The organism is Pseudomonadales bacterium (assembly GCA_041395945.1).
Taxonomy (GTDB): Bacteria; Pseudomonadota; Gammaproteobacteria; order Pseudomonadales; family Azotimanducaceae; genus SZUA-309.
The window spans coordinates 978,057-1,093,399 of the sequence record JAWKZN010000001.1 but is presented as its reverse complement, the minus strand read 5'-3'; the positions used below and the strand labels follow the sequence as shown (position 1 = coordinate 1,093,399).

The window sequence follows — 115,343 nt, the reverse complement described above, 5'->3', positions numbered from 1 at the left end:
CCGCCTGGGTCAGCAGACCGAGCAGCACATCGGCAGGCGCGGCGCCGTTGACCCGCACCAGACCGGCGGCCTGCAGTTCCGCAATGGCCTCGTCCGGATCCGCAATCTCAGCGTAGCGGAGCTTGTCGATGCGTACCCAGGGCCGGCTCCGGCTGAGCAGGCGCGCATACAGGCGCTGAGCAGGCACTGTCGCGAGCTGCAGCGCCCGCAGATAGCGATGCTCCGGTGCGGACAGCAGATCGCTGTGCGCAGTCAGGACGTGGCCGACCAGAGTGCGCAGATTCGCCGCGTAATAATCGGCGGGTGGAGGCTGATTGGCTGCCAGTTGAGGCACAAACGAGCTGGTACGGCTGTTGCGAAGAAGCCCCGATTATAGGAGCGTCTGTATATATGTACAGTACAGCGCGAGCGCGACCCCCGCCGGCGGGATGGGTCGGCCGGTCGATGAATGGCACAATGCCCGGCCCGGGTATCTGGACCAGTGACGATGACCACCATCCACCCCTACTGCCTCGCCGCGCCGGTTGCCGCAAGGGCGCTGAAGAACCTGCTCGAAGGGGAAGGACGCGGGACCTACCGGGATACCCATCCCTGGCTCGTCGCCCGGGAGATGTTTCTCGACGCCGGGACTGCCGGAGAGCGGGTCGCCGTGCTGTTTGCCGTATCCGAGCACCTGACCTTCTCGCACTGGGCCTTCGTCGAAACGCTGGAGGTGATCGAGCTGCACCGGGCGACCTGGGAAACGGCACTCGGTTTCAGTCCACTGCAGCCGGTGAATCCGATCTGGGAACCGCTGGACGCTCTGCTGCTGAGACCGACAGCCGAACAGCTGAGGCGGGAAAAGTTAGAAGGGATACACCAGCACCGTTACGCTCTCAACAACGGTGAGCTGCATCCCTATGCAATCTGCGAAACACCGGCTTTCATTCTCAACCACCCATGACACAAAGCCGTCGGGACCGACGGGGGCATGAGCGGATGGATCGAATTCGGGGAGAGTGATTCAGGCCGAGCGAACGTCTTTCGACGGGCTTTCTGCTGCTGCGTGTTCCCGCACAGACTCCCCTGCCTGCGCTTTGGGCGCCGCAGCAGGAGTCCCGTGAATGCGCAGCCACACTTCCTTGCGGTGTACCGCTGACTCCTTTGGTGCATCAATTCCAAGATGCACTTGGCTACCGCGAATCTTGAGCACTTTCAGCTCAATCTCATTGTCGATCATGATCGATTCGCCAGCACGCCGGGTCAACACCAGCATTCAATTTTCCTCGCAGTCCGTTTCTGCCGGTCAATCTATCCAGTTCCCGGACCGGGTTCTGTGAAGTTCATGTAACTTCTTGACACTGCGGGCGCGAATCGGCGGATAAAACGAGAACGGGTGCACATTCCTGTTGCGACTGCCCGATTTAAAGGGCGGGTCGTCGACCACTCAGTCCGAGGCATCAGCCTCTTCGGTTACGGATTTCGGCAGCGGCCGTCGCACCTGGGCACCCAGTTCGCGAAATTGTTCCACCTGGCGGACCAGATTGCCTTTACCGCGCACCACCTTGCCGTAAGCGGCCTCCCAGGATTTTTCCACGGTTTTCAGCTGCCGGCCCATCACATCGAGATCTTCGACCAGACCCCGGAGCTTGTCGTAAAGGGCACCCGCCCGCTGCGCAATCTCCTGGGCATTACGATTCTGCTTTTCGTAGCGCCAGACATTGTGAATGATCCGCAGTGTCATCATCAGGGTGGTGGGGCTGACGATCACGATGCGCTGCCGGAAGGCTTCACTGAACAGCCCGGCATCCGCTTCCATCACCAGGGTGAACGCCGCTTCAATCGGTATGAAGAGCAGCACGAAGTCCAGCGACCGGACATCGTCCAGATGCGCGTAATCCTGATCCGCCAGACGACGCACATGACTCCTGACACTGGCCACGTGCTGCTTCAATCCGCTGTCCCGATCGGCCTCACCTGCGGCGCTCAGCGCGCGTTCGTAGGCGATGAGTGAGACCTTGGCATCGATCACCACATCCTTGTCGTCCGGCAGGCGGATCAGCACATCCGGACGTTTCAGATCCCCCGCGTCCGTGCGCCGGGTTTCCTGCAGAAAGTATTCATGCCCCGAGCGCAGGCCGGAATCTTCGAGGACCCGTTCGAGCACCAGCTCGCCCCAGTTGCCCTGCAGCTTCACATCCCCTTTCAGGGCTTTAGTGAGATTTCCGGCTTCGAGGTTGATCTTTTCTGATGCACGCTGGAGGTTGCGCACTTCGTTGAGCAGCGATGCGCGATCCCGCCCGTCGCTGTGATAGACCTCTTCCACCCGCTTGCGGAAATCGCCGATCTGCTCCCGGAAAGGCAGGAGTACCGAAGTGAGCTTCTCCTGATGACGTTCCCCCTGCTTTTCGAAGATCCGGTTTGCCAGCAGCTCGAACTCCTGCTTCAGGCTTGCACCGGAACTGCGCAGCAGCGCCTCCTTTTCGGCGAAGTTCCGGGCGGTCTCCTCCAGGCGGACCTGCAGCGCCGCCCGCTCAGTGCGATGGCCGACGATCTCTTCGGCCTGCTGATCTGCAATCACCCGTGCCCGGGCAAGCTCTGCCTCGAGCAGCTCGAGCCGCCCTTCCAGCCGGGTCTGATCGCGACCGTTCTGCGCGAGACGTTCGGACAGGAGCAGATTCTCCACCTCGAGGTTTCCCTCGATCTTCCTCCTCCGGAGCCGCCACAGAACCAGCATCAGGCATCCGAAAACCAGGGCGGTCAGTGCGCCACCGGCAAACCAGAGGAGTTGCGGTTGCAGGACCGGGAGCAGTTCCAGAAAGGTATCCGGGTTTGCGGTTGCAGCCATCAAACGGAAGTTCGCATTCGCAATTGAGGTGAGTGGTGATCCAGAGCTTAGTATGCTCCAATTCGCCATCAGCCAACACGGACCGCAACTTAAGCCTGGATGCTCGCGCAGGCCGCACCAAACATATTGATCGTCGACGACGACCCCGCTCACGGCGCCAGCGTCCGTGATCTGCTCGCCGCCCATCAGCACTCCGCTGTCTGTACCACGGACAACCATGCCGTGCTCGAGCGTCTGGCCGAGCATGACTACAGTGTGCTCATACTCGATCTGAACATGCCCGGGGTTACCGGCGTCGATATCCTCGAAACGCTGCAGCGCACCCGCCACAATGTCAAAACCATCGTCCTGTCCGGAGAGAAAAGCCTGAGTACCGTGACACCCATTCTGAGACTGGGTGCATACGACTATCTGGCCAAACCCTTCGAACCACAGCAGCTGCTGACGAGTGTGGAAAACGCGCTGGGGCGGAGCCGGCTCGAACAGGAAAACATGGCGCTGGCGCAGCAGGCACAGGCAGACAATCTCCTGCATCAGTTCCTGATCAACGCTTCTCCGGACCTCATCTACATGCTCGATGAGAAAGGACGCTTCAGCTTTCTCAATGAAAAGATCGACGATCTTTTTGATGTGTCGCGTGAGGACGTGCTGGGGGAACCCTGGCAGAACCTGGTGGGGTTCCCACTCTCAGATCAGCTGCGCTTCCGCTTTGACGAGCGGCGTACGGGCAAGCGCGCCACCCGCAACTACGAGTTCGATTTCACTGCACCCTCCGGCAGGCGACGGATATTCGAATTTTCTGCGTCCGGCCTCTATGAGAAACGGCAGGCGTCAGAGACGGGCCGGCATTCCGGCACTTACGGTGTCCTGCGCGATGTCACCGAAGCCCGCCGCACGGCCCGGGATCTGGTGCTCAGCCAGCAGAAGTTTTACGGGCTGTTCATGGAATCCCCGGACGCGGTCTTCATCTCGCGTCTGGACGATGGCCGGCTCATCGAGGGCAACGACAAATTCCGCGATATCAAGGTCAGTCTGGGCGCGAGTTCATCGGACTACGACACGGTGATCTTTTCGGACGATCCCCAGCGGGCTGCGTTCGTGGACGCCCTGAGCCGCAGCCCCAATCACCTGCAGTTCCACCTGGAGCGTGAGAGCGCCGGGGAAAGCCACTACTTCGAACTCAACGCCCGGCTGCTGGAGATCGACAACGAGTCCTGCATCCTGGCGACCCTGCGGGATCGCACCGCCGAAAGGCGGGCGGAACAGGACCGTCTGTATCTGCAGAGCCAGCTGCAGCAGGCGAGCAAAATGGAGGCCATCGGCCAGCTTGCCGGCGGGATCGCACACGACTTCAACAACATCCTCGCCAGCATCATCGGCTATGCGGAACTCGTGCAGAGTGCGCGCGCCCGGCTCGAGCCGCAGCAGATCGACAACTACCTCGGGGAAGTGGTGACCGCCGGTCATCGGGCCCGGGATCTGATCTCCCAGATGCTGACCTTCACCCGGGCCAATCGCGGAGAACCCCGGCCGGTGGATATCACCGAAGCCATCGCAGATGTCTCCCGCATGCTCCGTGCAGCCATTCCGACCACCATCGATATCCGCACCGAGTTCGCCACCGGGCTCGGCCCGGTACTGGCGGATCCGGTGCAGCTGCAGCAGATCATCATCAATCTCCTGATCAACGCGAGGGATGCCATCGAGGGCAACGGCAGCATTCACATCGATGTGCGGACCAGCGGCAGTCAGTCACCCTGCGCCTGCTGTGGCGAGCGTCTCGAGGGCGATCATCTGCTGATCAGCGTGCGGGACTCAGGGCACGGGATCGAACCCGAACTGCAGGCGAAGATCTTCGAGATGTACTTCACCACCCGGGAACACGGCAAAGGCACCGGCATCGGTCTGTGGCTGATCAACAATCTGGTCCACGAATATTCCGGTCACATCACCCTGCGTTCGAAAGTCGGGCTGGGTACCACCTTCAATGTGCATCTGCCACTGGCACCCGCTCCCGGATCCGAGGCGGAAAGGTCTCCCGAACCGGAACCGGTCGCACTCGAAGGACGCATCGTGGTGGTAGACGACGAAGTCTCAGTCAGCAGTTTCATCGGCGAAGTGCTGCGCGACCACGGCTACGATGTGGTGATATTCAATGAAAGCCCCAGCGCCCTGCGCTATCTCGAGACCAACATGGACGACATCGCCATGCTGCTCACCGATCAGGTGATGCCGATGCTGACCGGTCTCGATCTGTCGCAGCGGGTGCGAAAGATCAGAGCCGATCTGCCGATCATCCTGATCACGGCGTTCACGGAACACAAAGACGCCCGCCGTTTCGATGAGATCGGCATCAACCGCTTCCTGGCGAAACCTTTCCGGATCGACGAACTGCTGCGGGCAATTCGCGAGCTGTCGCTCCCTTCTGCGGCAAAAACTCAGTAGCCTGTTTTTTCCCGCTCTGCCACTGTGCCTTTCGCAGCGGCAAGCTGGGCGCCCGCCGCCCCGAGCATGAAGCCGGAATCGGTCCCCAGAGTGACGAAGTTGAAACCGGCCTGCAGATAGCGCTGGGTAAACGCCAGACTGCTGGTGTGTATGCCGGCCGCCACCCCATGTGCCCTGCAGCCATCCAGGATGCGCTGCACCACTTTCGCGTGTTCCGGATTGTCGTTATCACCCACGGGAGCCATGCCGAGGGCCAGGGCAAGATCCGAAGGCCCGACATAGACACCGTCCAGGCCCGGGGTGCTGAGGATCTCTTCGAGATTCGCAATACCGTCCCGGGTCTCAATCATCGCGATGCAGGCAAGTTCCGCGTTGGCTTCCTTTGCATAACCCCTGCCGCCATACAGGGCTGCCCGGATCGGTCCGAAGGAGCGATTGCCGTCCGGCGGGTAACGGCACGCGGCGACAGCCTGGGCGGCTTCCTCCCGGCTGTTGACCATCGGCACGATGACGCCATATGCGCCGGCATCCAGCGCTTTCATGATTTCATAGGGTTCGTTCCAGGGTACCCGCACTAAAGGGGTGGCCTGGGAGGTGGAGATGGCCGGCAGCATGTGGGTGAGATCCGTATAGTCAATGAGACCGTGCTGGAGGTCGACACACACCCAGTCGAAGCCCATCTGCGCGAGGCTTTCCGCACTGTAGGAATTGCCCATGGACAGCCAGCAGCCCACTGTGCCCTTTCCCGCCCGCCACGCGCGCAGCGCTGTATTTTCACGCATCCCCACTTCTCCGTACTCAATCTGCGGTGAGCCGGGAAGATACCACAGCAAGGCTGACACCTGATCGCACCCCATGCGAGAATGCCCGGCCATCCCCGATTCGACCGCGCACCTGGAAATCACTGCGAAATGACGAAAAGCGTAACCAGCACCGGAAGTCCTTCTGCTGTAAAAAAAACCGTGGTCGTGCAGCTGCCGGCACAGGCGAAAAGCCAGACGACCGCCGAACGTTACGCTCTCGAACTTGAGGCGCTGGCCCCGGTGGCCAGCATTGTGGAAGTCGAAGCGCCCTCTCCCGCCGCCTTTGGCGCTGCCGCTGCCCAGGCAGACGCCCTGATCACCTCCTGGGGAATTCAGATCGACGCTGACGTCATCAGCCGGCTCGAGCGGTGTGTGGTCATCGGTGTCGGCAGTGTCGGTGTCGATATGGTGGATGTGGAAGCGGCGACCGCTGCCGGTATCGTGGTGACCAACGTGCCCGATGTCTTCATCGAAGAAGTCGCCGATCATGCGCTCATGCTGCTGCTGGCTGCCGGCCGGCGAACCCGCATCATGGACACCATGGCCCGTAGCGGCGACTGGTATAAGGGTCGACCCCTGCTCAATCACGTGCCGCGCCTCATGGGCCAGACCCTCGGACTGCTCGCCTTCGGCAACGTCGCGCGCTGTACCGCAAAGCGCGCCCGGGGTTTCGGCCTGCAGGTGATCGCCCACGATCCCTACGTCAGCGAAATGGCGATCGGAGAAGCCGGTGTGGAACCTGTGTCATTCGATGAGCTGTTGCAGCGCAGCGATTATCTCTCCGTGCACGCCCCGTTGAACTCAGAGACCCGTCACCTGCTCGATGCACAGGCGTTTGCCCGGATGAAACCCGGCGCGGTCGTTGTGAACACGGCTCGCGGAGGCATCATCAACGAGGCAGATCTGATCGAAGCGCTGCGTTCGGGGCATCTTGGCGCCGCCGGTCTCGATGTCCTGGAGCAGGAACCCCCGGCACCGGACAATCCGCTGTTTTCGATGTCGAATGTTATCCTCACGCCGCATGTGGCCTCTGCAACCACGCGCATGCGTCCGGAAACCAGACGCCGGGTCGGCCGAGAGGTCGCGCTGGTGCTGCGGGGCCGCTGGCCAATGAGCTGCGTGAACCCCACTGTGCTGCCCCGCGTGGCACTGGAGCGATGGCAACCCTACCCGATGAACCGGGGGCCCAATCGCTGAGCACAGGCCGGATTACCGGTCTGTGCAGTGAACGCTGGAATCCGTTCCGCAGGTCAGGGCTCTTCAGGGCTGTAGAGCTGACTGAGTAAAAAACCAATGAAGGAAATCACCATGCGAAAAAGACTGATCCCGTTTCTTATCCTGCCCCTGCTCACGCTCAGTGGCTGGGCGTTTGCCGACATCAAGAGCGCCCTGGAAGCAGCCATCGCTGCAGAGATTCGAAGCGCAGACGAAAAAGCCCGGGACGACAACCGTAAACCGCTGGAAACCCTGACCTTCTTCCGCCTGAGGGAAGACATGCGGGTGCTGGAACTGCTGCCCGGCGGCGCCTGGTACACCAAGATTCTCGCACCGGTGCTCAAGGAGAAGGGCAAGCTCTACACCAGCATCGGCACCACCCGGGTCGCCGAACTGGTTGCCGATGGCACCCTCAGCGGGGTGGAGGTCATCGAGGCGAAGGGTGAGTTCAAGCGTGAGGAAGGCGGTCGCCGTTTCTATATCGACGGCCTCGACATCGGCGTGAAAGACCTGGATCTGGTGCTCACCTTCCGCAATCTGCACAACTTCACCGAGCGCGGCCGCAAGGACCTGAACGATCAGACTTTCAGGGCACTCAAATCCGGCGGTCTCTATGGTGTGGTGGACCACACCCGGCGCCACATGCAGGACGACTATTTCGAAAACTGGCGGCGTATGGATCCGGTGCAGATGATCAAGGAGATCGAAGCTGCCGGATTCGAATTCGTCGACTATTCCACCCTGCACTACATCCCGGACGACACCCTGGAATTCGAGGTCGGCCGCAAGACGGTGACCGGCAACACCGACCGCTTCACCCTGCTGTTCAGAAAGCCCTGATGCACGCCATCCCAGGGGGATGGTGAGTTGAAAGGATTGCACAACCCGTTCGGCCGACCGCCACTGCCCGCGGTCGCCGAACGGGCCTTCCGCTATGAACAGCTCACCGAGCTGACCCTGCCGGTTGCCTTCACCCTGCTCGAAGGCGGCATTGTCGGGGTGATTGCGGCGAAGATTTACCACGTCTCGCCCATGGTGCTGGCGGTGATCACCGCCGCACCCATGTTCGGCAATCTCTCCTCCTTTTTCTGGAGCCGTATTGCCAACGCCCGGGGTAAGGTGCGGGTGACCACCACAGTTCAGGTTCTGACCGTGCTGTGTGTGGTGGCCATTGCCCTCACACCCGTGAGCCAGACAGGCACAGCGCTGCTCGTGCTCGGTATGGTGCTCAGCCGTCTGCTCATCGCCGGCATAACGACGGTGCGCAGTGTGGTCTGGAGTCTGAACTACGCCCGTGCCGTGCGTGCCCGCACCACCGGGCGCCTGCAGATCATCACAAGCCTGGTCACGGTGGTGATCAGCTCCCTCGTCGGTCCCCTTCTCGATGCGGATCCCGGCAGTTTCCGCTGGGTGTATGGCGCCGGAGCCCTGTTCGGTGTGCTGGGTATCTGTTTTTTCAGCCGGGTGAATGTGATCGGCGAAGCCCGGCATCGGGTGCTCGAACGCAGATCCCAGCGCAATCCCACTGCCGGTGAGACCCTGGGATTCTTCACTATCCTGCGCAGAGACAGGAACTTCGCCCAGTATCAGATCTATCAGTTCATCGCCGGCTCGGGGAATATGATCATCGAGGCCCCGCTGGTGTATCTGGTGACACGGGAACTGGAAGCCAGCTACACCGCATCCATTGCGCTCACGATGGTCATCCCCTTCGCACTCAGTGTGGTGACGCTGCCGTTGTGGGCGAATTTCCTCGATCGGGTGCACGTGAATGAATTCCGTGCCAGACAGAGTGTGCTGTGGATCATTTCCCAGCTGCTGTTGTGGTTCGGAGCGTTCACCTCTTCACTGCTGTGGATCGCCGCGAGCCGTCTGGTGCTGGGTGTCGCCCGCGGTGGTGGCTCACTGGCCTGGCAGCTTGGTCACAACGACTTTGCGGAACCGAAAGCTCTGTCTGCCTACATGGGCATTCATGTCACCCTCACCGGCGTGCGCGGCGCCATCATGCCTTTCCTCGGCATGCTGCTGTATCTGGGTGCGGCAGGGCTCAACGATTCGATCCTGCCGGGAGAATCCGGCGGCATTGGCGATGGGCTCTTCCTGCTGGCAGCAGCCTTGAGTCTGATCTCCTGGTGGGGGTTCCGACGTCTGCACCTGCGTATGTCTGCTTGAGGCAGAACAGATCTGCCTCAGGCAGTAGAGGTCTGCCTGAGGCAATCGTAAAAGGCGCGAATCAGTCGTCCACCCCGGCTGTCCTCATCCAGGTTGAACTGCATCTGGTTCATCGCATAGCCGACACCGAGGCGGGCCTGTGGATCGGCAAATCCCGTGGATCCGCCTGCACCTGAGTGTCCAAAGGACTGCAGACCCGGTCCGAACATGGCGTCCGTGTTGAGGATGACGCCCGCACCGCGCCGCATGGGTCTCCCCAGCACCAGATCGGGCCGCTCCCCGACCTGCTGCCTGGTCAGCGCCGCCAGTGTCCGGCTGCTGAGGCCGACACTCCCGTCACCCTTCGCTGACAGACCGGCCGCTGCAGCGGCATAGATCCGTGCGATGCCCCGGGCGTTCGCCTGACCATTCGCCGCGGCGATCTCGGCACGCTGCCAGGCTGCGCTGGAGGCGTCCTGGTAGGGCCGTATCGTCGGATTCTGCAGCGCCACCGGATACAGTGCCGGCATCTTCATGTCCGCAAACTGCGCCATATCCGGCTGCTTTCGCGCTCTGTTCGGTCCGATCATCGGTGCGATCCGAGCAGTCCCGGACGCCGGCAGACCGAGGAAAAAGTCCGCACCCAGCGGTGCGCTGATGCACCGGGCAAGACGCCCGCCCAGACTTTCTCCGGTGATCCGCCGGCACAGTTCACCCGGCAGATAGCCCCAGGTCACCGCGTGATAGCCCGCATCGGTTCCCGGCTTCCAGTAAGGTGCCTGTTGCGCCAGCAATCCGACCATCCTGTCCCAGTCGAGCAGGTCAGAGACTGTGAGTGGCTGATCGACACCGCACAGCCCGCCCTGATGGGAAAGCAGCTGTGCCACAGTGAGTCCATCCCGCCCGGCCTTGAGTTCGGGCCAGTACTCGCGCACCGGATCGTCGAATCCGATCAGCCCCTCTTCCACCAGTGTGGCAAACGCCAGTGCAGCCACACCCTTGGTGGTGGAGTAGACGTTCACCAGGGTGTCGGACTGCCAGGGTTCCCGGCCAGCCGGGTCTTTATAACCACCCCACAGATCCACCAGCGGCTCAGAATCCCGGAACACGCAGAAGCTTGCACCAACTTCCACGTCGTCGACAAAATTCGCCTCAAACACCTCGCGCACCCGCTCAAAACCGGGTGCGACGAATCCGTGCACCGGATACATGATGTCGTTCAATGCCAGATACCCCACCGACGTTTGCTCAACCCGGGAGCATAGCGCCATCCAACCCGCGGGGGACACTGTCGATCGGGACCGCATGGGTCACGCCGATTGAAAGGCGCCAATGCCTTCAATCGGCCCGGGTTTGTGTCACATTTACGTCACACCAATGCCACACAATGCCTGCAAACGCATCCACTCGACGAAGGAGACTTTCATGAAATCCGTTCTCACCACAGCCCTGCTCGGGGTGCTGCTGCTGGCGGGCCCGGGCGCCCGTGCTGCCACCACTGATTCAGCGCTGATCGAGGCACTCACCACCGAACTGGCCGAACTGCGGGCCCGGCTGGAGCGCCTGGAAAACAACCGCAAGGTCCCGGAAGTGGCCTACCAGACACCGGCCACCGCCGTGCCGGCCGCCGGCGCGGGCTGGGAAGACCGGCTGCGCTGGAAGGGTGATTTCCGCTACCGCCACGAAACCTCAGATCCGGAATTCAGCAGCAAACGACATCGCCAGCGGATCCGCGCCCGTACTTCGCTGGAAGCGGATCTTTCCGACTCCCTGCGCGTCGGTTTCGGTCTGATAACCGGCGGCCAGAATCCGGTATCCGGCAACCAGACCCTGGGCGGCGGATTCTCGAGCAAGGATATCGCCCTCGATCTGTCTTATGTCACCTGGGAAACGCCCACCGACGGGCTGACCTGGACAGCGGGTAAATTCAGGAATCCGCTGCACCGTGCCGGCGACAACGGCCTGCTGTGGGACGGCGATCTGCGTCCGGAAGGCACCAATGTCACCTTCCAGCGCGGCGGTTTTTCTCTGACTGGTCTGGGCCTGTGGGCAAGCGAAAGCTCAGGCAAGGATATCTTCGTTCTGGGCGCCCAGGCGGGATTCGAAGTACCGCTGAGCGACACAACACGGTTCCTGATCGGTACCGGCTACTACGATCTGTCAGACACCAGAGGCAGACCGGTGCTGTTCGACGGCGATCCCAGGGGCAACAGTATCGATGCCGCCGGTAACTACCTGTACGGCTACGAAGAACTGGAGGTCTTCACCGAGCTGCATTTCGACATCGCCAACATGCCCACCGAGCTTTTCGCAAACTGGGTGCAGAACCTGGACGCGGACGACTACGACACCGGCTATGCAATCGGGGCCTCGATGCGATTCGGCAATGGTCGCCAGCCCTGGAAAGTGGGCTATACCTATCAGGATCTCGAAGCCGACGCAGTGCTCGCCCTGTTCACCGACTCGGACTTCATGGATGGCGGCACGGATGGTAAGGGCCACACCCTCAAACTCGGCTACATCCTGACCAGCAATGTCTCTCTCGGCGGTACCCTGTTCATCAATCAGCGCGGCGGCAACCTCGGCGAGGAGGAAGACTTCAATCGCGTGCTGTTCGACGTGCAGTTCAAGTACTGAGCCAGGTTTCACCCGACGTTTGATTTCGCCGGGGGAGGAGGCACAATGCCCCGGCACCGCCTCCTGCCCAGGTGTTGGAATTGGTAGACAAGCTGGATTTAGGTTCCAGTGTCGAAAGATGTGCGGGTTCGAGTCCCGCCCTGGGCACCACACCAATGTTTGGCTCTACCCCAGGCTCTACCCCAATGTTTACGTGGCCTGTAGGCCGATAGATTGCACGGAAGATTGCACGGTCAGGTCACCTACCCGGCTGCGGCAAGCGATGGGCTCAGCACCAAGTACGGCGCAGGATCCGCTCGATGTAGCTCACGCAGATCCTGCAGGCGCTGATGAAGCTCCACAGCCTTCGCTTGGACATCGCCGGCACCATTGGTCAGGTCGTTCATAAAGGTATGGATACGGAACATCGTGGTCGTCTCGGCCAGTGCCGGTGATGGGGCCGCTACGGTCTCAGCAGGGGGCTGGCGGTACTCCACAGGTATCCTTGTCACCGTCGCGATTGGCTCACCGCGCGATGTGACTTGCGCAGCCAGTGCGGCTTCCGTTCGTTGATGCTTTGCCTTCGCTCGGCTTACCCGGTTACGAAGGATGGACGCTGCACGGGCGCATGCGACGCAGTCACTGCTACAGACATAGCGTTCAAGTCCCTCCGGGCTGTTGTGCTCGGGGCTCGGCCTCTTGGTGTCAGCACGGTCGCTGAGTCGCGCTCTGAGCGGACTCTCTGCGTGGCTCTGCGTCGTACTTCGAGGCAGACACCACACTTGCGTGAGATTGGCTCTCATGGTTGAGAGTTCATTGAATGTGTTCCGTGGCGTTGGATGATCGATAGAGGCAGCTGCCCGGCCTCGTGAAGGTGATCTAGGTCTTCACGGGGGACAGCTACGTGTTGGCACATACTTCATCGGTGTGTCGCCACAGCGAGCCGAGTGTTGTGTTGGTGCCTCACGTAGAGGGCAGTTGCTTTGGAAACCGGCGAATGACTTCCGGTTAGAGAACGGTTAGACCGAAGGGCTTCTCACAGGGAACAGTACCTTGCGGCTATCGTCGGTGAAGTTCAGCTCCACATAGACGCCGTCTTCTTCGACGATGTTCGCGAATGGCTTAGCGGTGCGGTAGACAGCTTGGCTGAAGTTGGCCGGGGTGAGTACGGGGACGAGCGATGTGCTGCCGTTGGGCAGCTGGAGGATTGCTGTATAGGCCATGGGAATGGTTCCTAAGTAGCGGAGGTTTGTTGCCGCAGGGCGGCGGTTGGTTACATGCTCAGAGGAGCGGTGTTCGTGCGGTGTCTTGACCAGTAGTCGTTTGCGTTGCACCCTGAAGTCCTCGTTGAGGGAGGCCAGATGAGCATCAGGTTCGGCGTCGGTCAGCGGCTACGGGGCGGGCGTTTCTTAGGCGTCTCCACGGGAGTCAGTTCGAAAAGCGCAGGGCATATGGGCATCTTGCTCGTCGGCGGGTGCATCGCAGCTATCGCCTGGACGCTTGACTGGATGAAGGCGAACCCCGTGCTGGCTGTGATCATCGGTGGCTCGTTCTTCATCGGCCTTATCATCATGTACGCGCAGCGTGCCAGGGACAGGGCGCTCGCTGAAGAGGTGGGGGCAGTCCGCCCGTTGTGGGATCGCTTCCTGAAGTGCGTCGAGATGGTGAACCACGGTAAGACGACTGCAGGAAGAGTGAACAACGCACGCAAGGCTGTCGAACTGATTGAGCAGATGCAGCAGTTCCCGAAGGGCCTCGCGGCCTTCACTGGCGACATCGAGGAGCACAAGCAAACGCTTGTAGCGTTCGAGAGGGCGTATCCGTTCGTGGCGAAAGTGGACAAGGCGGACGAGTACGATTTCAAGGGGAACGAAAGTGGCGTTAAGAGGGTACTCGCAGAGGCGCTCTACCACGCGCAAAAGTGCGGGCTCACTGATGAAGAACTGTCGGTCATCGAGGCAACGAATGATGATGGCACTCCAGTCACGATTGGAGGAGTGCGAGATCGAGCAGTGGCCGCTGGCTGGATCGAACCCGCGTAGGAATCAGCATGCCCGATAGCACTGGTCGAATGAGCGAGCGCGGTTCTGCGTTCTATCAACTCTCGCTGCTGATCCTCAGCCTCTATGTCTTGGCCGTTCTCGTGGTCGAGACCTTCATCATCACAGATGAAGAGGTCAGCCGGTTGCTACAGTATGTAGATCTCGCCATCTGTGCGGTGTTCCTGTCGGACTTTTTCGTCAATCTCTACCGGGCGGAGAACAGATGGGGTTACCTCCGATGGGGCTGGATAGACTTCATCTCATCGATACCGGCAATCGACCCACTTAGGTGGGGCAGGATCACCAGGGTGGTCAGGATACTCCGCTACCTCCGGGCTGTTCGTTCCTTCCGGGTGTTGTATCGCGGAATCGTTGCGAGTCGATACGAGAGCCTTTCGCTGGTTATCGCTCTCATCGTGTTCTTCTCATACACCATCTGCAGTGCTTTGATCTTAGAGTTCGAGCGTGCTGTGCCGGGCTCCAACATTCAAACGGCGGAGGATGCTCTATGGTGGGCGTTCCTGACGATGATGAACGCTAAGCCATCGATCGATCAGACCGTAAGCGGTGGTGCGACTGCGGTTACTCTGGTTCTGAACAAGGTCGGGTTACTCACCTTCGCCTACGTCAACTCTATGATCATCGCATGGCTTGTCACCAAACCGGGGAGGGAGGCCTCTACCACCTCTTGAAGGTTTCGCAGTCCACCCGCTTGCTCAGGTTCTGGAACCCATCGTCATTAACCAGCTTAACGATGTCGATGACCTTTACGTTGACGCCACGGACACCCCGCTCCCGCACCAAATTGCAAACGTACTCCGCGAACCCAGTGCGATCCGAACCATCATCTACTACGCCTACCGCGAGCATCGTGTGGCTTATCCAGGTGGCGTCCTTTACCGTGGGTTCCTCGGAACTCTTCAGGTAGACCACGATGTCCTGTCGAGCGTCTGCGTAAAGTCGAGGACTAAGCAGCAAGGCGAGGACTAGTGTTCCGAGTGTTAGTTTCATCGTAGTCAGTCTCCGCAGTAAACTTCCATGACGGCGAATCATAGCGGATCTGGCGGCCTGAATGACTTGCTAGACCGCATGACGCAGTGTCTCAGCGACCGGCGGGGCCTCGCAGAATCATCGGTGTGGCAGCGGTGCATCCGGCTTGGTATCGTCGAGAACTTCATGAGGAGATTGAGGGGAACAACACCGTGCCACTACTCACCGTCGTCCGCTCTTTCAGGAAGTCATCCAAGCTAGCCAAGCTGCAACGGAAGATCCACCCGCCGGGTGGTTCGACTCGCGACCTTGCTGCGTCTCTTCATGATCAAGTCGTGTCTGGGAAGTCCAGCATCCGGGAGCAAGCACTCAGCGAGTACCTCGATCTCTGCGAGAGCGACCCCGGGGTGCAGGAAGTGATGCGGATGTACGAACTCTCCCGCGATGATCTCAAGGGTATCTACGTGCAGGCCTTGGCTGGTGGGCTTGGTCAATGGGTCAAGGGACACTTCGCGGCGCTCTCCACGATTGCGTAAGTGGAGCCACGACAGTACTACGTTGAGAGCACGCGTCGGGGCAAAGACATGCTGGAGTTGTACGGCGATCTGCTAATGTACTGGTCGGGTAGCATCCCGAGCGGGGCGCTGCTCGCATCACTGTGAGGGCAAGAACAACCACACTTGCACCGCGATAACCTCGGGACTAGGCTTCGAAGGTATTGCACGTCGAGGCTCTCACCATGCGATCCAAACTGATCACTATCATCTGCGCTCTCACCTTCTCAGGTGCTGTCACTGCAGCATACTTCCAGTACGAGAATCACGCTCACACTGAGTTCAATGCACCGTTGCTCGGGCATAGCGGAGGGTTGGATGCGAACGGCGGCCACAACTGCAGCGAGAAGTCGAAGCAGAAGGGTCTGTGCACTGGATACCACAAGCACCGGTAGTTTGGATTTGTTATGACCGCAACTTGAACGGGGTTAACCAACGATGAAGAAGTATCTATGCACCACCGCGCTGGCGTTGCTAGTCGCCCCCTCGGCGCTCGGGGAACCCCCAAGTGGAGTTCAGTCGGGTGTTCCCGCAAGAGCCGCGTCGGTAAAAGAAAAGTTCATGGAGTTTGATGCGCGAGTAGAAGCCAACACATCCGCCATCGAGGAGTTGAACGACACCGTATCGACACTAGGTGATGAAGTCGCCTGCGAAGTCCTATCTCTGGCCGGCTGGTGGACATTCTCACAAACTGACGGCAAGTACTCCTTGGTGTGCATCGCCTACATGGACGAAGCTGGTATCGCTGAAGCAGACGTTGCGGAGTGCACCGTGGCGGACCGAGGGTCTGACGACGATCACTACGTGGTTACCGACACGATCTTCACCGTGTCGCCCTCAATCTCGGCGGGCTCGTGGACAGCATCGGAAGAAGTCTATGGTTGTAGCGTGAGCATCAGCTTCACCGAATCTCGCGGGATCACAACCATGGAGGCCAACGTGGGGCGGCATGGGGACAGCCTCGCAGGCTGGGGCCGCTACCCTACCGGCGATCTGTTCGGTGTAACCGGTATCCGTACGTCGAAGAACCGGTAGGTCGGAGAGGTAGCCGAGTCCACTTCGAACATCGGTCATGCCGACTCGTCGCTCACTTCCGGCCCCCGCCAGATTCATTGGCATCGTCGATGCCTAACAGGGGAGCGAAGGCAGATTTCGTGAGGGTGGTCTCCCTGGACTGCTCACCGACAGGGCCGAGTGTCGATGAGGATATCTCTGCTATTCTAAATAAGCCCGCACACAGCATATGCCGTTGGCAAGGCCATTCTCGTGGACAAGCTGCAGATAGGACACGTCCAGCTTGAGCTTCTTGGTTCAAGTATCGTGATCTCGGATCACTCCGGGTCAGGATCCGGCCGAGTCATCCTCCCGGCTGACAGAATTCAGGAAGTCATCGAGTACCTCAACTATCAGGTCAACGGCAAGCTGGCTGAGCAGCGCCGCAGCTTCCGTCTGACTTTGGACCCGGGAGAAATCAACGCATGGATAACGGCAGGCTCACAGGAGGTTACCGCCACGCCTTTGGACATCAGCCTTGGCGGTGCCCTTCTGCAAGTTCCCACGAGCCACAATAAGCCGCTTGGACGTGGCGACACCTGCGTGGTCCGTCTCGATCTCGATGGCCGTGTCGCCGTACTGAACAGCGAAGTGGTGCGGGTCGGTGTTGGGCAGCTTGCGGTACGGTTCGTGGATTGCGACATCGATGGAAGCCTCGCACCGACCAGTGAGTTAATGCACCTGTACTCTGAGATGCAGCGGCGCTGGCTGGCTAAGCGCTTCAAGTCATAGGGTAACCGGGCAACGCGCCGACTCAGGTCTCATACAGGGCTGGATCACAGCAGATGTGCGAATCCGCCGGCAGAGTCGCAGCCCGACGGGCCAGCTCCAGGCGCCACTGCGGCGTGAACCCCAGTGCGGCTTCCACCGCCAGTATCGAGGGGTGTTCGGCGATGGCACCGGTCATCAGAGCGCGCGCTTTCCACCACCAGAAGCGCTGAAACTGAGGGCTCAGGGGTTCGGCCAGCCATCCGGTCGCGCGGGAATCACCCAGCCGCAGAGCGAGAACACCGGCGAGGACAGCATCGCCGAGCCCATGGATCTGCTCAGCGGCTTCTGTCGCCCTGGCCCGGTCACCGCTGCGCATGGCCAGTTCGAATCGGGATTGCTCCAGGCTCTTCTGACACATCCGTTGCTGCGTCCCTGAGCCCAGTGTTTTGAGGAGTTCATCCGCCCTGCGCATGAGCGCGGTCGCTTCCTCCAATTCATCTGCGAACACCAGCGGCCAGATCAGCAGCAGCAATGCATTGACAGCGTCCGGCGGGTACAGCGTTACGAGGGTACGGGCGGCTGCCACTGCGCCGGTGGCGTTGCCAAGCAGCAGGCGGCTTTCCGTCAGCATTTCCCAGCCGACCGAATCATAAGGTGCTGCCCTGGTCAGGTAGTGGAAATACGACTCCGCCTCCCGGTAGAGGCCTGACACCATCAGCAGCAGGCTGTAGGGCCAGCCGGTACCTCGCTCCGCCAGCGATCGGGCGATATCTTCGCCCAGGTCCAGATCCCCATCCCAGTAGACGGCCAGTAAACTGCGCACGAGCCTGGCATATCCCCGGCCGTTACCCTGTCCTTTGCTCTCGAGGATGGCGCGGGCTTCATCGATGCGATGCTGATCCCGGTCGATGGTTGCCATGCGCAGTAACAGGGAAGCCAGGTCCGCCCAGCCCCAGTACCATTCGGGATCCTGCTCCAGTACCTCGGTCAGCAGCCGGTGATGGGTGTCGTAGCTGCCATAGCTGTGAATGCTGAGCATGCGCAGAAACGCAGGGTACGCGGCGGGATTCGCTGGCACTGCGCGGGGTAGCAGGCTTTCACCCAGCACCCGGGCGATCGCTGCTGACATCTGCTGCTGCAGCTCGTAAGGGTCCTCGTGCTCACCGTGGAAGCGCTGCGACCAGCGCCGCTGCCTGGTTGCCAGATCGATGAGGTCGAGCGCAACGATCGTCTGCTTTCCTGAGACCTGCAGGAAACCATCGACGAGCAGGTCGGCACCTGCTGGCAGTTCAGCGCCTCTCAGCAGCGCGCCGGGTATGACATCGAAGCGCGGCCAGCGCGCAACCTGTCGTCGCAGATGCTCGGTCAATCCTTCCGCCAGCCAGCCGAGTTCCGCAGCTGGTGTGAGGTTGCGCAGGTTGGGGATGGCGATGATCTGCTGCCTGGCCACGCTGCGCTGTCCGCTTTCCGGAGGATTGGCCGGCGGCAGTCGCTCCACCAGCCCGGTCAGTCGATAGCCGCGCCGGGGAATGTTCTCGATGCACCCCTCGTCTGAGGGTGGATTGCCGAGCACATGACGAATCTGAGAGATGCGCTGATGAACGGAGCTCTCCTCTACTGGCCGGCCTTTCCAGGCGATTCGGATCAACTCAGCGATGGAGACGACGGTTCCTGAGCGTTCGAGGAGGCAGACCAGCACGTCCATGGCCTTGGGCGGTAAGGTTCGTACCTCATCGTCGCAGCTCAGCCGGTTGCGCTGCGGCTCGATGGTCCATGTTCCAATCCGGTAGACGGCCTCGGCAGGCATCGATCAGGCCCCACCCTTTCCAGGATCGAGCCTTCGAGTTTACGCCGCGCGCTGTCTCTGACAAGGCCAGGGCAGCGGCATGCCCTATTCCAGAGCATGCACTCCCGCAGCCGAGAAAGCCGGTCAGTCGTCCTGCTTCTTCGGCCGGTCCGGCAGGTCGACCTCGGATACAAAAATGCCGCTGGAAGCGCTCATGTTCTGCAGGCCGTAGCTCCGACCGGTGCCTGAGGAGCGGCCGCTGATGCCTTCGAGCCGCCCGGTACCACCGGTGATCACGGAATTCACCTCATAGGTGGACGTATTCGGATCCGCCCAGTGATAGCAGTACCAGCTGGGCCGGCTGTCATCGAGTTCGAGAAACACGAGATCACCGCTGCGGTAGCGGACGACCTGGGAGATCGAGAGGTAAAAGAGTGTGGCGCCAGAGGGCGTGCCGTACTCGTCGAAGTCGCAGTAGCTGACCCCGTCCCAATCCGCGATCTCGCCGGCGTTGCTGGCAGTAAAGCGGCCCAGGCATTTGTCCGTGCCTTCAGAGTATCCGCTCGAGCCGAGTATCCCGTTCATGTCCGAATCGATCTCGACGGACGCGACCCCCCATCCGGACGCGTCGCCCTTACAGGTGCGGGCTTCGGCCTGCGCACCGACCAGCATAAGAACGGCCGTTACAAATGTGATCAGAGTTCCTCGAGTCATCGCCCCTCCCATTGTCAGGCTGCTTCGTTATCGAGGATTCTAATGGCCTCCCTGTGCGGGGTTCTGACACCCCGCTAATGTGTCACTAATGAATCACTGACGATCAGGTCCCTGGCCGGCTGCCGCAGCCGTTTTTTTCTTACCCGATCACGGAGCGGATCGCATCACTCAGGTCCCGAAGGCTGAACGGCTTGCGGAGAAAGATCAGCTGATCCGCGGATTCCGGCAGCTGCCTGTGCCACTCCGCATAACCACTGATCAACACGGTCGGGACTGCACCGGCAAGGGTTCTGACCTGCTCCATGACCTCCGTGCCGCTCATCCCCGGCATCGTCAGATCAAGGACGAGGGCTCTGATGTCCTGCTGGTGCCGCTGAAACAGCAACAGGGTTTCGCTGCCGTCCTTCGCCTCGAGGACTTCAAAACCCATGCGCTCGAGCATCTGCTGAGTCACCCAGCGCACCTGTGCTTCATCGTCAGCAAGCAGAACCAGTCCGCTGCCTTGCCACTCGTCCCGACGCAAAACCGGAGGATCGGGACGATCACCGGGTGGCGCTATCGACGGCAGGGTCACTCTGATCCGGGTCCCCTGATCCAGGTCGGTTTCAACCTCGATCCGACCGGAGTGAGCTCGCACGATACCCAGGGTAAGGGAGAGACCCAAGCCGCGGCCGGTGAACTTCGTCGAGAAAAACGGTTCGAACATGCGCTCCCTTGTTGTTTCGTCCATACCGAGGCCGGAGTCCTCGACTTCGAAGAATACGGAGGCATCCGATGGATCTCCCGGGACTACGCCCTGCTCCGCCCCAGGCAGAGGACCGGTCCTGATGGTGATAGCGCCGGGTTTTCCGTTCAGTGCTTCGGAGGCATTGGAGACCAGGTTCAGCAGTATCTGACGGATCTGCGAAGCATCCACCATCACCCACAGCGCATGCGGGGCGAGATCAAGAGTCAACCTGGCCTTTTTCGAGATCGCCGTGTGCATCAGTTCCCTCATCCCTTCGATCAATACGTTGAGATCGACCTCGGCCTTCACCGACCGGCCTTCGCCAGCATAGGTAAGGAGCTGATTCGTCAGTTCCGCGCCACGCTCTGCCGCCGATCTGATGGTGCGCAATTCCTTCTCGATCGAAGCACCCATGAACTGCTTGGACTGCGCGAGATCGGCACTGCCGAAAACCGCCATCAGCAGATTGTTGAAATCGTGAGCAATCCCGCCGGCCATCACACCCAGAGTTTCAAGTTTCTGTGCCTGCCGGACCTCCTCCTGGAGGCGTTCATTGTCTGACTCGGCGTTGCGCAGATCTGTGACATCCCGGATTGTCACGATTCGCCCCAGCACGGCCCCTCGCTCCTGGAGGTCTGTCATCGTGAGATTCAGTACCCGACTCTCCCCGTCCGTTCGCAGATATTCGGCTTCATGATTGCTCAGTGTCTGCTCTATCGGCATACAGACGACAGCCAGTAACGCCGGATCGCTGATGAGATCGGCGACAGGTCGATGAATCATGAGCCGGTCTTCGCAGCGGAACAGCTGATTGGCTGCCGGATTGACGGCTCGGATCAGACCGTCCCGGTCGATGATGATCAGCGCATCGGACATCGTGTTGAGAATCTTCTCAGCCGCGATGTAGGTGGTTATCTCGATCAGATGGAAGCGCAGCGCCCCGAACAGCGTGGCGATGTGCATGACCAATGAGATCAGATAACTGAAGGGGTAGATGGCAATGCCAAAAGCTGGCAGGAAATCCACCATCACTACCGGGGCCAGGGTGTTTCCCAGATAAAGGGCCCTGAGTTTCTGCTGAACAAGTGTCCCTGGCGGATAGCGTTTCATCTGCTGCCGGTAACGCAGGGGTACTTCGATCAGCACCAGGAGGAACCAGGCCATGGGAATCAGGCCCCAGAGGGTATACGACGGATAGGGCCCCCAGGAGTACCGGTACGGTTCGGAAAACAGGAGAGGCGACGTCATACAGAACAGGGTAATCAGGAGGGAGATCCCGTAGTGGGCCAGTATCGCCCGGTCCAGATCACGCTGATCACCGGTAATTGAGACGTGCAGGTGATACACCACAGCAGGCAGCATGCCGACAGCGATCTGGCTGAGGCGCACATAGAATTCGATCGCCTCCGCGGAAGTTGCGGATGCCACTTCGGCCAGACAGAACAGCCACCACGCTACTGCAATACCGAAAATGGCATGCATACGAGCGGCCAGAGAACCCGGATTACGGGAAAAGATCAGAAATCTGGTTAGCAGGGATGCGGCAGCAGCACCCTGGAGCAGCAGGGCATGGACCTCAGGATTGATCACCAGACCTGTCCGCATACTGCAAGCCTGGGCAGCCTGCATTCCGCGGGGAGCGAGGCGGTGTAATCACAGACTCAGATCCGGAGTCGCTGAGCGATCAACGATACATCCACACCCCTGACAGCGACAAGCTGATCTAGAGCGCAGTCTCGTCCCGCCGGCCTCGCCCGCTCGCCTCAGCGGATCGCCCCGTAGATGATGGCCCGCAGCTTGCGGGTCTCATCGATCCCCTCCGCCGGCAGCAGCTGGGTCATGTACACCACGATGATTCGCTCGGCGGGATCCACCCAGTAGACGGTGTGGTAAGCACCACCCCAGCCATATTCACCCACCGAACCGGGAATGCCCCGCGCGCCCAGATCCAGCGTGGTGGAGACTCCCAGACCGAAGCCTTCACCGGGCCTGAACGGGATGTCTCCAAGATGATCGACCGTCATCAGGGCGACGGTCCTGGGGCTGAGAATCTGCACCCCATCGATGCGCCCGCCGTTCTGCAGCATGCGCAGAAAGCGGGCGTAGTCCATGGCGGTGGAGAGCAGACCGGCGCCACCGGAGAAACTGACACGGGGGCCCTCCACATAGGCGCCCTGACCCACCATCGCACTGACCTCGGGGGCGCGCTGGGGGGCGCCACCTTCCTTTCCCGCGGAATACACCACCGCCAGCCGCGCGCGTTTCGCCGTGGGCAGGTAGAAGTGGGTGTCTGTCATACCGATGGGATCGAACAGCGCCTGTTTGAGATACGCATCCAGCGACTCGCCTGAGACGACTTCGATCAGCGCACCGAGGATGTCCGTGGCGTAGCCATAGACGAAAGCGTCTCCAGGCTGGGCGTCCATCGGCAGTGCCGCCATCCGCCGCACCGTCTCCCGGATCGGCTCTTCGCGATGTGCGAAGTACCAGCCCTGAATGCCTGCATCTGCCCACGCCGCGGCGGCAGGTCCGTAGCCATAGCCGATCCCGGCACTGTGGGTGAGGAGATCACGCACGGTAATGGCGCGATTCGCTGGCACGATGAGCGGCTCGCCCGCACCGTCTGCTACGGCAACCGTCGTCTCCTGGAACTCCGGAAGGTACTTTCCGAGCGGATCACCTATCAGCAGTTTTCCTTCTTCCTGCAGCTTCAGCACGGCAACGCTGACAATCGCCTTGGTCTGGGAGGCGATACGGAAGATCGTGTCCCGCTCCATGGGCAGAGCGGCTTCCCGGTCCCGGGCGCCGTGAGCCGTGTGCAGAACGACCCGCCCATCCCGCACGACGAGCAGCACCGCACCCACCAGTTCTTCGCGCTGGATGTAGTCTTCGAGCAGGGCGGGCGCCAGATCCAGTCGTGCGGCCGACATACCCAATCGTCCCGGGCTCGCGGCCGACAGCTCCATCCCCTGCACAGGTGCCGCAACCCAGCTCACCAGTAAACACAGACAGAGTAATCCTGCTCGCATAGTCCCTCCCTGCCACGGGCATTCAGTCGCTACAGGCACACTACACCGCGACCCCCGGCCGCCGCCATCCGCGGTCATCTGCTATCCTCCGCGACCATCGCCCGGATGGTGAAACTGGTAGACACAAGAGACTTAAAATCTCTCGGCCGCAAGGCCGTGCCGGTTCGATTCCGGCTCCGGGCACCAGACATCGCATAAGGAGACCTTCATGGCCTACCGCGCCTTCGCCATCGATCTCGACGGCACCCTGCTCGTCGGCGAGCACGTGCCGGAAGACAACATCACCGCCCTGCGGATGGCCCATGCGGCCGGTTTCCAGATCATGATCGCAACCGCCCGCTGGGTGCAGATGGCACAGCGGGTCGAGGCGGAAATCGGCATCAGGGGCCTGGTGATCGCCTGTTCCGGCGCCCAGGTGCACGACCCTGTCAGTGGCGTGGATGTATTCGATGAGCGCCTGCCTGCAGATTTCGCCGATGCGCTTTTTACCCTCTGCGATGAGGAACGCTGTATCGCAACGGTAACCGTGAGCGATCGGGTGCTGGTGAAGCTGGATGGAGAACCCGACCCCTCCCAGATGCCGGAGGAAATGCACTGGGTCCCTAAACTCAGCGGTGCCGCCCAGAGCCTGCCTCGAGTCGCAGTGATTCAGGGCTCTGCAGCGAACGAGCGGATCCGCCGGGAGCTGAAAGAGAAGTTTCAGGACCGGGTGCTGTTCGTGAACAGTATCGGCCCTACCGGGAAAACCCTGCTCACGCTCACCTCGAAGAAAGGCAGCAAGGGCGATGCGCTGCGCGCAGCCTGCACGCATCTGGGCATCACACCAGCCCAGGTGATCGCCTTCGGGGATTCGGAAAACGACCTGGAGATGTTCCGCGCGGCGGGCGCTTCCGTGGCCATGGGACAGGCCGACGAACATACCAAATCCGTGGCCACACACGTGACCGCGCGCAATGATGAAGCCGGCGTTGCACGGGCGGTCGAGCGCATTCTCGCCACCGGGGCACCCTGATGGAGAGTCAGACCCTCACTGCCAGTGACGGCCACGCTGTGCACTACTACCGCTGGCTGCCGACAGGCGCGGTCAGAGCCACCATCCAGATCGCCCATGGCATGGGTGAACATGCTGCCCGTTACGACTGGGCAGCCGGCCGGCTGAACGCCGCAGGATACGCAGTCTACGCGGACGATCACCGGGGTCACGGACGCTCCGCAGAACTCGGCTTCGGCGACCTCGGCGAGGATGGCTGGAACCGCACCATCGCGGATACCCGGCAGCTTCGCGAACGCATTGCCGGTGAATACCCCGGCAGGCCCCACGCACTGATCGGCCACAGCATGGGTGCGATGCTCACCCAGCAGTACCTGTATCGTCATGGTGGAGATCTGCAGGCGGCGGTGATCTCAGGATCACCCGGTTTCAGCGGCATGCTCAAACTCCTCCTGTCCCAGACCATCGCCCGGATCGAAGCCTGGCGCCTGGGCAGTGAGGGGGAGTCCGAACTCCTGCAGAAGATGCTCTTCGGTGATGCAAACAAGCCGTTCGACGCGCCCGGGGCATCCGGCTTCGAATGGCTGTCCCGGGATGCGGACCAGGTACGGCGTTACGTGGAAGATCCTGCCTGTGGATTTGTGCTGCGCGCGGGCAGTCTCTCCCGCCTCTTCGCTGGCGCCCGGGAAGCGCGCAGCAGGCGCAGGATCGCTGAGATCCCCGCCGATCTGCCCGTCTATGTTTTCTCCGGCGGCGCGGATCCGGTCCACGATTCGGAGAAGGGTCTGGACCGACTCCTGGCACGCTACCGGAAAGTGATCAGAAATCTGGAGTACCGTCTTTACGAAGGCGGCAGACACGAAATGCTCAACGAAACCAACCGGGAAGCTGTGATGGCGGACCTGCTCAGCTGGCTCGAGCAGGCGCTGTTTCCGGCTCTTTCTCAGCCGGAGGGCGCCAGCCCGGCATAGCTGCCTCATCGCCGTAGCGACTCACCCGTTCATGCACGGTATTCAGTGCGTTGTAGATCATGCGGGTGGCATCCGGCACTTCGGTACCTTCCGGAAAGTAGATGGGATCGAGAATGTGTGCACCAACCGGGCCAGGAAAGATCTCTCTGGATCCTTTCGGTCGCAGTTTTCGCAACCCGGTGAGAAAAACAGGTACCACGGGCACGTTCTTCGTCAGCGCCAGAATGGACACACCGTGGCGGAATTTCGCCATACTGCGGCTGGTGGAGCGGGTGCCTTCCGGAAAGATGATCACATTGCAGCCTTTGTCGAGCAGCCACTTCGGATAGTCCAGCGCCTTGGAGCCTCCACCACGCTGAATGGGGAAGGTGCCCATCGCCAGTGACTGATACCAGGGCTGCATCACCAGTTCCTTGCGCCCTTTGATAAACCAGCGGTCGGCGGCAGCACCCGAATACACATTCCAGCGGATGCGTTGCGGCAGAGATGCGTGCAGTACCAGTCCGTCCATATGGCTGGTGTGGTTGGCGACGATGATGCAGGGCCCCTTGATCTGCCGGAATTTTTCCCGGCCGGTGATTGTCAGAGGCTTACAGTAGGGATCAACCCACTGGCTGTACGCGTGGCGACGATAGGCAAGCCGCCCGATTTTGGCCCACCAGGTGATTTGCCAGGGATGTGGCCCCACGGTGCCGGCTTCCTGGGAAATCAGTTTCTCAAACAGGTCCATGTTGATGGTCGGCAGGATCTCGGTATCCGAAGTGGTACCGAACTCCTGAGCCAGAGTGGCCCGGTAGGCTTTGAAATTGTCCGGCGCTTCGAAGACCGTGCACTGATCCCAGTCACCCAGCATGCTGTAGCTGTACAGCACCCTGGCTTCCCAGCGCGCCAGGGCTTCGTGCACGCCGAGCAGTACACGGGGATCTTCTTTCGCTGCCCGCAGGCCATCGGAGTGATAGCGCATGAGCATCACGTAGGTTGGCATGATGCTATGCGCCGCTCGGAGTTTTTCCCTGCAACATGTCGACAAACGCGTCGATGTCCATCGCCGGATAAGTGGTGATCTTGATGGTGCCGCGGGAACCGAGTTCCATGGATATCCGCGACATCACCTCGTTGGTTGGTGCGTCGATGATATTCACGAAGTCGTACCCACCCAGCACGGCGAACTGGTTAATCACCCGTGCACCCATGGATTCCACTTCCTTGTTCACTGCCTTGAGGCGATCGGGTCGCTCTTTGAGTGTCTTGCGCCCTTCGTCCGTGAGCGTGCTCATCATGATATAGATAGCCATGTATCCCCTCCTCCTGTGTGCTTAAGTGTACGCCGCAGGGTGGATTCCGAAACCGTTGAAAGCGGCGTGCAAAGCGCTTAATGTATTGCGCCTTACTTTCTCAATTGCTTCCCCCTCGAATTCTTCCCCTCGAATTCTGCTCTGCTGCGCTATTTTTCCAGCACGTACAGGCCAGGCGCATCCCCGAGCGCGGGAAATTTTTTCGAGCCGAGCTTATTCGGCGCCTTGACCCGCTCCGGGGCACGGGCATTGAGCCAGTCGATCCAGTGGCTGGTCCAGGGACCGTCGTGTTCGATCGCGTTCTGCAGCGCTGCTTCGGCATCCGCCGGAAGGTCCGTCGCAATCCAGTGTTTGAGGTGTCTATTGTCTGCCCGACCACTGATCGTGGAGGTGTGATTCTGGTTGGTGAGCACAAATTCCACCTCCCCGCCGAACAGCTGGGTGCTCCGGTAGCAGGCTTTCCACGGTGTGATGTGATCCGTGCTGCCTGCCATGATGTACACGGGGTATCTGATTCTGCTCAGATCCACCCGCTTGCCGAGCACCCTCATCTCCTTCTTCGCAAGCCGGTTGTACTGGCCCAGATCGAGGAAGTCGCACTGCATCTCCGCCGGTACCCGGGTGTAATCCATCGACCAGAACAGCAGCGGATGCTGCAGCGGACTCTCCCCCAGCAGATAGTTGCTGCGGAAGAAATTCATCACGTTCTCTTCAATCCGCAGCATGGCGAACATTTCGAACACGTCCCGCTCGGAGAATACCCCCCGGCTGCGTACTGCCGCCTTCTGCGCTTCCACGGAGCGCTCGGTAACAAACAGCCCGAACTCACTCTCGCCGGGTCTGGAATCGAGCACATTTACAAACAGTGAGAGGGTCTCAATGGACTCATCTCCCCGGGCCTGCAGTACACCGGCGGCAGCGGTTGAGACCAGTCCACCCGCGCACAGACCCATGAGATGCACTTTCTTCTGCTTGCTGACTTTCTGTATCACTTTGATGGCCTCGATGATGCCATCCGCATAGGTGTCGATATTCCAGTACCGGTGCTCCTTCGTGGGATTGCGCCAGCTGATGGCGAACACCGGAATCCCTGAGTCGAGCAGACGTCGAAACAGGCTGCGGTCCGGTGTCAGGTCTCCCAGATAGAACCGGTTCACCTGGCTGAAAACATAGAGCAGTGGAATCGGTGAAACCTGCCTGGTCGTCGGCCGGTACTGAATCAGCTCGAAGAGCTCATTGCGGAACACCACTGCGCCCGGTGTGGTCGCAACATCTTTGCCAACCACGAACGCCTCGCGATCTGCGACCGCCGGGTAACCATGATTGTGGCGCACATCGTCGACCAGATTACGCAGTCCTTTGAGCAGGCTGCTGCCCCGGGTCTCCCACAGCCGACGCAGCGCTTCCGGATTGCCGAGCAGGGTGTTGACCGGTGCGGCAATGTCCTTGGTGGCATTGAGCACGAACCGCGCGCGCTCCCGATCGATGCCGTCCAGCTCAGAACTGTCAAGCCAGTCGTCGAGGGCCTGTGTCCACGCCCGGTAGGACTGTCCGAGGCGACGGTAGAAGCCATTCTCCCGCCAGGCGGCGTCCTTGAATCGGGTATCTCCGGCATCCAGGACGGTGTCGCTGACGCCGAGCCAGATCCTGCCGAGTTCCCCGCCCAGTCTGCGTCCGGAATCGAGTACCGCGCGCGGCTGCACCGAGGCTTCTTCGATGATTGCCCCCCAGGCATCCACGATCGACCTGGCGTCGACCCCGAATCCACTCGCGGCCGCCGCACCTTCCGTGCGCTCCGCAATCGATTCCGGAAGGACCTCCGGTTTGTTTACTTCGTTCGCCATCACTCTCCCCAGCTGCTGTCGGACTGCCGATTCCCCGGATCTGCCTGCATGATAAACGAGATCCTCCAACCCAAAAGAAAAAGCCCGCGACTCCAGGGGAAATCGCGGGCTATTCAAGGGCCGCTGCAGCAGGGCACAACCGAAGGCTGACCCTGATCGCGGCCTCTTATTAGAGGATTAACCTGATCAGGCGGCGACGGCCTGGGCAACCTTGTTGCGGGCTTCGTCGACGGGGCTTTCGGTGAAAACGCCGCGGACCAGCTCGCCGGTCTGCTCAACCGTGCTGCGCACGATCTCGCCACGTGCCTTGAGGTCTGCCTGCACGCCTTCCCAGAGGCTCTGACCGTAGTCACGCTGCAGTTCGACAAAAGCGCCGACATCACGCACTTCCGGCAGCTTGGCGACGTAGGACTGGTTCAGCTCGAGGTACTTCTTGAAGTTCTCGGCGGACAGCTCAACGATCTTGACCATCGCGCTGTTGTTCATTTCGAACAGGTCACGGGTCAGCTTGGCGGTATTGCGGAGGCCATTTTCCAGTTTGCTCATCTCTAATCTCCTTTAAGTAAGAGTGATTGACAAAATTTTAGATCCAGGCCTTCGCCAGCATTTGGATTCAAGTGAGTCCTGGCGCTGGAATTCGGGGCCGTGTTGCGATGCACAAACGCATTGTGCACCACAGCATTGTGCACTGCAACTATTTTCTGGAAAAAGTTGCAGCCCCCGCTGCAGCGGCCTCAGGCCGCCTGATTCGCCAGTTCTGAGCGCCGCGCTGTGCCGCTGCGCACCTTGCGGATGATGCTCGGAGAACCGGTACCGGCGCGAACTGCCTGCCCGCCGATCGCCATCAGGCGTTCACCGGCACCGAGCAGGTCGTCCCGCAGAATCGATGCGTCCGGCAGCGCTCTGGCACAGCCCGTGATCCCGAAGTACAGGCGTCCCGCGTAGCTCTGTACCGTGATATTCACCGCCTGCCCATGGGCCGGTATCGACACCGGGTAGTGGGTGAGCATGCGCGCCCCGTTGGAATACAGTGGCTGCCGGGGGCCGGGCACATTGGAGATGACCAGGTTGAAGGGTGGTCGCTGTCCGGGAAGATTCACAGCACCACTCGCCTCAGCGAAGCGCGCCAGGCCCTGTAGCAGGGTCGGTAAACCCGGCAGCGCAACGTCCGCATCGAAACTCCTGGCAAGATCCAGGGTGAGTGCTTTGGCCTTCCTTGCCGAGCGGGCAATCCGCCGCAGGCGCTCGAGCGGATCCGCGCTGTCCGTCGCCAGTCCGACCGTCATCAGGGTCACCTGGTTGTTACTGGCGGAATCGTTCGGACGCCGCAGGGAAACGGGGCAGCCGGCCAGCAGTTGCTTATCCGGCAGTTCGCCGAGGCGGGAGAAATAGCGGCGCAGACCGCCTGCACACACCGCCAGGAACGCATCGTTGAGCGTCGCATGGGAGGCCCTGGCCAGCGATTTCAGGTCTGCAATCGACAGGTCCCCGGCAGCGTAGACACGCTTGGAGCCGATCGCATGATTGAATCGGGTGACCGGCGCCTGCTCCGCTGCGGCGCCAAAGCCTTTCCCGGGATCGAAGGCGCGCCGGAAGAGCCGGGCGGCGGTATCCAGACTGGCCAATGCGGCGGCAGGCTGTCTTGTCTGATACTTCAGCAGATTTTCCAGTGCGCCGATTAACAGGCCTGCAGTGCCCGTCCCGCCCGGGACTGGCGTGGTGCCGGCGGGCTCGACCACCCGGGGCAGCGGATCGGTGTCCATGATGGCTTCGATCATGCGCTGACCGGCGACACCGTCTACACAGGCATGGTGGACCCGGTTGTAGTAAGCGATCCGGCCACCCTCGAGTCCGGTGAGTACCCACAGATCCCACAAGGGCTTTGAGCGATCGAGCCGTAATTCGTGTAACCGGGCAATGGTCGCTTCCAGTTGCTCCTGACCGCCGGGTTGCGCCACCGCCAGGGTATGCACGTGATTCTCGAGATCGAACGTCGGATCCTTCACCCATTCAGGGTGGTCCAGTCCGAAGGGCGTCGCCTGCAACCGCATCGTGAAACAGGGGACCAGATGAGCGCGGGAGGCCAGCAGTTGTTTGAGTTCAGCGACGAAGGTATCCGCCCGGACACCCTCCGCCAGTTCAAGTACCTGTACAGAGGCGATGTGCTGCGGAGCACGCTCGGACTCCAGGTAGAGGAAACCGGCATCCAGTGCGCTGAGTTTGTTCATTGGTTCGCTGCTCCTTTCGTCGGGGGACGGGTCGGGTGATGGATCGGATGAATCGCGGATAGCTTCGTCCACGGCACTCACCGAAGGAAAAAGCAATTACTATGCCAGACCAGATATTTAAGTAACTCATTGATATTTATAAATATAATTTCTCACGTCCATATCTGCGCCTGAATCAATCCGGTGCACTTCCTCTAACCTGCGCATTTACTGCATCAGCCTGGTGCATCTCAGTGCCCGTCTTCACAGCTACGCTCCATGGCCATCTTCGCCCCACTGTGTGACAGCCGTGTGAACTTCGCGACCGGCACCGGCCCCATCGAGGCCTGCGGCTGCGGCCGTGGCCGCGGCCGTCGGAATACTGCCCGGATAGTGACGCTGTGCACCAGAACCGCGTGATCGGACTATTGCAGCGCAGCAAAAAGTTTATTGACGGCCTGCAACTTCTCCGCAACACTTCAGTGTCGCTGTGTCGGTGGATGCCGGCTGCGCCTGGAAGAAGCCGTTTTGTACGAAAAGCTGTACCAGAAAGAATTTGCAGAACCGTCGTCCACCGGATCGAGTTCCCATGGACCCTCCACCTGGGATACCGCCACTGAACTGCCCCGTGTCATGCTCGAAATGACCTCACTGACCTATACCTGGCCATTGCTCGGTGCAAGCCCCAGAGGCGACGGCCACACCGTCATGGTCCTGCCCGGATTCACTGCCGGTGACCAGTCCACCCTGGTGCTGCGGCGTCTGCTGCAACAGCGCAACTATCGCTCCCTGCCCTGGATGCTCGGTCAGAACACCGGCAGTTTCGAACTTCAGGACCGCCTCATTACCCGCTTCCAGGCCGTTCTCGCAGAGTCGAACGGCAAGGTCTCACTGATCGGCCAGAGCCTCGGCGGTGTGTTCGCCCGGATTCTGGCGCGCCAGTGGCCGGAACGGATCCGCCAGGTCATTACCCTGGGCAGTCCCTTCGGTTCCAGCGGTCCGGAAACCGTGAACTCTCTCGTCAGCCGCCTGTTTCAGCGGGTCTCCGGCATGAGTCCGGAGGAGATGCGGGATCAGATGCTGGATCTGCGCGCCGAGCCGCTGCCCGTGCCCAGTACGGCCATCTACAGCCGTTCGGATGGAGTGGTCCACTGGTCGACGTGCATCGATCGAAGCGGGACAGAGTCGGAGAATATCGAAGTTGTCGGCAGCCACTCGGGCATGGCATTCAATCCCCTGGTCCTCCACGCCCTGCTCGACCGGCTGGCACAGCGCGACGGCCAGTGGCAGCCATTCAGGCGCAACACCCTGTGTCGTTCGCTGCTGTATCCGGTCCCTGCGAAGCTATAGCGAGGAGCCGTGAGAGAATTCAAGAAATATCCGAACCGACGCCTCTACGATCTGGAAGAGAGCCACTACGTCACAGTCGAAGACGTCCGCCGCCTGATCCTCAAAGGGGACAGCATCCATGTCACCGACAGCAAGGACGGCTCGGACATCACCCGCCAGATCCTGCTGCAGATTCTCTCCGAGCAGGAAGCCGCCGGACACGAACCGGTGCTCACCAACCGGGTCATCGAGCAGATGATCCGTTTCTACGGCGACAATGTGGGTAGCGTGGTCTCACGCTACATCGAGCAGAGCATCCTCATGTTCCTCGAACATCAGGATCAGTTGCGCCGTCGCGTGCGGGAAATGAGCGAACTCAATCCGTTCAATTTCATGCGTCAGGCGATGGAGCGCACCTTCGCAGATCCCCGCCGCAGCAAGAAACAGACTGCAGAGAACGGCGGAGACGACTGAGTCTTCAGTTGTGCCGCGCTGCCAGCGTCCTTGCGACGATCCGATAGACGGCCGAATTGAATCCCAATCCCATGTGTGAGCTCTCCACGACCCGATGGGTGACGTTGGGATTGACCGCATCGACACAGGCCTGCCAGGAAACCACCCCGTCCGTCTTTGAATAGATGGCGGTGATCGGAGTCACGATCTCCCGGCGCTGACGCGCCTGCAGCATCAGGTTGATCTGAGCAGGGGTCAGACCGGTCTGCCGCATCACCATGCTGCCGATGCTCGTACCCTGCACGCCACCCCGCACCGGGCTCCCCAGGGTGATCACCTGGCGGATGAGGTCCGGTCGCTCCCGGGCAATCTCCCTGGACAGGGTTCCACCCCGACTCCACCCCACCAGACTGGGTTGCGCCTGGGATTCTGTCTGTATGGCATCCAGTCTTTCTATCAGAGGACCGAGATAGGCCAGCATTCGACCCCGGTTGACCCCCATACCCCAGGGCGCGACTGAATAACCCAGGCTGCTCAGAAACCGCCTCAACAGCCAGGTGGACGTATCGTCAGCCATGAATCCGGGCAGTACCATCACCGGCCCGCTGCCTTTGGGCAGCTGCAGGCGCAGCATGGGCAGTTGCGCCATGAGCACCGCAGCTTCGGCGGCAACCCGGCCCTCCAGCAGACTGTGCCAGTGCGTCGGCGGCCCGATCTCTTCGCTGTCCATGCGCTCTCCATACAACTGTTCAAACCGCTCAGGGGTCGCGCTCGTTGAGCAACCCCTATAGAATTCGCCGCTCGCCGTTTTGTGCCCGGGATATCTGCTACGGGGCTTTCGGCGAATAACTCTGGCTGAGTGGCAGAGTGGTCATGCAGCGGACTGCAACTCCGCGTACGCCGGTTCGATTCCGACCTCAGCCTCCACTTCCACCGACAATACTTCCGCCCGAATACTTCCGCCCGCCGGCTCGGTGGCGGTGTCGCTTCAGATCCGCACCCGCTGATCGACCTGCTCGCTGTGGCCATCGATGTCATAGGACATCACCACCAGATCGCGGGTGGCGCCTGCGCGATCCTCCACAAAATCAGCCAGCAGGGCCTCGACGACGAAACCCAGACGCTGGAAGGCGGTTCGCGCTCCGCGCTGATCGGCGACCATGTTGGCCATGAGTTTTCTCAGGCCCAACCCCCGGGCAACATCGAATATTTCGCTGATCAGGGATCGGCCGAGCCCGCGTGTGCGGTACTGTGGGCTGACGTTGACCCGTATCTCACCCACCCGGCGCGTCCAGCGGGCGGGAGTGCGATGCACGGTCGCATAACCGATCAGTCCCTCGGCGTCGTATGCCAGGATAGAGCTCGACAGCCCGGATTGCAGATTGGCGACCCATTCATCAACCACCTTCGGCTCGGTGAGGTCGACCCTCAGAAACATGAGGTCCGCTTCGGACAGGCCGTTGGCGAATTGCAGAATCGCATCGCGATCGCCCGCTGTCATGACCCGTAATTCAACTTCCGAGCCATCCGGCAGCCTGATTTTTTTCGGAAACTCGCCCTGTTTTACTGATTCGTTCATCCGGCCTCCCTAAATGGCTCTCTCTGCAGCAGACGCGGCGGTGTGCGCACGCGCAGCCTCGAGCAGGTCGTGGTAGGCACTCTCCACCGCCGCCGTCATCCGCTCCAGATCAGGCAGAAGCCGACGTTCCGCCGTGAATCCGAAGAGCATTTTCTGGTTGTAGCTGTTGACCGCCACACCGTAGCCGAGCGTGCCACCGAGCATCATGATGCCGGTCATCTCCAGTACCTCGTGTCCGGCTATGTACTGGGGCACCTGCACACCCGGCACATTCGTACAGGTGAAGTTGATGCCGTAAAACGGCGGACGTGGACCCGTCTGAGGCGGGATCGGCGGTGGATTGCGGGCCAGCCAGGCGGTTGGATCGAACGTTGTCCCCACCAGCTGCAGCGGTGCCATGAGGGTGGGTGGCAGATTGAACCCGCTCTCCTGCATGAGCGTTACCGCCTGGGCTTCCTGAGCGTCTTTGATCCGGGTGGTTTCTGCGATCACCGCAGACAGCCGCTCGACCACAGGCAACGACCAGGCCGGAAATCTGGGGAACATCGCGGACACCCGATTCCCCAGGGCACCGGCGTCACCTTCGGTTCTCACATTCACCGGACACATCAGCCGCAGAAACTGATTGGCCGTGCTCTCATCGTGAGACTCGAGGTAGCGCGCCGCCCCTTCGGTGACTGTCGTGAGCACCACGTCGTTTACCGTGCCACCGAAGGCACGACGAATCTCCCGCAGCTCTGCGAAATCCCGGACAAACCAGCGCAGCCGGCGCTTCGGACCAACAAAACTGGCGTTCCAGGGCGCAGTGATCGCGGGCTCGGTCACAAACCGCGACATGGTCTCCACGCCGCGCTGCAAAAGCGCAGCGCTTTCCCCGTCCCGCTGCAGAATCCGCAGCGGACTGCGCCGGGTGAAGGACTCCGCACTCTCCCGCATCGCTTCCGTGGCGAGCTCGAGGGCGCTGGGCAGAGGCGCAGGTTGCCAGGGCTCGGACGGCGGGGCTGGTGCCGGTGCATCGGGCTGAAAGTCGTAGAGAATTGTTGAAAGATGCACTGCCGATGCACCATCGATCAGCGCATGGTGAATCTGTGCGAGCAGCAGGGTCCGATCAGGCACCCCGGAAACCACCACATATTTCCAGAGTGGCCGGTTGCGATCCATGAGCCCTTCGTTGAGTTCGACCACGGCGTCTATCGCATCTTCCATCGGGGTGCCTTGCGGCAGCTTGTGCGGCACGATGTGGTTGCGCAGATCGAAATCCGGATCGTCCACCCATTTCGGGTGAGCGAAGTTCATGGGCACCCAGGCCAGTCGCTTGCGAAAGCTGGGTACCAGGTGCAGGCGGGACTCGATATGCTGGTAAACGCGCTCGAAGGGCAGCACTCCGTCGATCACGGAGATGCTCGCGGTCTGCATCGGGCCGCTGGCTGTCTCAGAGTAAAGAAAACCGGAATCGCTTTCCGTCAGTCGCATCTCTCGACACCCTCCCCCGTCAGTGTCAAGCCGCAAAGGCTCTGCCGAATCACCGTACGCCGATCGGGTCGTCGAAGTAAAGCCCTGTGCGGAGACCCGTTGCGTTACTGGGTCAGGCCCTGCTTCAAAGCGGGCCAGGCTGCCCGAAGATAGGCGATCATCGAAATGAAGGTCATGATCGCAGCCACATAGAGGAGCACATAGCCGATCATCACCCATGGCCGTTCGAGAACCGGAGGATTGGCGAGCAGGACCACGATGGCGATCATCTGTGCGGTGGTTTTCAATCTTCCGATCCAGGTTACCGCCACCACGCCGCGCCGGTTCATCTCCGCCATCCACTCGCGAAGCGCGCTGATCACAATCTCCCTGCCGATGATGACCAGAGCAGGCAGCGTGAGCCACAGTGAAGCGTGATGTCCGATGAGAATCGCAAGGGCAGCGACCACAATCAGCTTGTCTGCGACTGGATCGAGAAAAGCACCGAAGGGTGTCGTCTGCTCCAGACGGCGGGCCAGATATCCGTCCAGCCAGTCCGTGAAGGCGGCGAGCCCGAAAAGCACGGCGGCAATCAGATAGGTCCCGGGACCGGGCAGGATGTAGACCAGCACGAATACCGGGATCAGCAGAATGCGGATCAATGTCAGGAAATTGGGGAGATTCATTGCCTCGATGCTTAACTGCCGTGTTCGAGCCTGGTGGATCTTAACCCAGTTCAGGAGCCATGCAGAGCAGCGTAAATGTCATCGGCCAGCTTCTGACTGATTCCGCTGACCTTGGCCAGTTCCTCGCGACTGGCGCCTTTCACCGCGCGGACTCCGCCGAAGTGCGCCAGCAGTTCACGTCTCCGTTTTGGACCCACTCCCGCTATGTCATCCAGTTCGGAGCGGTTTCTGCGCTTCTGTCGGCGCTGGCGATGGCCGGTGATCGCAAACCGGTGTGCCTCGTCCCGGATGTGCTGCAGCAGGTGCATGGCAGCACCCTGTGAGGGCAGCAGGACTTCCTGGTCCCTGGAGAAATAGCGTTCGAGATCGGGGCGCCTCGCCGGTCCCTTGGCAATCCCCAGCAGCTCCACATCGTCGACCTGCAGCTCTTCGAGAACCTGGCGCGCCCTGCCCAGCTGGCCCTTGCCGCCGTCGATGATGAGGATATCCGGCAGTTTGCCTTCCCCCTGCTTGAGGCGGGTATAGCGCCGGCGCAGGGCCTGCTCCATCGCTGCGTAGTCATCACCGGGGGTGACGTCCTCTATATTGAAGCGCCGGTAGTCCGACTTGAGAGGGCCCTGGGTATCGAACACCACGCAGGAGGCCACGGTTGCTTCCCCCATGGTGTGGCTGATGTCGAAACACTCCAGACGCGCAGGCACATCTTCGAGGCCGAGGGCCTCCTGCAGCGCAACGAACCGCGCATAGACGTTGCGCCGGTCTGCAACATAGGCATTGGCGCTGTGTCCGGCATTTTCCAGTGCGAGACTCAGCCAGCGGGCGCGCTGGCCCCGTACCTGATCGACCACCTCGACTTTGCGTCCCGCCAGCTCTCCGAGCGCCTCGGAGAGCACTTCGGCCCCGTCCACCGCCACGGAGGTAATCACCGAGCGGGGATAATCCCGCTCGCTGCTGCCCAGGTAATACTGGGAAAGGAAAGCACCCAGAAGTTCTGTGTCGGCAAGGCCGAGTTCGTTTTTCGGAAACCAGGTGCGCTGACCGAGCATGCGGCCGCTGCGGAAAAAAAGCGCCTGTACACAGCAGGTGCCCGATGACTCGGTCAGCGCAAAAACATCCACATCCCCTTCCGCGGCGTGCACGTACTGCTGCTCCTGAACTCTGCGCAGCTGGGCGATCTGATCCCGATACCGTGCGGCACGTTCGAACTCGAGCTCACGGGCAGCCTCATCCATACGCCGCTGGTAGTGTTCCACCACCGCCTGGCTGCGCCCTTCGAGAAACATCACCGCGAGCGAGACGTCTTCCTGGTAGTCGGCAGCTTCGACCAGCCCCACACAGGGACCGCTGCAGCGCTGAATCTGATACTGCAGACAGGGTCGCGAACGGTTCCTGAAAAACGAATCCTCGCAGTGCCGGAGTCGGAACAGTTTCTGCAGGATGTTGATGCTCTCGCGCACCGCACTTGCCGAGGGAAAGGGTCCGAAGTAGCGGCCCGTTTTCCGTTTCGCTCCTCTATGGAAAGTGAGACGCGGAAAGTCTTCCTTGTCCGTGAGGTAGATGAAAGGATAGGACTTGTCGTCCCGCAGCACGACGTTGTAAGGCGGCCGTTCCTTCTTGATCAGGCTCTGTTCGAGCAGCAGCGCCTCGGTCTCGCTGTTGGTAACCGTGATTTCTATGTCTGCAATCCGACTGACCAGCGCCATCGTCCTGCCGGCCAGACCCGCAGCGCGGAAATAGCTGCTCACCCGGCGCTTCAGATTGCGCGCCTTGCCGACATAGAGGGCCTTGCCCTCGGCGTCGAGCATCCGGTATACGCCCGGCCTGCTGGTCAGGCTGGCAAGAAAACCCTGGTGGTCGAAGACATCCATGCGGCGATTGGCAACCGGTTGGCAGAAGCGCACCTACTATAGTGAGCGCCCCTGGTCCCGGCAAACCTGGGCAGGAGCGGGACCGCCTCAGTGCGCAGCGTCCAGCCGGTTTCCGCCATTCACCACGCCATAGCGCACCGCCAGCAGCACCAGCTCGACATCGCTGCGCACATTGAGCTTCTCGAAGATGCGGTATCGATAGCTGTTCACCGTTTTCGGAGACAGGTGCAGATCGCTTGAGATATCTCTCACTCTGTGACAGTTCACCACCATCATCATGATCTGCATCTCCCGACTGGAGAGCTGCTCAAAGGGATCCTCCGACTCACCGTCATAGGCGGTTACTGCAAGCTGTTGCGCAATGTCGCCGCTGAGATAACGCTTGCCGATAAACGCTTTCCGGATCGCAGCCAGCAGTTCCTCAGCATTGACCGATTTGGTGAGGTAGCCGAAAGCGCCCGCCTTCAGTGCCTGGCCGGGAAACGGGCTTTCTTCGTAGGCTGTCAGAGCGATGACCCGCGGCCCGGATTCCATACGCGCAATCCTGCGGGTTGCTTCGAGACCACCGATGCCCGGCATGCAGATATCCATCAGAACCACATCCGGATGCTGCTCCCGGCACAGCCGCACAGCCTCCTCCCCGCTGCCGGCCTCCCCGATGATTTTCACACCGGAGACATCCTGGAGCATTCTCACGATCCCGATGCGAAACAGCCGGTGATCGTCCACTATCAGTACCTGGATCATTCTCTTCTCCCCGCTGTCTCCCTGATGCAAGCAAATGGATCAGATCCCAGGGCAGCACATTCACATACCTCCGTGTGCATACCGTCCTGATCTGTCTCCGCCGATGGCGGCTGGGGAACTTACATTAGAACCGGGTGTTTGCGGGTACAACACAGGCAGGCCAAACACTGGTGGAGATCCACGAAATCTCCACAATGCGATAGCGGGTTGATATCAGCTGCTGAAAGCCTGCAGACCGGTCTGGGCCCGGCCGAGGATGAGCGCATGAATATCGTGTGTGCCTTCGTAGGTATTCACAGTTTCGAGATTCATGACATGGCGGATGACGTGGTACTCGTCTGAGATACCATTGCCGCCGTGCATGTCCCGGGCCATGCGCGCGATCTCCAGGGATTTTCCGCAGTTGTTGCGCTTGAGCAGAGAGATGTTTTCGATCGCCAGCCGACCTTCATCCATCAGCCGTCCCATACGCAGACAGGCATGCAGACCCAGTGTGATTTCTGTCTGCATGTCCGCCAGTTTCTTCTGAATGAGCTGATTGGCAGCGAGCGGTCGGCCGAACTGTTTACGCTCGAGGGTGTAGGTGCGTGCGGCATGCCAGCAGAATTCAGCGGCACCCAGGACACCCCAGGCAATTCCGTAGCGGGCCTTGTTAAGGCAGCCGAAGGGGCCAGCCAGACCCCTGGCATCGGGCAGCAGATTCTCTTCCGGTACCATCACATCATCGAGCACGATTTCTCCTGTGACCGAGGCGCGCAGACTCATCTTGCCTTCGATTTTCGGCGTGCTGAATCCCTTGAACCCGCGCTCCACAATGAAGCCACGGATCACGCCATCCAGCTTCGCCCACACCACCGCCAGATCGGCGATGGGCGAGTTGGTGATCCACATCTTGGCACCGTTGAGCAGATACCCGTCACCCACCCGCTTCGCGTTGGTGACCATGCCGTTCGGATCGGATCCATGGTCAGGCTCGGTAAGCCCGAAACAACCCACCCACTCCCCTGTCGCGAGCTTCGGCAGGTATTTTTCCCGCTGCGCCTCACTGCCATAAGCGTGGATGGGATGCATTACCAGAGAGGACTGCACACTCATCGCCGAGCGATAACCGGAGTCCACCCGCTCAACTTCCCGGGCCACCAGGCCGTAGGACACATAGTTCACCTCGGAACAGCCGTACTTCGCAGGCAAGGTCGCACCGAGCAGGCCCAGTTCGCCGAGTTCGTTCATGATCTCCCGGTCGAAGCGCTCTTCCCGGTTGGCGGAGATCACCCGGGGCAGGAGCCTGTCTTTTGCGTAGTCACGAGCGGTGTCGCGGATCATCCGCTCCTCGGCGGACAGCTGCTCGTCCAGCTGCAGAGGATCGTCCCAGGCGAAGGCCTGTCGTTCGTTACTCATGATTTCTAAAAGCTCCTGAATTTCACCCGGGTACACGCCTCTATCCAGAGCGCGCGATCTGCCGCGCTTGAGCGGCACGGTCTCGACGCGCTTGAGCGGCGCGATCTGCCGCACATCGGCGAAGAGGCTAAAGGACTGGCGCGGTGTCTGCAATCTTGCCTCGCGCTATACTCGCCGGCCATTTCTGAATCACCTGGAAGTCTGCCATGGCGCTGGATGCGACGACGCTGAATCAGCTCATCGATACCCTCGAACGCTTCGTGCGGGAGCGGCTCATTCCCCTCGAGGCTCAGATCGCCGAAGAAGACCGGATTCCGGATGAGGTGATCGACGAGATGCGTGCGCTCGGTCTGTTCGGACTCACCATCCCGGAAGAATTCGGCGGTCTCGGGCTCAACACGGAAGAGGAATGCCTGGCTGTGATCGCCCTCGGCCACACCTCCCCCGCCTTCCGATCAGTATTCGGGACCAACAACGGAATCGGTTCCCAGGGACTGGTGATGGACGGCACCCCTGAACAGAAGGCCCACTATCTTCCCAGGCTCGCCAGCGGCGAGATCATCGGCTCCTTTGCGCTGACCGAGCCGGACGTGGGTTCGGATTCCGCCGCCGTGCAGACCACGGCCACTGCGGACGGAGATGACTTCATTCTCAGCGGCACCAAGCGCTTCATCACCAATGCACCCCAGGCCCAGCTGTTCACCGTGTTCGCCCGTACCGACCCGCAGGTAAAAGGTGCCCGCGGGGTCAGTGCGTTTCTGGTCGACGCGCATCTGCCGGGCATCACCCTCGGGCCCAAGAACCGGAAGATGGGCCAGCAGGGTGCCCACGTCTGCGATGTGATTTTCGAAGATTGCCGGGTGCCGCGCAGTGCCATCATCGGCGGACCGGACAATCTCAACAAAGGCTTCGCGACTGCGATGAAGACTCTCGATCGCGGGCGCCTGCACATCAGCGCGCTGGCTGTCGGCTGTGCCGAGCGGCTGATCGAGGAAAGCCTGAGCTATGCGATCAACCGTCGCCAGTTCGGTCAGGCGATCGCACAGTTCCAGCTGATCCAGGCCATGCTGGCAGACAGCAAGGCGGAGAGCTATGCGGCCCGCTGCATGGTGCTGGACGCCGCCCGGCGTCGCGATGCCGGAGAGAAGGTCACGACCCTGGCCTCCTGCTGCAAACTGTTCGCCTCGGAGATGGTCGGCCGTGTCGCCGACCGCGCCGTACAGATTCACGGCGGAGCTGGATACATGGAGGAGTACGCGGTGGCGCGCTTTTACCGGGACGTGCGGCTGTTCCGGATCTACGAAGGCACCAGCCAGATCCAGCAGACCGTGATTGCAAAAAACCTGATCCGGGACGCCAGCTGAAACCGCAGTAAATCGGGATCAGCGAACCCGCAGCGGCAGATAGAGGCTGAACGTCGTGCCCCGGCCTGGTGCGGTGCGCACATCGATGGAACCGCCGAGCTCCTGAACCAGCCGGTGCACGATGTGCAGGCCGAGCCCGGCGTGGCTGCCGCCCTTGCTGGACTCCTTCGGATCGGCAAGCCGATCGAGGACCGATCGCGGTAATCCCGGACCGGTATCCCGCACATACAGCTCGACCCCTTCCCGACCTTCCCGGAACACGCCGCTGGTAACCCCTATCTCCACACTTTCCCCGGTGGCCGCCTCAATGGCGTTGCGCATCAGGTTGTTGAGTATCTGAGCAAGCCGCTGTTCGTCGGAATCCACCCGGACAGTTCCCGGGGGCAGATCCATGGTGGTGCGCACAGTATGATCGGCGGCATAGCCGCGATGCAGTTCGTGCACGCGTCTGACCAGGTCGTTGAGGTCGAAGGGCTCTATCACCACATCCGGTTGCGACTCCGCGTCGGTAATCGGCGGTACATCCCGCGCCCGCTGAATGATTTCCCCCGCCCGTTTCAGCTCGGACCCGATCATCTGCAGCTGCTCTGTCGCTGAGGGTTCATGCTGCAGTCTCATCTCGAGAATGTGCAGATAGTTGTGTACGACACTTAACGGATTGTTTGCCTCATGCACCAGTTCGCGCAGCCGTTTCTCTTCACGCTGGCGATAGCGCTTCAGCAGTTCCTGCTCCTCCGATCCCCTGCCTGCCAGCTCTGCAAGCCGCTGGGCAAGCTGATCCGCATAGAGTTTCAGCGCAAACTCATGATCGACATCATCATCGACCCCGAACAGCAGTGCACCGAGACTGCGGTCGCCATGACGAAGCGGCAGACACAGCGCTCCGTCGGTTCCGATCCGGCGCAAGAGCTGCCGATCACCCACCGCAAGGTCACTGGAATCCGACAGTGTCCGAATTTCCCCGCTGCGTGTGGCGGCTGCAATGGTGCTCACCGGAGAGTCCACCTGGATCTCGATATCACCGCCTGCGGCCACGCGCAGGCGGTTATGATCCTGCAGCAGCAACAGCGGTACCTGGCGAAACAGACTGCGCGTCGCAAATTCATGCGCGTCACGGACTTCCGCCGGTGTGCGCCCCATCCGCAGGAGATCGGCAAGCATCGACACCTGCCGCTGTACCCACAGCCGGTTAGACCAGTCTTCGTCGTCTTCCCGATTCAGACCGAGCTGGTTCATCAGCTCCGCACAACGGGTTGCCGCCCAGTCCACCAGATCGGCGAAATTCTCCGAACTGATCTGCAGCAGCCGCTGGGCGAGCTGACCGGCGCGATACTCGTCGAGTACCTCGAAGGCATCGACAACCGCAAGAATGCGGATTTCGATGCCGGCATCTTCCAGCAGCTCGGCACGGATGCCGCGAAAATCCACGAGCTCCTGGAGAGCCCGATCCTGGAGAAGATTGACGCCGGAGACGGCCAGCAGAATCCGCCAGCGCACGATCTGTGGGTCGGCGATACCCACCTGCTCGGCGAGCACTTCTGCCAGGAAGGCCGAACGCAGGACGGACTGCCACTGATCCAGTCCGAGTCTGGCACTGCCGGAGACCGGGAGCACCGCCCAGGCCTGGACCTGGGCGATCTGGCGCAATCTGGCGCTGGAAATATTGCGCAGGTGGCGGCTGAACACATCCGGATCCGCCGGACAGTCGAGCACGTTGAGCCAGCGGCCGAGCAGGTCCGCATCGGCACTGAGTACGAGCTGCAGGCGTTCGATATCCGGCGGCTGCGCACTGGCCGCCTCGAGATACCGATAAATGACCGCTTCCGGGGTCACCCCCTACTCTCCGTCCATCCGCAGAACTGCCTCACGCCGCTGGCTGTTTCTGGCTTCCCGCCAGTCACCACCAACCCGGGTTCGCGGCCGGTCATCGATCGCGACAGAGCTTCCCGCACACATGCGCCCATGCACCTGCATGCCGGTAGAGGGACCCATTCTAGGAGGCCATCGGGGTACACCCCATGGCCAACATGTAAGGCGCTCGCAACGCGGTGCGACGGAAATCCGCAAGGCCTGCCGGTCCCAGGCCTACCTGGCGACGCGGTTCCGGTACTTCGATGCCAATAACCTGGTCATTTAAAGTATTAATATCAATGGGTTATTGGCCATTTCGCCTTTGGATTCTATATCCTGCCGCGACACCTTGCGGGTGCTGAAATCCCCCGGACCCCCGTTGACTTGCCCCCGCCAGGCACTTTACACAATATGCGTGGTTTCGTAGAGGGCCACGCATGCGATTCGTCACTTTCAATGTCAACGGCATCCGCGCCAGGCTGCATCAGCTCGCCTCGGTGACCGAAAAACTGCAGCCGGACGTGCTCGCACTTCAGGAAATCAAGGTCTCCGACGAGCAGTTTCCCCTTGAGTCCGTGCAGGCTCTCGGCTACCCGCATGTGAGCTATTACGGTCAGAAGGGCCACTATGGTGTCGCCCTGCTGTCAAAGACCGCGCCGGTAGCCGCACAGCTGGGCTTTCCCTGGCGGCCCGCAGATCAGCAGCGCCGCTTTCAGAGTGTCGACTACCGCTTCGGAGATTCGCCGCTGCGGATCATCAACGGCTACTTCCCTCAGGGAGACAGCCGCACCCATCCCACCAAATTTCCTGCCAAACAGCAGTTCTACGCCGACATCGAACGCTATCTGAACGAGCACTGCGACAGCGACGCGCCGGTGATCCTCGCAGGTGATATGAACGTTGCGCCTGCAGACGCGGACGTCGGAATCGGCGAGGACAACGCAAAGCGCTGGCTGCGCACGGGGAAAGCCAGCTTTCTACCTGAAGAGCGCGAATGGCTCGACCGGCTGTTTGCCTGGGGCATGGTGGATGGCTACGCAGCGCGGCCAACCGAGGAGCGACTGTTCAGCTGGTTCGATTACCGGAGCCGGGCGTTCGAACAGGAGCCGAAGCGCGGCCTGCGGATCGACCTGATCCTTACCTCGCAGATACTGAACGGTCGGCTGCAGGGAACCGATATCGACTACCGGATACGCGGCGAAGAAAAACCTTCAGACCACTGTCCGGTCTGGTGCGATTTCCTTCTGTAAACGGCGCATCTCGTCCCGCAGCGCGGCGGCCGCGCGCCGTGCGCCCTCCATCGGCGACCCGGTGTCTGCAAACAGAATCGACCGGGATGCGCTGATGATCAGCCCCTGGCCGCGACGGTCGCAGCCAGCCGCCATGACCGATGCAAGGTCCCCTCCCTGTGCGCCGATGCCTGGCACCAGCAGGGGCATATCTGCCACCACTTCCCGGATTCTGCCGATGTCGTCTGCATAGGTGGCTCCCGCCACCAGCAGCAGATTGCCGTGCCGGTTCCATTCCCTGACTCCCCGCGCGATGCGCAGGTATGTCGGGTCCTCCGCTGGATGGTTCTGCAGCCAGGCGCTGTCGGGATTACTGGTACGACAGAGCACGATCACACCCCGATCCCGATATTCGATGAAAGGCGCGAGGCTCTCTTCGCCCAGATAGGCGTTTACAGTAACCGCGTCCGCGTCGTAGCGCTCGAAGGCTTCCCGGGCATAGAGCCTGGCGGTGGCGCCAATGTCACCCCGCTTGGCGTCCAGAATCACCGGGTGTTCGGGATGACGCTCATGGATGTAGGCGATAAGTTCGGCAAGCTGATTTTCCCGGCCAAGTGCTGCGAAGTAGGCAATCTGGGGCTTGAATGCGCAGACCAGCCCGGCAGTCGAGTCGACAATGTCGCAACAGAAACGCAACAGGCCATCGTGGTGCTCGCGTTCCCGCTCGCGGTAGGATGCAGGCAGGCGTTCGAGATCCGGATCGAGCCCGACACAGAGCAGACTCTCTCGTGACTCCCAGCCAAAACGAAGCTGGTCGATGAAGGGATTGCGGGTTATGCGGGTAATAGAGTTGCGGGGCGTCACGGCGGGCGAGTATAGCCCAGGCGCCTGCACAGGGGCACAGATGTCTCAACAACTCTGGAACCTGTCACACAAAGTGACCGGCTGGGGCAGTTATCATGGTCCGCCGGGGTCGTTTCAGCGGACTGACCAGTCTGGAGAGCGACGGAGATTAAGTTGAAATGAGATATGTAATTTATTGTTTTATATGTTGTTTATCTTATTCAGCTGCCGGGAGAACACCTTCTGGCACGATTCTCGCAATCCAACGTCCACAGGCATTGAATCTGTTCACGCCAGAACTTGAAGACAAACCTGGCGACGCAATCCGCGGCACACGCCGCCTGAGCCGTCGCGCATTCGGGAGATGATCATGGCGTCAGACAACATCGTGGAACTCGACTCAGCCCGGTCGAGGACCTCCATCAAGCAGGACAAACGCCTGCACGCACGGCTGGAGAGCGACGATCGCCTCTTCACCCAGGTTGTACTGTCCGCCGACGATCCCGAACTGGTCGGCACCACACTGTCCTGCACAGCGATCAACCTCTCGGTCGGTGGCATCCAGTTTCGCACCAACGCCCCGGTGCCGCCCGGTTCCCTGCTCGATCTGTGGGTTGACGTATCAAGCCGTCCGGGGAAGTTCTTTCTGGCAGGAGAAGTCCGCTGGAGTCGTCCCACCGGCGAAACGAACGCACGCGGCGAGAGCGAGTGGTTCATCGGTGTGCAGCTGAAGTCCGGCGCCGCCACCGATATCGTCGACTGGCGGGACTTCCACGCCAGCGCTTACGCGCGCTGAGGGCTCTTTATTCGCGCTGAAGGCTCATTATTCCCGCTGAGGGCTCTTTATTCGCGCTGAGGGCTCTTTATTCCCGCTGAAGGCTCTTTATTCCCGCTGAAGGCTCTTTATTCGCGCTGAAGGCTCTTTATTCGCGCTGAAGGCTCTCGCCCTCTCCCCCGGTGCCGGGGCCGCTGCGTGTTCGTATCTGTGACCTGCATCACCCGCGCAACCCGCGCCCCGTCGCGGTCAGACCACCAACAACTTGGTGTAATCCGCGTGTAAAGGATATCCGTATCAGCAGAAGGATCAGAAAGGCGGTGAGTCAACCCAAGGTCGTACCACTGACTTCGGCGACGAAGAAGAAGTCGCCCGTACCGCCGATCCTGCACAGCGTGCGTCAGCACGCGAAGAAACTGCTGGGCGAACTGCTGCAGAGCCTGTTCAACAACATCGACGATGCCCTGTTCGAGATGGCGGATCGCTCCCGCAGCGACGCTGATCAGAGTATGTACTTCGAATCGATGCGGGAGATCCGTCTGCATCGCAGTCAGATCCAGAAGTCCTTCATGAGCGAGTTTTATCGCGGATTCGAACTGGCCTTCGAATCCAGCGATGTGCCTGAGACACTGGACTTCGACGAGGCAGTAGACAACATTTCACTGGTTGCAAACGACGACCTCGAGGTCACCGTCGCCATCGCGGGTATTGTTTCCAAAGTCACCAGCCAGCACTCACTTCAGATCATGCAGCTCACCAAGCGGATTGATCATCTGGCCAAGGATTGCACGGTGACCGAACGGATGAATCCACTCGGCCCGGAGCGGCTGAGCCACACCTTTGTCGCCGCCATCAGCGATCTGAACATCGACATCAAAGTTCGCATCATTCTGCTGAAACTCTTCGAGCGATTCGTCATGGAGCGTCTGGCACCACTGTATGCCGAGGCGAACCAGCTGCTGGCCGAAGCCGGCATCCTTACCGATCTGAAAAACATCATGCGCTCCGGCCGACAGCCCGAGAGCGCAGCGCGCCCCTCGACCCGAAGTTCCGGCCCCCTTAGCGGCGGCGGACGGGATGGGTCACATTCACCAGGTACGGGCGGCTACGGCAGCGGTCCGGGCTACGGTGGCAGCGCCTCCGAAGGCTCAAGCACTGGTGGGGCCGGTTACGGCAACCAGGACAGCCCTGGCTACGCAGGCACCGGCTTCGGTGTAATTCAGAGACTGCTGGCAGCTTCACGGGGCGGTGCGGCTTCACCCGGTGTGGACAGCACGGGCTCTATCAGCAGCTCCGACGTGGTTGCCGCGTTCTCCGCAGCCCAGAGCGATATTGCCGACCCCATCGACATCGAGCATGTGCCCCCACTGCTCGACCTGCGTCAGATGGTGTTTGCCCGGGCGCCGGAAATTACCGGCCGGGAAAACGTCCAACTCAGTCAGTCGGACGACGACGTGGTGAACTTTGTCGGCATGCTGTTCGACTACATACTCAATGATCGCAATCTGGCCATTCCGATGAAGGCCCTGATCGGTCGCCTGCAGCTGCCTATCGTCAAACTGGCGGTCATGGACAAGACCTTTTTCGAAAAAAGCAGTCACCCGGCGCGGCAACTGCTCAACGAACTCTCCAGCGCGGGGATCGGCTGGAGCAGTGCGGCAGAACTCAAGCGCGATGCGCTGTACAACAAAATCGAATCGATCGTACTTCGCGTGATGAACGGCTTCAAAGACAATCCGGATCTGTTCTCCGAACTGCTCAAGGACCTGAGAGGTTTCGTCAACAGCGACAGCCGCAAACGGCGTCAGGTCGAACAGCGGGTAAAAGACACCGAAACCGGACGCGCCCGGACCCAGGCAGCGAAAGCTTCGGTTCAGCAGCTGATCAACCAGAAGGCCTGTGGCATGCGCATGCCACAGGAGATCGGTCGATTCGTCAGCGAGTACTGGTCGAAAGTGCTGGTATACGCCTGTGTCAGCGGTGGAGATCACTCGCCCGTCTGGCAGCGCCATGTACAGACGCTGGACGACCTTCTCTGGTGTCTGCAGCCGCTGGATAAACTCGAGGATGTCGAAACCCGCGAGGCCAAGGTTGGCGGGCTGATCGAGGCGCTCAAGGCCGGGATGGAAGACATCAGTCTGCCAGGGAATGAAGCGGAAGAGCAGGCCCGCGCCATTGCGCAGCACCTCGAAATGATATCCACCAACGATCGGGCCTTCCTCGAAGACGACAGCCACAGCGACCAGCGCGAGGCGCTCGATGCTGGTATGGAAGTCATGGAAGAAATCGTGCTCACCGCACCCACCGAACTGGAGGATCTGCCGGAGCCGGTTCCCGCCGAGCCCGAGTATCTGAGCCAGATTGAAAAGCTCAAGGAAGGCAGCTGGGTGGAATTCCGCCAGGACGACGGCGAGATTCTGCGCTGCAAACTCGCCACGATCATCGAACCCGGTGGACGCTACATATTCGTGAACCGCCGGGGTATGAAAGTCTCGGAACGCAGTCGCATGGGGCTCGCGGTGGAACTGAAGCGCAAAGCCCTGACCGTACTCGAGGAATCCCAGGTTTTCGACCGCGCGCTGCAGGCAGTCATCGGCAACCTCCGCCAGATGCACAGGGCACCGGAGCCGGCAACCCGCTAGGGGACGGGACCTACTGCGCTGTCGGCAGATGCAGCCGCGCCTGCCAATCGGAGGACGCCAGCATCCGCTCCACGGTATCCACTACTGCCTGAGTCTGGGCATCAATCTCAAGGTTGATCTGATCGCCGACCACCGCACTGCCGAGCGTGGTCCGCGCTATGGTCTCGGGGATGAGACTCACGCTGATCGTATCTTTCGCGCTGTCCACTGAGGTGATTGTGAGGCTCGCGCCATCAAGCGCGACGAATCCTTTGTGATGCAGGTATTTCATCCACCGGGATGGAATCCGCAAGCTGATATCCCGCCGATTTTCCGCGGCGTTCACCGCAATCACTTCCGCACATCCCGCCACGTGACCGGAAAGAATGTGACCGCCGATTTCATCTCCGACACGGAACGATCTCTCGACATCGACCTTCGAGCCCTCTGTCAGACGGCCGAGATTTGTCAGGGCGAGGCTCTCCTGGATGATGTCGAAGGTGACAGCGCCCCCCGAACACCCGGTCACTGTCAGACAGCAGCCATTCACCGCAACAGATGCACCCGTATCGAGACCTTCAGCCAGGGCACCCAGCGCCAGTGTCAGTCTTCTCAGACTAGGATGGTCCTCGACGCGGGTAACTTCACACAGTCCCTGGACGATTCCGGTGAACATGACGGGGCCTCACGGAGGGCTGTCTGGAAAGACCTGCCTTAAAAGCAAGAGGGCCGGTGAAGAGCCGGCCCGCCGGATGGATTCGAACTCGAAATCCGTGTCAGAGGGCGGCTGCCAGCTGCGCGCGACGGTTCGTTTCTGAATCGATATAGGTGATCCACTGCTGACAGATGCGCTCGTTGCTTTCATCCTTGCTGCCGCGTGACTCCTTGCGGCAGGTGACAAAGGATTCCCGGGCACTGGAGAGTTTTTCGCCGTTGAACTCACACATCCCTTTGACGATGTACACCTGAGGCAGCGAACGGATGCCCCCTTTGCGGATGGCGCCATTGGATGCGTCGACACAGGCATCGTACTGATCGTCGTCCAGATAGAGCTGCGCCAGCCGCTCGTAGATCCTGCCGTCTTCCGCGAGTTTGCCCGCCTCTTCATAAACGGGAATCGCCTTCTCGGTCTCCTGTGCCAGCTGCCAGGCCTGACCGAGGCCCTGCAGATTCTTGGCGTTGCGCTCGATCTTCTTATCCTTGAAACCCTGCTCCATGACCATGGCAGCGCGAAATGGCACCTGTTCCTGCATGAGCAGACCTGCCAGATTGGTCAGATCCCGCTCCTCGACCAGAAAGCCTGCGGTATAGGCCGCCTGCATCGCATGTACCTGTTCCTTTTCGTTGCCCTGCTGACCATGAATGCCGGCGAGCCGGATCCAGTACTCCCGTTTGGGGAACTGCTGCACCAGGATTTCGAGAATCTCCAGTACCTTCGGCCAGTTCTCCTGCTCGAAATACAGGTAGTTGAGCAGCCCCCACCAGTTTTCCTTGATGATAATCCCGCGCTCCTTGGCGATGCTGATGCCCTTTTCGATCTGCTGGATCGCTTTCGGATAGTCCTGCATCTGATAGTAGACCTGACCCATGAAGATGTGCGGATCGGCACCCGGGTTGTTGGCCTTGGTGATCCAGATCTCCATGTACTTGAGCGCATCCTTGTAGCGCTCCGCCACGAAGCTCAACTGAGCGAGGGTATAGAGAGTCGTCGTCTCCAGCCCCTCGGAGATTTCATCTCCCTGAGCGATGACCGTCTGGTATTCCTCGATGGCCTTGTTGTAGTTCTCCTGGGAGAAGTACACGAATCCGCGCATGTTGTGGACCTGACCGATCTCGTTGCCGTTGAGGCGTCGGCTGCGGTCGAGCATCGTGTCCAGCACGGCCATTGCGCCCGTGAGGTCCTTGGCATCAATGAGTTCCTGGGCTTCGGCCAGTTTCTTGAAGGTGGCTTCGCTCATGGACGGGACACGGCGGGTCTTGTGTGCCGGCTCCTCGTCTTCCGCCGCAGAGGCGGTCACTCCGGTGAGGCCCAACTCCCCGAAAAAGGGTACGCCGACCAGCAGGGTCAGCGCCACAGCGACAGCGGGAAGGTTACTGAGCATTCTCGTGAGCCACTGTAGTTTGAACGCGTTTGGGATTCGGTAATGCATGAATAATCTCCTGCCCGGGCTATTCCGACAGCTCGAAAGTGATCATGTTTCGAACACCTGCCACATCGATGGGTTCTCCATCCACCACCTTGGGCTTGTACTTGAACTTGAGCGCAGCACCAATCGCAGCCCGATCGAAGATGCCCGGAGGGCTGGCCTCGATCACTACCGGGTTTTCCACAGCACCGGTTTTGGTTACGGTGAACTCGAGCAGCACGTAGCCCTCTATACCCCGGGTCTGTGCACGTCGCGGGTAGACGGGCGCCACTTTGACAATCGGCAGGTACTCACCGTCAGATGAGAAACCGCCAACTCCGCCGACGTTGAGGTCGACGTTGACATTTACCGCACCGATGTCGACACCCTGGGATACATCACTGGTGTCGAAGTCCGGCTTCGGCATATCCGGTGGCGGTTCGTCCGGCGGCGGTGGCGGCGTGGGTTTACGCTGCTTCACCTCGAGTTCTTCGTCGTCCTGCAGCCTCACGAAATCCACCAGCCGGCCATCGAACTGGTCGGTAAAGGGATCCCGGTCGCTGGAGATCACTGACTGCATGATGAGAAACAGCACAATGGTCGTAATGATCCCGAGTACAACCGCGAAGAGATATCGAATTGCCATACGCTGATCCTCCTAGGATTCCGTGGAGATCGCGACTTCAACGAGGCCTGCGGCACGGGCCGCCGAAAGCACCGCCATCACCTTTTCCACCTTAGCACCCTTATCCGCTTGGACAACCAGTCCCCCTTTCGGGTTCTCTGCGTGCAGGCGCTCGATGTGGGCGCGTACAGCGCCGCTATCGACCTTCTTCTTGTCGATCCAGATGTCACCATTTTCACCAACGGCCACCAGCACGCTGACCGTGGGCTTCTGTGTCGCCGTCAGCGCCTCAGGTCGCAGCACATCGATGCCCGCCTGCTTGATAAAGGTCGCGGTGACGATAAAGAAAATCAGCATGATGAAGACCACGTCCAGCATGGGCGTGAGGTTGATGTCAGACTCATCGTCAGATCTCGAGAACCGGTTGCCCTGACGTCTCATATTGCAACTCTCCTTACTTCATCCACGCGTCTAGTGATCCATCGTCAGATGATCTTCGAACAGTTCGATCTCAAAATCGACCTTGCGTTTGATCAGCGTGGTGCCGAGCAGGCCCGAGAGCGATGCAATCATGCCCGACATGGTGGGAATGGTTGCCTGGGATACCCCGGCAGCCATGGAGCGGGCATTTCCGCCCATGGTGGCCATGGCATCAAAGACCGAGATCATCCCCGTCACCGTGCCGAGCAATCCCAGCAGAGGACAGAGCGCGACACAGGTCTGTATCAGCGGCAGATTACCGGTGATCCGCTCTGCGGCCTCGGATATCAGTCCATCTCTGATCTGGTGAGCGCTCCAGGAGCGCCGTTCCGCCCGATCCTCCCAGGTCGATGTGGCGGCGTGGATCACCTTGCGGTGCTCGGCCTGAAAGTACCAGAGCCGCTCGAAGATGAGCGTCCACATAAGGAAAGTGATGGCAGCGATGAAATAAAGGACATCGCCGCCCATTTCCAGGAACTGAATGATCGCGAGGTAGCCATCGTAAAACATATTGCTTCCTTGTTACGCCTGCGTTCTTACGCCTTCGTTACGCCTGCGCGTCCCAAGCCTGAGCGGAGTGACCCCTGGTCACTCCGCCAATTCCAGGCTCAGCCCAGTGCCCGCCCTGACTTCTCGGCATGATCCGCGACGATACCCGCACTCTGTTCTTCGAGCACGTGAATCACGGAGCGGCTTCGAGCCGCCACGATTGCGTGCAGCAGAGTCGTCGGGATCGCCACCACAAGACCCAGTACCGTCGTCACCAGCGCCTGGGAAATACCACCGGCCATGGTCTTCGGATCACCGGTACCAAACAGGGTGATGGCCTGGAAGGTGGTGATCATACCGATCACCGTACCGAGCAGACCCAGCAGGGGGGCGACCACCGAAATCACCTGAATCAGCGTGATGTTACGGGTCAGTTTCGGTGTTTCACCGAGTATCGCCTCACCAAGTTTCATCTCGAGGGTCTCGACATCCACATTCTTGTTGTCGTCATAGACCTTCAGCACACGACCCAGCGGGTTACCCGTATTGGCGGTGTCAGATTTCTTCTGCGCACTCACCTTGGCACCCACCATCGACAGGGTGATCAGGCGTTCGATGGCGAGCAGCACACCCAGAATACCGACGAGAATGATCACCGAACCGACCGAACCGCCCTGGCCGTCGCAGAAGGGCAGCCAGCAATCGCCCTTGGAGATGCCGCCGAACGGCGTGCCGATACGGTCACCCCAGGTGGAAGCCTGAATCAGCAGGGCCAGGAGGGATCCACGGGTCGGATCCACCCCGAACTCGACGATTTCATCCGGAGAAGCATTCTGCAGATCCGCTGCGGTGCGCGCGAACCGTGCAGAGGGCTGACGTGCCAGTTCGATGATGGTGCCTTCGTCACCCGGTTCGAAGCGTACATACTCGCCTTCAGCGATCAGCGCAAACGCACCAACCCGGACGATGTCCGTGTCGACTTTGTCGCCACTGAGCTTGACCACCGTGCCGGGGAAGCGGACCACTTTGCCCGATTCGGTCATTTCCCGCTGCAGCTCGTACCAGAGCGTCTCCATCTCTTCGATGGTGGCAAGTTCGGTCGAGGTACCCATCTTCTTGGCGAGTTCGCTCAGCCATTCGCCGCGATTGGGGATCTGCGCCGTGATCAGCGATCCTTCGAACAGGCCACGGGTATCCCCCGCTACCTGCTGCAGAACACCGAACAGTTCTTTGAGCTGGCCGAGCCGTCGATCCAGCTGTTCCTGCAGATCGCCGATGCGGATTTCGTTCTCATCGAACGTGGTCTCGAGACGATCGGACTTCTGCTCTTCACGGCGGCGTTCAGCCTTGGCGTCTTCCAGCATCTTTGCCTGGGAAGCCTTTTCCCGCGCAAACCGCTGCTCGCGCTCTACGTTGGTCCGGGACTCGACCACTCTTCTCTGTTCCACATTCTTCAGCAGCTCATCGAGGCTGTTCGCGGTGACCGATTGCAGGTCATCAGCGGCGGGTGGCGCAGCCTCTTCCGCCGCCTGGGCGAAAGCCTGGCTGCCAAGCGCCAGCAGCAGGGCTATCCAGAGTGCGCGCATCCACGAGGATGCGCGCATCCCGGTGTCTGCCTGAGTGCAGACGTTGGAGAACATTTTCATATTCGCTCTGATCTGTTTGATGTTGCTCATTGTGCTGCCTCCGGGCCGGGAATTGGCAGCGACAGCAGGTCAACCGACAGCTGCTTGCGCGCCATCCGGATGCCGTTCTGCACAGGCGTCTTGTAACTGTCATCGAGGGGCTGCCACTGACGGGTGCGGATGTTGTACATACCGGTTTCTTCCCCGTCCTGAGACTGATACAGCAGCGCGATTCGACCGACTTTGAGAATGTCCACTTTCCGCTCGACACCGTCAATCTCGACGTCGTCTGTATAGGACTCAAGGGTACGGCCGTATTCGTTCTCAATCTGGTAAGCCCGCAGAATCTGATTGAGTTTTTCCGACACGGCGACATCGGCGCGATCCATCATCTCGACCAGTCCTTCCAGCCGATTGGATCGTTCTTCCTCAAGGAAAGGCAGATCCAGGGAAACGAACTGTTCCAGGCCGTCGATCATCCTGAGCATGAGTGGGGTAATCTGACGTTCGATCACCGTCACTTCGTCGATTGAGCGGGTCAGGGTGGCCATCTCTTTTTCCTGATTGCCCACCTGCTTTTCGAGCTGCCGGTTGTACACCCGCAATCCCTCGATTTCCTTCAGAACGATCTTGTAGTCGCTCAGGAGTGCGCGGGTTTCCTCTGTCAGCGCATCAATTTTCGCCTGGGACTGCCTCGCCTGAGCGTTGAGCCGCTCCGACACCGCGAAAATGTCATTCAGTGTCGCGGCTACGGCTGATCCGCTCAGTGCGGCAATCACTGCACCGAGCAGCAACGCCACAATCCTGTTCCTATGTTTATTCATACGACTTCCTACGGGATTGCTTAGGTTTTATTTGACTCATCTGTCAAAAAGCTTCAACCGCTGATCCGAAGCGCAAACAGCATTTCAGCTCGCGATTTCTTCCTCTTATCAATGGATCCGCTTCTAGGGACGATCTATTTATCACAGGATCGATCTATCAAAGGATCCGATTATTAAAGGATCTATGATCACCCGGCAGGTTACGGCAAGACCCGCAGTGCTGCGGCACCTGGATCTGCGTCGGCCCTCCCCAGTGGTGGCCACTCCTCCTCAACGTGCCGGGCAGGCGCGAACGCACACCCGACGACTCCTCCTCGTTTACCAGCCTGTTCGACAGCAGTCGGTCAGCTGGTTCTCTATACAGCCTGGATAAGCTGCGAAGCTCTGCCAGGTTGTCCTCTTTATCCTTGTGCACTCTTTATCTTTCTGTGCACTCTTTACCTTTTGTGCACTCTCTACCTTTTGTGCACTCTCTACCTTTGTGCACTACTCTATCCGCATTTCTGCGCGCGCTCTATCTGCGTCTGTGCGCGCTCTATCTGCGCAATCCAGATCTGTGCTGCGTCTATGCTGTAGCTGGATGGTTACCCGCAATTCGAAACCTGGCGCGCGCAACCACCCCGGGCCTCGATGCGCTGGATCAGCGATTGGATGCCCCGCCCCTGTCTACCGCACGAAGGATCAACAAACCCCCTCGGGAAGTCAAGCGCGGAGCCGTCTTCAGGCCCTCTGCAATCGCTTCCTAATTGTCCTGCAGATGTTGCCGAAAAAAATTCAGCGTACGCTCAAGCGCAAGATCTGCAGACTCTTTGTCGTAGCTGGCGCGATGATCGCAATTGAAACCATGGTCAGCCGCGTAGACCTGCACACTTACCTCGGGATGCGCCGCTCGGATCTTCTCCACATCGGACATGGGGATGTGCGCATCCCGCTCGCCAAAATGCATGAGTACAGGGCACCGGGGCTTGAGCTCGGCGACCCCCGCAATGCCCCCGCCGTAATAGCAGACCGCGCCACTGACACTGTCGAGTTCACAGGCACACAGCCAGGACATCAGACCACCGAAACAGTAGCCGACGACGCCCACCGCGCGACCGCCCGACTCACCGGCGGCAAACGCCACCGTCGCCTGCAGATCCTGGAGGGCGAGGCGTCGATCCAGCTGCTGCAGGGCCAGTTGAATACCCCGCTGCATATCGGCACCTTCGTATCCCAGCTCCACATCTCTCTCCAGGCGATCGAACAGCTGGGGCGCGATTGCGAAGTAGCCTGACCGGGCGTAGCCATCCACCACATCCCGAATATGGCCATTGACGCCAAAGATCTCCTGAATCACCACCACCGCCCCTGCAGGCTCTCCGGCCGGCGCCGCGCAGTAGGCACCCAGACTGAATCCGTCCGCCGAGCTGACCCGCACTTTCCTCCCCATCGCTGCTCCTCCCATATCCGCATCCTCCTGCTTTCAATTCTGTGGTCTTGCGTCGAACTCCCGCCACCCCGGTGTCGCCGTACTGTCATACAACTGTAACAATATCGCCCCAGAATGGCCGCCATGCATACAGACCCTGCAGACCGGGCCCGCAGATGACCGCAAACACCATCCTGCTGGTCGAAGACGAAACCGACATTCGGGATATGCTGAAGTTTGCCCTGTCCCGGGCCGGATTCGAAGTCTGGGAGGCGGATACTGCGGAAGCCGCCCTCCACACCCTGGATGGCCTGCTGCCCAGCCTGGTCGTCGTCGACTGGATGCTGCCGGGGCTGAGCGGCGTGGACCTGGCGAAGCGATTGAGGCGCGATGAACACACCGCCAGACTGCCCCTGATCATGCTTACAGCACGAGGGGAAGAGTCCGACAAACTGAAAAGCTTCGAGTCCGGCGTAGACGACTATATCGTCAAGCCGTTTTCTCCCCGGGAGCTGATCGCCCGGGTAAAAGCGCTGCTGCGCCGCTCGGGCGCTGCCGCTGATGGTCTGCTCGAGCGCGGCAGAATTCAGATGAACCTCACCGCCCACCAGGTCACCATCGATGGCGCAGTCGTGAAGATCGGCCCTACCGAGTTCCGTCTGCTCGAGCTGTTCATGGGCAATCCGGATCGTGCCTTCGACCGCTCTCAGCTTCTCGACCGCGTCTGGGGCCGAAGCGTCTACCTGGAGGAGCGCACGGTGGATGTCCACGTGCTGCGCCTGCGCAAGGCACTGAAGCCTCATGGTCTGGATCGCACCATCCAGACCGTCAGAGGCATCGGCTACCGGTTTTCCCCCGAGTCGTGAACTGGTCCCGCCAGGATCTGCTGTTGCTGCTGGCTCTGCTGGGGCCCGCACTGCTGCTGGGCTGGCTCACCTCCGCGTTCGGCTGGAGCCTGTTTATCGCCGCGCTGATCTGGTCCGGGATTCAGCAGCGCGAAAAACAGCACCTGGTGCAGTATGCCCGCAAGCCCCTGCGCAGACCCGACAACAAGCTGGACAGCTGGCAGGAAATCGCCGATCGCATGTTCCGATCCCTGCGCCACACCCGCCACCGCAACCGCGCCATGGTCAAACGCCTGCGGGATCTGCGCGCCATCAACGACTCACTTCCGGATGCCGCCATTGTTACCAGCAGCAGCGGCAACATTCTCGATCTGAATCGCGCCGCTGACGAGCTGCTGCACCTGAAGCCGACCGATCGGGACAATCACCTGCCATCTCTGGTGCGGCAACCGGAGCTCATCGCCCTGATTCGCGGTCAGGCCCCGGAAGGACAGGTGGAATTCACCAGTCCATTTGACGATTCGATCCGCCTGGAAGCACGGCGGGTCCTGCTCGAGACGGATCCTGCCAGCGCGCGGTTTGCGGCCGCGATGATCCTGGTGCGGGACGTCACCCAGCTCAACCGGCTGCTCAGTATGCGTCAGGATTTCATTGCCAATATATCCCATGAATTACGCACGCCCCTGACGGTGATTGTTGGCTATGTGGAGGCGCTGTTCGAGGAAGATCTGGACGACGCAACACGTCAGGAACTGATCGGTAAACTCGCCCCGCCCACGACCCGCATGCGCGCGCTGGTCGACGACCTCCTGCTGCTGACGCGTCTGGAGTCGAGCCCCCGGCCTGCCGAGGAGGAACTGGATCGGGTGAATGTAGGTGCGCTCATCGACAGTATCGTCACGGATGCTCGCGCCCTGAGCGGCGGACGCCACCAGTTTGAAGTCATCAAAGCATCGAAAGCTGACGTTTTCGGTATCGAATCCGAACTGCACAGCGCTTTTCAGAATCTGCTGACCAACGCGGTCCGCTACAGCCCCGACGGCGGCCCCATCACGGTGAGCTGGGAAGCAGTCCCGACTGGCGTTCGATTCTCGGTTCGCGATACCGGCATGGGCATTCCAAAAGAGCACATCGCCCGCCTGACCGAACGATTCTATCGGGTCGATCTGGCCAGATCCCGGGTGCGCGGCGGCACCGGGCTGGGACTGGCCATCGTCAAACACGTGCTCAAGCGCCACGACTCAAAGCTCCAGGTGACGAGCCAGCTCGCAAAGGGCAGCACCTTTTATTGCGACTTTCCGGATTCCCGCCTGAGCACCCGGTCGGCAAGCGTGCCCTGCCCCGGTGAATCCGGTAACTCTCCCTGCACCGGTTCCCGAATTTCCGACTCCCCACCCACTACCAGGAGCAATGATGCTTAACCTCAAAAAAACTTTGGGGCTGGCCCTGCTGGCCACCGCGACTTCCCACTTGTCCCCTGCCCTGGCAGAGTCTCCAGATGCCCCCGACTATGAGCGGGTCAGCGGGGTCTCGGGCAACCTTTCGAGCACCGGCTCGGACACCCTTGCCAACCTCATGACCCTGTGGACCGAGGCCTTCAAGAAGCTCTACCCCAATGTGAACATCCAGGTCCAGGCGGCAGGTTCCTCGACGGCACCGCCCGCCCTGACCGAAGGAACATCGAACTTCGGCCCGATGAGCCGGGAAATGAAGGACAAGGAAATTGAATCCTTCGAAGCACGCTACGGCTACAAGCCCACCGCGGTTCGGGTTGCCATCGATGCGCTTGCAGTTTACGTGCACAAGGACAACCCGCTGGAGTCCCTCAGCATCTCCCAGATCGACGCCATTTTCTCGGTGACCCGCCGTTGCGGCGCCGGAGCGGACATCGCCGAATGGGGTGGTGTCGGTCTCTCAGGCAACTGGCAGAAGCGACCGATACAACTCTACGGCCGCAACTCGGTGTCCGGAACCTATGGGTACTTCAAACAGGAAGCACTCTGCTCCGGAGATTTCAAGAACACCGTCAATGAACAGCCCGGATCGGCCTCTGTGGTGCAGTCGGTGGCCACTTCACTCAATGGCATCGGTTACTCAGGAATCGGCTATATCACCTCCGGCGTCAAAGCACTGGCCATCGCCGCTGATGCCAGTTCCGATGCGATCGGTGCTACGGCGGACAACGTTGCAAGCGGTGACTACCCCCTTGCACGCTACCTGTACATCTACGTGAACAAGAAGCCCAATACACCGCTGTCACCGCTGGAAGGCGAATTCCTGAAACTGGTGCTGTCCAGACAGGGACAGGAAATCGTCGTAAAAGACGGTTATATTCCCATCTCCGCCCGTGTCATCAGCCGCGAACTCAGAAAACTCTCGCAGTAACTGCAGTGACCGGCCCGACAAACCCACAGCGACACAGACCACCGGTGGAAAACCTCACGGCTCTGCCGCGTCGCCGACGTCTGATCAACGCCGTCACCTCCAGGGTGGTCGCGCTCGGCGGGGCTGCCGTAATCGGGGCGATCGCGCTGATCTTTCTTTATCTGTTGTGGGTGGTTGCACCCGTGTTTGCCGGTGCGGACGTGGAGCCTGGCGAGCAGTATCAACTCAGCGCGGCCTATCCTCTGCTGATTGACGTCAACGAAACCGACGAAGTCGGCCTGCGGATCGCACAATCCGGTCAGGTCGAGTTTTTTGATCTGACAGATGGATCTCCAAGAGGGCAACTGGATCTGGGGCGCTCTCTGCACAAGGTGAAGCACGTATTCCCGGCTACCGCGCTTTATGCAGTGCAGGATCAACAGGGTAATCTGAATGTACTGCAGGCCCGCTATCCCATTTCCTTCGACGGCGACACACGGACCATGGTCACCCGGTTCGACTATCTGTTCGACGACCAGTGGCTCGACGTCGGCGAGGTGCAGGACTTCGACGCCTATTTCTCAGACACCACCTTCAGCCTCGCTCTGCTGGAAGGCAGATCGCTGCGCATTCAGCAGTTTGATGAGGCGGAGGCCGGATTCGGCCTGGAGTTTCCGAAGGAACGCAGAATCGAGCTCGATCACGACTATGAAAGAGTGCTTTTCGGACCCAGGGGTACCTGGCTGTACCTCATCGGACCGACCGGCACCGTCACTCTGATCGATCTGCCACGGCGGGGACCACCCGAACAATTGAGCCGCAGTCGCCTGGTGCCTGAAAACGGCAGACTGCTGGCCATAGAACCCCTGCTCGGCCGTCATTCGCTGCTGGTTGCGGACGATCAGCAACGGGTGACCCAGTGGTTTGCGGTGCGCGGAGCGTTCGGCTATGCGATGCAGCAGGTGCGTCATTTCACGCTGGATGAAAACGTTGCACAGATTCTTCCAGAGCCCCGTCGCAAGGGGTTTGCCACCCTCGATGCGCAAGGCGGACTGCATCTGTTTTACTCCACGTCCGGTCGGGAACTGGCAGACGAAACCCTCAGGGAAACCGGCGTGGAGCGCGCCGTCATCGCACCACGCTCAGACCTGCTGCTCACCACCAGCAGCAGCGGCCAGGTCAGTCTTTACCACATGCACAATGAGCATCCGGATATTTCCTGGGGCGCGCTGTGGTCCAAGGTCTGGTATGAGGGTTATCAGGAGCCCGTCTACAGCTGGCAGTCCTCCTCCGCAGACAATGACTTCGAGGCAAAATTTTCCCTGACCCCACTGCTCTTCGGCACGCTCAAGGCGGCTTTCTACGCCATGCTGTTCGCCACCCCAATCGCCATCATGGGTGCACTCTACACAGCCTATTTCATGGCGCCGGTGATGCGGCGGGTGATCAAGCCCGGCATCGAGATCATGGCCGCACTGCCCACCGTGATCCTCGGTTTCCTCGCTGGCCTGTGGCTGGCACCGCTGATCGAAGCGAATCTGTCTGCAGTGATCACGATCCTGCTGGTATTGCCTGCGGGCATCGTGCTGCTGTCGTTTATCTGGTCGCGGCTGCCGGATCGCATCACCCGGCCTTTCGATGGCTGGTATGGCCTGATCATCGTGCCACTACTGATACTCGGGGTCGCCGCAGCATTCGCCCTCGGGCCCGTGCTGGAAGACACCTTCTTCGGCGGTGATTCGCGGAACTGGTTTCTCGAAGTCATGGGCCTTGACTACGACCAGCGCAATGCGCTGGTCGTGGGGCTCGCCATGGGACTTGCGGTGATCCCGACGATTTTCTCCATTGCCGAAGACGCCATTTACGGTGTACCCACCCACCTGATCAACGGCTCCCTCGCCCTCGGCGCCACCCGCTGGCAGACCCTGATCCGGGTGGTGGTTCTCACCGCCAGTCCGGGAATTTTCTCGGCAGTGATGATCGGACTCGGCAGAGCGGTCGGAGAAACCATGATCGTGCTGATGGCCACCGGTAATACTCCGGTGATGGACCTGAACATCTTCCAGGGCATGCGCACCTTTGCCGCCAACATCGCAGTCGAACTGCCCGAGTCGGAAGTGGACAGCAGCCACTACCGGATTCTGTTCCTGGCCGCTCTGGTTCTGTTCATGATCACCTTCCTGTTCAACACGGTTGCAGAAGTCGTGCGCCAGCGACTGCGTACCCGCTACGGAAATCTCTAAGGAGCCTCTGAGCAAGCGATGATTACGCAACAGAAAGGCACGCTGCGCGGCTGGCTCACATCCGGAGATCTGTGGATCTGGCTGAACGCGGCCGCGGTGGGAATCAGTATCGCTGCTGTGGGCGGACTGCTCGGGCTGATCGCTGCACGCGGTCTTGCCCATTTCTGGCCCGCCGATATCGCGCAGATCAGTTTCACCTCGGTCACCGGCGAAGCGCAGCTCGCAGTAGGTGAAATCGTGGAATCGGAGTCTGTGGATGTCGCCCAGTATCGGGACGCGGTGGGCGATCAGAGCGCACGGCCGGATTCAGAAGCGGCAGTGGAGCGGTGGCTCATCAAAACCGGCAATCGGAAGGAAGCTGCACCCGATTTCCAGTGGATCTTCACTCACCGCATCACAGATGTGCGCTACCCGCCCGAGCAGGGCGTCTTCGAGCGTCTCGAGTGGGGCAACGCCTACGGCGAACTGGTTGCCGTGCTCGAATCCGGCACTCCGATTGCGGAGCTTGCACCGCACACGGAAAGCTCACAGAACAGTACCGAGGTCGCAAGCCTCTGGCAGGAATTTCTCGCAAGACTCGATCGCGTAAGCGAGCTGCGCGCACGCATCCACGACGTGGAAGACGGTGAGTTCAACAGCATCAACTACGAGCTCGAGCGTGTGCGGCTGTCCCGGCGCGGCCTTGAACTCGATGCATCGATAACGGCAGCTGAACTCGCCGGACGCAGCGAAGCGCTCGATGCCCGGGAAGCCGCGCTCCACGAGCGCTACACGGAGGCAGAAACACAGCTTGCCGCGCTGATCAGGCAACTTGAGCGGGATGCTGTCGTCGTACAGATCAGCACCGGCGCCCGCATCACGACAAAACTATCGGACATCGTCCGTGCCTGGCGTCCCAATCAGATGAGCTGGCTGGACAAGACTGCCCACTATTTCCGGACCTTGTGGCTGTTTCTGACCGAAGATCCCCGGGAAGCAAACACCGAAGGCGGCATATTTCCGGCCATATTCGGGACGGTACTCATGGTGCTGCTGATGTCGCTGCTGGTGACACCTTTAGGTGTGATCGCCGCCGTCTATCTGCGCGAGTATGCAAGGCAGGGTCTGTTCGTAAGGCTCATCCGGATTGCAGTCAACAACCTCGCGGGAGTGCCATCGATCGTTTATGGCGTTTTCGGTCTGGGGTTCTTCGTCTACTTCATCGGCGGCAATCTCGATCAGCTGTTTTTCGAAGCCGCGCTGCCTGCTCCGACATTCGGCACGCCGGGCCTGATGTGGGCTTCCCTGACCCTCGCACTGCTCACCGTACCGGTGGTCATCGTCTCCACCGAGGAAGGCCTGACCAGAATTCCGCGCTCGCTGCGCGAAGGCAGCATGGCGCTGGGCGCCACCCGGGCGGAAACCCTGTTCAAGGTCGTACTGCCGATCGCCAGTCCCTCGATTCTCACCGGTGTGATTCTGGCCGTGGCCCGAGCGGCTGGTGAAGTTGCACCGCTGATGCTGGTGGGTGTCGTGAAGCTCGCACCCACCCTGCCCCTGGATGGCAACTTTCCGTTCCTGCACCTGGAGCGAAAATTCATGCACCTCGGCTTCCATATTTACGACGTAGGATTTCAAAGCCCCAATGTGGAAGCCGCCAGACCGCTGGTTTTTGCGACGGCGTTCCTGCTCGTGCTGATCATCCTGATTCTCAATCTCACCGCCATCATGCTGCGTACCCGACTGGAAAACCGGTACCGCGGCGTGGAAGGCTGAGCGTAACCGAAGAAGCAAATACCATGAGTGAACAAGCCAGCAAAGAAGTCACCGCCGCCGGGCAGCCGGCACTGGCTGACATCAGCCTGCACGTGGAAGATCTGTCGCTTTTCTACGGAGAGTCGCAGGCGTTGACCAGCATCTGCATGGAAATCCCGAGCAAGGAGGTTACCGCCTTCATCGGACCTTCCGGGTGCGGGAAGTCGACCCTGCTGCGCTGCTTCAATCGCATGAACGATCTGATCGACGGGGTCCGCACCACCGGACAGATCCTCCTCGAGGGACAGGACATTTTCGCACCGGAGGTGGAAGTTGCCCAGTTGCGCCGGCGGGTGGGAATGGTTTTCCAGCGCCCCAACCCGTTTCCGAAAACCATTTACGAAAACGTTGCCTACGGTTTGCGCATTCAGGGTGCCCCGCCGAAAAGCGAACTCGACGATATCGTGGAATGGGCACTGAGAAGCGCGGCACTCTGGGACGAAGTCAAGGACCGGCTCAAGGAGTCGGCCCTGGGGCTTTCCGGTGGCCAGCAGCAGCGTCTGGTGATCGCACGGGCCGTTGCGGTCCGGCCATCGGTGCTGCTGCTCGACGAACCGGCTTCAGCCCTGGACCCCATATCAACCCTGAAAATTGAGGAGCTGATCCACCAGTTGAAGTCTGACTACACTATAGTGATTGTCACACACAACATGCAGCAGGCTGCTAGAGTGTCTGATAACACCGCTTTCCTGTATCTGGGTGAACTGGTGGAGTTCGGGGGGACTGATCAGGTTTTCACGAATCCGGAAAAACAACGAACAGAGGATTACATCACTGGTCGATACGGCTGAATAAGCCGGCGGAAGCGGTATTCGACTTCACAGAAGCCCCCGATTCGATAGAGGAGTCCGCAGGATGAATAAGCACATATCCGAGCAGTACGACAGCGAACTTGACAGCGCACGCAGTCTCTTCATGGAGATTGGTGGACTGGTGGAGCAGCAGGTGCACAAGGCCTGCCAGTCGCTCTTCACCCACGACGCAGAGCTGGCCGATGCGGTGAAGAAAGGCGACCGCAGGATCAACAAACTCGAAATCAACGTCGATGAACTCTGTGTGCACATCATTGCCCGGCGTCAGCCGGCTGCCACCGATCTGCGCACCCTCATCTCAATCATGAAAGCGAGCACCGACCTGGAGCGCATCGGCGATGAAGCCAAGCGCATTTCGAAAATGGCCAAGGCCATTTCCCATCTCGAGTTCCCGAAGGATCAGTACAGCGACGTTCGGGCCATGTCCGAACAGGTGCACGAGATGCTCGCCAAAGTGCTCGATGCATTCGCACGACTGAGTCCGGACAAAGCACTCGAAGTGATCGACGCCGACGAAGCGGTGGATGAAGCCTACGACGCAATCGTTCGTGAGCGGGGGCTCGACATGATGAAGGAGCCCACGGAAATACAGCGATCACTGAACGTCATCTGGATCGCCCGGGCCCTGGAGCGGATTGGCGATCACTGCAAGAACATCAGTGAGTACATCGTCTATCTCATCAAGGGACTCGACGTACGCCACACAGACGATGTGGCCGCTGCAGTATCGAACCGGTAGCGCGCAGAACCTGACAGCGTTCAGCTCAAGGGTTCCTCACCGGGCTGTGGAGTCACCTTTGTGTGCAGTCACCTGCGGGCAAATGGCATCTGGTTGAGATGGTAGCCACCGTCCATCAGCAGCGTTTCTCCGGTCACCACATCGCCGCCAGTGATGAAATAAAGAATCCCTTCCGCCACCGTGTCCGGGGTTGCCGTCTTCTGCAGCGGGGTCGTCTGTTCCAGATGGGCCTTGGTGCGGGCATAGCGTTCCTTCCCCATCCCCTGCTCGAGCCAGTCCCCCTGAATGAAACCGGGGCATACCGTGTTCACCCGGATCTCAGGACCCAGTACCCGGGCCAGTGACAGTCCCATGGTGATCATCGCGCCTTTCGAAGCCGCGTAGGCGATGGAACTGCCCACCCCCATCACACCTGCGATAGATGCCACATTGACGATGGCCCCGCGTCCGCCGCGGCGCATGGCGCCAGCCACTGCGCGCGTCATCTGATAGGCGCCGACAGTATTCACCGAATAGATGTCCAGAAAATCCTGTTTATCCAGGCCTTCGAGATCCGCGTGATCACAGAATTTGGTGGTGCCGGCATTGTTCACCAGCGCGTCTATCCGCCCCCAGCGTTCTTCTGCCGCCGCAGCCAGGCGGCGGCAGTCTTCGTCCTTCGAGACATCCGCCCGGACCACTTCTGTCTCCACGCCGAACGCCCGGCAGGCGGCACTCGTCTCCTGCGCACCCGCGGCATTGTTCGCATAGTTGATGACCAGATGGCAGCCCTTTTCGGCGAGCTGCCGCGCGCAGGCCGCCCCCACCCCGGAAGATGAACCAGTGACTATGGCGACGGCACCCTGAACGTCCATATCCCTCTCCTTGCATGTTCAGCCCGGAAATTTAACAGACCGCACCCTCCAGTGCCCGCCTGCCTGATCGGGATCCGGACACCACCTCCGCCTCGCGGCCGGATGCCACATCCATTACCATGCGCACCCTGCATCGACTGCTCAGAGCGTAGCGCAATGACTTATCAACCTTTCGATCTTTCCGGCAAAGTCGCCGTCATCACCGGAGGCAACGGTGGCATCGGCCTCGGTATGGCCTCCGGACTCGCCCGGGCAGGTGCCCAGGTCAGCATCTGGGGGACGAACGACGGAAAGAATTCAGACGCCTTGCAGCAACTTGCAGGGATCGGTCCCCGGGTCAGCAGCCATCTCTGCGACGTGGCGGACGAAGCCCAGGTAATCGATTGCTTCCGGAAAGTACTGGCGGAGCACGGCAGGGTCGATGGCTGTTTTGCCAACGCCGGTATCGGTGGACGCAATACCGCATTCGAGGAGATGAGCGCCGAGGAATGGCGCCGGGTGCTGGCAGTGAATCTCGACGGTGTATTTCACACCTTCAAACATGCAGCGAAACATATGCGCGCGCGTGCCGAGGCGGGTGATCCGGGCGGCCGCCTGATCGGGACTGCATCACTGGCTGCCATATCCGGCCAGGCTCGGGGCGAACATTACGCGGCGACCAAGGGCGGGCTGGTTTCCATGATCAAAGCGCTGGCAGTGGAATACGCACGCTACGGCGTCACTGCGCACTCGGTGCTGCCGGGCTGGATCGAGACCAGCATGACCGAAGGCGCCTTTGCCAATCCGAAGTTCGTGGACAATGTGATGAAGCGGATCCCCATGCGCCGCTGGGGCACACCGGAAGACTTTGCCGGCATTGCCGTCTACCTGCTGAGCGACGCAAGCCGCTATCACACTGCCGATACCTTCCTCATCGATGGCGGGTATTTCGCATTCTGATTTTCCGCCTGAACTTATCCGCCAGATCTTTTCCGCCAGATCTTATCCACCAGAACAGGGGAGCCATGACGTGATCGAAGCAGTCATCTGGGATTTCGGTGGTGTGCTCACCACCAGCCCGTTCGAAGCATTCAATCGTTACGAAGCCGAACGCGGTTATCCGCAGGATTTCATCCGCGGCATCAATGCGACCAATCCCGAAGACAATGCCTGGGCAAGATTCGAATCGAGTCGAATCTCGCTGGATGAGTTCGATCTGGCATTTGCTGCCGAATCCGCAGCTGCCGGTCATCGGATTCCCGGAAAGGAAGTGGTCGCCCTGCTGTCCGGAGACATACGCCCGCGCATGGTGCAGGTGCTCGAGCACTGCAAGGAACACTTCCGGGTGGCCTGTATCACCAACAACGTGAAATCCGGCAGCGGCCCGGGTATGGCCCGGGACGCGGAGCGGGCGGACGCTGTCGGCTCGGTGATGGCGCTGTTCGATCTCGTGGTGGAATCCAGCGTCGAAGGCATCCGCAAGCCCGATCCCCGCATCTATCTGCTCGCCTGCGAGCGGCTCGGTGTCGCCCCGGAACGCGCGGTTTTTCTCGACGATCTGGGCATCAACCTGAAACCCGCCCGCGCGCTCGGCATGCAGACCATCAAGGTGGTGGACGAAGCCGGAGCAATCGATGCACTCTATCGTGTGACCGGACTGCCACGGGATTGACCCCACGCCTCCCGTACACTCAGTGGCGTTCGAGCAGATCCCTTACCGCAGCCGACGAGGGGATGGAACCCGCCGCGACATAAAGGCCTCAGCCGCCTTCGATGCGCTGCATGAAGAAGACCTCGCCGTCGCTTGTCAGGGTCTCGAGAAATGCGTCCTGATAGATCTGCCCGTCGATGGCAACCGCGCAGCGACTCAGCACCTTTTCAGAACCCGGGAAGCGGGATTCCAGCTCCAGGAGCAGTTCGCGGAAGGTGGCCGCCCGGGTTTCGAGTTCGCGCACGCCGCCGGTCATCTGCAGCAGGTGATCGGGAAACACAACCCGGGTCATGGCGGCACAATGCGGGGTCGGCGGCCGACCCCGTCCCGCTCAGGCGTCGATGGCTGCGAGTACACGCGGCGGTGACAGGGGCAGATCCCGGATCCGCACACCGATGGCATCCCGTACCGCATTGGCAGCCACTGCCAGCGGTGCGACGATGGGCGTCTCACCGACCCCACGGACCCCGAAGGGGTGCCGGGGATTCGGCACTTCGATGATCTGGGTATCGATCATCGGCATGTCGGATGCGACCGGGATCCGGTAATCGAGGAATCCCGCATTCTCCATGACGCCATCCGCATTGAAGATGTATTCCTCATTGAGCGCCCAGCCCAGGCCCTGAACCGCACCACCCTGGAGCTGGCCTTCGACATAGGCCGGATGAATGGCAGTACCCGCATCCTGAATGGCCGTGTAGCTGAGCACATCCACTTTGCCGGTCTCCCTGTCGACGCGGACATCCGCGAAATTCACCGCGAAGGCCGCACCCGCTCCCTGGGCGTTGAGAGATGCCCGGCCCAGCAGTGGACCGCCGGTCCGTGCCGCATTAGCGGCGAGTTCCGCAAGACTCAAGGGTTTGACATCGGCGTTGACACCAGGAGCCGGAGTCGCCTGGCCGTCCACCCACTCCACCTGATCCTCATTGAGGCCCCAGGTCGCGGCCGCCCGGGCCCTGCACTGGGTAATGATGTCTTCACAGGCCTGCACCACCGCCATACCGGTGGCGAAGGTCGTGCGGCTGCCGCCGGTGACATTGGAAAAGCCCGTACTTTCGGTATCCCCCACCACCGCCCTGATGCGTTCGTAGGGAATGCCCAGGGTCTCGGCCGTCATCAGGCACATGGACGCCCGGGAACCGCCGATATCCGGGTTGCCCTCAATCACGGTGGCGGTGCCGTCCTCATTGATGTGCACTTCCGCGCTCGACTGCATACCCACGTTGAACCAGAAGCCCACGGCAACCCCGCGTCCCGCCCCTTCGGGGACCGGGCGGGTGTAATTGGGATGGCTGCGAGCGGCTTCCAGACAGGCTTTCAGACCAATGGCCGGAAATTTTGGGCCGTAAGGCGCCTGGGTGCCTTCATCCGCAGCATTGCGCAGTCGCAGTTCCAGGGGGTCCATCTTCAGTTTGCGGGCCAGTTCATCCAGCGTGCATTCCATGGCATGCATGGACTGGGGCGCACCGGGGGCCCGGTAGGCGGCGACCTTCGGCTTGTTTAACAGCACGTCAAAAGCGTCCACCTGGAAATTCTCCAGGTCGTAAGGGGCGAAAACGGACATGGCGCCCGGGCCCATGGGCGCACCTGCAAAGGCGCCGGCCTCGTAGGCCAGCCAGGCCTTCGCGGCGGTGATGGTGCCGTCTTTCTTCGCACCGACCTTCACTTTGCAGTGGGTACCCGAACTGGGTCCCGTGGCGCGGAATACTTCTTCCCGGCTCATGATCATTTTTACCGGACGCCGGCTCTTTTTCGACAGAAGCACGGCAAGGGGTTCGAGGTAGATGACCGTCTTGCCACCGAAGCCACCGCCGATTTCAGAGGCGATGAATTTCAGATCCGCGATGTTCATATCGAGTACTTTCGCGGTCTGAGCGCGGAACTCGAAATGGCCCTGGGTGCAGCACCACACGGTGGCCTGGCCCCCTTCGTTGATGGAGGCGATACAGGCATGGGGCTCGATATAACCCTGATGGGCCATGGGAATCCGGTATTCGCCTTCGACGATCACATCCGCCTGTTCAAAACCCTGCTCGACATTACCCCGGGCCAGAGTCATCACTGCAGCGATGTTGCTCGGTTTTGTCGCCTTCTCCGGCAGGTTTTTGGTAAAGCAGTTCTCATCGAGCAGCGGCGCGTCTGCAGCCATGGCCGCATCCAGGGTGAGCACCGCGGGCAGTACCTGATATTCCACTTTGATGGCCGCCAGGGCCTGCTCGGCCAGCCGGGCAGAAGTCGCCGCCACCGCGGCAACCGCGTGGCCGTGGTAGAGGACTTTGTCTCTGGCCATCACGTTCTTCGCCACATCGCCCACATCGCCGCCGCTCTCGCCGCCGAGTGCACCGGTGCCACCGGCGGGGAAATCCGCCCCGCTGATCGCTGCCACCACTCCGGGGATGGCGAGTGCGCCACTTAAGTCGACTTTGAGGAGTTTCGCATGAGCATGAGGACTGCGCAGTACGCGCCCATGCAGCATGTTGGGCAGATTCAGATCCGCGCCGAACTGGGCGCGGCCGGTCACTTTATCGATGCCGTCCGGACGTACCGGGCGGGTTCCAATCGACTTGTATTCTCGTGCTTGTGCCACCTGATTGACCTCGGCTGCTGTGAATAGTGTGGATGCGACGGTTGCGTTCGGTTTTCTTATATTCGCTCAGGCTTCCTGAGCCAGTTCGGTTGCGGCAGCCTGTACGGCCCGGATGATCTTGTCGTAGCCCGTGCAGCGGCACAGATTACCGGCAAGCCAGTAACGGATGGTCTCTTCGTCCGGATCCGGGTTCTTATCGAGCAGTGCCTTGGTGGCGATGATAAAACCCGGTGTGCAGATGCCACACTGAAGTGCGGCGTGATCGAGAAACTGCTGCTGAATCGGATGCAGTCCATCGGCTGTCGCGATGCCTTCGATGGTGGTGATCTCGCTGCCCTGGGACTCCACCGCGAGCACCAGGCACGCGCACTGCAGGCGACCGTCCACCAGCACACTGCACGCGCCGCAGTCACCGGTCGCACAGCCTTCCTTGGTTCCGGTCATCGACAGGGTATCCCGCAGAATTTCCAGAAGCGTCTGCTGTGGCTCACAGAGAAATTCGACATAGGCGCCGTTCACGGAAGTCGATACCTGCACGTTGTTCATTTGCGTTCCTTCTGTGTTCCTTCATTCTTCATTTGCTCGTACCCGATCCTGCACTCAAGCCAGCGCACGGGTTCTGGCGATCGCGGCCGCGCGTCGGCACAGGACGCCGACGACCTTGCGGCGGTAGACCTCGGTGCCCCGTTTATCGGTAATGGGCACTGCGGCGGCGCTGCAGGCAGCACCAGCTGCCTGCAGTGCCGCCTCATCCACGGCTGTGCCGATCAGCGCCTGTGCAGCCGCCGGCACCAGTAAGGCGGTGGGAGCGACCGCACCGATCGCGACCCGTGCCGCGGTACAGATCCCTTTAGCATCGAAACTCAGACTCACCCCGCAACCGGCCACCGCGATGTCCATTTCAGTGCGGGGTATGAAGCGCAGATAGGCGTCGGACGTTCTCGGGCCAGGATTCGGCAGTTTCAGGCCAATCAGAAATTCACTCTCCTGCAAGGCATTGCGGCCCACGCCCACCACGAAGTTTTCCACCGGCAGTTCCCGGGTGCCGTTCTGCCCGGCAATGACACAGATCGCGCCGTTGGCGATCATGGCCGGGATACTGTCACCCGCCGGGGACGCGTTACAGAGATTGCCGCCCAGGGTGGCGCGACCCTGAATCTGGGTGGAGCCGATCAGATCGGCCGCCTCGAGCAGCCCCGGGAAACGTTGCACGAGCGCCGGATTTTCATTCAGCACCGCACTGGACAGCGCGGCCCCGATAAAGGTTTCGGTCCTGCCGAGATCGAGTTTCGTGGTGTCAGCGATCTTCTTGATGTCGATCAGGGTGCGGGGGCTGCGATCCTGACCGCGCAGCTGCACCAGCAGGTCGGTCCCACCGGCCAGAACCTGGGCCCGCCGTTTTTCTTTCGTGCATTGCTCGAGCACGGCAATGGCATCGGCAACGGTGCCCGGCGCCACATAGGCGAACGCTCCGCTTACTGTCATGAACAGACTCCAGTGAAATGGGATGGCAGGTGAAATAGCCGGAAAATCTAACACGAACGCCCGTCACTAAGGAAACTCGGCGTTATACTCGCGCGATGAATACAGACACTTCCCCGCCAGCCCGGCTGCCTGCAGACCCGCTGCCCCGGCACCTCGACCTCCTGCACCGGCGCTGGACGGATGCCCTGGGTCACCATCATTTCGACTGTGCCGTCATCGCGGCGGGCCAGAGCCGGCCTTACTTTCTGGACGACCAGGCACCCCCGTTCCGGGCCAACCCGCACTTTCAGCAGTGGTTCCCGAGTGACGCCTGCGAAGGCAGCCTGCTGCTGATCAGACCAGGGCAGCGGCCCCGGCTGTTTTTCCTGAAACCGGACGACTACTGGCACCAGCCCCCCGAGCTGCCCGAGTGGGCCCATGCGCATTTCGAGATCTCCGAGCATGCCGATGCCGCAGACGTTGAACAGGCAGCACTGGCCAGTGCTGCAGGCGCCGGCCGCCACTGCGCCTGGATCAGCGAGCAGCCCGTGGCCAACCAGCACTCCGGGCAGCTCAACCCGCAGGGACTGCTCGACGAGCTGCACTATCTGCGCGCCTGCAAGTCAGACTTCGAGATCGGCTGCATGCGTGAGGCGACCCGCAGCGCAGTGCTCGGCCACGAAGCGGCCCGCGCGCTTTTCGAATCCGGCCGCTTAGTGAGTGAGTTCGAGCTCAATCTCGCCTATCTGGCTGGCGCCGCCACCACTGCGGGAGAGCTGCCTTACGCCAGCATCGTTGCGCTGAATCAGCATGCGGGTGTACTGCACTATCAGCACTACGATCGCCAGCCGCCAGCCACCGCCCGCAGCTTCCTGATCGATGCCGGCGCCCGCTGCAACGGTTATGCCTCCGATATCACCCGCACCTATGCAGCGCACCTGCCGCCAGCCCCGGAAATCTTCCACGATCTTCTCAAGGCCATGAACGCAGCCCAGCTCGACCTCATAGCCACGATCCGACCGGGTCTCAGCTTCCTCGAACTGCACATCGACATGCACCGTCGTCTGGCCACTATCCTCACGGACAGCGGCATACTCCGCTGCTCGGCGACGAGCGCATTCGAGTCCGGACTGACCGAGAGCTTTTTCCCCCATGGTCTCGGCCATCTCATCGGCCTGCAGACCCACGATGTCGGCGGCCAGCAGAAAAACCCTGCGGGGGATCGTCAGCCGCCGCCTGAAAACTATCCTTCGCTGCGACTCACCAGAACCCTGACTCCAGGCACCGTGGTGACCATAGAACCCGGTCTCTACTTCATTCCGAAACTGCTCGATGCTCTGAAGGCCGGTCCGCAGCGCAATGCGGTGAACTGGCCCGCACTCGAGAGCCTGCGTCCCTGTGGCGGTATCCGCATCGAAGACAACGTCCTGATCACCGAGAAGGGCACCGACAACCTGACCCGGACAGCCTTCCAGCAGGTACAGGCGCAGCAATGACCCGGCTGAGTGTTGAACGCCTCTTCGACAAGGCGCCGCTCACCCTGTCCCTGCCCTCTTCGTTGAAGTTCTCCAGCGACGGACGCACCGCCGCCTGCCTTCAGCCCGGGGACGACGACCGGGAGCGCCTCGATCTGTTCCGGGTAGATGTCGCCAGCGGTGCACTCACCCGCTGGCTGGATGCGCGAGTACTCACAGCTTCCGCCGGCGATGGTGCGACCAGGATGAGCGAAGCCGAAAAAGCCGAACGCGAGCGCAAGCGACAGTTCAGTGGTGGCATCACCGGATTTTTTTTCGTGCCGGGTACACCGCTGGTGCTGATTCCGATACAGGGTATCGGCTACCTCTTCGATTGGGCAACGGGTCAGACCCGCCCCTTCACCCCGGCGGGCATGCGTCAGACAGACTTCCAGGTATCCCCGAAAGGCACCAGCATCTCTTACGTGCGCGGCAACGATCTCTACTGCTACGCGATCGAATCCGGGCAGGAAGTGCGCATCACCACAGACGGCGATGCCCTGATTGCCAACGGCATCGCCGACTTTATTGCCGCCGAGGAAATGCACCGGTTTGAAGGACACTGGTGGTCGCCGGACGAAACCCGGATTGCCTTTACCCGCACCGACGAATCGCCTGTGGCGGTCTCGAACCGTTACGAGATCGACGCGGAGGAAGTCCGCGTCATCGAACAGCGTTATCCGTTCGCGGGGGCAACCAACGCGCAGGTGAGCCTCAAGGTCTACAGCATGACAGACCGGCAGACACAGACGATCGACTACCAGTACGCACCGGACGACTACCTCGCCCGGGTGAACTGGGCCGGAGAGCGGCTGGCCGTGCAGGTGCAGAGCAGAAATCAGCAGACACTGCGTCTCGACCTTCACGACATCACGCGTCTGCGCCGCCGGAGCGCTCTGACAGAGTCCTCTCCAACCTGGGTGAATCTGCACGACAACTTTCATGCCCTCGAAGATGGCCGGTTTTTATGGACCTCCGAGCGATCGGGCAGCAGCCAGCTGTACCTGTGCGATCCCGGTGACACACAGGAGCGTCCGGCAAAGCTGTCCGCACTGACCTCGGGGCCGGGCCGGGTCAACAGGATCCTCCAGGCCGACATTCACCAGGTCCTGTTCACCGGCTGGCAGGAGACACCCACCGAACAGCACGTCTACCGGCTGTCACTGGCGGATGGCGAACGCAGACCGCTGACCCGGACACCCGCCTGGCACGAAGCCAGTGCAGATCGCCAGGGCACCCGCCTGCTGGTGAGTTCCAGCAGTCTCGACAGACCTGCGTCAGTTCAGCTGCTGGAGGTACAGAACCAGTCTGCACACGACATCACCACCCAGCCCCTTGCACAGGGCCACCCCTATTTTCCCTTCCTGGACGCCCACTGTCAGCCGCAGCTCGGCACGCTGAAAAGCGAAGACGGCCAGGTGCTGCACTATCGTCTCAGCCGCCCGAGAGCCGACCCGCCCGCCGCGGGTCACCCGCTGGTGGTTTACGTATACGGCGGACCAGGTGCGCAGCGTGTACGCAATGAATGGGCGCCACTGACACTGCAGCTCTTCGCGCAACGCGGCTTCGGGGTACTCGAACTGGACAACAGAGGCTCTGCGAATCGAAGTCGCGACTTCGAAGCCTCACTCCACCGTCAGCTGGGTCAGGCGGAGGTCAGAGATCAGGCTCTGGGTGCGCGCTTCGCTCAGTCGCTGGAATGGGTGGATGGCGAGCGCATCGGCGTGTTCGGCCACAGCTATGGCGGCTATATGACCCTCATGTGTCTCGTCCGGGAGCCCGATCTTTTCAAGGCGGGGGTCGCGGTTGCACCCGTCGCCCGCTGGGAACTCTACGATACCCACTACACCGAACGCTATCTCGGCACGCCGGCAGACAACCCGGAGGGCTACCGGATCAGTTCGGTTCTGCCCCATCTGGAGCAGCTGCGCGGACGCCTGCTGCTGATCCACGGCATGGCGGACGATAATGTGCTGTTTACACACACCACACTGCTGATCCGCACCCTGCAGTCGCAGAATACGCCCTTCGAGATGATGGCCTACCCGGGGTCCAAACACGCACTACAGGAGCAGGATGTGTCCATTCACCGATTCAATCTGATACTCGACTTTTTCGAGCGCACGCTGTGAGCGCCGAATGTCTGATCCGTCGCGGAGACATGGAGGATCTCGATGACCTGGTGCGCTTTCAGGTGGCCATGGCCGCCGAAAGCGAAGACAAGGGACTCGATCCGCAGACCCTCGCTGCCGGCGTGACGCACCTGATCAGCCGTCCCCTCGAAGGGTTTTATCTGGTCGCAGAAGTCGACGGCAGAGCGGCGGGCTCGCTCATGGTGACCTTCGAATGGAGCGACTGGCGCAACGGTCGCTTCTGGTGGATTCAGAGCGTGTATGTGGATCCTGCCTTCCGCAGGCGCGGGATCTACTCCGCCCTGCACCAGCATGTGAAAGACGCAGCCCACGCGGATCCGGAGAGTTGCGGATTGCGGTTGTATGTGGAGCAGGAGAACAGCGGTGCCCAGGCAACCTACCTGGCTCTGGGCATGGTGCAGACTCACTACCGGATGTTCGAAGAAGAGTTCTGAGGCAGCCCCGCGCCGGGTTTCTGCCGCCCCGGGATCGTTCAGAGCGCTCCCGCCGGGATTTTCGAGAACAGGCGCAGAAAGTTCTGCGTCGTGCTTTTTCCAAGTTCCTCGAGCGTGCAACCGCGCAGTTCACTGAGGAAGGCCGCGGTATCCGCGACAAAGGCGGGCTCATTGGTTCTGCCCCGGTGCGGTACCGGCGCCAGCCAGGGCGAATCCGTTTCGATGAGCAGCCGATCTGTGGGTATCTGACGCGCCACCTCACGCACGTTGGCACCATTGCGGAAGGTCACGATCCCGGATATCGACACGTAATAGCCGAGATCCAGCGCACTCGCCGCCATGGCCCATGACTCGGTGAAGCAGTGCAGCACGCCAGTCACACCGGGGTGGGCACGCATGAGGTCAAGGGTGTCGGACTCGGCGGAACGGGTGTGCACCACTACCGGCAGATGCGTCTCACCCGCCAGGGCCAGCTGCTCGGCAAACTTCTCGCGCTGCGCACGCTGCAGGTCGGCGTCTTCCGCATGAAAGTAGTCGAGGCCCGTTTCTCCGACCGCCACCACCCTGGGATGATCGAGCAGCGGTCGAATCCAGTCCGTGGTACCCGCCGCCGCTTCGGGATGCAGCCCGGCACTGGCCCACACGTCCGGCTCGGACTCAGCCAGGGCAAGGACCGCGTCGATGCCGGCGGCATCGACACCGATGCAGAGAAAGCGCTCCACACCCCGCGCGCGTGCAGACACCAGCCGCCCTGCAGGGTTATCGAGATAGTTGAGATGACAGTGAGAGTCGACCAGCAAGGTCGATCACATGGTATGGGTATGACGATCCGACTGGAGGGCACCGGCCAGATAGGTTTCGATCTTCGAGCGCGCCACATCGTCCTGGTCATTGAACTGCACACCGATTCCGGCAGCCTTGGTACCACCTGCCCCCTTGGGCGTGATCCAGACCACCTTGCCGGCGACGGGCAGCTTTTCGGCTTCGTCCATGAGATTGAGCAGCATGAAGACTTCATCACCGAGATCGTATTCTTTCTTGGTCGGGATGAAGAGGCCACCGTTGCGGATGAAAGGCATATAGGCAGCGTAAAGCACCGCCTTGTCCTTGATGGCCAGAGAGAGAATGCCGTTTCTCGCGCCGCGCTTGCCTGCCATTGAGCCTCAGTCCTTGTTGCTGCCTCGAGCGTCGAAAACACTGGAGATCGAGACGGTCGAAGTCGCCCTGCGAAGGGATTTTCAATCCGAGTCCGCGCCCGGATCACCTGGCCAGGCCGGGGATTCGACGCCTGGACAGTCTTTACCGGCGCCCCTGGACTGTCAATGCTCCGCCCGTGATCCGCTTCACGAATGCGTCCATCTGCAGGGCCCAGCGCAAATATTGACAAATATATTCACACTGCGCGGCTTCCGTATGGCGATCAGGCATTCCCCTGACAGACCAGACGCCAGCGTACCGCCAGACGCTCGACCAGCAGGCGGGCATTGGCGGAGTTTGTGAACAGCAGTTGCCGGCGCACCCCCACGAGCTCATCCACGAACCCGCACAGCGCGGCCTCATCCACCGGCTGCAGTGCCGCAATCGGACCCTCGCCTGCCAGGAGTGCTGCGCAATACCGGTACCAGCGCCCGGTGAGTTGTTCCGGATCCAGCGCCAGGAGATCACCGAGTTCCGCCGTGGCGGCTGACGAACGCCCGACACGGTGTAACGCGTCAAGCAGCAGCGATTCCTCCTGCTCGAGCGCGGCGGCGACCGGAAGCGGCGCGCCGCCATATTCGAACAACCTCGCTGCCAGTGCGGCTGCCGTCTCCGCCGTCTGCTCCTGCAGCCAGTTCATTGCCAGCGCGGAATCCGGGTGCATGCCAAGCGCCTGGCAGCGACTGACAATTGTCGGCAGCAGGCGCCCGCGCCGGGATGTGGCCAGCAGGAGGTACGTGTCTCGCGGCGGCTCCTCGAGTGTTTTGAGCAGGGCGTTGGCCGCATTGAGATTGAGCAGGTGTGCACTTTCCACCACGGCCACCTTACAGGGCGCACTCTGCCGTGTACCGACGGCAAATCCGGCCAGCGCACGAATATCGTCCACCTTGATCACCGCCCCATCCGGCTGCACCCAGTGCAGATCGGGGTGGGCGATCATCCGGGCATCTGCCGTTTCATCCATGCCGAGCAGCCGCAGTGCCAGGCGGTTGGCCAGCTGTCGATCGCCCCAGCCTTCCGGACCATGGATCAGCAGACCATGGGGGAGTCGGCCGGATGTGCGGAGGCTGTCAAACTCGGCGATCGTGCGCTCGTGCCAGGGCAGCAGGCTCACGTGCGCTTTTTGCTCAGGTAATCGGTCAGCACCCTGCGAATCTGTGCCTGCACTGCATCGAGACCCTGCTCCGCATCGATGACCCGGAAGCGGCCGTCGGCTTTTGCCCGGTCGAGATAGCTTGCCCGGACTCTTTCGAAAAAGCCGGTCTGTTCCTGCTCGAAACGGTCATGAGGCCGGTCGCTGATCCGTTGCCGGGAAACCGGCACCGGGACATCCAGATAAATGGTCAGATCAGGCTGCAGATCGCCGTGCACGAGCCGCTCGAGTACGGCAATGGTGGCCGTGTCCATACCCCGTCCGCCACCCTGATAGGCATAGCTGGCATCGGTGAAGCGATCACAGACCACCCAGTCACCGCGCTGCAGCGCGGGTCGTATCACCCGAGCCAGATGCTGGGCACGGGCTGCGAAGACCAGCAGCAGTTCCGTCTCATCCGCAACCACCTCGTCGCGCACATCCAGCAGCAGATCACGGATCTGCTCTGCCAGCGGAGTACCTCCGGGTTCCCGGGTGGCCACCACCGGATGGCCCGCCTCGCGGATCAGTTCCGCAACCAGCGCGGCATTGGTGGACTTGCCCACCCCTTCTCCCCCTTCCAGCGTAATGAATCGCCCGGTCATCTGAGCTGATACTTGCGAACAGCGGCCTCGTGGTCTTCGAGACTGATGGAAAACTCGCTGGTACCGTCGCCTCGCGAGACGAAGAACAGATAATCACCTTCGGCAGGATGCATGGCCGCGGTCAGGGACCGGGTCCCCACCAGAGCGATCGGCGTCGGTGGCAGACCTCTACGGGTATACGTGTTGTAAGGCGTATCCGCACGCAGATGGGTGCGGGTGAGATTGCCATCGAAGTGCGCCCCCACCCCGTAAATGACACTCGGGTCAGTCTGCAGGCGCATGCCCTCCTGCAGGCGACTGACGAATACCTGTGCAATGTGGGGCCGGTCTTCTTCACGTCCGGTTTCCTTCTCGACAAGCGAGGCCACGATCAGACCTTCATAAGGCGTCGAGTAAGGAAGCCCGGCGGCGCGCGTCTCCCAGGCACGGCTTAATTCGTCCTGGAGCTTGCGATAGGCACTGCGCAGGATGTCTGCATCAGACATGCCCCGGGAAAACGTATAGGTGTCCGGAAAGAACATCCCCTCCGCATGACCTTCCGGCAGACCCAGAGCACCGAGCAGTGTCAGCTCATCCGCACCCGCCAGAGTCTGCCGCAGCTCGGGGGTGTTCGCCAGTCGCGCAAGTACCTGCCGCACCGTCCAGCCTTCGATCAGCTGCACTTCGTAGCCGATCACATCTCCGCGCACGAGGCGCTCAACCAGGGTGGCCGGAGTGTCCATCGGTCCGACCAGATACTCACCCGCCTGCACCCGGCGTGCCGATCCGGTGATGCGCGCATGCAGTGTCCAGAGCAGGGGATGTTCTATCACTCCGGTTTCGGCGAGCATGTTCGCGAAGCCGCGGAACGCTTCGCCTTTGTGCAGTTCAACCCGGGTCTCGGCTGCAATCGACAGCGGCTGGTCCTGCCAGTACCAGGAGTAACCGATCACCGCCGACAGCAGCAGAACCAGTGTTCCCGCAATCCCTGCCAGTATCTTGATGAGTGTTCTCACCAGGTTATTCTAGTGGACTGTAGCGAACATTTCGGCAGCCTCTGCTCAGGTAGCCAGGACTCAGCGGATGGTACCGGCGTTACGCACGGCGCGGCGTGATGCGGATCGCGCGGTATCCACAGGCGCAGCTCCTCGCCCCGGAATCAGATCTTCCGGAACACCACCGTACCGTTGGTGCCGCCGAATCCGAAGGAGTTCGACAGCGCCGCGCGCACCGTCGTCTGTCTTGCTGTGTGAGGGACATAATCCAGATCGCAGCCTTCGCCCGGATTATCGAGATTGATTGTCGGTGTGATCACATCGTGATGCACCGACAGCACTGAGAAGACGGCCTCGACAGCACCCGCCGCACCGAGCAGGTGGCCGATCATCGACTTCGACGAACTCACCATCACCCGTGTATCCGCGCCAAAGACCTGCTTGATCGCCTTGGTCTCAGCGACATCTCCCTGCGGAGTTGAAGTGCCATGGGCGTTGATATAGTCGATTTCATCCGCTGCCATGCCGGCATCCGCGATGGCATTGCGCATCGAGCGCACCGCCCCATCACCATCTTCCGCCGGACTGGTGATATGGAATGCATCGCCGCTCATTCCGAAACCGACGAGTTCGCAGTAAATCTTCGCACCGCGCGCTTTCGCATGCTCATACTCCTCGAGGACAAGTGCGCCTGCACCGTCTCCAAGCAGGAAGCCATCCCGGTCACTGTCCCAGGGACGACTCGCACGTTCCGGATCATCGTTGCGACTTGACAGTGCCTTCATGGATGCAAACGCAGCCATGGTGATCGGCGAGGTAGCCTGTTCTGCGCCACCCACCACCATCACATCCGCATCACCATACTGGATCAGGCGTCCGCCGAGGCCGATGTTGTGTGTGCCTGTGGTACAGGCGGTCACCACCGCAAGGTTCGGTCCCTTGAGTCCGTAACGGATGGAGAGATTTCCCGAAATCATGTTGATCACACTCGCCGGCACGAAAAACGGCGAGACCCGGCGGGGACCGCTTTTGAGCAGGACAGAATGGGTATCTTCAATGGTGTTAATGCCGCCAATTCCAGAGCCTATGGCGACGCCGATTCGATCCGCATTTGCGGGCATCGCACCGATGCCGGAATCCTCTATCGCCTGAATCCCCGCAGCCATTCCGTACTGAATGAAGGCATCAAGACGACGGACTTCCTTCGTGTCGAAATAGACGCTGGCATCGAAGTCTTTAACGGATGCACAGATCTTCACGCTGAAATCGGTGGCATCGAAACTCTCGATTCGATTCGCACCGCTCACACCGTTCACTGCATTTTCCCAGGCCTTGGGCACACTGGAGCCGATCGGGGAAAGAATCCCCAGGCCGGTCACCACTACACGTCGCTTGGTCATGGTTGCGATCCTAGAACCACCGGACCCCAATACGCAAGAAGCCGCTCTACCCGTTCAAGTAGATGCGGCTTCTCGGGTCAGGTTTGAATATGCGGGCTACTGGTGGGCCAGTATGTAATCTACGGCTTCTTTGACAGTCGTGATCTTCTCAGCTTCCTCATCGGGAATCTCTGTTTCAAACTCTTCTTCAAGAGCCATCACCAGTTCAACCGTGTCGAGGGAATCGGCACCCAGGTCTTCTACGAACGACGCATCGTCCTTGACCTCGTCTTCTTTGACACCGAGCTGCTCACAGATCAACTTTTTGACGCGTTCTTCTACACTGCTCATTACGCAGGGTTCTCCCAATCTGGTTCCTGGGGTGCAGGGCGAGGCGAATTCTATAGACCGCCCCCACCCAATTCAAGACAACACGCCAATTGACATGCGTCCACTGTTGGCATGCTCTCACACGCCCTTTCCGGTACTCACATCTTCCTGTGCAGGTGCCCCACCCTTAAAAGGGGCCCCGCTGGAAGATGCGGATACCATTCAACTCATATGCAGACCGCCATTGATCTGCAGCGTCGTACCGGTGATGTATCCGGAATTTTCGCTTGCAAGGAAGCTGACCGCATCAGCTACTTCAACCGCACTGCCCATCCGCCCGACGGGAATCCGGCTCAGCATCTGGGCCACCTGTTCCTCCGGCAAAGCTGCTGTCATATCTGTCTCAATGAAACCGGGAGCGACTGCATTGACCGTGATGCCGCGAGACCCGACTTCCTGTGCCAGCGCCCGGGTGAATCCCTCGATGCCCGCTTTGCTTGCCACATAGTTGCTCTGGCCTGGATTACCCATTCTCGCCACCACCGAACTCAAGCTGATGATGCGTCCCCAGCGGGCTTTCATCATGCCGCGCAGCAGAGGCTTCACCAGCCGATAGAGTCCGGTGAGATTGGTGTCGATCACCTCGCTCCACTCCTCCGGCTTCATGCGCAGCATGAGATTATCCCGGGTGATTCCGGCATTGTTCACCAGGATGAGAGGTACAAGCCCGGCTTGCGCAAGTTCTGCGAGCGCAGATTCAATCGATTCTGCTTCATTCAGCTGCATCACGATGCCGCGGCCCCGGTCTGCCAGCCGATCGGCAATGGCAGCGGCACCAGCTTCGCTGGTAGCGGTGCCGATCACCAGGTGATCCCGGCTCAGTGCATCAGCAATGGCCAGCCCGATTCCCCGCGACGCACCCGTCACCAGCGCGACTCTTCTTTCCCCCACCCGGATCCCCCAGCTGCTCTTCTGTCCGGTGTGGCAATCGAACCCACACCGATGAACTTTGTTTATCCGCTGAGTGCTTCTTCGAGGCCGGCACTGGAGTCCACATTGTGCACAACCTTTGTCCGATCGATACGTTTGACCAGACCACTCAGAACTTTACCCGGGCCGCATTCGACAAAGCGATCGACTCCGGCCGCAATCATCTGCTCCACACAGCGGGTCCAGAGCACGGGACGTGCCAGCTGCTCAAGGAGCTTTTCCCGCAACTCACCGGTATCTCCGGCGGTAGCGGCATCGACGTTGTGAACCACCGGTATGGCAGGCATGGCGAGGGTAATGCGCGCCAGTTCCTGCGCGAACGGTTCTCTCACCGGAGACATCAGGGCGCAGTGAAAAGGGCCACTGACATTCAGCTCTACCGCCCGCTTAGCACCGGCGGTTGTGCACTGCGCAACCGCAGCGGCGACCGCAGCCGCACTGCCCGCTATCACAACCTGACTCGGCGCGTTGAAATTGGCGGGACTCACCACTCCGTCGACCCGCGCACAGCACTGTGCCACGGTTTCGTCGTCGAGGCCGAGTATCGCCGCCATGGCCCCTTCACCGCGGGGTACAGCCTGCTGCATGAGGCGCCCGCGCTGATGCACCAGGCGCACACCATCCGCGAAGGAAATGGCCCCGCCGCAGACCAGCGCCGAGTATTCGCCGAGGCTGTGGCCGGCAAACAGTACCGGGACCGCGCCACCACGGGACTGCCACAGTCGCCAGAGCGCTACACTGCTCGTGAGCAGAGCAGGCTGGGTGATTTCGGTTTCGCTCAGGCGCTCGGCAGGACCCTCCTGGACGATCCGGGTCAACGGCAGGCTCAGTGCATCATCTGCCTCGGCGAAGGTTTCACCGATGATCGGAAACGCAGCAGCGAGTTCGGCAAGCATGCCAACCGTCTGGGAACCCTGGCCAGGAAACAGAAAACCGAGACTCACTCGAACCTCCCGCGTCTGGAAAGTCTGGGAAGACTCATTCGTCCCGATCGATGACCTTCTTACCTTTATAGAACCCGTCCGCGGTCACATGGTGCCGACGGTGTGTTTCACCACTGGTGGGATCGATGGAGAGAGTAGGATTGCTCACTGCATCGTGGGAGCGGCGCATGTCGCGTCTGCTACGTGATTTTCTGTTCTGCTGGACCGCCATGGGACCTCCGTCTATCTGTTTATTCCGCCTTTCAGCTTATTCAGCTTATTCAGCTTATTCAGCGGCTCCACATTCCCCGCGACTGTACTCAAGCGCCGCGGGTATCCGGTACACGCTTATTCTTCCTCTCTGCCGCCGCTTTCAGATCGCAGCGCCGCCTTCAGACTTTCAAGCCCCTGAAACGGTCGATCCGCTGCAGCCGGGTAGGCGAGCTGCAGCGAACGTTCACAGGGCTGCGCGGTACACAGCCGCTCGGGCAGCTGCAGCAGCAATTCGTCTTCGATGAGATCCGTGAGGGAAAGCCCCTCGCCTTCGACCACCATCACATCACGGTCCTGCAGTTCGGCCGCCCGCTGATCGGAATCCACGACACATACCGCGAATTCAATTTCCAGCGCATGGCCCACCCGTTCAGCGCAGCCCTGGCAAACCAGGGCAAGGCGACCGGCCGCGGTGCCGACTGCCCAGACGTCCCCTTCGGAATCGTTCCGGAAAGTCACCGCTACTTTCAGTTCCGCATCAGAATCCTCAGGCCCACTGCCGATCGCCGCGGCCAGTCGAGGCAGATCCCGCAGGACGATGGAACGCAGGATGCGCGCCTTCTGATGCGCCAGCTCCCGGTACCGGAATAGCTCGTCGGTGCGGGTATTCATCGCGGGCGCCATGATAGGTATGCACAATGGCGCTGTAAAGCACTGATCAGACCCTCCGAAACCGCCGTGGTCAGTGCCGAAAAATCTAATTAACATTCTGATTTTTAAGGATTTTCGATGAGTTCGCAGAGTTCCGCAGAGACCCGGACCCTGCCCCGGCCGCAACTCGTGCTGGCTTCCACCTCACCCTACAGGGCGGCGCTGCTTGCCCGCCTGGGCCTGCCCTTCACCACTGCCGCACCTGCTGTGGATGAACAGGCGCTGCCCGGCGAACGTGCCGTGGACCTGGTTGCCCGCCTGGCTGTGGCCAAAGCCTGCGCCGTCGCCGAGCGAGTCACCGCGGCGTCCCTGGTGATCGGTTCAGATCAGGTCGCACTGCTCGACAACACCATCCTCGGCAAGCCCGGTACCGAAGCAAAGGCCCGCGCGCAACTGGCCCGACTCTCGGGCCGGGAAGTTCGATTTCTCACCGGACTGTGTCTGCTGAACACCGCCACAGGCGCCCGCCAGGTCGAGGTGGTGGAGACCCCCGTGCACTTCCGGGTCCTGTCCCACAACCAGATCAGCGATTATGTCCGCCGGGAAATGCCCCTCGACTGTGCCGGGGCCTTCAAGTCTGAAGGGCTCGGGATTGCCCTGTTTGAACGCATCGGCGGAGATGATCCCAACGCGCTGATCGGTCTGCCGCTGATCGTCCTGTGCAGCATGCTGCGCGATCAGGGAGTGGCCGTACTCGGCTGATCTGACCCTTCCAAGCGGCTCCAGATCTGCTGCATCGCCACGGGCAGCGGGCACTCGAAGCGTACCGGCTGCCCTTTCCACTCGAAGGCGATCGATGCAGCGTGCAGGCACAGCCTGTCGACGTCCAGTTCAGTGCCCAGACGCTGCTGCACGACGTCGCCATATTTCGGATCTCCGACCACGCCGTGACCACTCGCGAACGCATGTACCCGGATCTGATGCGTGCGCCCGGTATGCAGTACCGCATCGAGCCAGGTCGCCTTCCGGCAGCGCGCCCTGACCTCGAAATCGGTGCGACTGGCTTTCCCCTGCGGGTCTATGCGCACCCGGCGCTCGCCACTGGCAAGCAGATAGCGGGTCAGTGGCTGCTGAACCGTATTGAGATCCGAGGGCCAGTGTCCGTATACGAGCAGGGTATAGCGTTTGTCGATGGCGCCTGCGCGCAGCAGCGCATGCAGTCCGGTCAGCGCTGAGCGTCGTCTGGCCACGATGAGACACCCTGAAGTATCCCGATCCAGGCGGTGTCCGAGCTCGAGGCCCGGATCATTACGCAGCTGACGCAGCGCTTCGATGACCCCGAAAGACACTCCGCTGCCACCGTGCACGGCGAGGCCGGCGGGTTTATCGAGCACGATGAAATCCGCATCTTCGTAAATGATGGCGTCCGCAACCCAGCGTATCTGCTGCGCACCGAGTTCCCGTGCCTCGACCGACGGACCGGGACGATGCGGGGGTATCCGCACCCGATCCCCCGCACAGAGCCGATAGGTGGGCTTTATCCTGCCACCATTTACCCGCACCTCTCCCCGGCGCAGGATCCGGTACACGTGGCTCCTGGGCACGTTTTTCAGCGTTTTCAGCAGGAAGTTGTCAATCCGCTGTCCCGCCTCCTCCGCGATTTCCACCAGGCGCACACCGACGCCTGGGGATTCCGTCTGCCGCTCGCCCTGGTTCTGCTCGCCGCTCATCGTGCCGAAACTGTCCTTGAAAGTTTTCTTTAGGGGTTTGATGCACTTAGCGGGTACTGCTAAGCTTCCGCCGCTTCGGCTCGTTTCGAGTGCCGGGCAGTGCGGCCGTAAAGCCACCCGTTCCGGGTCGCCGCGCCCGCCGCCTGCCGCCACTTATAAAGCGCCGGACCAAAAAACCGCTGGCCTTGGGTCACTCAGCAGGTAGTCAGAGCGCTGTAACTTGAAATCGCTCCTATCCTCCAAGAGAGTCTCTCACGGCCAGCCTTATAGAATCGATTTGTGAGTTAAGCCGACAGTTTGGCCAGATGCAATTCGAAACTGACAGCGCCCATCGAGCTGTCAGTCGTTCGGAAAATTACCCGCAGCGATGGCCCCGATCCGTCATCATTATCAGATCGGAAGCCGTTTTTAAAAAAATCGCCCACGGTGATCACACCGACTTCGAATTGTCGACAGGCGCCGCTGTGTACCTCGCGCGTGAAACATGCGACAGGTGCACAGTGCCAGCGGACCATCCGCGCAACGAGAATATCCGGCTCTGCAGGCCACCGGTGCCTGCAGACCCCGGCGGTCTTCCGGTTCTTCCGGATATCGCCTAGCCTCGAGCAGTCTGACACTCGCGTCAGGCTTTGGTGCGTCCTGCCTTCATCTGGTCATCCTGACAGCCTTCACATTGCTGCCAGGCAGCAGATCAGGAATACACCAAATGAAAAGAATGCTCATCAACGCCCGTCAGGCAGAAGAAGTTCGAGTCGCCCTTGTCGACGGTCAGAAACTCTACGACCTCGACATGGAAAACATCGGCCGGGAGCAGAAAAAGGCCAGCATCTATAAGGCCCGGATCACCCGGGTCGAACCCAGTCTCGAAGCCGCCTTCGTCGATTTCGGTGCCGATCGGCACGGTTTTCTGCCATTGAAGGAAATCTCCCGCGACTATTTCAAGCAGAAACCTGGCGAGGGCTCCCGCCTGCTCATCTCCGAATTGATCAGCGAAGGCCAGGAACTGGTGGTGCAGGTCGACAAGGAAGAGCGCGGCACCAAGGGCGCTGCCCTGACCACGTTCATCAGCCTTGCCGGCCGCTACATGGTGCTGATGCCCAACAACCCCAGGGCCGGCGGCATCTCCAGACGGATCGAAGGCGAAGAGCGGGACGAACTGCGGGAGGCGATGAGCCAGCTCACCATTCCCCAGGGTACCGGTGTAATCATCCGCACCGCCGGTATCGGGCGCAGCAGCGAGGAACTGCAGTGGGACCTCGACTACCTGTTGCAGCTCTGGGATGCCATCAGGCGTGCAGGCGAGCAGGAGCGCGCACCGAAGCTCCTCTACCAGGAAAACAGCGTGATTCTCCGCGCCATCCGCGACAACCTGCGCAAAGACATCGGCGAGGTTCTGATCGACGGCGCAGACGCTTATGAGGAGGCGAGCTCCTTCATCGACCAGGTGATGCCGAACTACAAGGATAAGGTGAAGTTCTATCAGGACCCTATTCCGCTGTTCAGTCGCTACCAGATCGAATCCCAGATCGAGACGGCCTTCCAGCACACTGTGAGACTGCCATCCGGCGGCAGCATCGTGATCGATCCCACCGAGGCCCTGGTCTCCATCGACATCAACTCCGCACGGGCGACCAAGGGTGCAGACATCGAAGAAACTGCGCTGAACACCAATCTCGAAGCTGCTGAAGAAATCGCCCGGCAGCTGCGCCTGCGGGATGTGGGTGGGCTGATCGTGATCGATTTTATCGACATGGGCTCGGTGAAGAACCAGCGCGCGGTGGAAAACAAGATGAGAGAGGCGCTCGATGCAGATCGAGCCAGAACTCAGCTCGGTCGGATTTCCCGATTCGGCCTGCTGGAAATGTCCCGTCAGCGGCTGCGACCTTCGCTTGAGGAACTCACCACAGAGCTTTGTCCCCGCTGCGGCGGTCAGGGGCGCATCCGCGACACACGCTCCCTGGCACTGGCCATCCTGCGTATCCTGGAAGAGGAAAGCCTGAAGGAGCGCAGCTCCATCATCCGGGCGCTGGTCCCCCTGCCGGTGGCCGCCTATCTGCTCAACGAAAAACGTCAGGATGTCGCCGAGATCGAGCGACGCACGAAAACTCATGTGGTCATCGTGCCGAACGTCAACATGGAAACCCCGCAATTCGAAGTACAGCGGCTGCGCGATGACCACTCTGAAGAAGACGCGGAAGTACCGAGCTATGAACTGACAGAGACACTGCAGCAGCCGGAAGAAGTTCAGATTCATGAACCAACTGCGCGCAACGGCGACGTCGCTGTAGTGCAGCCGCTGAAACGCACCGCACACTCTCCCGCACCCGCTGAGCCCGAATCGCAGGCCGCGGCACCGGCGACCACACCGCCTGCAGATGCCGCACCCGGCAAGCTGCGCCGTTTCCTTCGCTCACTGTTCAGCGAGCAGCCGGCTGTGGTAACCACGGCAACACCGCCACCGGAACGCGCACGACCCGCCCCCCGCGGCGAACGTGCAGAAAGAAGCAGTAAGGTTGCAGACACCAACCGCAGATCCGAGCGCAATTCTGAACGAGGGCAGAGATCGTCAGGTGGCAGTGCGGATTCGCGACGCGGAGAAGGTCGGCCGAAGCGGCCCCGTCGTTCGGACAACGACGCAGAGAGCAGTACCGCAAACACTCGGGAGCAGAAACCCGAGACCCGCCGGTCGCGCGGTGAAGGCCGCGGTGAGAACCGCGGTGAAGGCCGCGGCGAGAACCGCGGTGAGGGCCGCGGCGAGAACCGCAGCGAAGAGACACGCGGTAGACGTCCGAAAAACGCCCGGGCCGAAAGTGCCAGCCCGAAACGCGATACCGACAGTGATGCCAGGCCGCAGGTCGAAGAAGTGACTGGCGTCGAGCTGCTCGAACAGCGTCAACCCTCGCAGGAAGACATTTCGCGCAGCCGGCGGCGACCCAGGCGCGACCGGGCAAGCCTGGATAAGGCAGAGTCCGACGGAAACCGTTCTTCCGCTGCGGCGGCTCCAGCACCTGCCGCGGCCGCTGTCGCGGCTGCTGCGTCAGCAGCGGCCGACGCAACTGCCGAAGTCGCGACTGAAATCCCGACTGATGTCGTAAGTGAGGCTGCAGATACAAAACCGTCCGCAGCTTCGCCGACACCGGCAACCACTGCGGATGCTGGCACAGCTGCCGACGAAGAAAAGGGTCAGACCGCAGCAACAGTGCCTGATGTTCCGAAGGAACAGCCGGCACAGGCGCAGCGGCCCGTGGAGGACCCGACGAACGCCAGCACGACATCCGTATCTGTGGAAGCGGCTCCCGCTGAATCCGAACCTGTGGCCGCAACTCCTGCCGCGCCTGCAACGGCACCGGCAGGGCAATCGGAAGAGGCGCCAAAAGCACCTGGCAAACCCGCCCGGGCGTACAACGATCCCCGGGAAGTCCGTAAACGGGAACGACAGGCCAAGCTTCAGGCTGAAGGGGTACTGCCAAACCGCTAGAGATCCTCCGAACAGGAATCGACGCCTCAGCGCTCAGCTAAAACCAATGAGATCCGGCTCGATTTCGAGCCGGAGACCGAAACGCTCCTCCACGGCCTGCTGAATCGAACGGGCATAGGCCAGCACGGCTGTGCCATCGGCGCGGCCGGGATTGGTAAGCACGAGAGGCTGTCGGTGCCACACCCTTACAGGTCCACCCGAGCGCATCTTGAACCCACACAGGTCAATCAGTTGAGCGGCGGCGAGCTTTATCCCGGTGGCTGTGTGATTGCCGAGGAGTTCCGGATGGTCGACGCGCAGCGCCCGGTAGCTGTCTGCACTGACGATCGGATTTTTGAAAAAGCTGCCCGCATTCGGCACGCTGCGGGCATCCGGCAACTTGCGCCGCCTTACCCGGATGACGGCCTCTGCAACCGCAACCGCGTCCGGACGGGAAATTCCCATTGCCAGCAGCTCCCGCTGCACATCCGGATACCCGGTTTCGAGTGCGGGAGTCTGCTGTTGAACATCTGAATGTCGAGTACTGTGCCCCGAAGCAGGAAGGCTTTCCACCAGTCGCAATGTGACGCTGGTGATCAGGAAACGGCCGGGCTGGTGTTTGAACAGGCTGTCCCTGTAGCCGAATTCACACTCCGCAACACCGAGCGTAACAGCAGAACCCGTCGACAGATCCACCGCTTCCAGCCGTGTGAGCACCCGGGACAATTCCACCCCGTAGGCACCGATATTCTGCACCGGCGCAGCACCCACGGATCCGGGAATCAGCGCCAGATTTTCGAGGCCACGAAGTCCCTGACCGAGCGTCCAGCGCACCAGTTCATGCCAGCTCTCTCCGGCAGCTGCCTCGACCTCGACCGCACCTGATACGCCGCGCCGTCTGATTCCGCGACTGCGGATCAGCAGCACGGGGCGTTCGATGCAGGGAGCAAGCAGCACATTGCTGCCTCCTCCGAGAATCAGCACCCGTGTGCGGTCGATGCCGCGGAGAAGCTCAAGGAGCGCCTGAGTGGAGCGAACTTCATGGACCGTGTCTGCTTCACTCGACACAGCCAGGGTGTTGGCACTGCGCAGTGAAACACTCATCGAATGACGCGAAAGCTCAGACTGACACGCTCTGCGACGGGTTTACGGGTCTTCGGCAGACTGTGCCGGCTGCAGCGATCCAGCACCAGCACTGAGCCATGCTCGAGCTCCAGCCGGTGGGAAGCTGCACCGGCTGCTCCCTCTATCAGAAACCGACGGGCTGAGCCGAGACTCAGGGTTGCGACCTTCGCACCCGCCATCGGCTCATCATCCCGATGCCAGCCCATGTAGTCTGCGCCATCGCGATAGCGATTGATCAGCAGGAAGTCCGGGGTCTGTCCGAGCAGCGCTCCGATCCTCGGCACCAGCCACATCAGCTCTTCAGGCCAGCCAGTGGCACGGTGGGTGATGCCCGAATATCTGTAACTCACACCTTTCGCACCACAATGGCTTACGAGCCTGGGTACAACGACCCGACGGCCAAACATCCGGATCGTCTCCTCGTACCAGTCACAGCTGTGAAGCAGCCAGTCGAGGAGTCTGTCTGCCACGTCAGCTGGCAGGAAGTCCGGAACGTAGTGCCATTGCGCATGCGCTATAATCGCCGGCTTATTTTTCACGTCGAACCCGCAGGAGATGCTTCATGGATCTGAAAAACAAAGTCGCCGTTATCACCGGCGGGGCCTCAGGCCTCGGTAGAGCGACCGCTGAGATGGTAATCCAGCAGGGTGGCAAAGTCGCCCTGTTCGATCTCAACACCGAGCTGGCGAAAAAGACCGCGGCTGAACTGGGCGCCAGTGCAGCACCTTTTACCGTCAACGTCACCGAGGAAGACTCCGTGCAGGATGCTGTAAACGGTGTGATGGAGAAATTCGGGGCGATCCACATCAACGTCAACTGTGCGGGAATCGGTGCCGCTTCACGGACCCTGGGAAAAGACGGCGCGATGCCCCTGAAGATGTTCAACTTCGTAATCCAGGTGAATCTCATCGGCACCTTCAACACACTGCGCCTGTGTGCTGTTCATATGCAGAAGAACGAACCCGCGACCGAAGATGGCGAGCGGGGTGTGATCATCAACACCGCCTCCGTCGCCGCTTTTGACGGTCAGATCGGTCAGGCCGCGTACTCTGCAAGCAAGGCTGGGGTTGCCGGCATGACCCTGCCGATCGCGCGTGATCTGTCCCGTTCGGGAATTAGAGTCTGCACGATTGCACCGGGCATATTCGAAACGCCCATGATGGCGGGCGCCCCGGCTCAGGTACGTGATCCGCTCATCGACATGGTGCAGTTTCCAAAGCGGCTGGGGAATGCGCCTGAATACGCACTGCTGGCCCGCCAGATCATCGAGAATCCCTACCTGAACGGAGAGACCATTCGTCTCGATGGCGCGATCCGCATGGCGCCGCGTTAAGAGGAAACGAAGCGGCCGCGCACCCGTGCCAGGTCTTCCGGCGTATCCACACCGCCCGGCACGGGCTCTTCCGCCTCTTCGACCCCTATTGCCATTCCGGCTTCCAGCATCCGTAACTGCTCCAGTGATTCCAGAGTTTCCAGCGTCCCCGCCGGCAGGCTGACGAATCGTCGCAGCGCGGCGATCCGGAACGCGTAGACGCCGATATGGCGCAGCCAGATGCCTGGTTCGAGTGGAGTCCCGACGGCGCGGGTGGGATTGCCCGCGCGCAACACGTCCGCAAAATCCAGCCGCCGCCAGGGAATCGGGGCACGGGAGAAGTACAGTGCGCGGTGCCCGGCATCCCGGACAACCTTGACCACATTCGGATTGAACAGCAGACCGCTGTCGGTAAACGATTCACACAGCGTGGCACAGGCCAGGTCAGGCTGCCGCTGCAGAAGACGGGCCACCTGTTCGATCACACTTACGGGGATCAGTGGTTCATCCCCCTGCACGTTCACCAGGATGTCGTCGTCTGCCCAGCCCAGCCGCTGAGCCACCTCCATGACACGATCGGAACCTGACGCGTGATCGTCTCGGGTGAGCACCGCGTTCAGACCGGCTGCGGCAACCGCCTCGATTATCCTCTGGTCATCCGTGGCAACCACCACCGAAGCGGCACTCGATTTCTGCGCCTGTTGCGCAACCCGCACGATCATCGGATACCCGGCGATGTCCGCCAGAGGTTTTCCCGGCAGACGCTGCGAAGCGAATCGTGCAGGAATCACCACATGAAATTTCACTTCTGCAGTATTCCATGTCCGTTCAGGAGTGCTCTCAGGGCAGCTTCGCCTGCCCCCCCGGATCCATCTTCGATACTGACATCGATCTCGAGATAGAACAGATTTTCGGGAAGGTGAGACAGTTCTCTGAGCTTGGTCGCGTCTTTCTCCGTGCAGATGATGGGATAGTCGTTGTCGAATTCGAGTTCCGAACCATCGAATCTGTGATGGTCTGCATAGGCGGTGAGCAGCGGATCCAGCCCCAGTTCCAGAAGCGTCTGAGCAAATCGAGCCGGGTTTCCTACCCCTGCAAGCGCATTCACGACGGTATGTCGCTGCAGGAACTCCTCGCAGGCAACAGCGCCACCTTGCGGTGCCACCTGCACGAAGCGCAGCGCAAGCACCTGCATGAGCAGCTCTGAGTCATGCAGGCCCGATCTGCGGCCATTACTCACCACCCAGTCCACGGACTGCAGCCGGCGGACCGGCTCCCGCAGGGGGCCGGCCGGTAATGACAGACCATTGCCGACCCCCCGGTAGCCATCGACAATGGCGATCTCGACATCCCGTGCCAGCGCATAGTGCTGCAGGCCGTCGTCGGCGACGACGATGTCACAGCCGGATTCCGTCAGCAGGGACTTCGCGGCCGCGACACGATCAGCACAGACGTACACGGGGGCACCGGTTCGCGCCGCCAGCAACGGCGCTTCATCACCCGCCTCGGCAGCTGCCGTGGTCGAAGTCACCAGCAGCGGACCTTTTGCCGACCCACCGTAGCCACGCGAAACAATGCCCGGGGTAAATCCCATGTCCCGCAGCTGGTTCACCAGCCAGATGGTAAAAGGCGTTTTCCCTGTGCCTCCGGCGGTGATGTTACCGACGACGATAACGGGAACCGGAGCGCGCCAGCGTTCCCGTTTCCCGGTGAGATAGCGCATACGTCGACGGCTGGCCAGCCGCTGAAAAAGCCAGGCTGCCGGTCGCAGGAGGTGGGGCCAGCGCGACTGGGAGTACCAGGCGCGTACCAGAGGTGAGAAGCGTGGTTCGAATTCCGGCAGCCGGGTGATCCGGCGCCTCTCTGGTGGCTCTGCGGCAGGCGAACTCCTGTCTTTCGCAGCGGTAACCGCTTCGTCTTCGAATTGCGCGTTGTAGAGTTCGGCGTAGAGGCCTTTCTGTTCCAGCAACCGGGCGTGGGGGCCCACTTCCACGATCCGCCCGTCCTGCATCACCAGAATCACGTCGGCTTTCTCAATCGTCGACAGCCGGTGGGCAATCACCAGTGTGGTTCGACCACGCATGACTTCGTCCAGAGCCGCCTGAATATATCTTTCCGAAGTATTGTCGAGAGCGGATGTTGCTTCATCGAGGATCAGCACCGGGGCATCCTTGAGCAGCGCCCGGGCGATGGCTACCCGCTGCCGCTGTCCGCCGGAAAGCAGTACACCGTTGTCACCGACAACTGTCTGCAGCCCCTCAGGCAGATCCTCGACGAAGTTGTCCGCGTGAGCACGGCGTACCGCCTCGGAAATCTCCGATTCGCTGGCACCGGCCAGGCCGCCATAGGCTATGTTGTTCAGCAGTGTGTCATTGAAGAGCGTCACCTGCTGGGTGACTAGAGCGATCTGCCTGCGCAGAGAGGACAGGGTGTAATCCTGGACAGGCCGGCCATCGAGCAGTATCTGGCCATGCTGGGGCTCGTAGAAGCGCGGGATCAGGCTCGCCAGCGTGGACTTACCGCTCCCCGATCGACCCACCAGGGCCACGGTCTGCCCCGGTTCGATCATCACGTTGAGATCGCGCAGCACGGGTCCTTTGCTGTTCTGATAGGCGAAACTCACATTGCGGAACTCGATGCGGCCCTGCACCCGGTCCGCCTCATAACTGCCACGGTCGGATTCGGGAGTCTGATCGAGCTGTCCGAAGACATCCCGTGCCGCTGCCAGTCCACGCTGCAGCCTGGCGTTCACCTCGGTCAGCTTCTTGATCGGATTCGCCAGCAGACCAGCCAGACCCAGGAAAGTCACCACCTCGCCGGTACTGAGATGGCCGCCGATGTTGGGCTGGAAGAGCAATGCAATCAGCAGTGAAAGCGCGACTGCTATGAAGATCTGAATGACCTGGGTGCTGGTCACCTTGGTTGCCACCATCTTCAGATTCTGTCGCCGGTTATAGTGGCTGGATCGGTGGAACCGGTCCTTTTCATAGGCTTCGCCTCCGAAGATCCTCACTACCCGATAGCCGGTTACCGTCTCGGAGGCGACATGAGTGACATCCCCCATGGAATTCTGGATCCTCGTGGAGATGCGACGGAATCTGCGACTCGCATAGGCCACCACCACGGCGACTATGGGTGCCGTTGCCGCGAATATCAGTGTGAGCTTCCAGCTCAGATACAGCATGGCTCCGAAATACACGATCAGCTTGCCACCATCCTGGACGATGGATTTCAGCGCTTCAGTGCCGGTGTCGCGCAGTTGAGCAACATTGAACGTAATACGGGAGACCAGATGGCCCTGGGAACTGGCATCGAAGAATGCGCTGGGCAGCTGCAGAAACTGATCGAAAAGCTGGGTGCGCAGAGTGTGCACGACGTTGAAGGAAATCCGACTCAGCAGCAGTTCACCGATGATGTCACCGATACCCCGGCCCAGCGCCGCTACGAACATCATCATGGGTATGAGCATCGCCGTTGTCGGCCAGCTGTCGATGAGATCGCCGAACATCTTTACAAAATAGGCTTCCGCCGCATTGCCCATCTGGAATCCGATGACTGCGATGAGGAAGATGAACCAGTCGGGTTTCACGTATCCCAGCAGGCGCTTGTAGGTCTGCCAGGTTTCCCTGGGAGTGGGGTCGATCAGCGCAGGATCCTGCGCCTCGGAGGTCTCCTGCTTGTCCGCTTCGATCACTCTTCTGCTGGTTGCTGAGTAGTGATACTGATTCGGCTGATACCAACCTTGCCGGCGGCGTCCATCGCACGAACCACAGCCTGATGCGTCGCATTTGCATCCGCAGTCACGATGAGCCGGGAAGAGCTGCCGGAGTGATGCTTCTGCGCATCCTCCAGTGCTCTGATGAGCGTGCGGATGTCGTTGTTCACAAGCAGTCGATCATTGACCGCATAGTCACCCAGGCGATCCACTGTGATCTCGATGACATCATCTTCGATCTCCTGAAGCTCACCGGCGGCTTCCGGCAGATCAATTTTCAACTGGGTTTCGCGGATAAACGTGGTAGATACCATGAAAAAAATGAGCAGCAGGAACACCACGTCGATCAGCGGTGTCAGTTCGACAGTCGCTTCCTGCCGCCCTCGCCGCGCAAATTTCACAGGCGTGGTTCCTCACCCTGTTCACCCTGCAGCATCTCCACCAGCTTGCCAGCCTCCTGCTCCATGGTCACCATCAGTTCATCGATGCGCCGGAGAAAAAAGCGATGGAACATCAGCGCAGGAATAGCGACAGAAAGGCCGGCGGCTGTGGTGATCAGAGCCTGGGAGATCCCGCCTGCCAGAACATTGGCGTTTCCGGCACCCTCGAGCATCAGTGCGGTAAAAACTTTGATCATGCCGACCACCGTTCCCAGCAGACCGAGCAGTGGTGAGATGGAAGCGATGATACCCAGCGATGTCAGATACCGTTCCAGATCGTGGCCTACCTGACTGGCGGCCTCCACCATGGCCTCCTTCATCACGTCCCTGCCGCGCCTGGCATTGCCAACCCCCGCTGCCAGAATCTGACCCAGCGGGCTGTTTGCCCTGAGTTCACGAAGCTTCTGGGAGTCCAGACCTTCGCTGCGTACTGCGCTCCAGATCTGAGCAAGCAGATTCTTAGGGGTGATACGGGAACGCTGCAGCGTCCACAGACGCTCAACGCTGATGGCGGCCGCAACGATACTGCACAACAGAATCGGCACCATCAGCCAGCCACCGGACTGCACGATCTCAAGCACTAAAAAATCTCCATCTTCTTTAAGTACGATGCGTTCGAGTACGATTCGGCGCTGCGTCTTCTCTCCAACCCGCTGTGGCAGCGGGCCTTCGGTTCAGGATCGACATCCAGTCGATCTGCCTTTGCTGTGTCCCCTGCATCCGCATGCGGAATCCGCAGATAAACCGCACCTGCGCCTACCAGGAACAGCCCCGGGCCGCGACAGGCCACTGGGCGTGCACCATACCATCGCGATGCACCCAGTAGGCATCGTACAGATTGACAGTCGGATCACAATGGGGGGTCACAAATCGTTGCACGCTGCCCAGCAGCGGCTGCTGAGTGCCTTTCTCGAGCAGCAGTATGCCATGCTCGTCACCACCGAACCGGAAGCGGGCTCCGGCCAGATCCATGGGTTCAGGATTAACCGAATCAGAGGCAAATGCCTTGAACCCGCCATCCACAGTAATCGCTGTCGGCAGCGGCTGACTGATGGCGGAAGAAGCCACCGACAGTGCCACTTCGAAATCGTCGAAGCGCTCGCTCTCCGCCCCGCCGATCAGAAGGTATTCCTGATCCATGAAGATATAGCTGCCCACCTGCAGATCGGTTATCACCTCCACATCACTGTCGATGTTGTAGGTGCCGGTGCCCGCGCCGGTAACCACCTCGCAGGGAAAACCTTCCCGGGTCAGCAGCGCTACCGATCCGGCAACGGACTCCCAGAGTGTGAGGGATCGTTCCCGGCGGGCCGCATAGCCTTCGATATGCATCACCTGACCGGCGTAGTGCTGTATTCCCCGGAATCTGGTCCTGGGGTCGTCGCTGATCCTCGTCGCCAGTTCGAGCATCCGAGCCTCGGAGCGGGTACCCGTCCGACCCATGCTGACATCGACGTCGATCAGCACGCCGAGCTGTGCCTGTGCAGGTAACGCATCCAGCAGTACATCCAGGCCGTCATTTGAATCCACAACGATATCCACGCGTGCTCTGCGAGCAAGGTCGGCAATCAGTTCCGCCTTCTGTGCCGAGACGATCGGTGAGGTGATCAGCACATCACTGATACCCGCGTGAACGAGTACGGCCGCTTCCGAGACCTTCGCAGCGCAGACACCCACAGCACCTGCCGCCATCTGACGGGCGGAAATCAGCGGGCATTTGTGGGTCTTCGCATGGGGCCGGAAACCCTTGTTCCTGCCGTTGAGATAGCGGGCCATTTTCGAGACATTGCGTTCGAAACGCGCCTCATCTAGCAGCAGCGCGGGTGTCGGCAGAGCGTCAATCGGAATCGGAGTATCAAGCACTCTGGCCCGGGTGGGCCGAGCGAGGATGTCAGCCAGAGCGATGTCCTGGGCAGATTGCAAACTAACAGCCTTTTCCGTACTTGCGCTGATAGAAATAGTTGGTGGCGTCAACGAAACCGCCCACCGAACCGCAGTCAAAACGCCGCCCCTTGAACTTGTATGCGATTACGCACCCCTGCTTCGCCTGGGTAAGCAGTGCATCGGTAATCTGCAATTCGCCATTCTTACCTGGCTGGGTGCTGGCGAGAATGTCGAAGATGTCCGGTGTGAGAATGTAACGGCCAATGATCGCCAGATTGCTGGGCGCTTTGTCAGGTGCCGGTTTCTCGACCATATCCGTGACCCGGAACAGCCGATCACTCATTGCCTCACCGGCAATCACCCCGTAGGACTGAGTCTGATCAGCAGGGACTTCTTCAATGGCCACGATGCTGCAGCGGAACTGATTATAGAGTCCGACCATCTGCCGGAGTACGCCATCATCAGGGCCCGGTCCCAGGCAGAGGTCGTCTGCCAGTACCACGCCGAAAGCCTCGTCGCCGACGAGCGTCCGACCTTTGAGAACCGCATCACCCAGACCACTCATGTTGATCTGCCGGGTGTAGGAGAAGGTGCAGGCGTTGATGAGATCCCGGATACCATCCAGGGCCTTTTCCTTGCCGGTCCCGGCGATCTGGTGCTCGAGCTCGTAGCTCACGTCGAAATGATCTTCGATGGCGCGCTTGCCACGACCGGTGACGAAGCCGATTTCTGTCAGGCCCGCCTGTACCGCTTCTTCGACGCCATACTGCACAAGCGGCTTGTCGAGAATCGGGAGCATCTCCTTCGGCATGGCCTTGGTTGCCGGGAGGAACCGGGTGCCATAGCCGGCAACCGGGAAAAGGCATTTTTTGATCATGGGCATGTGGTTCAGCTTTCGACCTGCGAATCCTAATGATGTGGCCAGTGGGCGCCAGCGAAGGGATCGCAAATTGAACACGTTTCACGGGACAGCGACAAGTTGACTGCAGGCCGCTGACATGGACCAGCGGGCTCAGTTAGGGGGCCGGGACTCCGTGAGCATGGCCTTGAGGTGATGGCAGATGGCCTGCCCGGTACGGGTCTGTTCGTCCCGCTGGTTCCTGAGACGGCGCATCCGCCGCGCGAGACGCCGGGCTTCCAGCAGGTGGCCGTTTTCCGCCTGGGCATTGTCTGTGCGCCTGCGCGATCCGGTTTTCACCGAGCCTGGAGCCGGAGTTGCCGCCGGAATTACCGCCATCAGGGGATCATCGAACAGGGGGAGCGAGGATTGCCGTTTCCCGTCCGGGTTCCCGTTTGGCTTCCTGTCCATGCGGGTGCCGGTCGGATCAGCCGGCTTGTCAGTCATGGTGACCATTTGCGCCAGTCTAGCACTACTGTATATACATACAATAGCTGGTTTAAGACGGTGCGGGCGGCCGCGGCTTCAGCTGCAGGCCTGCCGGAGCCGCCCGGTCCCGGGTGATCGCGATGCCTTTCAGCGTGCCGCACTGGCCAGCTGCGCCCTGTCAAAGCGGAAGGCACCATCTTCCCAGCTCACTTCCACCGCACACCCCGGCGGGAATTCACCTGCCAGTATCTTCTGGGCCAGCGGATTCTCGATGCGCTTCTGCAGGACACGCTTTAACGGACGCGCGCCGTACACGGGGTCGTACCCTTCGTCCACCAGTTTGCCGACCGCCTCGGTTGTCAGGGTGATTTCGATGTCCTGATCCGCCAGCCGCTTCTGCAGAATGTCGAACTGCAGCTTCGCGATCTCCGCCACCTGCGCCCGGTCGAGGGGATGGAAGACAACGATGTCGTCGACCCGGTTAATGAACTCAGGACGGAAATGCTGACCCACGATCCCCAGTACGGTGTCTTTGATGCGCTCCTGGTGACCCTGCTCGGTGAGGGACTGGATGGCCTCGGAGCCCAGGTTTGATGTCATCACCAGCACGCAGTTGCGGAAGTCCACGGTGCGGCCGTGGCCATCGGTCAGGCGACCGTCATCGAGTACCTGCAGCAGGATATTGAAAACATCCGGATGCGCCTTCTCAATCTCATCGAGCAGGATGAGTGAGTAAGGCTTACGACGGATCCGCTCGGTCAGGTAACCGCCCTCCTCATACCCCACATAACCGGGTGGTGCACCAATGAGCCTTGCTACCGAGTGCTTTTCCATGAATTCAGACATGTCGATGCGGATCAGTGCTTCTTCGGAATCGAAGAGCACCTGTGAGAGCGCTTTGCACAGCTCAGTTTTGCCAACCCCGGTGGGGCCAAGAAACATGAACGAACCATTGGGACGGTTGGGATCCGACAGTCCTGCCCGGGAGCGACGCACAGCGTCAGCGACGCTGCCCACTGCCTCCTCCTGGCCCACCACACGCTGATGCAGTTCCGCTTCAAGACGCAGCAGTTTCTCCCGCTCACCTTCGAGCAGTTTGCTGATCGGTATCCCCGTCCATTTCGACACCACCTCGCCGATTTCTTCCTCGGTGACGCTGTTTCTCAGCAGTGTGCGGGTGGTATCGCTGTCCGCAGCGGAGGCCGCGGCCAGGTGCTTCTCCAGTTCCGGGATGCGACCGTACTGAAGTTCTGACATCCGGGTCAGGTCCCCGGCACGCCGGGCAGTTTCGAACTCCAGCCTTGCAGCATCGAGCTCTTCCTTGAGTTCCTGGGAACCCCGCAGAGTGGCCTTTTCAGCCTGCCAGATCTCGTCGAGGTCCGCGTACTCCTTCTCCAGCGCCGCAATTGCCGCATGGAGATCCTCCAGACGCTTGCGGCTGGCATCATCCGCCTCCTGCTTGAGCGCTTCGGCTTCCATCTTGTACTGGATCAGCCGGCGCTCGAGACGATCCATTGCCTCTGGTTTGGAGTCCATTTCCATACGGATCCGACTGGCCGCCTCATCGATCAGGTCGATCGCCTTGTCAGGCAGCTGGCGATCCGTAATGTAGCGATGCGACAGGCGTGCGGCGGCGATAATGGCCGGATCCGTGATATCCACACCATGGTGGATTTCATAGCGTTCTTTCAAACCCCGCAGAATGGCGACCGTATCCTCCAGGGTCGGCTCATCCACCTGAATTTTCTGGAAGCGCCGCTCCAGCGCAGCGTCTTTTTCAATGTACTGACGGTATTCATCGAGGGTGGTAGCGCCAACGCAGTGCAGCTCCCCCCGGGCGAGGGCCGGTTTCAGCATGTTACCGGCATCCATGGAACCCTCGGCTTTGCCCGCACCGACCATGGTATGCAGCTCGTCGATGAAGAGGATCACGTTGCCTTCCTGTTTGGCGAGTTCGCTGAGCACCGCTTTCAGACGCTCTTCGAATTCACCGCGGAACTTCGCACCGGCAATCAGTGCCCCCATATCGAGGCTCAGTACCCGCTTGTTCTTCAGTCCTTCCGGCACCTCGCCGTTGAGGATCCGCTGGGCGAGGCCTTCGACAATGGCCGTTTTGCCTACCCCGGGCTCACCGATGAGCACCGGGTTGTTCTTAGTGCGACGCTGCAGTACCTGAATCGTGCGACGGATTTCATCGTCACGGCCGATCACCGGGTCCAGTTTGCCCTGCTCCGCTCTCTCGGTGAGATCGATGGTGTAGGTGTCGAGCGCTTCGCGCTTCTCCTCCGCGTTCGGGTCAGACACCGGGCTTCCGTCTCTGGACATCTCTATCGCCTCCTTGAGCGCCTGTTCGGTAACGCCATGGCGCTTGAGCAGCGCGCCGATCTTTGAATCGGACAGCAGCGCGAGCAGCACCTGCTCGGAGGAAATATAGCTGTCACCCGCTTTCTGAGCACTGCGGTCGGCCAGATTGAGCACCTTTGCGAGTTCCGGCGAAGCGCCGATCTCACCCGTCGGCGAACTCAGTGTGGCCAGACTGGAAAGCAGGTCCTGAACCGCTCTGGCGATGGCGTCCGTATCACCGCCCGCCTTGGATAACAAAAGCCCGGCAGTGCCTGGCTTCTGCTCCATCATGGCGGCCAGAAGGTGGACGGGCTCCAGCGCGGTATGATCCCGCCCGAGAGCAAGTGACTGGGCCTCGGCCAGGGCCTGCTGCAGCCGACCCGTCATCTTGTCGAATCGCATGAGACTACCTCTGTATCCTGATGCGCTCTAAAATGCGGCCATCTTCCGGGATTTCAATGCTCGATTGACCGGCAGCAGCTAAGTAAAGTTACCTATCGGCCGCCAATTGAAGGAATCATGGAGCAGAGAAAGCACCCAAGGATTCAACTCCCGCTGCTGGTCGAACTGCAGCACCCGGCGGTTGGCCACTGCCGCTGCGTCGCACGGGACATATCGGAAGGCGGTGTTTATCTGCAGTTCCGCGACGAGCGGATCGGTCCAGGCGCAAAACTGAAGCTCAGAGTACTCAATCCTAACAGCGTGGACGCATCACCTACCCCCACCGTCGAACTCGAGGTCCGCAGGATCGACGAGCAGGGTATGGGGCTGGAATTTCTGAACCGGACCGGCCGTCATCTCTGGCAGAGTGTGGGGCGTCTGCGCTCCGAACTCGAGGTCGGCCGGGACTACTATCAGGTACATGTGAGCGCCCTGGCTGTAAATCCCAGGGGTGAACTGCTGCTGGTGCAGCAGCATGGCAAGTGGTCATTCCCAGGCCTGTATCTCACCGTCGGGCAACCCTGGCGGGTCGCGCTGGAAGACCAGCTGGCTCACCTCTTTGCACTGAAACTCAATCGAATCGAAGAACTCCTCGGTTTCGAAACCGATGCCACCTCAGACCTTCCGGAAGCAGCCGTGGCCAGGCTCTATGCCCTGGTGACCGTCGACGACAGCAGGTTCCGCAAACCGGCCGAAGGCCGGATCCGCGCCTGTCGCTGGATCAACCGGCGACGGGACATCGAAGACTCGACCTTCGTCGACGACCAGGTGCGCAACCTGGCAGGCCAGGCGCTGGAGTGGTCCCGGCTCCAGGGTGCAGAATGATCAGCTGCCGGTTTGACGACCAGATCCATACCGGCACCATTGTGCTGCAGCCCAACCGTTCCTGGAGCTGGAGAGCCAATTCCTGGTTTGTCTGCACGCTTATGGTGGTTTCTCTCACGGTCGCAGTCACCTTCGGCTTCAAGGGCATCTGGGTCATTCTGCCCTTCACCGTGCTCGAAATGAGCGTGCTGCTCGCCTGCCTCTACTACTGTGTGCGGCGCACCCACACAACCGAAGTTCTGACTCTCACCGACCGGGAACTGATCTACGAGAGCGGCATCCGCGCCCCTACCCAGCGCAGGACCTTCGACCGTTACTTCGCCCGGTTTCAGGTGACGGCGTCGCGGCATCCCTGGTATGGCAAGCGCATCTCGCTGCGTTGCCGGAAGGAACGGCTGGAAGTCGGTCGTTTTCTGAACGCGGAGGAAAAGGACGACCTGGTGCGGCACCTGCGCGCCACCATTCACCGGCTGGATGACGCGCGCGCAGTCGCAGTCAGTACCGGCGCCCGCCAGTAGGCAGGCTCCTCGATCCGCAGCTGGCGCACCTGCCCCGGCCTTGCACTCGACCAGCTCAATGCGCCACTCCAACCCGTCACATATACCTTCGCGCCTGCCGCCTGATAGCGCGACACCACGTCGGGGTGCGGATGCCCGAAGCGGCTGCGCCGGGGTGCACTGACAAACACGATCACTGGAGTAAGACCGGTAACCCAGGACGGGGAAGACGAACTGCGGCTGCCATGGTGAGGGGCCATCAGAAGATCCACCGGACCCAGCCCACGGGAAAGCAGACGCGACTCCACACGCCGGGAGATGTCACCTGCCAGAATGGCCCGCCGTTTTCCGCCCTGAATCAGCAGCACGCAGGAGCGATCATTGTTACTCAGGCCCGATTCCGATCCCGGATGCAGGAAGGCGAAATCGACACCGTCCCATCGCCAGGACACAGCGGCGCTGCACAGCGCCGCTGTACCGACCATGCTCTGCCCCACACCGCGCGCCGCACCGTCGTTTTCCAGGGGAAATGAGGCCCAGACCGTTTGCACAGGGAGAGCACTCAGAATCGCCTCGAGACCACCGCTGTGATCCGTATCTGCATGGCTCACCACCAGTCCATCCAGTCCGGCAACGCCCAGACGCGCCAGGCCGGGGACCACGGCGACCTCACCGAGATTGAACCCTCCGTTGAAGACGGGGCCGGTGTCGAAAAGCAGATTGTGGTGGTTCGTCTGCACCAGAATGGCACTGCCCTGGCCGACATCGAATGCGGTGATTCTGAACGTCCCCCGCTCCGGATGTGCCGGCGCCTGTGCCAGCCAGATAAGCCAGGCCGCCCCGATCACCGGCAGCCAGCGCCGCGGCAGGCTGCACAGCATGAGCAGGGTCGCAGACAGGGGCACCAGCACGGACCATCCCGGCGGTGGCACCGCCTGCAGCGCGGGAACCCCGGCAGCCAGCGCCGCGATGCGATCCGTCACCATGAGAAGCCTGTCGGTCAGCCACAGCAACAGGGCTGCCGGCTGCCCGAGCCAGAATGCGAGCAGCGCAGCGGCCAGCAGTCCGGGCAGTACCAGCAGAGAGATCAATGGCACCACCAGAAGATTCACAAAAGCGGCGGTCACCGGGATGGATCCCTGAAAAAGTGCCAGGGCCGGAGAAAGCCCCATGCAGAGTACCAGTTGCGCTGTGATGAGTTGCGCTGTCCGGAACTGCTTTCCCGACTGCCGTGTACTGAAGTACAGCAGCAGGGCGGCAACCGCGATAAAGGACAGCCAGAATCCCTGCTGATGCACGACCAGGGGCTGGCTGACCAGGACCACGAGAATGACCAGGCCGAAGACACCCGGCAGCGATAGCCGGCGACTGCCCGCCATGCCGGAAAGCAGCACGGCGCTGAACAGCCACGCCCGCCTGGCGGGCACTGCGGCACCGGTGAGCAGGACGTAGATGCCGCTGAGCAGGAGCCCGAAGGGAATCGCCAGGCGCCGAACACCGATACGTCGGGTCAGGACAGGCAGTCCCCGCATGAGTATCAGCCCCAGCCAGAACCCGGCACCGGTCACGATGCCGACATGGAGCCCGGACACCACCACCACGTGAATCAGACCGCTGTCCCGCAGACGCTGCCACTGATCGGCTGCGATGCCCGAATCGTCGCCCAGCAGCAGTGCGCGGACGAGACCCTGCTGGGAGAGGGGCTGCCCGGCCAGCCAGGCTTCCAGCAGCGCCCTCAGGCGGAAGAATGAAGGGGGTTCGGCGCCCTCCACCAGATCGCCCGATTTCACATAACCGGTCCCGTGCAGACCCTGTCCGAGCAACCAGCGCTCGTAGTCGAATCCACCCGGATTGCGATAACTCCACCCCGGGCGCAGTTTTCCTTCCACCCGCCAGATCTGGCCAGCTGCGAGCGGCGGCGCCGAGTACCAGGTGAGCCGCACCCGCGGCTGCCCCAGACCGGCGCAGGCGGGTCCACCGGATATTTCACTCGCCGTGGCCAGAAACCGCAGGTTTCGACCCCGTTCCGTGACACCGAGTACTTCAGGCGCGGATTCGACCGCGAGCGTGAAAGTACGGAAGTCTGCATCCGCACAATCCGGCAGACGCCGGTCCAGGTCCATCTGCAGCAGCACAGCGCCGTACCCGTAGCCGGCGAGAAAACACAGCGGCGCAGCACGCCGCACCCATCGGCCGGCTCCGGGATACAGACGGGTAAGGCAGTAACTCAGCACCACACCTGACAGCAGAATGAGCGGCAGACTGAAAGCCGCTGAATTTCCCTGATGCGGGAGCGCCGTGGGCAGAACCAGGACACAGATTCCGGCGGCCACCGCATAGAGCAGACAAAGCATGGCTCAACGACGACAGACTGTGCCCGGACGACGCTCCCGAGTAACCGGCCGGATGACCCGGACCCACCCGCGGCCACGCTGCGACACAATGGTCCAACCGTGCATAATCCACTCATGCCGAAAGCGTTTTTACGAAAGTACCTGCCCAGTGCACGGGACGTCAGTGCCAATCCAGCCCTGCGACCCGTAAGCCGCTGGCTTAAAAATCCCGAAATCTGGCACCTGCATCGCCGCTCGGTCGCCGGCGCTGCGTTCATCGGTTTGTTCTGCGCGTTCCTGCCGATGCCATTCCAGATGCTCGTCGCGGCGCTGCTGGCGATTTTCTCACGCTGCAATCTGCCGCTGTCGGTGGCACTGGTGTGGATCACCAATCCCATCACGATCCCGCCGATGTTCTATTTCTCTTATCGTCTCGGCGCCTGGTTGCTGGATCGCGAGGTGGAGGTCAGCGGCATTCACCTGGACTGGGCCTGGCTCAGCGCAAATCTGGGCAACATCGGCTATCCGTTGCTGTTCGGCTCACTGGTATGCGGCTGGGTAGCCGGAGTGACCGGCTTCGTGCTGGTACGGGTGGGCTGGCGCTTTCATGTGATCGCGCGCTGGCGGGAACGCAAGGAGCGAAGGATAGCCGCACGACTGGCGAAACAGGGTCAGGACGGCGTCTGATCCATCCGGCGAGTCAGGCGTGCAGTCCTTCCACCGGATTCAGGCGGGCTGCTCGACGCGCCGGCAGCCACGCGGATATCAGAGACAGAGTCCAGGAAAGCACCCCTATCGTCAGCAGATCATCGAGTCGGACCAGGGAAGGTACTTCCACGAAATAAGTACCATCGAGCAGACCGAAATCGAACCAGGCTTTCATCAGCGCCACGATCTCTGAAATCTGACTCGCTGTAAGCACTCCGAGGATCAGGCCGAGCAGTATTCCGACGCTGGACACCAGCAGCCCCTGCAGCAGAAAGGCCAGACCGATCGTCTTTGCCGAGGCCCCCATGGTTCGCAGTATGGCGATATCGGCGCGTTTGTCCGTCACCACCATCATCTGTCCGGAGACGATATTGAATGCCGCAACCGCAACTACCATCAGCAGGATGAGAAACATCAGCAGTTTCTCGAGGCGCACGGCCTGAAACAGCTCGCCATAGGAGTCTGCCCAGCTCTGCACCCGCCATTCGGGCTGCAGGGTACGGATCTGTTCTGCCACGCCTTCGGCAAGCAGCGGATTGGAGATGGTCAGGCGCACGCCCGACTGTCCCGCAGCACCCAGCCCCATGGCCGCGATGTCGTCCAGCGCCACCACCGCCAGGGAGTAATCCAGTTCAGCGCCGATCTCGAACGTGGCCGTAAGCTCGAAGCGATGCAGACTCGGACGCGGTCCGGACGCTTCCGGCGACGTCAGGATCACCGCGACCGCATCTCCCGGCAGCAATCCCAGGTGGCCGGCCAGCGGTGCGCCGAGGGCGATACCTCGACCTTCGCCGGAGAGATCTGCCAGCGATCCGTCGATCATGTGCTCGCGTAACACCGCGAGCGCCGCCTGAGCCTGAGGGTCTATGGCGTAAACTGAGATGGGATTCACCGCACCACCCCGGGTCACCATGCCGGCGGTGACGAAGAAGTCATACAGATCCGCTACTTCCGGCATTGACCGGACCTGCTCGAGGCGTGCATCCGTGGTCGCCACATCCTCGATGAGCACCTGGGGCACCACACCGAGAATCCGGCTCTTCAATTCGGCATCGAAACCGTTCATTACACTGACGACCACGGTGAGCACCAGAACGCCAAGGCACATCCCCGCCACCGAGACCCAGGTGATCAGGGCGGCAAACTTGCGCTTACGCGATTTCAGATAGCGTGCAGCCAGACTGACGGCCACTGAATCGATCCGGGTACCACTCAAGTGACCACCCCATCGTGCATCTGCAGGACCCGATGCACCCCCTGCAGCATGTCCTGATCGTGGGTCACGATCACGAAACCGGTACCCCGTTCGTCTGAGAGTTCGTACATGAGCGCGAAAACCTGCTCCGCGTTCTGCCGATCGAGATTTCCCGTGGGTTCGTCCGCCAGTACAACAGCAGGCTCCGTGACCAGCGCACGGGCAACCGCAACCCGCTGCCGCTCGCCACCGGACAGCGCGGCCGGTCGATGTGACAGCCGTGCGGCCAGACCCACCCTGGCCAGCAGATCGGCGGCCAGGCGCTGGGCCTGAGTGTTGCTCATGCCCCCCAATCGCAGGGGCATGGCGACGTTTTCCAGTGCGGAGAATTCCGGCAGAAGGTGGTGAAACTGATAGACGAATCCCATATGCGCATTGCGGATGCGTGCCCGCTGTGCCGGTCCGGCTTGAGTCAGATTCTGTCCGGCAACCAGCACGCAGCCGGAGTCCGGTTCATCGAGTCCGGCGAGCAGGTGCAGCAGCGTGCTCTTACCCGAGCCGGAGCGTCCGATGATGGCAACCCGTTCCCCCGCGGTGACAGCAAAACTCGCACCGCGCAATACCGGCACCGCATCCGGGCCCTGGTAATAGGTCTTGGTGAGGCGATCGGCGATCAGCACTGCCCCGCTTGCCACCCCTGTCAGATCACTCATGCGCGAGCACCTCGGAAGGCCGCAGCAGAGCCGCACGCCAGGCTGGATAGAGCGTGCCGGCCACACAGAGCACCAGCGCGGTGACCGCGATACCCAGCAGATCCTGGGGAATTACCCGCACGGGCAGATAGCTCACAAAGTACTGATTCATCAGATCGAGGGAGAATGTCGCGCTGATCCACCCATAAAACTCCGGTAGAGACAGAGCGCAGGCAACGCCCACAAGCATACCGAGTGCGATTCCGGCAACACCCAGACAGACACCGAGCAGGACAAAGGCCCAGACAATGGTGCCACTGTCGCACCCCAGAGTGCGGAGAATGGCGATATCTCCATCTCTCTGATCCACAACCATGACAAGTGTCGACACCAGATTGAACGCAGCGACGGCGACCAGAAAAGACAGCAGTACGAACATGGTTGTCTTCTGCACACCGATCGCGTGATAGAGCGTGCCGTGTGTACGCATCCAGGTGCGGGAAAAGACCCGCTCCGGACCGATCACATGCACTGCAGCGGCAGCAACTTCGGATGCGTCGAACAGATCGTCCAGTCTCAGCTGAAAGCCATGCACCCGATCTCCGAGTCGGAACAGACGCTGGGCATCCTCCTGATGGATATAGGCGGCCCGGGAATCGATTTCCGAACGGGAACTGATGATCGCGCTGACACTGAATCGTTTCTGGCGCGGAAAGATCCCCGCAGGCGTCATCAGCGCCGAAGGTAATACCAGGGTGACACTGTCGCCCACCTCTACCCGCAGAACGTTCGCCACACCACTGCCAAGCCAGACCTGAAAGCGGCCCGGTTCGAGCACTCCACCCGCAGTGAAAGTCGACACCGCAGAAACCGACCCGTAGGAATCCGGATCTATTCCAGCGATCAGCACACCACTCTGCCGATCGCTCACCGCGGCAAGCCCCGCTCCCTGAATGAATGACGCGACTCCAGCGACGCCCGGTATCGTGCGCAATGCATCGAGGTCGGCGGCGTCCACCACCAGAGCTTCCCGGGCCTGCAGGGTGACATGGGGCAGCAGTCCCAGCAGCCGGGTACGCAATTCCCGCTCGAAGCCGTTAATCACGGAAACCACGATAACCAGTACAGCGACACTCAGCGCGAGCCCGAGCAGGGCCACGCTGCTGATGAAAGAGATGGAACTGCGGCGGGAAAACGCATAGCGCCAGCCAACACCGAAGGCAACGGATCTGATCAAAATGCAAACTGCTTGCAGGCGAGGCCCCATGGTACCGCGGACCGCGGGGGTAGACACAAGCAGCCCGTCTCGCCTGACCCGGGCCTGCGGGCAGGTTGGCCGGTCGCTGCTAGACTTTATACATGTCTGCTGCAAAGTCAGTATCGCCACCCCCTCCGGACGATCGACGGGCCTCGCTGAGAGTCCAGGCCCGGCTGCCTTTCCAGTGGCAGCCCCTTGCCTCGAGAGAGGAACTCAAGGATCTGATTACCCGCTGGGGACTCGCCCACCATCTGGAGATCCAGCAGTCGCTGGCGACCCTGGATGGGCAACTGGAGCGCGCGATGCACGACGTTCGCGATCCTGCCGTCACCACCGTGCTGCGGCTGCTCGACGACAAACTCGACCTGATTGCACGATCAGTACGGCAGGATGTGGAGCGGCAGATTCCAAGGGCGGTTGACATCGAGTTGAGCGCTGAAGGCATGGCTTTCAATCATCCCAGCCCACTGCCGGTCGGCACCCTCATCGGCGTACACCTGGTCCTGCCGGCGCAGGGTCCATCCGGCGTGTTTCATCTGCTGTGTACCGGTCGCACCACGGCGGCCGGCGTCAGACACCCGGGCAGCGCCACCGTCTCTTCCATTCAGTCTGCAACCGGCGATGGCAATCACCTGGGCGTGCAGTTCCTCGATCTCCCGCCAGCGGCGAGCCGTCGACTGACCCGTTTTGTCATTTCCACCCAATCTACCGCCTGACACACAGCTGTCACCAGCGTGCCGCTGCAGCTACGGGCCGCTTGATATCACGGGTGACGGCCATACGCACCGAAGCACAGCCACAAATCTCGGAAGGGTTTTGCAGGCGTGGGCGAGGACCTGCTGTACCGGGCCGTGTAGCGAGGCCGAGTACGGCTGTTTGACTTGCGGGCTGCCCGCACGGATCGTCACGCCGCCGTGCGCCGTCCGGCATCCAGCGCACCGGCCACCTGCAGGGCGGCGACCCGGTAGCTTTCCCCGTAGGTCGGGAAGTTGAAGCAGTTTTCGATGTAGGTATCGACGCTCGCGCCGTGTATGAGACCCATCTGCCCGATATGGATCAGCTCCGTTGCCTGGGCGCCGACGATGTGAATACCCAGGATTTTCCGATCCCTGCCGACGACCAGCTTCAGCAGTCCGCGTGTCTGTTCGGCGATGTGGCCCCGGGCAATCTCGTCAAAGTGCGCAATGCCGGTCACACAGTCAGGATCCTGCGCACGGGCCGCAGTTTCGGTCAGACCCACACAGGCAAGTTCCGGCACGGCATAGATGCCGGTGGGTATCCAGTCTCCCTGGCGACCCGGATCGATGCCCAGCACAGCACAGGCGACCCGACGACCCTGCTCCATGGAGGCAGACGCCAAAGACGGCGGACCGATTACATCACCCGCCGCATAGATGCTGGGGACCGCAGTTCGACCTGAAGCATCCACTTCGATCAGACCGCGGGCATCGAGCGACAATCCGGCGTTTTCTATTCCCAGGCCCTGGACCTGGGCTATCCGGCCCTGGGCACAGAGCAGTTTATCGCTGCGCAGAGTCCGACCGTCGGCGAGTTGAGTTTCAACCGCGCCCAGCGCGTCGACACCACAACCGGTCACTTCAACTTCACCGACAAACTCGCCACCGCCGGCTTCGAATGCTTCGAGAAAACGACTGGTGAGATCCGCATCGAGGAAACCCAGCGGGCGCGGAAACCGGTCCACCAGGGTCACCTTCACGCCGAGTAACGAGAAGATCGACGCATATTCACAGGCAATCACACCGCCACCCAGTACCACGAGACTTTCCGGCAGATAGGCGAGCGAAAGGATCGAATCGCTGTCATAGATGGCTTCATGATCCACAGCGATCTGAGCAGGATGTCGGGGTTTCGAGCCGCTGGCGATCAGCACATTCGCGGCACGGAATGATTCCGAATGACCGTCCACGAACCGGACGTTCAACTCGGTCGGACTGGTGAAGCCCGCCCGCCCGTGAACGATCGCAACGCCGTTGCGCTTGAGTTGAGTGCGCATGTACTGATCGTGGGTGCTGAGCACGTCGGTCATCTCACCAATCAGACCCTGCACACCACCACTGCCAGCAGGCAGCACGATATCCATACCCGCCAGCCGGCGCAGTGCCTGGGCCTGGGACATCGCCCGCTCGCGCAGGGCCTTACTGGGGATCGTGCCGAACTGCACACAGGCACCCCCGACCTGGCGCAGCTGTTCACAGACCGCCACCCGCAGGCCACCCTTGGCAGCCTGAATTGCCGCTTTCTGCCCGGCGGGGCCGGAGCCGACAATGAACAAATCGAAAGCTGTCACTGGACCATCCTCAATCCGTTTCCACCGGAGCACCGGCGTCGGCACCGCTGCCCGCGGTGAGCCTGTCTAAAGGCTCATGGACTCCATCGATTCCCGGATGCTGTCGAGCTTCTCCAGCACCTTTTCCACATCTTCCGGGTACAGGTTCAGATGCTGTGTGGAAGGCAGCGCGATAACCTCATTGATGAGTATGGTGCGAGTGCACATCCAGCGTCCGAGTGCGACTCCGGTCGCTGCAACAGCCACGGCATCCATCGCATCCCCGGCTGTTTCGAAATGGTCGAGATGAGCGATGGTCACGGGCACGAGGTCCGGCAGCTTCCATTCGATGGCGAGCCGTTCACCGGCCAGGGGAGCCAGTTCTTTGAGCAGCGGCTCAACCCGCGCAAGGTCCAGTCCACTACAGAGGTCGCCGAGGCGATGCAGAATGAGTGGTACGCCGATGTTGTGGAGCAGCCCGCACAGATAAGCCATTTCCACATTCTTCCGGCAGGCCCTGGCAACCTCTTTCGCCCACAGGCCCGCGGCCAGACCGGTGCGCCAGTTTTCGTCCAGCAGACTCTGAAAATGACCGGGTCTGAAAAGCGCACCTTTCAACGACGCAGAAAGGGCAATCTCCCGGATCCGCTCCATCCCGAGTCGGGCGATGGCCTGCTGCAGCGCGACGATCTCGATAGCTCCACGGAAAGCGGGAGAATTGACCACCCGCAGGACGTGGGTCGCCAGTGCCTGATCCTGCTGAATCAGTTCCGCCAGGCGGGCGGCATCCGAGCGCTCGTCCAGCGAACTGGACAGCACCTCGGCGGCGACATGCGGGAGCAGGGGCAGCTCTATCCTGCCCTGCACCACTTCGTCTCTGAGTTGGGAACCGATGTCTGCCAGAGCGGCAGCATCTACACCCTTTGCTTGGATCATGAAGTCTGGATTCGACTGGTGCTTCAACTAAGCATAGTCGACATTCCGGCGGGCGCAGATCAGCGGGTGTCGGCGTCCTCAGATGGATCGTACTGCACCGGTGCGGTACGACGGCGCGTACTACGGGCAGTCGGAGCACCACGTTCAGAGTCGCAGCGGTTCGGATCTCCGCCACAGACTTCGCAATCCACGTCCAGGCCGAGCGCTTTCATGCCACCGCAGCTCCCGGCTATGGGCCGGCGTCCGAAAATCACGCCGACGGCCATACCGGCAACCAGCAGCAGCATGGCGACAAAGGTGAGTACGAGGGTCATTGGGCGTCTACGAGGTATTCATACATGGGCTGAGTATAACGCGCTTCGAAGCCCCCCTGGGTATGGATCAGCAGATAAACGGCAAGAGCGCGCGCTTCGGCGAAAGCGAGCGCCTCCACCGGCCCGAGCACGTTGAGTGCCGTCGCATAGGCGTCCGCCATCATGGCACTGGCATGGATCACCGTCACCGAGGCCAGTCCATGGACCACCGGAGCCCCGGTGCGGGGATCGATGGTGTGGGAGAAGCGATGCTGGTCGAACTCGACAAAATTCCGGTAGTCACCCGAGGTGGCGACCGCCCGATCATGCAGCACCAGGACCTTCTGCACTCCGCCCCACTGTCCGGCTTCCGGGGTTTCCACACCGATCCGCCAGGCCGTGCCGCCGGGATTGGACCCCAGCACTCTCACCTCGCCACCCACATCCACCAGGTAGTCGGTACATCCGGAACGATCCAGCAGCCCGGTGAGCCGATCCACGCCATGCCCCTTGGCGATGGCAGACAGGTCCACGTACAGACTCCGATCTTTGCGCAGGGCGGGCGGATCGGGCCGCACGGACAGAAAGCGGTAACCCACCTGCCGACGGGCGGCCGCAACCGCATCGGGTCCCGGCGGCACCACCGCCGCAGAACCCCGGGCGCCTTCCGGCGTTTCTGTTCCTTCCGCACCATCCGCACCATCCGCACCAGGAACAGGTTGCGGCGCAGCAGATTTCGGACCGAAGCCCCACAGATTTACCAGGGGCCCCACGGTCACATCAAAGGCACCGCCACTCTCCTCGCTGACCCGGGCAGCCGCGGCCACCACCTCCGCAAGCTCCGCAGATACCGGGAACCAGTCACCGGGGGGACTCGAGTTGAAGCGCGACAACTCCGACGCCGGGTCGTAGGTGGACATCGCCGCGTTTACGGCGAGGAGTTCGTCAGTGACCGCGGCCTTGAGGACCGCCACCGGCGTATCACAGCGGGCGGTGACCTGGTACCGGGTCCCCATCGTGGGTCCGGTCAGCCGAAGGTATTCCCGCTCAGCCGAGCAGCCGCTAACTGCCAGCGAGATCAGCCAGCCGGCGAACGCCAGTCGCCGCCGCTGTAACTGTCGGAAACCCGGCGCGCGCGCCGGGGCCCGTGTCAGGAATCCATCGTTTTCCAAGGTGCTCATGAATTCGAATTACCAATGCGGCACAAAATTGCCGTGCCGGAACTATCAAAGCGTGACCCATTTCGCACAAAATGTCCGCTCACACGAGAGTGAGGACTGAAGCCATCGACACGACGACCCGACTGCCAGTCATTGCTCCGGCATTGTCCCGGCAGGAAGTCGTGCCGGTCCAGAGCATCGCACCGCGCCTGCGCTTCAGCCGCCGCACCACGAGACCCTCACCCTATCCGCTGGCGGGACGCCTGTCCGAAACGGGCCCGCGGGTCGGGCAATATCTCGACATCCGGGTCTGAGGCCAGCCATGGCCTCGCTCCTGCTTCTGCGCCATGGTCAGATTCTCGCCAATCGGCGCGGTCTCTGGCACGGCTCGACCGACAGCGCGCTCACCTGGCGTGGAATACTGCAGGCCCGGAGGACGGCTCGACACCTCGCCAGACATCATCCCGGACTCAGTGCGATCTACAGCAGCCCGCTTGCGCGCTGCCGACAAACCGCGGAACAGGTCGGACACCGTCTCGATCTGCAGCCTCTGGTCTGCGAAGATCTCCGGGAGTACGCCATAGGTGACTGGGAAGGCACACCCTTTCAGGTTCTCGCGAGCGAACACGACTTCGTCGGCCGGACGATCGCAGATCCGGCCTTCGCACCACCCGGGGGTGAGTCGCTGAGCCAGGTGGCAGAGCGTATCGTGGCGGCAATCCGGCAGATTCACGAGCAGCATGAAACAGACGCCC

107 protein-coding genes, 3 tRNA genes and 1 pseudogene (2 of these 111 cut by a window edge) are annotated in these 115,343 nt (G+C 60.9%); 43 read left to right on the top strand and 68 right to left on the bottom strand.

Annotated elements, in window-relative coordinates; all coding sequences use genetic code 11:
• A protein-coding gene (locus tag R3E82_05190; GenBank protein MEZ5550260.1) for a VRR-NUC domain-containing protein crosses the window boundary here: on the bottom strand, window positions 1–334 show its start. The gene continues 1,277 nt to the left of window position 1, outside the view; the window shows 334 of its 1,611 coding nt (coding positions 1–334); the start codon lies at window positions 332–334; its stop codon lies beyond the left edge, outside the window.
• A gap of 153 nt (window positions 335–487) precedes the next feature.
• Here R3E82_05190 and R3E82_05185 point away from each other — a divergent pair, with 153 nt between their 5' ends.
• The gene (locus tag R3E82_05185) at window positions 488–943 is read left to right on the top strand and encodes a hypothetical protein (protein ID MEZ5550259.1); all 456 of its coding nucleotides are present in this window, start codon (window positions 488–490) and stop codon (window positions 941–943) included.
• 159 nt (window positions 944–1,102) lie between these two features.
• Here R3E82_05185 and csrA read toward each other — a convergent pair.
• Together csrA and rmuC are read right to left on the bottom strand one after the other, a co-directional pair.
• Window positions 1,103–1,255: pseudogene (gene csrA, locus R3E82_05180) on the bottom strand (carbon storage regulator CsrA).
• A 171-nt stretch (window positions 1,256–1,426) separates the two neighbouring features.
• The gene (gene rmuC / locus R3E82_05175) at window positions 1,427–2,827 is read right to left on the bottom strand and encodes a DNA recombination protein RmuC (protein ID MEZ5550258.1); all 1,401 of its coding nucleotides are present in this window, start codon (window positions 2,825–2,827) and stop codon (window positions 1,427–1,429) included.
• Window positions 2,828–2,926: 99 nt separating this feature from the next.
• Between rmuC and R3E82_05170 the strand changes: the two genes are divergently transcribed.
• Complete coding sequence (locus R3E82_05170) at window positions 2,927–5,272, top strand: response regulator (protein MEZ5550257.1); 2,346 nt, start codon at window positions 2,927–2,929, stop codon at window positions 5,270–5,272.
• Here R3E82_05170 and R3E82_05165 read toward each other — a convergent pair.
• A complete protein-coding gene (locus R3E82_05165) occupies window positions 5,266–6,054 on the bottom strand; it encodes an aldolase/citrate lyase family protein (protein ID MEZ5550256.1) in 789 nt (262 codons plus the stop codon). The two genes, R3E82_05170 and R3E82_05165, sit on opposite strands and share 7 nt — an antisense overlap.
• Before the next feature lie 129 nt (window positions 6,055–6,183).
• On the opposite strand from R3E82_05165, the gene R3E82_05160 reads away from it, so the two are divergent.
• The 3 genes from R3E82_05160 (at window position 6,184) to R3E82_05150 (ending at window position 9,462) form a co-directional block, all read left to right on the top strand.
• Complete coding sequence (locus R3E82_05160; GenBank protein MEZ5550255.1) at window positions 6,184–7,272, top strand: C-terminal binding protein; 1,089 nt, start codon at window positions 6,184–6,186, stop codon at window positions 7,270–7,272.
• Window positions 7,273–7,383: 111 nt separating this feature from the next.
• Entirely contained in the window at window positions 7,384–8,130 is a 747-nt protein-coding gene (locus tag R3E82_05155; GenBank protein MEZ5550254.1) for a hypothetical protein, read from the top strand.
• A gap of 27 nt (window positions 8,131–8,157) precedes the next feature.
• A complete protein-coding gene (locus R3E82_05150) occupies window positions 8,158–9,462 on the top strand; it encodes an MFS transporter (protein ID MEZ5550253.1) in 1,305 nt (434 codons plus the stop codon).
• 17 nt (window positions 9,463–9,479) lie between these two features.
• Here the strand turns inward: R3E82_05150 and R3E82_05145 are convergent, their stop codons facing one another.
• A complete protein-coding gene (locus R3E82_05145; GenBank protein ID MEZ5550252.1) occupies window positions 9,480–10,679 on the bottom strand; it encodes a serine hydrolase domain-containing protein in 1,200 nt (399 codons plus the stop codon).
• A 187-nt stretch (window positions 10,680–10,866) separates the two neighbouring features.
• Here R3E82_05145 and R3E82_05140 point away from each other — a divergent pair, with 187 nt between their 5' ends.
• Together R3E82_05140 and R3E82_05135 are read left to right on the top strand one after the other, a co-directional pair.
• Entirely contained in the window at window positions 10,867–12,078 is a 1,212-nt protein-coding gene (locus R3E82_05140; GenBank protein ID MEZ5550251.1) for a putative porin, read from the top strand.
• A gap of 65 nt (window positions 12,079–12,143) precedes the next feature.
• A tRNA-Leu gene (locus tag R3E82_05135) sits at window positions 12,144–12,228 on the top strand.
• 848 nt (window positions 12,229–13,076) lie between these two features.
• Here R3E82_05135 and R3E82_05130 read toward each other — a convergent pair.
• Window positions 13,077–13,280 (bottom strand): hypothetical protein, encoded by a 204-nt coding sequence (locus tag R3E82_05130; GenBank protein MEZ5550250.1) that lies wholly within the window; start codon window positions 13,278–13,280, stop codon window positions 13,077–13,079.
• A gap of 138 nt (window positions 13,281–13,418) precedes the next feature.
• Here R3E82_05130 and R3E82_05125 point away from each other — a divergent pair, with 138 nt between their 5' ends.
• Both R3E82_05125 and R3E82_05120 read left to right on the top strand, forming a co-directional pair.
• Entirely contained in the window at window positions 13,419–14,099 is a 681-nt protein-coding gene (locus R3E82_05125; protein MEZ5550249.1) for a hypothetical protein, read from the top strand.
• Window positions 14,100–14,128: 29 nt separating this feature from the next.
• On the top strand, window positions 14,129–14,791 hold the full coding sequence (locus R3E82_05120) for an ion transporter (protein ID MEZ5550248.1): 663 nt from the start codon (window positions 14,129–14,131) through the stop codon (window positions 14,789–14,791).
• On the opposite strand, the gene R3E82_05115 is transcribed toward R3E82_05120, so the two are convergent.
• On the bottom strand, window positions 14,778–15,110 hold the full coding sequence (locus R3E82_05115) for a hypothetical protein (protein ID MEZ5550247.1): 333 nt from the start codon (window positions 15,108–15,110) through the stop codon (window positions 14,778–14,780). The genes R3E82_05120 and R3E82_05115 overlap by 14 nt on opposite strands.
• Before the next feature lie 125 nt (window positions 15,111–15,235).
• Between R3E82_05115 and R3E82_05110 the strand changes: the two genes are divergently transcribed.
• The 3 genes from R3E82_05110 (at window position 15,236) to R3E82_05100 (ending at window position 17,428) form a co-directional block, all read left to right on the top strand.
• Window positions 15,236–15,625, top strand: coding sequence for a hypothetical protein (locus R3E82_05110; GenBank protein ID MEZ5550246.1), 390 nt, complete (start codon window positions 15,236–15,238; stop codon window positions 15,623–15,625).
• Window positions 15,626–16,081: 456 nt separating this feature from the next.
• A complete protein-coding gene (locus R3E82_05105; protein MEZ5550245.1) occupies window positions 16,082–16,678 on the top strand; it encodes a hypothetical protein in 597 nt (198 codons plus the stop codon).
• Between the two features lie 231 nt (window positions 16,679–16,909).
• Window positions 16,910–17,428 (top strand): PilZ domain-containing protein, encoded by a 519-nt coding sequence (locus R3E82_05100; protein ID MEZ5550244.1) that lies wholly within the window; start codon window positions 16,910–16,912, stop codon window positions 17,426–17,428.
• A 22-nt stretch (window positions 17,429–17,450) separates the two neighbouring features.
• Here the strand turns inward: R3E82_05100 and R3E82_05095 are convergent, their stop codons facing one another.
• From R3E82_05095 to R3E82_05080, 4 genes are all read right to left on the bottom strand, one after another.
• Entirely contained in the window at window positions 17,451–19,214 is a 1,764-nt protein-coding gene (locus R3E82_05095) for a winged helix-turn-helix domain-containing protein (protein MEZ5550243.1), read from the bottom strand.
• Window positions 19,215–19,337: 123 nt separating this feature from the next.
• A complete protein-coding gene (locus tag R3E82_05090; protein ID MEZ5550242.1) occupies window positions 19,338–19,907 on the bottom strand; it encodes a hypothetical protein in 570 nt (189 codons plus the stop codon).
• A gap of 139 nt (window positions 19,908–20,046) precedes the next feature.
• The gene (locus tag R3E82_05085; protein MEZ5550241.1) at window positions 20,047–22,239 is read right to left on the bottom strand and encodes an ATP-binding protein; all 2,193 of its coding nucleotides are present in this window, start codon (window positions 22,237–22,239) and stop codon (window positions 20,047–20,049) included.
• Between the two features lie 158 nt (window positions 22,240–22,397).
• The gene (locus tag R3E82_05080; protein ID MEZ5550240.1) at window positions 22,398–23,564 is read right to left on the bottom strand and encodes a serine hydrolase domain-containing protein; all 1,167 of its coding nucleotides are present in this window, start codon (window positions 23,562–23,564) and stop codon (window positions 22,398–22,400) included.
• A gap of 198 nt (window positions 23,565–23,762) precedes the next feature.
• Here R3E82_05080 and R3E82_05075 point away from each other — a divergent pair.
• The 3 genes from R3E82_05075 (at window position 23,763) to R3E82_05065 (ending at window position 25,625) form a co-directional block, all read left to right on the top strand.
• Window positions 23,763–23,849, top strand: a tRNA-Leu gene (locus R3E82_05075).
• Window positions 23,850–23,871: 22 nt separating this feature from the next.
• On the top strand, window positions 23,872–24,675 hold the full coding sequence (locus R3E82_05070) for a Cof-type HAD-IIB family hydrolase (protein ID MEZ5550239.1): 804 nt from the start codon (window positions 23,872–23,874) through the stop codon (window positions 24,673–24,675).
• Complete coding sequence (locus tag R3E82_05065; protein ID MEZ5550238.1) at window positions 24,675–25,625, top strand: alpha/beta hydrolase; 951 nt, start codon at window positions 24,675–24,677, stop codon at window positions 25,623–25,625. Before R3E82_05070 ends, R3E82_05065 begins: the two co-directional genes overlap by 1 nt.
• Here R3E82_05065 and R3E82_05060 read toward each other — a convergent pair.
• From R3E82_05060 to R3E82_05040, 5 genes are all read right to left on the bottom strand, one after another.
• Entirely contained in the window at window positions 25,561–26,610 is a 1,050-nt protein-coding gene (locus tag R3E82_05060; GenBank protein ID MEZ5550237.1) for a 1-acyl-sn-glycerol-3-phosphate acyltransferase, read from the bottom strand. The genes R3E82_05065 and R3E82_05060 overlap by 65 nt on opposite strands.
• A 4-nt stretch (window positions 26,611–26,614) precedes the next feature.
• On the bottom strand, window positions 26,615–26,920 hold the full coding sequence (locus tag R3E82_05055; GenBank protein ID MEZ5550236.1) for a GYD domain-containing protein: 306 nt from the start codon (window positions 26,918–26,920) through the stop codon (window positions 26,615–26,617).
• A gap of 149 nt (window positions 26,921–27,069) precedes the next feature.
• The gene (locus R3E82_05050) at window positions 27,070–28,764 is read right to left on the bottom strand and encodes an alpha/beta hydrolase (GenBank protein MEZ5550235.1); all 1,695 of its coding nucleotides are present in this window, start codon (window positions 28,762–28,764) and stop codon (window positions 27,070–27,072) included.
• 186 nt (window positions 28,765–28,950) lie between these two features.
• Window positions 28,951–29,310 carry a phasin family protein gene (locus R3E82_05045; GenBank protein ID MEZ5550234.1) on the bottom strand — a complete coding sequence of 120 codons (360 nt, stop codon included), beginning with the start codon at window positions 29,308–29,310 and terminating at the stop codon, window positions 28,951–28,953.
• Between the two features lie 188 nt (window positions 29,311–29,498).
• Entirely contained in the window at window positions 29,499–30,992 is a 1,494-nt protein-coding gene (locus tag R3E82_05040; protein MEZ5550233.1) for a wax ester/triacylglycerol synthase family O-acyltransferase, read from the bottom strand.
• Between the two features lie 507 nt (window positions 30,993–31,499).
• Between R3E82_05040 and R3E82_05035 the strand changes: the two genes are divergently transcribed.
• Both R3E82_05035 and phaR read left to right on the top strand, forming a co-directional pair.
• Entirely contained in the window at window positions 31,500–32,321 is an 822-nt protein-coding gene (locus tag R3E82_05035) for an esterase (protein MEZ5550232.1), read from the top strand.
• A 9-nt stretch (window positions 32,322–32,330) separates the two neighbouring features.
• Window positions 32,331–32,774, top strand: coding sequence for a polyhydroxyalkanoate synthesis repressor PhaR (phaR, locus tag R3E82_05030; GenBank protein MEZ5550231.1), 444 nt, complete (start codon window positions 32,331–32,333; stop codon window positions 32,772–32,774).
• A 4-nt stretch (window positions 32,775–32,778) separates the two neighbouring features.
• Here the strand turns inward: phaR and R3E82_05025 are convergent, their stop codons facing one another.
• On the bottom strand, window positions 32,779–33,483 hold the full coding sequence (locus R3E82_05025) for an alpha/beta hydrolase (GenBank protein ID MEZ5550230.1): 705 nt from the start codon (window positions 33,481–33,483) through the stop codon (window positions 32,779–32,781).
• A 123-nt stretch (window positions 33,484–33,606) separates the two neighbouring features.
• Between R3E82_05025 and R3E82_05020 the strand changes: the two genes are divergently transcribed.
• Window positions 33,607–33,680, top strand: a tRNA-Cys gene (locus tag R3E82_05020).
• Between the two features lie 61 nt (window positions 33,681–33,741).
• Here the strand turns inward: R3E82_05020 and R3E82_05015 are convergent.
• The 6 genes from R3E82_05015 to R3E82_04990 form a co-directional block, all read right to left on the bottom strand.
• Window positions 33,742–34,332, bottom strand: coding sequence for a GNAT family protein (locus R3E82_05015; GenBank protein ID MEZ5550229.1), 591 nt, complete (start codon window positions 34,330–34,332; stop codon window positions 33,742–33,744).
• A gap of 9 nt (window positions 34,333–34,341) precedes the next feature.
• A complete protein-coding gene (locus R3E82_05010; protein ID MEZ5550228.1) occupies window positions 34,342–35,805 on the bottom strand; it encodes a wax ester/triacylglycerol synthase family O-acyltransferase in 1,464 nt (487 codons plus the stop codon).
• Window positions 35,806–35,909: 104 nt separating this feature from the next.
• On the bottom strand, window positions 35,910–36,470 hold the full coding sequence (pgsA, locus tag R3E82_05005; GenBank protein MEZ5550227.1) for a CDP-diacylglycerol--glycerol-3-phosphate 3-phosphatidyltransferase: 561 nt from the start codon (window positions 36,468–36,470) through the stop codon (window positions 35,910–35,912).
• Between the two features lie 50 nt (window positions 36,471–36,520).
• A complete protein-coding gene (gene uvrC, locus R3E82_05000; protein MEZ5550226.1) occupies window positions 36,521–38,338 on the bottom strand; it encodes an excinuclease ABC subunit UvrC in 1,818 nt (605 codons plus the stop codon).
• 87 nt (window positions 38,339–38,425) lie between these two features.
• On the bottom strand, window positions 38,426–39,085 hold the full coding sequence (gene uvrY, locus R3E82_04995) for a UvrY/SirA/GacA family response regulator transcription factor (GenBank protein MEZ5550225.1): 660 nt from the start codon (window positions 39,083–39,085) through the stop codon (window positions 38,426–38,428).
• A 213-nt stretch (window positions 39,086–39,298) separates the two neighbouring features.
• Window positions 39,299–40,483 carry an acyl-CoA dehydrogenase gene (locus R3E82_04990; protein MEZ5550224.1) on the bottom strand — a complete coding sequence of 395 codons (1,185 nt, stop codon included), beginning with the start codon at window positions 40,481–40,483 and terminating at the stop codon, window positions 39,299–39,301.
• 206 nt (window positions 40,484–40,689) lie between these two features.
• Here R3E82_04990 and R3E82_04985 point away from each other — a divergent pair, with 206 nt between their 5' ends.
• A complete protein-coding gene (locus R3E82_04985; GenBank protein MEZ5550223.1) occupies window positions 40,690–41,847 on the top strand; it encodes an acyl-CoA dehydrogenase family protein in 1,158 nt (385 codons plus the stop codon).
• 18 nt (window positions 41,848–41,865) lie between these two features.
• On the opposite strand, the gene R3E82_04980 is transcribed toward R3E82_04985, so the two are convergent.
• Entirely contained in the window at window positions 41,866–43,680 is a 1,815-nt protein-coding gene (locus R3E82_04980) for a HAMP domain-containing sensor histidine kinase (protein MEZ5550222.1), read from the bottom strand.
• 455 nt (window positions 43,681–44,135) lie between these two features.
• Between R3E82_04980 and xthA the strand changes: the two genes are divergently transcribed.
• Window positions 44,136–44,948 carry an exodeoxyribonuclease III gene (xthA, locus tag R3E82_04975; GenBank protein ID MEZ5550221.1) on the top strand — a complete coding sequence of 271 codons (813 nt, stop codon included), beginning with the start codon at window positions 44,136–44,138 and terminating at the stop codon, window positions 44,946–44,948.
• Here the strand turns inward: xthA and pyrF are convergent.
• Entirely contained in the window at window positions 44,910–45,791 is an 882-nt protein-coding gene (gene pyrF, locus R3E82_04970; protein ID MEZ5550220.1) for an orotidine-5'-phosphate decarboxylase, read from the bottom strand. The genes xthA and pyrF overlap by 39 nt on opposite strands.
• Before the next feature lie 349 nt (window positions 45,792–46,140).
• On the opposite strand from pyrF, the gene R3E82_04965 reads away from it, so the two are divergent.
• Both R3E82_04965 and R3E82_04960 read left to right on the top strand, forming a co-directional pair.
• Window positions 46,141–46,566 carry a PilZ domain-containing protein gene (locus R3E82_04965; protein ID MEZ5550219.1) on the top strand — a complete coding sequence of 142 codons (426 nt, stop codon included), beginning with the start codon at window positions 46,141–46,143 and terminating at the stop codon, window positions 46,564–46,566.
• A gap of 299 nt (window positions 46,567–46,865) precedes the next feature.
• The gene (locus tag R3E82_04960) at window positions 46,866–49,187 is read left to right on the top strand and encodes a DUF1631 domain-containing protein (protein MEZ5550218.1); all 2,322 of its coding nucleotides are present in this window, start codon (window positions 46,866–46,868) and stop codon (window positions 49,185–49,187) included.
• A 10-nt stretch (window positions 49,188–49,197) separates the two neighbouring features.
• Here the strand turns inward: R3E82_04960 and R3E82_04955 are convergent, their stop codons facing one another.
• The 8 genes from R3E82_04955 to R3E82_04920 form a co-directional block, all read right to left on the bottom strand.
• On the bottom strand, window positions 49,198–49,842 hold the full coding sequence (locus R3E82_04955; protein ID MEZ5550217.1) for a riboflavin synthase subunit alpha: 645 nt from the start codon (window positions 49,840–49,842) through the stop codon (window positions 49,198–49,200).
• 100 nt (window positions 49,843–49,942) lie between these two features.
• A complete protein-coding gene (locus R3E82_04950) occupies window positions 49,943–51,316 on the bottom strand; it encodes a hypothetical protein (protein ID MEZ5550216.1) in 1,374 nt (457 codons plus the stop codon).
• Between the two features lie 19 nt (window positions 51,317–51,335).
• Window positions 51,336–51,938 (bottom strand): energy transducer TonB, encoded by a 603-nt coding sequence (locus R3E82_04945; protein MEZ5550215.1) that lies wholly within the window; start codon window positions 51,936–51,938, stop codon window positions 51,336–51,338.
• Window positions 51,939–51,950: 12 nt separating this feature from the next.
• The gene (locus R3E82_04940; GenBank protein ID MEZ5550214.1) at window positions 51,951–52,358 is read right to left on the bottom strand and encodes a biopolymer transporter ExbD; all 408 of its coding nucleotides are present in this window, start codon (window positions 52,356–52,358) and stop codon (window positions 51,951–51,953) included.
• A gap of 30 nt (window positions 52,359–52,388) precedes the next feature.
• Window positions 52,389–52,907 carry a MotA/TolQ/ExbB proton channel family protein gene (locus R3E82_04935; GenBank protein MEZ5550213.1) on the bottom strand — a complete coding sequence of 173 codons (519 nt, stop codon included), beginning with the start codon at window positions 52,905–52,907 and terminating at the stop codon, window positions 52,389–52,391.
• A 98-nt stretch (window positions 52,908–53,005) separates the two neighbouring features.
• Window positions 53,006–54,562, bottom strand: a complete 1,557-nt coding sequence (locus tag R3E82_04930) for a MotA/TolQ/ExbB proton channel family protein (GenBank protein ID MEZ5550212.1) — start codon at window positions 54,560–54,562, stop codon at window positions 53,006–53,008.
• On the bottom strand, window positions 54,559–55,335 hold the full coding sequence (locus R3E82_04925) for a DUF3450 domain-containing protein (protein ID MEZ5550211.1): 777 nt from the start codon (window positions 55,333–55,335) through the stop codon (window positions 54,559–54,561). The genes R3E82_04930 and R3E82_04925 overlap by 4 nt, the downstream gene beginning before the upstream one ends.
• A gap of 742 nt (window positions 55,336–56,077) precedes the next feature.
• On the bottom strand, window positions 56,078–56,764 hold the full coding sequence (locus R3E82_04920; protein MEZ5550210.1) for a dienelactone hydrolase family protein: 687 nt from the start codon (window positions 56,762–56,764) through the stop codon (window positions 56,078–56,080).
• Between the two features lie 155 nt (window positions 56,765–56,919).
• Here R3E82_04920 and phoB point away from each other — a divergent pair, with 155 nt between their 5' ends.
• The 7 genes from phoB to phoU all read left to right on the top strand — a co-directional run bounded on the left by phoB (window position 56,920) and on the right by phoU (window position 65,540).
• Complete coding sequence (gene phoB / locus R3E82_04915; protein ID MEZ5550209.1) at window positions 56,920–57,609, top strand: phosphate regulon transcriptional regulator PhoB; 690 nt, start codon at window positions 56,920–56,922, stop codon at window positions 57,607–57,609.
• Window positions 57,606–59,009 carry a phosphate regulon sensor histidine kinase PhoR gene (gene phoR / locus R3E82_04910; GenBank protein MEZ5550208.1) on the top strand — a complete coding sequence of 468 codons (1,404 nt, stop codon included), beginning with the start codon at window positions 57,606–57,608 and terminating at the stop codon, window positions 59,007–59,009. The genes phoB and phoR overlap by 4 nt, the downstream gene beginning before the upstream one ends.
• Window positions 59,002–59,973 carry a phosphate ABC transporter substrate-binding protein PstS family protein gene (locus tag R3E82_04905; protein MEZ5550207.1) on the top strand — a complete coding sequence of 324 codons (972 nt, stop codon included), beginning with the start codon at window positions 59,002–59,004 and terminating at the stop codon, window positions 59,971–59,973. The genes phoR and R3E82_04905 overlap by 8 nt, the downstream gene beginning before the upstream one ends.
• Before the next feature lie 5 nt (window positions 59,974–59,978).
• A complete protein-coding gene (locus R3E82_04900; protein ID MEZ5550206.1) occupies window positions 59,979–62,195 on the top strand; it encodes an ABC transporter permease subunit in 2,217 nt (738 codons plus the stop codon).
• A 21-nt stretch (window positions 62,196–62,216) separates the two neighbouring features.
• Window positions 62,217–63,950 (top strand): phosphate ABC transporter permease PstA, encoded by a 1,734-nt coding sequence (pstA, locus tag R3E82_04895; GenBank protein MEZ5550205.1) that lies wholly within the window; start codon window positions 62,217–62,219, stop codon window positions 63,948–63,950.
• A 23-nt stretch (window positions 63,951–63,973) separates the two neighbouring features.
• A complete protein-coding gene (gene pstB, locus R3E82_04890; protein MEZ5550204.1) occupies window positions 63,974–64,780 on the top strand; it encodes a phosphate ABC transporter ATP-binding protein PstB in 807 nt (268 codons plus the stop codon).
• A gap of 64 nt (window positions 64,781–64,844) precedes the next feature.
• The gene (phoU, locus tag R3E82_04885; protein MEZ5550203.1) at window positions 64,845–65,540 is read left to right on the top strand and encodes a phosphate signaling complex protein PhoU; all 696 of its coding nucleotides are present in this window, start codon (window positions 64,845–64,847) and stop codon (window positions 65,538–65,540) included.
• 68 nt (window positions 65,541–65,608) lie between these two features.
• Here the strand turns inward: phoU and R3E82_04880 are convergent, their stop codons facing one another.
• Window positions 65,609–66,394, bottom strand: coding sequence for an SDR family oxidoreductase (locus R3E82_04880; GenBank protein ID MEZ5550202.1), 786 nt, complete (start codon window positions 66,392–66,394; stop codon window positions 65,609–65,611).
• Window positions 66,395–66,550: 156 nt separating this feature from the next.
• On the opposite strand from R3E82_04880, the gene R3E82_04875 reads away from it, so the two are divergent.
• Together R3E82_04875 and R3E82_04870 are read left to right on the top strand one after the other, a co-directional pair.
• Window positions 66,551–67,333 carry an SDR family NAD(P)-dependent oxidoreductase gene (locus R3E82_04875; protein ID MEZ5550201.1) on the top strand — a complete coding sequence of 261 codons (783 nt, stop codon included), beginning with the start codon at window positions 66,551–66,553 and terminating at the stop codon, window positions 67,331–67,333.
• Window positions 67,334–67,403: 70 nt separating this feature from the next.
• Window positions 67,404–68,045: an HAD-IA family hydrolase gene (locus R3E82_04870; GenBank protein MEZ5550200.1), complete on the top strand. Its 642-nt coding sequence runs from the start codon at window positions 67,404–67,406 to the stop codon at window positions 68,043–68,045.
• Window positions 68,046–68,133: 88 nt separating this feature from the next.
• Here R3E82_04870 and R3E82_04865 read toward each other — a convergent pair whose 3' ends face one another.
• The 4 genes from R3E82_04865 to R3E82_04850 all read right to left on the bottom strand — a co-directional run bounded on the left by R3E82_04865 (window position 68,134) and on the right by R3E82_04850 (window position 72,156).
• On the bottom strand, window positions 68,134–68,376 hold the full coding sequence (locus tag R3E82_04865) for a MoaD/ThiS family protein (GenBank protein ID MEZ5550199.1): 243 nt from the start codon (window positions 68,374–68,376) through the stop codon (window positions 68,134–68,136).
• 39 nt (window positions 68,377–68,415) lie between these two features.
• Complete coding sequence (locus R3E82_04860; protein MEZ5550198.1) at window positions 68,416–70,671, bottom strand: xanthine dehydrogenase family protein molybdopterin-binding subunit; 2,256 nt, start codon at window positions 70,669–70,671, stop codon at window positions 68,416–68,418.
• Between the two features lie 66 nt (window positions 70,672–70,737).
• Window positions 70,738–71,217: a (2Fe-2S)-binding protein gene (locus tag R3E82_04855; protein MEZ5550197.1), complete on the bottom strand. Its 480-nt coding sequence runs from the start codon at window positions 71,215–71,217 to the stop codon at window positions 70,738–70,740.
• A 54-nt stretch (window positions 71,218–71,271) separates the two neighbouring features.
• The gene (locus tag R3E82_04850) at window positions 71,272–72,156 is read right to left on the bottom strand and encodes an FAD binding domain-containing protein (protein ID MEZ5550196.1); all 885 of its coding nucleotides are present in this window, start codon (window positions 72,154–72,156) and stop codon (window positions 71,272–71,274) included.
• Between the two features lie 95 nt (window positions 72,157–72,251).
• Here R3E82_04850 and pepQ point away from each other — a divergent pair, with 95 nt between their 5' ends.
• The 3 genes from pepQ to R3E82_04835 are packed head-to-tail and all read left to right on the top strand — an operon-like array spanning window position 72,252 to window position 76,236.
• On the top strand, window positions 72,252–73,631 hold the full coding sequence (gene pepQ / locus R3E82_04845) for a Xaa-Pro dipeptidase (GenBank protein ID MEZ5550195.1): 1,380 nt from the start codon (window positions 72,252–72,254) through the stop codon (window positions 73,629–73,631).
• Window positions 73,628–75,781 (top strand): alpha/beta fold hydrolase, encoded by a 2,154-nt coding sequence (locus R3E82_04840; protein MEZ5550194.1) that lies wholly within the window; start codon window positions 73,628–73,630, stop codon window positions 75,779–75,781. The genes pepQ and R3E82_04840 overlap by 4 nt, the downstream gene beginning before the upstream one ends.
• A complete protein-coding gene (locus R3E82_04835; protein MEZ5550193.1) occupies window positions 75,778–76,236 on the top strand; it encodes a GNAT family N-acetyltransferase in 459 nt (152 codons plus the stop codon). Before R3E82_04840 ends, R3E82_04835 begins: the two co-directional genes overlap by 4 nt.
• Before the next feature lie 38 nt (window positions 76,237–76,274).
• Here R3E82_04835 and R3E82_04830 read toward each other — a convergent pair whose 3' ends face one another.
• The 11 genes from R3E82_04830 to R3E82_04780 all read right to left on the bottom strand — a co-directional run bounded on the left by R3E82_04830 (window position 76,275) and on the right by R3E82_04780 (window position 84,651).
• Window positions 76,275–77,036, bottom strand: a complete 762-nt coding sequence (locus tag R3E82_04830; GenBank protein ID MEZ5550192.1) for a TatD family hydrolase — start codon at window positions 77,034–77,036, stop codon at window positions 76,275–76,277.
• A 6-nt stretch (window positions 77,037–77,042) separates the two neighbouring features.
• On the bottom strand, window positions 77,043–77,393 hold the full coding sequence (locus R3E82_04825; GenBank protein MEZ5550191.1) for a PilZ domain-containing protein: 351 nt from the start codon (window positions 77,391–77,393) through the stop codon (window positions 77,043–77,045).
• A gap of 263 nt (window positions 77,394–77,656) precedes the next feature.
• Complete coding sequence (locus tag R3E82_04820; GenBank protein ID MEZ5550190.1) at window positions 77,657–78,547, bottom strand: hypothetical protein; 891 nt, start codon at window positions 78,545–78,547, stop codon at window positions 77,657–77,659.
• Window positions 78,544–79,170: a dTMP kinase gene (gene tmk, locus R3E82_04815; GenBank protein MEZ5550189.1), complete on the bottom strand. Its 627-nt coding sequence runs from the start codon at window positions 79,168–79,170 to the stop codon at window positions 78,544–78,546. The genes R3E82_04820 and tmk overlap by 4 nt, the downstream gene beginning before the upstream one ends.
• Window positions 79,167–80,165 (bottom strand): endolytic transglycosylase MltG, encoded by a 999-nt coding sequence (gene mltG, locus R3E82_04810; protein ID MEZ5550188.1) that lies wholly within the window; start codon window positions 80,163–80,165, stop codon window positions 79,167–79,169. Before mltG ends, tmk begins: the two co-directional genes overlap by 4 nt.
• A gap of 143 nt (window positions 80,166–80,308) precedes the next feature.
• The gene (fabF, locus tag R3E82_04805; GenBank protein ID MEZ5550187.1) at window positions 80,309–81,544 is read right to left on the bottom strand and encodes a beta-ketoacyl-ACP synthase II; all 1,236 of its coding nucleotides are present in this window, start codon (window positions 81,542–81,544) and stop codon (window positions 80,309–80,311) included.
• A 96-nt stretch (window positions 81,545–81,640) separates the two neighbouring features.
• Window positions 81,641–81,874: an acyl carrier protein gene (acpP, locus tag R3E82_04800; protein MEZ5550186.1), complete on the bottom strand. Its 234-nt coding sequence runs from the start codon at window positions 81,872–81,874 to the stop codon at window positions 81,641–81,643.
• Between the two features lie 201 nt (window positions 81,875–82,075).
• A complete protein-coding gene (gene fabG, locus R3E82_04795; protein ID MEZ5550185.1) occupies window positions 82,076–82,804 on the bottom strand; it encodes a 3-oxoacyl-ACP reductase FabG in 729 nt (242 codons plus the stop codon).
• A gap of 62 nt (window positions 82,805–82,866) precedes the next feature.
• Window positions 82,867–83,787 carry an ACP S-malonyltransferase gene (gene fabD / locus R3E82_04790; GenBank protein ID MEZ5550184.1) on the bottom strand — a complete coding sequence of 307 codons (921 nt, stop codon included), beginning with the start codon at window positions 83,785–83,787 and terminating at the stop codon, window positions 82,867–82,869.
• A gap of 34 nt (window positions 83,788–83,821) precedes the next feature.
• A complete protein-coding gene (rpmF, locus tag R3E82_04785; GenBank protein ID MEZ5550183.1) occupies window positions 83,822–83,998 on the bottom strand; it encodes a 50S ribosomal protein L32 in 177 nt (58 codons plus the stop codon).
• A gap of 116 nt (window positions 83,999–84,114) precedes the next feature.
• Window positions 84,115–84,651, bottom strand: a complete 537-nt coding sequence (locus R3E82_04780) for a YceD family protein (GenBank protein MEZ5550182.1) — start codon at window positions 84,649–84,651, stop codon at window positions 84,115–84,117.
• Between the two features lie 117 nt (window positions 84,652–84,768).
• Between R3E82_04780 and R3E82_04775 the strand changes: the two genes are divergently transcribed.
• Complete coding sequence (locus R3E82_04775) at window positions 84,769–85,392, top strand: nucleoside triphosphate pyrophosphatase (GenBank protein ID MEZ5550181.1); 624 nt, start codon at window positions 84,769–84,771, stop codon at window positions 85,390–85,392.
• Here the strand turns inward: R3E82_04775 and R3E82_04770 are convergent.
• Window positions 85,368–86,360, bottom strand: a complete 993-nt coding sequence (locus R3E82_04770) for an RluA family pseudouridine synthase (protein MEZ5550180.1) — start codon at window positions 86,358–86,360, stop codon at window positions 85,368–85,370. The genes R3E82_04775 and R3E82_04770 overlap by 25 nt on opposite strands.
• A gap of 706 nt (window positions 86,361–87,066) precedes the next feature.
• Between R3E82_04770 and R3E82_04765 the strand changes: the two genes are divergently transcribed.
• Window positions 87,067–89,838 carry an Rne/Rng family ribonuclease gene (locus R3E82_04765; protein MEZ5550179.1) on the top strand — a complete coding sequence of 924 codons (2,772 nt, stop codon included), beginning with the start codon at window positions 87,067–87,069 and terminating at the stop codon, window positions 89,836–89,838.
• Between the two features lie 33 nt (window positions 89,839–89,871).
• Here the strand turns inward: R3E82_04765 and murB are convergent, their stop codons facing one another.
• Window positions 89,872–90,921 carry a UDP-N-acetylmuramate dehydrogenase gene (murB, locus tag R3E82_04760; GenBank protein ID MEZ5550178.1) on the bottom strand — a complete coding sequence of 350 codons (1,050 nt, stop codon included), beginning with the start codon at window positions 90,919–90,921 and terminating at the stop codon, window positions 89,872–89,874.
• On the bottom strand, window positions 90,918–91,481 hold the full coding sequence (locus tag R3E82_04755) for an alpha-ketoglutarate-dependent dioxygenase AlkB (GenBank protein ID MEZ5550177.1): 564 nt from the start codon (window positions 91,479–91,481) through the stop codon (window positions 90,918–90,920). Before R3E82_04755 ends, murB begins: the two co-directional genes overlap by 4 nt.
• 23 nt (window positions 91,482–91,504) lie before the next feature.
• Between R3E82_04755 and R3E82_04750 the strand changes: the two genes are divergently transcribed.
• Window positions 91,505–92,275, top strand: coding sequence for a 3-hydroxyacyl-CoA dehydrogenase (locus tag R3E82_04750; GenBank protein MEZ5550176.1), 771 nt, complete (start codon window positions 91,505–91,507; stop codon window positions 92,273–92,275).
• On the opposite strand, the gene kdsB is transcribed toward R3E82_04750, so the two are convergent.
• The 8 genes from kdsB to clpB all read right to left on the bottom strand — a co-directional run bounded on the left by kdsB (window position 92,272) and on the right by clpB (window position 102,365).
• On the bottom strand, window positions 92,272–93,060 hold the full coding sequence (kdsB, locus tag R3E82_04745) for a 3-deoxy-manno-octulosonate cytidylyltransferase (GenBank protein ID MEZ5550175.1): 789 nt from the start codon (window positions 93,058–93,060) through the stop codon (window positions 92,272–92,274). The two genes, R3E82_04750 and kdsB, sit on opposite strands and share 4 nt — an antisense overlap.
• A complete protein-coding gene (gene msbA / locus R3E82_04740) occupies window positions 93,057–95,948 on the bottom strand; it encodes a lipid A export permease/ATP-binding protein MsbA (GenBank protein MEZ5550174.1) in 2,892 nt (963 codons plus the stop codon). Before msbA ends, kdsB begins: the two co-directional genes overlap by 4 nt.
• Window positions 95,945–96,370, bottom strand: a complete 426-nt coding sequence (locus R3E82_04735) for a biopolymer transporter ExbD (protein MEZ5550173.1) — start codon at window positions 96,368–96,370, stop codon at window positions 95,945–95,947. Before R3E82_04735 ends, msbA begins: the two co-directional genes overlap by 4 nt.
• A complete protein-coding gene (locus R3E82_04730; protein MEZ5550172.1) occupies window positions 96,367–96,990 on the bottom strand; it encodes a MotA/TolQ/ExbB proton channel family protein in 624 nt (207 codons plus the stop codon). The genes R3E82_04735 and R3E82_04730 overlap by 4 nt, the downstream gene beginning before the upstream one ends.
• A gap of 175 nt (window positions 96,991–97,165) precedes the next feature.
• Entirely contained in the window at window positions 97,166–98,332 is a 1,167-nt protein-coding gene (locus R3E82_04725) for a DSD1 family PLP-dependent enzyme (GenBank protein MEZ5550171.1), read from the bottom strand.
• A gap of 1 nt (window position 98,333) precedes the next feature.
• Entirely contained in the window at window positions 98,334–99,170 is an 837-nt protein-coding gene (galU, locus tag R3E82_04720) for a UTP--glucose-1-phosphate uridylyltransferase GalU (protein ID MEZ5550170.1), read from the bottom strand.
• Window positions 99,171–99,305: 135 nt separating this feature from the next.
• The gene (locus tag R3E82_04715; GenBank protein ID MEZ5550169.1) at window positions 99,306–99,638 is read right to left on the bottom strand and encodes a hypothetical protein; all 333 of its coding nucleotides are present in this window, start codon (window positions 99,636–99,638) and stop codon (window positions 99,306–99,308) included.
• A gap of 129 nt (window positions 99,639–99,767) precedes the next feature.
• A complete protein-coding gene (gene clpB, locus R3E82_04710) occupies window positions 99,768–102,365 on the bottom strand; it encodes an ATP-dependent chaperone ClpB (protein ID MEZ5550168.1) in 2,598 nt (865 codons plus the stop codon).
• A gap of 117 nt (window positions 102,366–102,482) precedes the next feature.
• On the opposite strand from clpB, the gene R3E82_04705 reads away from it, so the two are divergent.
• Together R3E82_04705 and R3E82_04700 are read left to right on the top strand one after the other, a co-directional pair.
• Window positions 102,483–103,229 (top strand): PilZ domain-containing protein, encoded by a 747-nt coding sequence (locus R3E82_04705; GenBank protein MEZ5550167.1) that lies wholly within the window; start codon window positions 102,483–102,485, stop codon window positions 103,227–103,229.
• Window positions 103,226–103,747 carry a DUF2244 domain-containing protein gene (locus tag R3E82_04700; protein MEZ5550166.1) on the top strand — a complete coding sequence of 174 codons (522 nt, stop codon included), beginning with the start codon at window positions 103,226–103,228 and terminating at the stop codon, window positions 103,745–103,747. Before R3E82_04705 ends, R3E82_04700 begins: the two co-directional genes overlap by 4 nt.
• Here the strand turns inward: R3E82_04700 and R3E82_04695 are convergent.
• Window positions 103,693–106,080, bottom strand: a complete 2,388-nt coding sequence (locus R3E82_04695; protein ID MEZ5550165.1) for a DNA internalization-related competence protein ComEC/Rec2 — start codon at window positions 106,078–106,080, stop codon at window positions 103,693–103,695. The two genes, R3E82_04700 and R3E82_04695, sit on opposite strands and share 55 nt — an antisense overlap.
• A 114-nt stretch (window positions 106,081–106,194) precedes the next feature.
• Here R3E82_04695 and R3E82_04690 point away from each other — a divergent pair, with 114 nt between their 5' ends.
• On the top strand, window positions 106,195–106,746 hold the full coding sequence (locus R3E82_04690) for a DUF2062 domain-containing protein (GenBank protein ID MEZ5550164.1): 552 nt from the start codon (window positions 106,195–106,197) through the stop codon (window positions 106,744–106,746).
• A 13-nt stretch (window positions 106,747–106,759) separates the two neighbouring features.
• Here R3E82_04690 and R3E82_04685 read toward each other — a convergent pair whose 3' ends face one another.
• From R3E82_04685 to R3E82_04675, 3 genes are read right to left on the bottom strand one after another with little or no spacing between them, the layout of a single operon-like run.
• Window positions 106,760–107,959: an FtsX-like permease family protein gene (locus R3E82_04685; GenBank protein ID MEZ5550163.1), complete on the bottom strand. Its 1,200-nt coding sequence runs from the start codon at window positions 107,957–107,959 to the stop codon at window positions 106,760–106,762.
• A gap of 20 nt (window positions 107,960–107,979) precedes the next feature.
• Window positions 107,980–108,675 carry an ABC transporter ATP-binding protein gene (locus R3E82_04680; protein MEZ5550162.1) on the bottom strand — a complete coding sequence of 232 codons (696 nt, stop codon included), beginning with the start codon at window positions 108,673–108,675 and terminating at the stop codon, window positions 107,980–107,982.
• Entirely contained in the window at window positions 108,668–109,891 is a 1,224-nt protein-coding gene (locus tag R3E82_04675; GenBank protein ID MEZ5550161.1) for a lipoprotein-releasing ABC transporter permease subunit, read from the bottom strand. Before R3E82_04675 ends, R3E82_04680 begins: the two co-directional genes overlap by 8 nt.
• Window positions 109,892–110,013: 122 nt before the next feature.
• Here R3E82_04675 and R3E82_04670 point away from each other — a divergent pair, with 122 nt between their 5' ends.
• Window positions 110,014–110,628: a PilZ domain-containing protein gene (locus R3E82_04670; GenBank protein ID MEZ5550160.1), complete on the top strand. Its 615-nt coding sequence runs from the start codon at window positions 110,014–110,016 to the stop codon at window positions 110,626–110,628.
• A gap of 188 nt (window positions 110,629–110,816) precedes the next feature.
• Here R3E82_04670 and sthA read toward each other — a convergent pair whose 3' ends face one another.
• The 4 genes from sthA to R3E82_04650 form a co-directional block, all read right to left on the bottom strand.
• A complete protein-coding gene (gene sthA, locus R3E82_04665) occupies window positions 110,817–112,220 on the bottom strand; it encodes a Si-specific NAD(P)(+) transhydrogenase (protein ID MEZ5550159.1) in 1,404 nt (467 codons plus the stop codon).
• Window positions 112,221–112,286: 66 nt separating this feature from the next.
• Window positions 112,287–113,135 carry an HDOD domain-containing protein gene (locus R3E82_04660; GenBank protein ID MEZ5550158.1) on the bottom strand — a complete coding sequence of 283 codons (849 nt, stop codon included), beginning with the start codon at window positions 113,133–113,135 and terminating at the stop codon, window positions 112,287–112,289.
• A 59-nt stretch (window positions 113,136–113,194) separates the two neighbouring features.
• Window positions 113,195–113,449: a (Na+)-NQR maturation NqrM gene (gene nqrM, locus R3E82_04655; protein ID MEZ5550157.1), complete on the bottom strand. Its 255-nt coding sequence runs from the start codon at window positions 113,447–113,449 to the stop codon at window positions 113,195–113,197.
• Window positions 113,446–114,609, bottom strand: a complete 1,164-nt coding sequence (locus R3E82_04650; protein MEZ5550156.1) for an FAD:protein FMN transferase — start codon at window positions 114,607–114,609, stop codon at window positions 113,446–113,448. The genes nqrM and R3E82_04650 overlap by 4 nt, the downstream gene beginning before the upstream one ends.
• An 89-nt stretch (window positions 114,610–114,698) precedes the next feature.
• Between R3E82_04650 and R3E82_04645 the strand changes: the two genes are divergently transcribed.
• Both R3E82_04645 and R3E82_04640 read left to right on the top strand, forming a co-directional pair.
• Window positions 114,699–114,902: a hypothetical protein gene (locus R3E82_04645; protein ID MEZ5550155.1), complete on the top strand. Its 204-nt coding sequence runs from the start codon at window positions 114,699–114,701 to the stop codon at window positions 114,900–114,902.
• Window positions 114,903–114,910: 8 nt separating this feature from the next.
• Window positions 114,911–115,343, top strand: partial view of a histidine phosphatase family protein gene (locus tag R3E82_04640; protein MEZ5550154.1) — the 5' portion only. Its footprint extends 170 nt past the window's final position; only the first 433 of its 603 coding nucleotides appear in the window; its start codon is at window positions 114,911–114,913; the stop codon falls past the right edge of the window.

What these genes read in the sequence shown, in the direction of transcription:
- R3E82_05040 (MEZ5550233.1), bottom strand. Translation starts at nt 30,992, where the DNA reads ATGAACAAACTCAGCGCACTGGATGCCGGTTTCCTCTACCTGGAGTCC.
- R3E82_05165 (MEZ5550256.1), bottom strand. Translation starts at nt 6,054, where the DNA reads ATGCGTGAAAATACAGCGCTGCGCGCGTGGCGGGCGGGAAAGGGCACA.
- R3E82_04780 (MEZ5550182.1), bottom strand. Translation starts at nt 84,651, where the DNA reads ATGAATACCCGCACCGACGAGCTATTCCGGTACCGGGAGCTGGCGCAT.
- phoU (MEZ5550203.1), top strand. Translation starts at nt 64,845, where the DNA reads ATGAATAAGCACATATCCGAGCAGTACGACAGCGAACTTGACAGCGCA.
- R3E82_04825 (MEZ5550191.1), bottom strand. Translation starts at nt 77,393, where the DNA reads ATGGCAGGCAAGCGCGGCGCGAGAAACGGCATTCTCTCTCTGGCCATC.
- R3E82_05045 (MEZ5550234.1), bottom strand. Translation starts at nt 29,310, where the DNA reads ATGAGCAAACTGGAAAATGGCCTCCGCAATACCGCCAAGCTGACCCGT.
- R3E82_05060 (MEZ5550237.1), bottom strand. Translation starts at nt 26,610, where the DNA reads ATGCCAACCTACGTGATGCTCATGCGCTATCACTCCGATGGCCTGCGG.
- galU (MEZ5550170.1), bottom strand. Translation starts at nt 99,170, where the DNA reads ATGATCAAAAAATGCCTTTTCCCGGTTGCCGGCTATGGCACCCGGTTC.
- R3E82_04875 (MEZ5550201.1), top strand. Translation starts at nt 66,551, where the DNA reads ATGACTTATCAACCTTTCGATCTTTCCGGCAAAGTCGCCGTCATCACC.
- R3E82_05115 (MEZ5550247.1), bottom strand. Translation starts at nt 15,110, where the DNA reads ATGAAACTAACACTCGGAACACTAGTCCTCGCCTTGCTGCTTAGTCCT.
- xthA (MEZ5550221.1), top strand. Translation starts at nt 44,136, where the DNA reads ATGCGATTCGTCACTTTCAATGTCAACGGCATCCGCGCCAGGCTGCAT.
- clpB (MEZ5550168.1), bottom strand. Translation starts at nt 102,365, where the DNA reads ATGCGATTCGACAAGATGACGGGTCGGCTGCAGCAGGCCCTGGCCGAG.
- R3E82_04690 (MEZ5550164.1), top strand. Translation starts at nt 106,195, where the DNA reads ATGCCGAAAGCGTTTTTACGAAAGTACCTGCCCAGTGCACGGGACGTC.
- R3E82_04920 (MEZ5550210.1), bottom strand. Translation starts at nt 56,764, where the DNA reads ATGGGGAGGAAAGTGCGGGTCAGCTCGGCGGACGGATTCAGTCTGGGT.
- R3E82_04695 (MEZ5550165.1), bottom strand. Translation starts at nt 106,080, where the DNA reads ATGCTTTGTCTGCTCTATGCGGTGGCCGCCGGAATCTGTGTCCTGGTT.
- R3E82_04950 (MEZ5550216.1), bottom strand. Translation starts at nt 51,316, where the DNA reads ATGCATTACCGAATCCCAAACGCGTTCAAACTACAGTGGCTCACGAGA.
- R3E82_04985 (MEZ5550223.1), top strand. Translation starts at nt 40,690, where the DNA reads ATGGCGCTGGATGCGACGACGCTGAATCAGCTCATCGATACCCTCGAA.
- R3E82_04650 (MEZ5550156.1), bottom strand. Translation starts at nt 114,609, where the DNA reads ATGAGCACCTTGGAAAACGATGGATTCCTGACACGGGCCCCGGCGCGC.
- R3E82_05050 (MEZ5550235.1), bottom strand. Translation starts at nt 28,764, where the DNA reads ATGGCGAACGAAGTAAACAAACCGGAGGTCCTTCCGGAATCGATTGCG.
- R3E82_04770 (MEZ5550180.1), bottom strand. Translation starts at nt 86,360, where the DNA reads ATGAGCGGCGAGCAGAACCAGGGCGAGCGGCAGACGGAATCCCCAGGC.
- R3E82_04925 (MEZ5550211.1), bottom strand. Translation starts at nt 55,335, where the DNA reads ATGAATAAACATAGGAACAGGATTGTGGCGTTGCTGCTCGGTGCAGTG.
- R3E82_04670 (MEZ5550160.1), top strand. Translation starts at nt 110,014, where the DNA reads ATGTCTGCTGCAAAGTCAGTATCGCCACCCCCTCCGGACGATCGACGG.
- pstB (MEZ5550204.1), top strand. Translation starts at nt 63,974, where the DNA reads ATGAGTGAACAAGCCAGCAAAGAAGTCACCGCCGCCGGGCAGCCGGCA.
- rpmF (MEZ5550183.1), bottom strand. Translation starts at nt 83,998, where the DNA reads ATGGCGGTCCAGCAGAACAGAAAATCACGTAGCAGACGCGACATGCGC.
- R3E82_05170 (MEZ5550257.1), top strand. Translation starts at nt 2,927, where the DNA reads ATGCTCGCGCAGGCCGCACCAAACATATTGATCGTCGACGACGACCCC.
- R3E82_05185 (MEZ5550259.1), top strand. Translation starts at nt 488, where the DNA reads ATGACCACCATCCACCCCTACTGCCTCGCCGCGCCGGTTGCCGCAAGG.
- R3E82_04955 (MEZ5550217.1), bottom strand. Translation starts at nt 49,842, where the DNA reads ATGTTCACCGGAATCGTCCAGGGACTGTGTGAAGTTACCCGCGTCGAG.
- R3E82_04775 (MEZ5550181.1), top strand. Translation starts at nt 84,769, where the DNA reads ATGAGTTCGCAGAGTTCCGCAGAGACCCGGACCCTGCCCCGGCCGCAA.
- acpP (MEZ5550186.1), bottom strand. Translation starts at nt 81,874, where the DNA reads ATGAGCAGTGTAGAAGAACGCGTCAAAAAGTTGATCTGTGAGCAGCTC.
- R3E82_04935 (MEZ5550213.1), bottom strand. Translation starts at nt 52,907, where the DNA reads ATGTTTTACGATGGCTACCTCGCGATCATTCAGTTCCTGGAAATGGGC.
- R3E82_04965 (MEZ5550219.1), top strand. Translation starts at nt 46,141, where the DNA reads ATGGCGTCAGACAACATCGTGGAACTCGACTCAGCCCGGTCGAGGACC.
- R3E82_04855 (MEZ5550197.1), bottom strand. Translation starts at nt 71,217, where the DNA reads ATGAACAACGTGCAGGTATCGACTTCCGTGAACGGCGCCTATGTCGAA.
- R3E82_04660 (MEZ5550158.1), bottom strand. Translation starts at nt 113,135, where the DNA reads ATGATCCAAGCAAAGGGTGTAGATGCTGCCGCTCTGGCAGACATCGGT.
- R3E82_04940 (MEZ5550214.1), bottom strand. Translation starts at nt 52,358, where the DNA reads ATGAGACGTCAGGGCAACCGGTTCTCGAGATCTGACGATGAGTCTGAC.
- R3E82_04765 (MEZ5550179.1), top strand. Translation starts at nt 87,067, where the DNA reads ATGAAAAGAATGCTCATCAACGCCCGTCAGGCAGAAGAAGTTCGAGTC.
- R3E82_04945 (MEZ5550215.1), bottom strand. Translation starts at nt 51,938, where the DNA reads ATGGCAATTCGATATCTCTTCGCGGTTGTACTCGGGATCATTACGACC.
- R3E82_05065 (MEZ5550238.1), top strand. Translation starts at nt 24,675, where the DNA reads ATGGAGAGTCAGACCCTCACTGCCAGTGACGGCCACGCTGTGCACTAC.
- fabF (MEZ5550187.1), bottom strand. Translation starts at nt 81,544, where the DNA reads ATGACCAAGCGACGTGTAGTGGTGACCGGCCTGGGGATTCTTTCCCCG.
- nqrM (MEZ5550157.1), bottom strand. Translation starts at nt 113,449, where the DNA reads ATGACCCTCGTACTCACCTTTGTCGCCATGCTGCTGCTGGTTGCCGGT.
- R3E82_05095 (MEZ5550243.1), bottom strand. Translation starts at nt 19,214, where the DNA reads ATGCCTGCCGAGGCCGTCTACCGGATTGGAACATGGACCATCGAGCCG.
- R3E82_05125 (MEZ5550249.1), top strand. Translation starts at nt 13,419, where the DNA reads ATGAGCATCAGGTTCGGCGTCGGTCAGCGGCTACGGGGCGGGCGTTTC.
- murB (MEZ5550178.1), bottom strand. Translation starts at nt 90,921, where the DNA reads ATGAGTGTTTCACTGCGCAGTGCCAACACCCTGGCTGTGTCGAGTGAA.
- R3E82_04905 (MEZ5550207.1), top strand. Translation starts at nt 59,002, where the DNA reads ATGCTTAACCTCAAAAAAACTTTGGGGCTGGCCCTGCTGGCCACCGCG.
- R3E82_04840 (MEZ5550194.1), top strand. Translation starts at nt 73,628, where the DNA reads ATGACCCGGCTGAGTGTTGAACGCCTCTTCGACAAGGCGCCGCTCACC.
- R3E82_05025 (MEZ5550230.1), bottom strand. Translation starts at nt 33,483, where the DNA reads ATGGACAGCGAAGAGATCGGGCCGCCGACGCACTGGCACAGTCTGCTG.
- R3E82_05105 (MEZ5550245.1), top strand. Translation starts at nt 16,082, where the DNA reads ATGAAGAAGTATCTATGCACCACCGCGCTGGCGTTGCTAGTCGCCCCC.
- R3E82_05015 (MEZ5550229.1), bottom strand. Translation starts at nt 34,332, where the DNA reads ATGAACGAATCAGTAAAACAGGGCGAGTTTCCGAAAAAAATCAGGCTG.
- R3E82_04880 (MEZ5550202.1), bottom strand. Translation starts at nt 66,394, where the DNA reads ATGGACGTTCAGGGTGCCGTCGCCATAGTCACTGGTTCATCTTCCGGG.
- phoB (MEZ5550209.1), top strand. Translation starts at nt 56,920, where the DNA reads ATGACCGCAAACACCATCCTGCTGGTCGAAGACGAAACCGACATTCGG.
- R3E82_05080 (MEZ5550240.1), bottom strand. Translation starts at nt 23,564, where the DNA reads ATGTCGGCCGCACGACTGGATCTGGCGCCCGCCCTGCTCGAAGACTAC.
- R3E82_04850 (MEZ5550196.1), bottom strand. Translation starts at nt 72,156, where the DNA reads ATGACAGTAAGCGGAGCGTTCGCCTATGTGGCGCCGGGCACCGTTGCC.
- R3E82_05090 (MEZ5550242.1), bottom strand. Translation starts at nt 19,907, where the DNA reads ATGACTCGAGGAACTCTGATCACATTTGTAACGGCCGTTCTTATGCTG.
- R3E82_05160 (MEZ5550255.1), top strand. Translation starts at nt 6,184, where the DNA reads ATGACGAAAAGCGTAACCAGCACCGGAAGTCCTTCTGCTGTAAAAAAA.
- R3E82_04750 (MEZ5550176.1), top strand. Translation starts at nt 91,505, where the DNA reads ATGGATCTGAAAAACAAAGTCGCCGTTATCACCGGCGGGGCCTCAGGC.
- R3E82_04700 (MEZ5550166.1), top strand. Translation starts at nt 103,226, where the DNA reads ATGATCAGCTGCCGGTTTGACGACCAGATCCATACCGGCACCATTGTG.
- R3E82_04930 (MEZ5550212.1), bottom strand. Translation starts at nt 54,562, where the DNA reads ATGAGCAACATCAAACAGATCAGAGCGAATATGAAAATGTTCTCCAAC.
- R3E82_05130 (MEZ5550250.1), bottom strand. Translation starts at nt 13,280, where the DNA reads ATGGCCTATACAGCAATCCTCCAGCTGCCCAACGGCAGCACATCGCTC.
- R3E82_04990 (MEZ5550224.1), bottom strand. Translation starts at nt 40,483, where the DNA reads ATGAGTAACGAACGACAGGCCTTCGCCTGGGACGATCCTCTGCAGCTG.
- R3E82_04705 (MEZ5550167.1), top strand. Translation starts at nt 102,483, where the DNA reads ATGGAGCAGAGAAAGCACCCAAGGATTCAACTCCCGCTGCTGGTCGAA.
- R3E82_04865 (MEZ5550199.1), bottom strand. Translation starts at nt 68,376, where the DNA reads ATGACCCGGGTTGTGTTTCCCGATCACCTGCTGCAGATGACCGGCGGC.
- R3E82_04680 (MEZ5550162.1), bottom strand. Translation starts at nt 108,675, where the DNA reads ATGAGTGATCTGACAGGGGTGGCAAGCGGGGCAGTGCTGATCGCCGAT.
- R3E82_05120 (MEZ5550248.1), top strand. Translation starts at nt 14,129, where the DNA reads ATGAGCGAGCGCGGTTCTGCGTTCTATCAACTCTCGCTGCTGATCCTC.
- R3E82_04715 (MEZ5550169.1), bottom strand. Translation starts at nt 99,638, where the DNA reads ATGACTGACAAGCCGGCTGATCCGACCGGCACCCGCATGGACAGGAAG.
- pepQ (MEZ5550195.1), top strand. Translation starts at nt 72,252, where the DNA reads ATGAATACAGACACTTCCCCGCCAGCCCGGCTGCCTGCAGACCCGCTG.
- R3E82_05055 (MEZ5550236.1), bottom strand. Translation starts at nt 26,920, where the DNA reads ATGGCTATCTATATCATGATGAGCACGCTCACGGACGAAGGGCGCAAG.
- uvrC (MEZ5550226.1), bottom strand. Translation starts at nt 38,338, where the DNA reads ATGGATGTCTTCGACCACCAGGGTTTTCTTGCCAGCCTGACCAGCAGG.
- pgsA (MEZ5550227.1), bottom strand. Translation starts at nt 36,470, where the DNA reads ATGAATCTCCCCAATTTCCTGACATTGATCCGCATTCTGCTGATCCCG.
- R3E82_05140 (MEZ5550251.1), top strand. Translation starts at nt 10,867, where the DNA reads ATGAAATCCGTTCTCACCACAGCCCTGCTCGGGGTGCTGCTGCTGGCG.
- R3E82_05085 (MEZ5550241.1), bottom strand. Translation starts at nt 22,239, where the DNA reads ATGCGGACAGGTCTGGTGATCAATCCTGAGGTCCATGCCCTGCTGCTC.
- R3E82_05010 (MEZ5550228.1), bottom strand. Translation starts at nt 35,805, where the DNA reads ATGCGACTGACGGAAAGCGATTCCGGTTTTCTTTACTCTGAGACAGCC.
- R3E82_05155 (MEZ5550254.1), top strand. Translation starts at nt 7,384, where the DNA reads ATGCGAAAAAGACTGATCCCGTTTCTTATCCTGCCCCTGCTCACGCTC.
- rmuC (MEZ5550258.1), bottom strand. Translation starts at nt 2,827, where the DNA reads ATGGCTGCAACCGCAAACCCGGATACCTTTCTGGAACTGCTCCCGGTC.
- uvrY (MEZ5550225.1), bottom strand. Translation starts at nt 39,085, where the DNA reads ATGATCCAGGTACTGATAGTGGACGATCACCGGCTGTTTCGCATCGGG.
- tmk (MEZ5550189.1), bottom strand. Translation starts at nt 79,170, where the DNA reads ATGACCGGGCGATTCATTACGCTGGAAGGGGGAGAAGGGGTGGGCAAG.
- R3E82_05070 (MEZ5550239.1), top strand. Translation starts at nt 23,872, where the DNA reads ATGGCCTACCGCGCCTTCGCCATCGATCTCGACGGCACCCTGCTCGTC.